Origin of the sequence: Amycolatopsis albidoflavus (genome assembly GCF_039525725.1) — a bacterium.
Classification (GTDB): domain Bacteria; phylum Actinomycetota; class Actinomycetes; order Mycobacteriales; family Pseudonocardiaceae; genus Amycolatopsis; species Amycolatopsis albidoflava.
The window spans coordinates 57,672-143,727 of the sequence record NZ_BAAAHV010000011.1 but is presented as its reverse complement, the minus strand read 5'-3'; the positions used below and the strand labels follow the sequence as shown (position 1 = coordinate 143,727).

At 71.2% G+C, this 86,056-nt stretch carries 48 protein-coding genes (1 of these 48 running past the window's edge); 16 read left to right on the top strand and 32 right to left on the bottom strand.

The window, feature by feature from the left end; translation table 11 throughout:
* Window positions 1-86: 86 nt before the first annotated feature.
* The 4 genes from ABD156_RS15315 to ABD156_RS15300 all read right to left on the bottom strand — a co-directional run bounded on the left by ABD156_RS15315 (window position 87) and on the right by ABD156_RS15300 (window position 4,850).
* Window positions 87-1,712, bottom strand: coding sequence for a carboxylesterase/lipase family protein (locus ABD156_RS15315; RefSeq protein ID WP_344272721.1), 1,626 nt, complete (start codon window positions 1,710-1,712; stop codon window positions 87-89).
* Window positions 1,713-2,611: 899 nt separating this feature from the next.
* On the bottom strand, window positions 2,612-3,010 hold the full coding sequence (locus ABD156_RS15310; protein WP_344272717.1) for a hypothetical protein: 399 nt from the start codon (window positions 3,008-3,010) through the stop codon (window positions 2,612-2,614).
* Window positions 3,011-3,274: 264 nt separating this feature from the next.
* Window positions 3,275-4,030, bottom strand: coding sequence for a GAF and ANTAR domain-containing protein (locus ABD156_RS15305; RefSeq protein WP_344272711.1), 756 nt, complete (start codon window positions 4,028-4,030; stop codon window positions 3,275-3,277).
* Window positions 4,031-4,100: 70 nt separating this feature from the next.
* The gene (locus ABD156_RS15300; RefSeq protein ID WP_344272708.1) at window positions 4,101-4,850 is read right to left on the bottom strand and encodes a GAF and ANTAR domain-containing protein; all 750 of its coding nucleotides are present in this window, start codon (window positions 4,848-4,850) and stop codon (window positions 4,101-4,103) included.
* A gap of 391 nt (window positions 4,851-5,241) precedes the next feature.
* On the opposite strand from ABD156_RS15300, the gene ABD156_RS15295 reads away from it, so the two are divergent.
* Window positions 5,242-5,556, top strand: a complete 315-nt coding sequence (locus ABD156_RS15295; protein WP_344272705.1) for a dsRBD fold-containing protein — start codon at window positions 5,242-5,244, stop codon at window positions 5,554-5,556.
* Between the two features lie 188 nt (window positions 5,557-5,744).
* On the opposite strand, the gene ABD156_RS15290 is transcribed toward ABD156_RS15295, so the two are convergent.
* Complete coding sequence (locus ABD156_RS15290) at window positions 5,745-7,463, bottom strand: sensor histidine kinase (RefSeq protein ID WP_344272702.1); 1,719 nt, start codon at window positions 7,461-7,463, stop codon at window positions 5,745-5,747.
* A 135-nt stretch (window positions 7,464-7,598) separates the two neighbouring features.
* Here ABD156_RS15290 and ABD156_RS15285 point away from each other — a divergent pair, with 135 nt between their 5' ends.
* The gene (locus tag ABD156_RS15285; RefSeq protein ID WP_344272699.1) at window positions 7,599-8,579 is read left to right on the top strand and encodes an Acg family FMN-binding oxidoreductase; all 981 of its coding nucleotides are present in this window, start codon (window positions 7,599-7,601) and stop codon (window positions 8,577-8,579) included.
* Window positions 8,580-8,745: 166 nt separating this feature from the next.
* Here ABD156_RS15285 and ABD156_RS15280 read toward each other — a convergent pair whose 3' ends face one another.
* From ABD156_RS15280 to ABD156_RS15220, 13 genes are all read right to left on the bottom strand, one after another.
* Window positions 8,746-9,396: a response regulator gene (locus tag ABD156_RS15280; RefSeq protein WP_344272696.1), complete on the bottom strand. Its 651-nt coding sequence runs from the start codon at window positions 9,394-9,396 to the stop codon at window positions 8,746-8,748.
* A 64-nt stretch (window positions 9,397-9,460) separates the two neighbouring features.
* A complete protein-coding gene (locus tag ABD156_RS15275; protein ID WP_344272693.1) occupies window positions 9,461-11,176 on the bottom strand; it encodes a sensor histidine kinase in 1,716 nt (571 codons plus the stop codon).
* Window positions 11,177-11,609: 433 nt separating this feature from the next.
* On the bottom strand, window positions 11,610-12,494 hold the full coding sequence (locus ABD156_RS15270) for a universal stress protein (protein ID WP_344272690.1): 885 nt from the start codon (window positions 12,492-12,494) through the stop codon (window positions 11,610-11,612).
* A complete protein-coding gene (locus ABD156_RS15265; RefSeq protein ID WP_344272687.1) occupies window positions 12,491-13,102 on the bottom strand; it encodes a CBS domain-containing protein in 612 nt (203 codons plus the stop codon). The genes ABD156_RS15270 and ABD156_RS15265 overlap by 4 nt, the downstream gene beginning before the upstream one ends.
* A 70-nt stretch (window positions 13,103-13,172) precedes the next feature.
* Complete coding sequence (locus tag ABD156_RS15260; RefSeq protein ID WP_344272684.1) at window positions 13,173-13,463, bottom strand: DUF1918 domain-containing protein; 291 nt, start codon at window positions 13,461-13,463, stop codon at window positions 13,173-13,175.
* Window positions 13,464-13,714: 251 nt separating this feature from the next.
* Window positions 13,715-14,521 (bottom strand): universal stress protein, encoded by an 807-nt coding sequence (locus tag ABD156_RS15255; protein WP_344272681.1) that lies wholly within the window; start codon window positions 14,519-14,521, stop codon window positions 13,715-13,717.
* A gap of 607 nt (window positions 14,522-15,128) precedes the next feature.
* Window positions 15,129-15,797 (bottom strand): CBS domain-containing protein, encoded by a 669-nt coding sequence (locus ABD156_RS15250; RefSeq protein ID WP_344272678.1) that lies wholly within the window; start codon window positions 15,795-15,797, stop codon window positions 15,129-15,131.
* Window positions 15,798-15,807: 10 nt separating this feature from the next.
* A complete protein-coding gene (locus tag ABD156_RS15245; protein WP_344272675.1) occupies window positions 15,808-16,296 on the bottom strand; it encodes a universal stress protein in 489 nt (162 codons plus the stop codon).
* 266 nt (window positions 16,297-16,562) lie between these two features.
* Window positions 16,563-16,964 carry an Hsp20/alpha crystallin family protein gene (locus tag ABD156_RS15240; protein ID WP_344272672.1) on the bottom strand — a complete coding sequence of 134 codons (402 nt, stop codon included), beginning with the start codon at window positions 16,962-16,964 and terminating at the stop codon, window positions 16,563-16,565.
* Window positions 16,965-17,122: 158 nt separating this feature from the next.
* The gene (locus ABD156_RS15235) at window positions 17,123-17,935 is read right to left on the bottom strand and encodes a universal stress protein (RefSeq protein ID WP_344272669.1); all 813 of its coding nucleotides are present in this window, start codon (window positions 17,933-17,935) and stop codon (window positions 17,123-17,125) included.
* 754 nt (window positions 17,936-18,689) lie between these two features.
* Entirely contained in the window at window positions 18,690-19,646 is a 957-nt protein-coding gene (locus tag ABD156_RS15230) for an IclR family transcriptional regulator (RefSeq protein WP_344272667.1), read from the bottom strand.
* Window positions 19,647-20,491: 845 nt separating this feature from the next.
* Window positions 20,492-21,214 carry an HAD family hydrolase gene (locus ABD156_RS15225; protein ID WP_344272664.1) on the bottom strand — a complete coding sequence of 241 codons (723 nt, stop codon included), beginning with the start codon at window positions 21,212-21,214 and terminating at the stop codon, window positions 20,492-20,494.
* A gap of 215 nt (window positions 21,215-21,429) precedes the next feature.
* Window positions 21,430-23,973: a helix-turn-helix transcriptional regulator gene (locus tag ABD156_RS15220; protein WP_344272661.1), complete on the bottom strand. Its 2,544-nt coding sequence runs from the start codon at window positions 23,971-23,973 to the stop codon at window positions 21,430-21,432.
* 514 nt (window positions 23,974-24,487) lie between these two features.
* Here ABD156_RS15220 and ABD156_RS15215 point away from each other — a divergent pair.
* The 6 genes from ABD156_RS15215 (at window position 24,488) to ABD156_RS15190 (ending at window position 36,088) form a co-directional block, all read left to right on the top strand.
* Window positions 24,488-25,852: an FAD-dependent oxidoreductase gene (locus ABD156_RS15215; RefSeq protein WP_344272658.1), complete on the top strand. Its 1,365-nt coding sequence runs from the start codon at window positions 24,488-24,490 to the stop codon at window positions 25,850-25,852.
* On the top strand, window positions 25,852-26,562 hold the full coding sequence (locus ABD156_RS15210; RefSeq protein WP_344272655.1) for a DUF6875 domain-containing protein: 711 nt from the start codon (window positions 25,852-25,854) through the stop codon (window positions 26,560-26,562). The genes ABD156_RS15215 and ABD156_RS15210 overlap by 1 nt, the downstream gene beginning before the upstream one ends.
* Window positions 26,559-29,723 carry an amino acid adenylation domain-containing protein gene (locus ABD156_RS15205; protein WP_344272652.1) on the top strand — a complete coding sequence of 1,055 codons (3,165 nt, stop codon included), beginning with the start codon at window positions 26,559-26,561 and terminating at the stop codon, window positions 29,721-29,723. Before ABD156_RS15210 ends, ABD156_RS15205 begins: the two co-directional genes overlap by 4 nt.
* A complete protein-coding gene (locus tag ABD156_RS15200; RefSeq protein WP_344272650.1) occupies window positions 29,720-34,090 on the top strand; it encodes a non-ribosomal peptide synthetase in 4,371 nt (1,456 codons plus the stop codon). Before ABD156_RS15205 ends, ABD156_RS15200 begins: the two co-directional genes overlap by 4 nt.
* A gap of 70 nt (window positions 34,091-34,160) precedes the next feature.
* Complete coding sequence (locus ABD156_RS15195) at window positions 34,161-35,498, top strand: MFS transporter (RefSeq protein WP_344274456.1); 1,338 nt, start codon at window positions 34,161-34,163, stop codon at window positions 35,496-35,498.
* Entirely contained in the window at window positions 35,495-36,088 is a 594-nt protein-coding gene (locus tag ABD156_RS15190; RefSeq protein WP_344272647.1) for a response regulator transcription factor, read from the top strand. Before ABD156_RS15195 ends, ABD156_RS15190 begins: the two co-directional genes overlap by 4 nt.
* 82 nt (window positions 36,089-36,170) lie before the next feature.
* Here ABD156_RS15190 and ABD156_RS15185 read toward each other — a convergent pair whose 3' ends face one another.
* The 4 genes from ABD156_RS15185 to ABD156_RS15170 all read right to left on the bottom strand — a co-directional run bounded on the left by ABD156_RS15185 (window position 36,171) and on the right by ABD156_RS15170 (window position 46,660).
* Entirely contained in the window at window positions 36,171-36,386 is a 216-nt protein-coding gene (locus ABD156_RS15185; protein ID WP_344272644.1) for a response regulator transcription factor, read from the bottom strand.
* A 22-nt stretch (window positions 36,387-36,408) separates the two neighbouring features.
* On the bottom strand, window positions 36,409-39,300 hold the full coding sequence (locus ABD156_RS15180) for an amino acid adenylation domain-containing protein (RefSeq protein WP_344272642.1): 2,892 nt from the start codon (window positions 39,298-39,300) through the stop codon (window positions 36,409-36,411).
* Between the two features lie 195 nt (window positions 39,301-39,495).
* Window positions 39,496-46,341 carry an amino acid adenylation domain-containing protein gene (locus ABD156_RS15175; protein ID WP_344272639.1) on the bottom strand — a complete coding sequence of 2,282 codons (6,846 nt, stop codon included), beginning with the start codon at window positions 46,339-46,341 and terminating at the stop codon, window positions 39,496-39,498.
* Between the two features lie 109 nt (window positions 46,342-46,450).
* Entirely contained in the window at window positions 46,451-46,660 is a 210-nt protein-coding gene (locus ABD156_RS15170) for an MbtH family protein (protein WP_344272636.1), read from the bottom strand.
* 151 nt (window positions 46,661-46,811) lie between these two features.
* Here ABD156_RS15170 and ABD156_RS15165 point away from each other — a divergent pair, with 151 nt between their 5' ends.
* Window positions 46,812-49,910, top strand: a complete 3,099-nt coding sequence (locus ABD156_RS15165) for an amino acid adenylation domain-containing protein (RefSeq protein ID WP_344272633.1) — start codon at window positions 46,812-46,814, stop codon at window positions 49,908-49,910.
* 214 nt (window positions 49,911-50,124) lie between these two features.
* On the opposite strand, the gene ABD156_RS15160 is transcribed toward ABD156_RS15165, so the two are convergent.
* From ABD156_RS15160 to ABD156_RS15145, 4 genes are all read right to left on the bottom strand, one after another.
* Complete coding sequence (locus tag ABD156_RS15160; RefSeq protein WP_344272630.1) at window positions 50,125-51,948, bottom strand: amino acid adenylation domain-containing protein; 1,824 nt, start codon at window positions 51,946-51,948, stop codon at window positions 50,125-50,127.
* A gap of 93 nt (window positions 51,949-52,041) precedes the next feature.
* Entirely contained in the window at window positions 52,042-52,689 is a 648-nt protein-coding gene (locus tag ABD156_RS15155; RefSeq protein WP_344272627.1) for a hypothetical protein, read from the bottom strand.
* A 46-nt stretch (window positions 52,690-52,735) separates the two neighbouring features.
* Window positions 52,736-53,119 carry a hypothetical protein gene (locus ABD156_RS15150; RefSeq protein WP_344272624.1) on the bottom strand — a complete coding sequence of 128 codons (384 nt, stop codon included), beginning with the start codon at window positions 53,117-53,119 and terminating at the stop codon, window positions 52,736-52,738.
* Between the two features lie 207 nt (window positions 53,120-53,326).
* Entirely contained in the window at window positions 53,327-53,893 is a 567-nt protein-coding gene (locus ABD156_RS15145; protein WP_344272621.1) for a TetR/AcrR family transcriptional regulator, read from the bottom strand.
* Between the two features lie 86 nt (window positions 53,894-53,979).
* Here ABD156_RS15145 and ABD156_RS15140 point away from each other — a divergent pair, with 86 nt between their 5' ends.
* The 6 genes from ABD156_RS15140 (at window position 53,980) to ABD156_RS15115 (ending at window position 60,371) form a co-directional block, all read left to right on the top strand.
* A complete protein-coding gene (locus ABD156_RS15140) occupies window positions 53,980-54,813 on the top strand; it encodes an aldo/keto reductase (protein WP_344272618.1) in 834 nt (277 codons plus the stop codon).
* Between the two features lie 2 nt (window positions 54,814-54,815).
* The gene (locus tag ABD156_RS15135) at window positions 54,816-55,139 is read left to right on the top strand and encodes a DMT family transporter (RefSeq protein ID WP_344272615.1); all 324 of its coding nucleotides are present in this window, start codon (window positions 54,816-54,818) and stop codon (window positions 55,137-55,139) included.
* Between the two features lie 399 nt (window positions 55,140-55,538).
* On the top strand, window positions 55,539-56,390 hold the full coding sequence (locus ABD156_RS15130) for a geranyl diphosphate 2-C-methyltransferase (RefSeq protein ID WP_344272612.1): 852 nt from the start codon (window positions 55,539-55,541) through the stop codon (window positions 56,388-56,390).
* A gap of 14 nt (window positions 56,391-56,404) precedes the next feature.
* Entirely contained in the window at window positions 56,405-57,514 is a 1,110-nt protein-coding gene (locus ABD156_RS15125) for a family 2 encapsulin nanocompartment cargo protein terpene cyclase (RefSeq protein ID WP_344272610.1), read from the top strand.
* A 50-nt stretch (window positions 57,515-57,564) separates the two neighbouring features.
* Window positions 57,565-58,980, top strand: a complete 1,416-nt coding sequence (locus ABD156_RS15120) for a family 2B encapsulin nanocompartment shell protein (RefSeq protein ID WP_344272607.1) — start codon at window positions 57,565-57,567, stop codon at window positions 58,978-58,980.
* Window positions 58,977-60,371, top strand: a complete 1,395-nt coding sequence (locus ABD156_RS15115; RefSeq protein WP_377926477.1) for a family 2B encapsulin nanocompartment shell protein — start codon at window positions 58,977-58,979, stop codon at window positions 60,369-60,371. Before ABD156_RS15120 ends, ABD156_RS15115 begins: the two co-directional genes overlap by 4 nt.
* 361 nt (window positions 60,372-60,732) lie before the next feature.
* On the opposite strand, the gene ABD156_RS15110 is transcribed toward ABD156_RS15115, so the two are convergent.
* Both ABD156_RS15110 and ABD156_RS15105 read right to left on the bottom strand, forming a co-directional pair.
* A complete protein-coding gene (locus tag ABD156_RS15110) occupies window positions 60,733-61,269 on the bottom strand; it encodes a snapalysin family zinc-dependent metalloprotease (protein ID WP_344272601.1) in 537 nt (178 codons plus the stop codon).
* A 38-nt stretch (window positions 61,270-61,307) separates the two neighbouring features.
* A complete protein-coding gene (locus tag ABD156_RS15105) occupies window positions 61,308-62,003 on the bottom strand; it encodes a S1 family peptidase (RefSeq protein ID WP_344272598.1) in 696 nt (231 codons plus the stop codon).
* Window positions 62,004-62,461: 458 nt separating this feature from the next.
* Here ABD156_RS15105 and ABD156_RS15100 point away from each other — a divergent pair, with 458 nt between their 5' ends.
* Window positions 62,462-63,532, top strand: coding sequence for a S1 family peptidase (locus ABD156_RS15100; protein ID WP_344272595.1), 1,071 nt, complete (start codon window positions 62,462-62,464; stop codon window positions 63,530-63,532).
* A 304-nt stretch (window positions 63,533-63,836) separates the two neighbouring features.
* Here the strand turns inward: ABD156_RS15100 and ABD156_RS15095 are convergent, their stop codons facing one another.
* The 4 genes from ABD156_RS15095 to ABD156_RS15080 form a co-directional block, all read right to left on the bottom strand.
* Window positions 63,837-64,034: an MbtH family protein gene (locus ABD156_RS15095; protein ID WP_344272592.1), complete on the bottom strand. Its 198-nt coding sequence runs from the start codon at window positions 64,032-64,034 to the stop codon at window positions 63,837-63,839.
* A 19-nt stretch (window positions 64,035-64,053) separates the two neighbouring features.
* Window positions 64,054-65,295: an MFS transporter gene (locus tag ABD156_RS15090; RefSeq protein WP_344272588.1), complete on the bottom strand. Its 1,242-nt coding sequence runs from the start codon at window positions 65,293-65,295 to the stop codon at window positions 64,054-64,056.
* 315 nt (window positions 65,296-65,610) lie between these two features.
* Complete coding sequence (locus ABD156_RS15085) at window positions 65,611-80,400, bottom strand: non-ribosomal peptide synthetase (RefSeq protein ID WP_344272585.1); 14,790 nt, start codon at window positions 80,398-80,400, stop codon at window positions 65,611-65,613.
* A gap of 9 nt (window positions 80,401-80,409) precedes the next feature.
* Window positions 80,410-86,056: the end of a non-ribosomal peptide synthetase gene (locus ABD156_RS15080; protein ID WP_344272583.1), read on the bottom strand. 11,942 nt of this gene lie beyond the right edge of the window; the window shows 5,647 of its 17,589 coding nt (coding positions 11,943-17,589); the start codon falls outside the window, past its right edge; it ends in the stop codon at window positions 80,410-80,412.

Genomic DNA, 86,056 nt, shown 5'->3' with positions numbered 1-86,056 from the left:
GCGATCCCGCGTGGTGGGCGGGTTGGGGGTCGAGGGTTGGGAGGGTCGGGGGGTGGGGAGCAGGTAGGTGTGCGGGGTTGGGTGGGTTAGTGGGGTTGGGTGAAGGGGGATAGTGGGTTCCAAAGGCCGTTGCAGCGGTGTTGCTTCGGGATTTCTGTTGTTGGCTGGCTGTCTCCTGCTGCGTTGAGGGACATCACGACCGGGTTGTTCTCAGTGAAGGGGTCCCATTTCGGAGTGCCGTCCACGGTGGGGTTGCCGGTGCGGGCGAAGCCGGTCCATTGGGCCAGCAGTTGGTCGGAGAGCACCTTTTGGTTGGGGGTCAGCTTCATGCCCGGCGGCGGGGTCAGCAGCATTCCCTCGGCTACGTGGTACGCGCCGTTCGGCTTGGTGGGGTCCAGGAAGAACGCGGGCGGCACGTCGGTGTCGTCCATTTCGTAGGCGAAAACCGGGATGTGCCGCGACATCCGCTCGTCGTTCAGCACCGCGGGGCAGACCGAGTTGGAGTCGGCCACGATGGTCCGGAAGGCGAGGAACGGGGCCGGGTTCGGGAATCGTTTCAGCGGATAGAGTTCGCTGACCTCCTTGGCGTGCTCGCCGTACTGCTGCGCCACCAGTTTGCGGTAGTCCTCCGGGGTCGCGGCGGACGGCAGCTGGACCTCGTCGCGGGCCACGCCGTGCATCAGCGCCACCTTGTTGACCCGGCCCTTCGCGAACGCCTCCCCCGGCGACAGCGTCAGCGTCGTCCCGTTCACGATCGGCGCGATCGTGCCGCTGTCCGGCTTCATCCCGTTGCCCGCCTGCTTCAGCAGAGCCGCCACCGGCAGCTTGCGCAGGCACGCACCGGCGTCGGCCTCGCAGCCGAGCGCTTTCGCGAACCGCGCCCCGGCCTGCTGGGCCTGCTCCTCGTCGGGCAGATCAGCCTTGCAGTCCTGCGGCTGCCACTGGATGTCCGTGCCCAGCAACGAGTTGTACTCGCCGTTCTGGCTGATGCCGCGCTGGAACAACCCCGCCGCGGTCGGCGAGACGGTGTGGTCGCAGACGCTCGACCCGCCCGCGGAAGCACCGTAAATCGTGACGTTGTGCGGATCCCCGCCGAACTTGGCGATGTTGCGCTGCACCCAGCGCAGCGCGGCCTGCTGGTCCTGCAGCCCGTAATCGCCCGCGTGCTCGCCGTACGCCGCGTGCGCCAGGAACCCGAAAATCCCGAGCCGGTAGTTGACCTCGACGCTGATCACGTGCCCCTCGGTCACGAGCCGGCTCGCGTTCTGCGCCTGCAGCAACAAGAATCCGCCGCCGTGCAGTTGCACCATCACCGGAAGCTTCCCGTGCCCGGGGTTGGCGGGCACCCGGACGTTGAGGTTCAGGCAGTCCTCGGTCTCCGAACCCGGGCCGAGGCCGGCCGGCTGCGGACACGCGTTGCCCGGCGCGGTCGCCTCGAACGGCTTGGTCCACTTCGCCGGCCGCTGCGGCGGAGCCCAGCGCAGGTTGCCCACCGGCGGCGCGCCGAACCGGATTCCTTCCCACGACCGGACGTCCTTGCCCGCGATCCCGCACACCGGGCCGTCGTCGGTCGGCACCGTCGTGTTCGGCGAGCACGCCGGCGGCGGCGCGGCCTCGGCACGCCCGCCCGCCACGGACGCCGAACCGGCCAGCGACGACGCCGCCAGGGCGACCGCCGCCAGCGCGACGCCTGCCTTCCCGTCAAGTCTCATCCGTCCTCCTTCGCTCCTGCCTGGCCGGGAGAACGCGGCGGCGGACGCGGGACACGACGAGCGGCATCCACGCACCGAACAGGCGGCCTGCCGGCATGGGCTCGACCTCACCGGCGGCCGTTTCCCGGCCGCCGTCGCGAGAACGCCCGCGGACCGCTCGTTCCCGCCGCACTCCAGTCTGGGCGGCGCGGGAAAAGGCACAACCTCCGTTCGGTCGCGCGGGAACTGTCAAATTCCCGGGCAGAATGGTCTTTGTCAGGGATAAGGGATACAGAATGGCCGCCGAACCGCGTCCCGTCACCCGCTCGAGAGTTCGATCGGCGAATGCGGTTAATCCGCGGGGCGCGGAGGGCGAAATCCGCGGGAATATGCGCGCGACGCCGGAACACGACCGGCTTTTTGTCCGATTCGGGTCTCCCGCCCTTCGAGAGGCCCTCCGAATCGGGTCCTCCGGCCCTGCCCGCCGGGACCGGCGCGTACCTACCTTGGGCAGCACCTCGAAGACAAGTCCCGGCAAACCGAGGTGTGGCGTGTGCGCTCGGCTCGAATGGCGTCTGGTCTGCAGCTGCGTGTTCCTTTTGTGCGCGCTCGGCCCGGCATTGCCGATACGGCTGTTCGCCTGGGCACTGGCCCTCGCGACCGGCGCGGTCCTGGTGTGCGCGATCCGTCCGGGAAGCGTTTTCCGCAAACCCGAACTGCGGAGAAAACTGCTCACCGCCGCCGCGGCCGGAATGCTCGGAATGCTCCTCGGCTGGCTGGTGCACGCGGGCGGGCTCGTGGCGTCGGCCGCCGGTCTCCTGATCGTCGTGCTGCTGATCAGTTGGACTGCCCGATTCGCCGGGCACGGCTCAGCGTCCGCGCGGACACTGCGAGCGGCGAACGCGCGGATCAGGCCTCGGTCAGCAGGATTGCCCGCCCGGCAAACTGCGCAGCGGACGATCGGCGGCGGCGTTCCATTGCAGCGCCGCGTTCAGTTGCCGGTCGGACAGCCGGGCCTGGCGGGCGAGTTCGGGCAGCGACGCCTGCCGCGCGGACCGGCTCGCCTGGCACAGCAGCCCGAACCACCACTGCTCGTCGACCCAGTCGCGCCGGGCCTTCTCGACTAGCTGGTCCATGTGCTCGTCGCCGCAGGCGTAGACGAGCCGCTGGCCGTGGCCGGCGAAATCGGCGGGATCGACGCGCGAGGAATCGGGGACGAGCGCGGTCTGCAGCTTCCCGGGCGGGATCTGCTCGCCGCAGCGCTCGCACGTTTTCCTGCGCCGGGTACGGAAAACTGCTTCGGGGGACGAAAGCGACATCAGGCACTCCGGACTATCGGCACGGGTTCCATGTCGCAGATGTCAGAAAGCCAGGGGCCAGGGCACGCGGCATCTGCACTCGCCCAGGCAGGGTCCCCGTCGGCACCCTCCCGGGAAACCCACAGTAACGGCGGCTCGCGGGCCTTGCCAAGACGTCCGTCCGGGCTGTCCGCACCCCGCCGCGCCACCGGACCGGTGCACGGAGAGAGGCCGTTACGGTCATTCCGGGTGGTTTCCCGTGCGCGGCGGGTGACGACCGGAAGCTCAGTCCTCGCCGAGAACCTGTTCCGGCGGAAGTTCGCCGCGCACGACCGCCTCGGCCACCTCGCTCAGCCGTTCGTTGTGCGCGCGGCTGTAGGCGCGGAGCCGGTCGAACGCCGCGTCCATCTCCACCCCGCCGGCATGCGCCAGCACGCCCTTCGCCTGCTCGATGACCACGCGGCTGTTCAGCGCGTGCTGCAACTGCTCGGTGAGCAGTTCCCCGCGCCGGATCGCGCGCTCCTGCAGGATACCGATCGTCGCGATGTCCGCCAGCGCCCTGGCCACGCCGAGCGACGACCCGGCCAGCGGGCTGGGGCCGCGCCCGAACAGGTTCAGCGTGCCGATCACCTGCCTGCGCAGCCGCAACGGCAGCGCCTGCACGGACTGGAAGCCCGCCGCGGACGCCTGCCGCGCGAATCGCGGCCACCTCGCCGCCTCCGCCGAGAGGTCCTCGACGCGCACCGATTCGCCGCCGCGGTAGGCGTCCAGGCACGGCCCTTGCTCGGTCTGCAGCTGCAGCAGCTCCAGCATCCGGGTGCCCTCGTCCGACGACGCGGCCACCTCGAGGCCGCCGCGCTGGTCGGCGAGCAGCAGCCCGGCGGCCGAGGCCCCGAGCAGCGAGACGCAGTATTTCGCGAGCCGGTGCAGCATGTCCGCCACGTCGTATTCGTCGACCAACGTGTCGGCCATGTCCACGAACGCGCGCAGCAGTTCGTTCTCGCTGGACGACGTGACCGCGCCCGCGAACCCGTCGCTCATCGGTCTCTCTCCCTCCCATGGGCGGGATTCTCGCGCTCAGCTCGCGCGGAACCCCGCCGGCGGACAGCTTTCATTCCTCGATCTCCCTCGGGTGCAGCCGCCGCGCGACGAGGTCTCGCGCGACGTCGTCCAGCAGCCTCCCCCGGGCATACGCGTACGCCCGCAGCCGGGCAAGTGCCTGTTCCGCGGGAATGGCGAACTCCGCGAGCACGATCCCAGTGGCCTGGTGCACCACCGCCCGGTCCCGGACCATCGCGCCGACCGCGCCGCCCTGGGTTTCCCAGGCCGCGCCCGCGGCGGCCACTGCCAGCAACGCGCTGGTCACCAGGTCCGTCCCGCGCAGGATCGTCGCCAGTTCCTCCTCGGAGAGGCATCCGAGGGCCCGCCGGTACGTGTCCATCGCACCGAGCTTCACCGCGCCGCGCCGCAGCGGAAACGCGAATATGCCTCCGATTCCGGCCAGCGCGGCTTCGGCGCCGAACACCGGCCACGACTCGGGGAGGCTCCGGGACAGATCCGGAACCAGCACCGGCCGTCCGGTCGCGAACGCTTCGAAGGACGGGCCCTCGCCCAGGCTGAACTGGAGCGTGTCCAGATGCTCGACCACCTGGTCGCTGGCCAGCACGAGCACGCGCTGGCTGCCCTCGACGATCAGCGAAACGGCGGCCCCGTCCACCGGCATCAGTTCCGCCACCGCCCCGCACACCTCGGCCAGCGGCGCGGTGACGTCGCGGCCTTCGCGCAGCGCGGCGAGCAAATTCGACAGCATGGGCGACACCGCCTCCGCGAAATCCCCGACTCCCGGCACGGCCTGGTTCACCGCCTTCCCCGATTCCGGAACCAGCCGGGTTCCGCGGCGGAGCCGGACGGCTTTCCCACCCTACTCCCGGCCCGACTTTCCGCCGAAGCGGCCTCCGCCCCGGAAGAGTCCGCAATGGACAGTCGGGCTTCCCGGGACTGGATGATCCACAGTGGACATTCGGGCTGCGCGATCCGGCGTGCGAGAACGGCCCGCGGCCGCGGACGTCCGCCGGGGCGGCGGTGACCTCCGGCCCTATCCGGGCCCGCGCCTGGCGCCGCACGATCGGCCCCGGCGTCCGAGGAGGGGACACGGCTGATCCCCCGCGGCGGAATGCGAAGGCGTGCAGAGGACTTCCGGCCCTTTCGTTCCCCGGCGGGGCCTGCGACGGTGAACCCGGAACGGAGCTGACATGACCGAGACCCCGCAGCAGTGGACACTCGCCATCGCGTTCGACCGGACCGTGCACTACACCCGCGCCCGGGCGGTGCTGCGAACCGCCGACGGGGACGAGTTCGCCGGCGTGGGCCTCGCGCACAGCGCGGCCGAGGGACGCGGGCTCACCCACGTGGCCGGATATCTCGCCGCCGGACGGGCTTTGTGCGACCTCTCCCAGGAACTGCTGGAGGCGGTCGTCATCGACGTGGACGCCGAACTGAACCAGCTCAGCGCCGCGATCCCGGCCAGCCGGTCCGCCGGACACCGGCCGGACGCGCTCCCCGCCTGAACTGCCCGCGGATTGCCGAGCCCGCGGGCGAACCCGGCCGCGCGCGCTGGACGCCGCAAGCAGACTGCCGTCACCCAGGTCAGCGCAACGGCCCCCGCCGTCCGGGCGCGTTTCGAGCCCGAACCTCCGGCGGATTCCCCCGCCCGCCGGGCAAACTCCTCCGCACCTGCCGGATACCGTCCTCCGGGTCAGCGCAACGGCGCCGACCAGTCCAGCCGCACCCCGCCGCCCGGACGCGCTTCGAGCGCGAACTCCCCTCCCGCCGACTCCGCGCGCTCCCGCAGGTTCCCCAGCCCGCTCGGCGCGACGCCCTCCGGAAGCCCTTTCCCGTCGTCGGTCACCGAAATCCGCACCACCTCGTCCCGGACCGCGACCGAAACCGACAGCGCCGACGCGTCCGCGTGCCGGACCGCGTTGCTCACCGCCTCGCGCACGACCGCTTCCACGTGCTCGGCGAGCTGGGCGGGCACCGCGTCGAGCGGGCCGGCCATGCTGACCGCCGGGTGCAGCGGCGCGTCGTCGGTGAGTTCCGCGATCGCGTCGTGCAGCCGGTTCCGGAGCCGGATCTCGCCGGCCGCGCCGCCGTGCAGGTCGAAGATCGCGGTGCGGATCTCGCGCACGATCTCGTGCATCTGGTCGATGCTCTCCTGCAGCCGCCGCTGCAGCTCCGGCGTTTTCGTCCGGCGCTGCGTGCTCTGCATCGCGAGCCCGACCGCGAACAGCCGCTGGATCACGTGGTCGTGCAGGTCCCGGGCGATCCGGTCGCGGTCCGACAGCACGTCCCGCTCCCGCGCCGCCCGCTGCTGCGCCGCGAGTTGCAACGCCAGCGCGGCCTGGTCGGCGAACGACGCGAGCACCGGCAGCTGCGCCGTCTCGAACAGCGCGGATCCCGGATCCCGCAACGCGATCAGCACTCCGGAGGTGTGGTCGCCCGCGCGCAGCGGCACCACCAGCGCCGGGCCCCGGCCGCGGTCGCGCAGCAGCGCCAGCTCGGCCATCCGGCGCGGCGTCCGGTCCCGGAACACCGCGCCCGGCACCGTCCCGGCGACCGGTATCCGCAGCCCGGTCAGGTTTTCGCCGCCGCCCGCGCACACGGTGACGGTCAGCTCGGCCGGAACGGAGTCCCCGTCCTCGTCGACGTCGAGCCTGCCCGTGCCCGGCAGCGCGAGCATCGTGACGTCCGAACCGGTCAGTTCCAGCGCGCGGCCGGCGATCAGCTCCAGCGCGTCCACCGGGTCCGTGCCGCCGAGCAGTTCCGTGGTCACCTCGCTGGTCGCGCCGAGCCAGCGCTGCCGCAGCCGGGTCTGCTCGTAGAGGTGCGCGTTCTCGATCGCGATCCCGGCCGCCGCGGCCAGCGCCCGCACGATCACCTCGTCGTCGTCGGTGAACTCCGCCCCGTCTTTCTTCTCGGTGAGGTAGAGATTGCCGAACACCTCGTCGCGCACGCGGACCGGGACGCCGAGGAACGAGTGCATCGGCGGATGGTTCGCCGGGAAGCCGACCGACGCGGGATGCGCGGAGATCTCCGTCAGCCGCAACGGTTTGGCGTCGTCGATCACGAGCCCGAGCAGGCCGTGGCCTTCCGGGAGGTGCCCGATCCGCGCCCGCGTCTCGGCGTCGATGCCCAGGTACACGAACTCGGCCAGCGCGCCGTCGTCGCCGAGCACGCCCAGCGCGCCGTAGTGGGCCTCGCCGAGTTCCACCGCGGCCCGCACGATCCGGCGCAGCGTCGCGTCCAGTTCGAGCCCCGACGCGACGGCCAGCACGGCTTCGAGCAGGCCGTCCATTTTGTCCCGGGTGCCGATCAGGAGTTCGATGCGTTCCTGCAGGTCGCGCAGCGTCTCCCGCAGCCGCAGCTGCGACAGGGTTCCGGACAGCTTAGGGCTGCCCTCTCCGGTTTCCGGCATCGGACCTGCTCTCGGCGCTCGGCGTCCTCAGACAGATGACTTTCGCCCCTGTGCGCCCCCGCCCGGCGGACGCATGCTGAAGCGGAGAACCACGCACGACACAGTGTCCCGCGTTTCGCGGTCTCGGGGAGAAGGATGACCCTTCAGGTGGCGCCGTCCGGCCTGCTCAGCGCCGACCAGGTGGTGTCGGTGCTGCGCTGCGCCACGCTCGCCCCGTCCACGCACAACACCCAGCCCTGGCTGTTCAGCGTCGGCCCGGCGGGCATCGAGGTGCACGCGGACGCCGACCGCACGCTGCCCGTCGCCGACCCGGACCGGCGCGAGCTGCTGCTGTCCTGCGGTGCGGCGCTGTTCAACCTGCGCACCGCGATCCACGCGACCGGCGTCCACCCGGCCACCAGCTACTTCCCCCGGCGCGGCGATCCCGACCTGCTCGCCCTCGTGCGCCCGCGGGCCGCCGCCGCGACCGACCGCAAGCTCGCCTCCCTGGCCGAGGCCATCCCGCTGCGGCACACCAACCGCACGCCGTTCACCGTCAAACCGGTCCCCGGCGGGGCGCTGGGCGCGCTGCGGCACGCCGCGGAGGTCGAACACGCCTGGCTGCCGCGGCTCGACGCCGACCAGCTCGCCGGGCTCAAGGAGCTGATCCGCGAAAGCCACCGGCTCCAGACGCAGGACCCGGCGTTCCGGTCCGAATGGCAGCGCTGGACCGGCCGCGGACGCAACCGGCGCGACGGCGTGCCGTACGCCGCCGGAGGGGCCGTCACCGCAGACGACACCTGGGTCCTGCGCGATTACGGCGGCGGTTCGCGCGCCCCGGGCGCGGCCCCGCTGGTCGTGGTGGTCGGCACGTTCGCCGACCTGGCGATCGACCGGCTCCGCGCGGGACAGGCCATGCAGCGCGTCCTGCTCACCGCGACCGCCCGCGGAATCGACGCCTCGTTCATCTCCCAGCCGGTCGAAGTGCCCTCGATCCGCGCCCGGCTCCGCGATCTGCTCGGCGGCGGGCTCTGGCCGCAGATCGTGCTCCGCCTCGGCTACGGCGCCCCGGTGCCCCGGACGCCGCGCCGCGCGCTGGAGGACGTGCTCGTGACTCCGTCCCCGCTCAGCGTCTGACCGTCCGGCCGACGCGGAGGGCTGGGCAGTGCTGTCGGCTGGGAGTTCTCCGAACCAGCGATTGACTCCGGCCGCTGGCCCCGCCTCGACCACGACGTCTCCCCTGTCGCGCGAACACCCCGCCGCACACCGAAAAACTCTCGCGTTCTCCCTCGCCGCTCAACGGCTAACCCGGCCGATGCGGACGGCCGCGCAGTTCCGTCGCGAGCACCGCCGCCTGCGTGCGCCGTTCCATGCCCAGCTTCGTCAGCAGCCGCGACACGTAGTTTTTCACCGTTTTCTCCGCCAGGAACATCCGCTCGGAGATCTGCCGGTTCGTCAGACCCTCGCCGATCAGCGCCAGCAGCGTGCGTTCCTGCTCGGACAGCTGCGACAACGGCCCCCGCTGTTTTTCCGCGCTGTCGCGCAGTTTCGCCATCAGCGCGGCCGCCGCGTGTGCGTCCAGCAGCGACTTCCCCGCCCCGACATCCCGGACCGCCGAGATCAGGTCGATGCCCTTGATGTCCTTGATCACGTACCCGGCGGCGCCGGCGAGCACCGCGTCGAGCATCGCCTGTTCGTCGGTGTAGGAGGTGAGCATCAGGCATTTCAGGTCCGGCGAATGCGTCCGCAGCTCGCGGGCCAGTTCGATGCCGTTGCCGTCGGGCAGGCGCACGTCGAGCACCGCGACGTCCGGGCGCAGCGCCGGAATCCGCGCCAGCGCCTGCGAAACGTCGCCGGCCTGGCCGACCACGGCGATCTCCGGGTCCTCCTCCAGCAGGTCGGCGACCCCGCGCCGGACCACCTCGTGATCGTCCACCAGGAATACCCGCAGCATCGGTCCTTCTCCCACCTTGGGTTCGTGCGTCGAGAGTACGGCGCTCCGGCGCTTCCGGAAGTCGTCAATCCCCCGGCGGCGGCGGGGTTTTCACCGGCACGGACCAGCTCAGCCGGGAACCGCCTGCCACGGTCAGCGTCCCGCCGCGGCGGCTCGCCTGTTCGGCGAGCGCGGCCAGCCCGGGCGCGGCGGCCACCGCCAGGTCGCCCGCGCCCTCGTACCGGACGGTCACCGTCGTCCGCTCCGCTTCCGCCTGGATCTCGACCTCCACCGATTCGGCCGACGTGTGCCGGGAGACCAGCCGCAGCGCGTCGGCGAGCAGCGGCACCACGACGTCCGAGGGAACCGGATCGAGCTTCCCGGTCAGCTGCGTGGACACCGCCAGCCCCAGCTCCTCGCGCGCCTGCGCGAGCACCCGCAGCACCTGGTCGCGGATCGGCTCCGGTCCGGGCGGAAGGACGTCGTCCAGCCGGAAAACGGTCTGCTGCACGTGATTGATCACGTCGTCGAGGTCGGCGATCGTCGCGCGCAGCCGGGCCGCGACCACCGCCGATTTGGCGAGCCCGGCCGTGGTCTGCAGCGACAATCCGGTGGAGTAGAGCCGGTTCAGGATCTCGCTGTGCAGCCGCGCCGCGATCCGGTCGCGTTCGTCGTGCAGCGCGGCGTCCTCGCGCTCGGCCCGCGCCTGCGCCAGTTCGAGCGCCACCGCCGCCTGGTCGGCGAACCAGGCGGCGATCTCCAGGTCGTCGGAGGTGAACGCCGGGCGGCCGGCCAGCCGGGAGACGGTCAGCACCCCGGCCACCTTCCCGTTCCCGGCGAGCGGCACCAGCATCACCGAATCGAGGTTCAGGCTCAGCACGGAGGGCACCGACAGCCGCGACAGCTCGTCCGGCCACGAACCGATTCTCGGCTCGCCGCTGGCGAAAACCGTGCCGGCCACAGTGGACTCGGTGAGCAATTCCCGGCCAGCCAGCTGCTCCGCGCCCGCCCCGACCGCGCGTTCGACGAAGAGGTAGCCCTCCCGCTCCGCCGGGCGGGTCACCGAAACCAGGTCCGCGGACGCGAGCGCCCGCGCGTAGTCCACGACGCGGCCCAGCGGATCGCCGAGGTCCGCCGACAGCAGTTCCCGGGTGACCGCCGCGGACGCGCGCAGCCACTCCTGCTGGTTCCGCGCGGTCTCGTACAGCCGGGCGTTCTCGATCGCGCTGCCCGCCGCCGCGGCGAGCGCGAGCGCCAGCTGTTCGTCCTCCTCGCTGAACCGGCCGTGCCGCGCCTCGGCGAGATAGAGGTCGCCGAAAACCTCGCCGCGCACCCGCACCGGGACGCCGAGGAAGCTCGTCATCGGCGGATGTCCCTCGGGGAACCCGGTCGAGCGGGGATCGTCCTGCAACCGGTCCAGCCGTACCGGACGCGGGTCCTCGACGACCGCGCCGAGCAGGCCCTTGCCTTCGGGCAGCCTGCCGATCCGCGCGACCGCCTCGGCGTCCATCCCGGTGTGCACGAATTCGGACAGCCGCCCGTCCGGCCCGATCACCCCCAGCGCCGCGTACCGGGCCCCGACCAGTTCGCACGCCGCCTCCACGAGCCGGCGCAGCAGCGCGGGCAGCGCGAGGCTGCCGGTGATGGACTGGGTCGCGCGCAGCAGCCCGCGGAGCCTGCCCTGGGTGCTGATGACCTCCTGGGCGCGCTCCACCAGCTCGCCGAGGAGCTGGTCCAGTTCCATCCTCGGCTGATCGGGGAACGTCAGCCTCGCTTGTTCGGGTGTGTCCCGCTGGTTCACCCCGGCTCCCGCCCGTCCGGCGCTGCCGTCCGGTCCGCGCGGCGCCACTGGAATTCAGTCTTGCGGCTCGCGCGAGCGGCCGTCAAGCGCGCGAAAAGGGGCCGGCGGCGATTTTCGGCGCTGCACGGGAAAACGGGCGTGCCGGGTTCTCTCCCGGCCGGGAAATCACGCCGGGAACTGTCGCGGCCGCACCCGGTCCGGCCGCCGCGATTGCCTTGGCCGAGCGGCGGAAGCGGGCGCTTCCGGCGGTGCGCGGCAAGGCCGAACGGAGTGGTTGCCCTGCCCCGGATCCGCGCCGCGAACGGCGGCGGAATGGTTCTTCCGGCGGAAATCCCGATCTTCGGACCGGTCCGGCGGAATTGCCGTTGCGCCGTCCGGGCATTCCCGCTGATGCCGCGATTGTTGTCATTTCGCCAGCTGTCGGCGCGGCCGGTCAGCGGCGTGCCTCCGGCCGGACCACGAGGACCGGGCACGAGGCGTGGTGGATCAGCGCCTGGCTGGTCGACCCCAGCTGCATCCCGGCGAACCCGCCGCGGCCGCGGCTGCCGACGACCATCAGCTGGGCCCGCTCGGACTCGTCGAGCAACACCTGGCGCGGCCGGTCGCGGACCAGCTTCCGGCGCACCTCGACGTCGGGGTACTTCTCCTGCCAGCCGTCGAGACGGTGCGCGAGCAGCCGTTCCTCGACCGGCTGGCGGCGGGTCTCCCGCTCGGGCACCGGACGCGCGGTGCGCTCGATCGCGTCGCACACGACGTCGGCCCAGGCGTGCACCGCGACCAGCGGGACCCCCCGGAAGCTGGCCTCCTCGAACGCCGCCGCGATCGCCGCCTCGCTGTTCGGGCTGGTGTCGACGCCGACCGCGACCGGCCCGTCGAGCGGAACCGGGCCGTCGCCGCGGCGGCCCCGGACCACCGCGACCGGGCAGCCGGCGTTGCTCACGACGGCCGCGGTCGCCGCGCCGGCCAGCATGCCGGTGAACCCGTCGGTCCCGGTGCGGCCGAGCACGACCATCCGGGCCTCCCGGGACCGGTCGATCAGCAGGGCGGGCGCGGAATCGGTGTAGACCTCGTTGCGGACGCGGAGCGCGTCGGCCGCCAGGTCCTCCCCCGCAGGCGCGAGGAGCCCGCCGTCGGCGGGCGCGTCCTCGAAAAGCGGTCCGGGCCCGGCGAATCCGGCGGGCACCGCGGTCTGCAGGCAGTGCACGAGCTCCAGCTCGAGGTCGCGGCCCGCGGCGAGCCGGGCGGCCCACCGGACCGCTTCGGCCGCGCCGTCCCATCCGCCGATCCCGACGAGCACCGTGCGGTTCCGGCCGGTCATCTTCCCGTCCCGTCGCCGGCCGGGTCCGCCGCCACCACGCCGGGCACCGCGAGCGCCAGCAGCTTCGCGACGTCGCGGTCGGCTTCCTCGTCGTAACGATCGGTGATGCGCACGATCCCTTCGTGCACCTCGACTTTCCAGCGCCCGGTCCCGCCGTAGACCTCGAGCCGGTGCCGCACGTCCGCGGCGATCGCGGTGTCGGCGCGGGCGAGCACGCGGACCACGTCGCCGCGCGTCACGATGCCGACCACCCGGGAGCCCTCGACGACGATGGGCATCGCCTGGCTCTTCGCGTCCACCAGCTCCCGGCAGACGTCGGCGAGGTCGGCTCCGGGCGGCATCCCGGCGGCGGGCGAGGTCATCACCGCGCCGACGGTCGTCTCGATCGCGCCCGGGTGGTACGGACGGCGCCGGGACGCCCGCGGCTGTCCCGGGGCCCGGTCGCGGCCCAGCTCGGCCTGGGTGACGATGCCGACGAGCCGCCCGTCGTCGTCCACCACCGGCAGCGCGGGGAAGCCGCGTTCGGCCAGCAGCTCGGCAGCCTCGTCGGCGGAAGTCCACGGACGCACCGTCTCCGCGGGCGAGGTCATCAGATCGCGTGCGCGCATCAGACCCGTCCTTTCCCTGGTACTGGCTCGAAACTAGGCGACCGGCCGGACCGGGCACGCCGGTCCGGAGTCACCGGCGCGAAGGACCAACGTCCTCAGTGCCGCGCCGGGGACGGTTCCCGGCGCGGCGGGAACGCGGGGCCGCTCCGCCGTTCGGCGCAGGGGCGTTCCGTTCGGCCTCGGTGAGCACGACGGCGTCCGGGCCGGGGTAGATCGTCGAGACGTAGCCGCCGAGGAACCAGCGGACCGTGAACGGCGGGCCGCCGTCCGGGGTCCCGACCGCGACGACGCGGCCGTGCCGGTCCGGGAACTCCGCCCGGCCGCTCTTCACCACCAGCCAGTCGCCGGGCTGTGCGCGCATCGCTCCTCCTCGGTTCCGGACGGACAGTTCCACCGCGACAACGCCTTCCGCGGCCAGCGCGAGCGCGGATCGTGACCCCGCCGCCGACTCCTTCAGGTTCCCGGCGCCGTCGCTCAGCAGCTCGCGCGGCCGGAGCCCGGCCGACCAGCTGGCCCGCCGGAACGCCGCGAGGCCGGTCGGCCAGCATGCGGACGCGATGCTCGCGAGGTCGAGTCATGATGTCCCGGGCGTGCAAGGCTTCCCCCGTTTGCTCACCGGAGCGTCCCGCGCACGACCGCGACCGGGCACGCCGCGTGCGCGAGCAGCCGGTTCCCGGTGGAGCCGAGCAGCCCGCCCGTGACCGGTCCCCGGCCGCGGCTGCCGATCACGACCAGCTGAGCGCCCTCGACCGCCAGCAGCGCGCGCCCCGGCGAACGTTCCCGCACCGCCCGGATCCGCACCGCGACCTCCGGGTACTTGTCCGCCCACGCGGTAGTGCACTCCCGCAGCGCGCGGTCCTCCTCGGCAGCCCGGCCCGGCCGGTCGGACCGCCAGGCATGCACCGCGATGAGCGGCACCTGCCTGTTCGCGGCGGCCTCGAAGGCGAATTCCCCGACGCGCTCGTCGGCGTCCACCCCGACCACGACCGCCCCGCCCGCCGCCGCGCGCCCGCGCACGACGACCACCGGGCAGTACGCGCAGGCCGCCGTCCGCAACGCGACCGAGCCGATCGCCGCCCCGCGCAGCCCGCCGAGCCCGTGCGAACCCAGCACCACCAGCGACACCGAGCGCGACCTTTCGACAAGCAGGTCGACGGCGAGCCCGGGCCGGGCGACCGGCTGAGTCGCCACCCCCGGCGCCGCCTCCTCGGCGACCTGAGCGGCGCGGCTCAGCCACCGGTGCGCGCGGGCGAACCGCTCGCGAGCCTCCTGGTCCGCGGCCGCGGTTCCGGCTTGGAACAGCTGAAGCAGACAGCCGCGGCGCACCGCTTCGACGGCCGCCCAGCGGACCGCCGCGAGCGAAGCCTCCGACTCGTCGACCCCGACCAGCACCGCGCCGCCGGGCTTCTTCCGGGACACCGCCGCCTCCCCTTCCCGCCGCCGGTTCCGGCAGTCGCGTCCACGGTGGCCCACCCGGGTGGACTCCGTCAGGGGCCGAAGTCCTTTCCCACAGGGACGAAAGCGCATCTCCGGCGGGGCGATGAGGGGTGGCCGGGTCTTTCGGCCGGGGCCGGACTCGGGGCTGCAGGTGCGGGCGGGACGGTGCCGAAGGTCCGCGGGGCCGCTCCACGGTGGACGGATTCCGGCGGCTGGGATGCGGGCCGCCGACTGCTCCGGCCGCATGGCGCGCTGCTGAGTTGCCGTACTTTCCAGCCGGGAACCGTGCCCAGCGGGCATCCGACGACCGGATCCGCATCGATCCACTGTGGACAGCTTCCGGCGGCGCCACGGCCTCACAACCGACGCAGAGGGCGACCGGCCCAGTGCCACAAGGCAGGCACCCGCCGACCGGGATCGATTCATTCCACCGTGGATGGACGTGAACGCGGATCGCCGCCGTGCCCGTCTTCCGGCCCTCGCTCCCCTGCCCGACCCGGCGGCCAAAGCGTCGCCCCGGCACGGGCAGCGGCCACCGTCCGAAAAGGACAGCGGCCGCTCTTCCCGCCGGGCGACGGGGAACCGGGAGTCACCCGGGCGCTCTGCCCGCGGCCGGTTCGTCGGACAGGACGATCCGGGCGTCCACTCCCACCCGCAAATGCTCCTTCACCGCCACCACGCCGTCCACGCGGCCGACCAGCGCCAGCATCACCGGGATCACCGGGACGACGCTGCGGCGCTCGACCGTGCCGGTGAGCGACACGACGCCGTCGCGCACCGCGATGTCCAATGACGCCGGGTCGAGGCACAGCTCCCGGTCCAGGACCTCGTCGCGCACCTCGTCGCGGATCTCGTCGTCCGGCCGCAGGAACAGCCGGCCGAGGTCGCCGCGCGTGACGATGCCGGCCAGGGCGCGGTCGCCGCCGAGCACGGGCAGGCGGTGCACCCGGCTGGCGTTCATCCGCCGGACCGCGCACACGACGTCGTCGTCCGCCCGGACGGTCACCGGCGGCGTCGACATCACCTCGGCCACCGCACCGGGCTTGCGCCGGACGAGGCGTCCGAAGCAGCGGGACTGCCGCCTCGACAGATCGCCGCGCGTGACGAAGCCGAGAACCCGGCCGTCCTCGCCGGCCACCGGCGCGCCGCCCACGCCCCGTCGCTCCAGCACGGCGACGGCGGCTTCGAGGCGCATCCCCGGCTCGACCGCGGCGACGTCGGCCGTCATCACCGCGCGGACCTGGCGGGTTCTCTTCATCTCGGGCTCCTCACAGCAAGGGGTCGGGGCGAGCGTCCGGCAGCGGCCCGCGTTCTTCGGCCGAGCGGGCCGGGACGATGACCACCGGGCAGTACGCCTGCCGCAGGCAGTACTCGGAAACCGAGCCGACGAGCAGGTGCAGCACCCGGCTGTGCCCGTGGCTGCCCAGCACGAGCATCGCCGCGCCCGCGGACGCGCGGACGAGCGCCGGACCGGGTGCGCCGTCGACGGCAGCGGTCCGCACCCGGGCCAGATCCGCGCCGGGGCACGCCCTGGCGACCGTCTCGTCCAGTTCATGCCGGTACCGGGACGCGATCTCTTCGTGCGAGCGGGAGACTGCCGATTCCAGGTCCGCGAGCAGGTCGAAGGTCCAGGCGCGCAGGACCGCGACCGCCCGGCCGCTCGCCGCCGCTTCGGCGAGCGCCCACCGCACCGCGGCGGCGCTGCCTGGCGAGCCGTCGGCGCCGACGACGATCTCGCGCTCGTCAGCGGCGGTCATGGTCCGCTCCTCACATCCGGCCAATCCACGCCGCCTGCCGAGCCGTCAACGCCAGCGGCTGTCACGAGCAACTCCTCACATCCGGCCGACCCGCACCGCCCGCCAAACCGTCAACGCCAGCGACGATCACGAGCAGCTCCTCACATCCGGCCGACCCGCACCGCCCGCCGAACCGTCAACGCCAGCGGCGATCACGAGCAGCTCCTCACGTCCGACCAGCCCGAAAGCGGCCGACCGTCCACAGTGGACCAAGCGCTGCCGCGGCCCTACTCGACCTCGATCTTGATCTGCTTCTCGTGCGCCTGCCCGGCCAGCGGCATGGAGATCTCGAGGATCCCGTCGGCGTAGCGTGCGGCCACCTCCGCCGTCACCGCCCCGGCGGGCAGGTGGACTGTGCGGCTGAATCTGCCGTAGGAGAATTCGCTGCGGCCGTCGAGGTGCTTGCGTTCCTCGCGGTCCGCCTCGACGGTCAGCATCCCGTCGTGCGTCGTCACGGAAATGTGCTTCTCCGGGTCGAACCCCGGCAGTTCGGCGCGGACGGTGTAGGTCCGGCCGTCGGTGGACTCCTCGATGCGCACCGGGTTGTGGTCGGCGAACGGCCACGGCCGGTCGAGCCAGGCGGCGATGTTCGGCAGCGCCATCCGGGAACCGGGCAACAGTGACGTCATTGCGCACTCCTCTCTCGGGAACGGTGTCGCCCCTTCAGGAAACCGCTTCCGCCCGCCGCCGCGACGCGGCCGGACTGCCCGAAGCCGAAGGCCGAAAGTCACCGAACTGGCAGGTTCCGCCCGGAAACCCCGGGCCGACCGTCCACTGAGGACTCAAGTCAGCGGGCCACCGCCACCGGGCACGCCGCGTGCGCCAGCAGCCAATACCCCGTCGAGCCGAGCAGCCCGCCGGCCACCGGGCCGCGCGCCCGCGCCCCCGCGACGATCAGCTGCGCACCAGCGGAAATCCCGGACAGCGCCCGCGCCGCCGAGCGCACCCGCACGACATGCACGCGCACCGGCACGACCGGATGCTTGCGAGACCACGCGGCCACCTGCTCGCGCAGTCCGGCTTCCCGGCCGGGGCGGCCGTCGTGCCACGCGTGCACCGCCTCGAGGCCGGCTCCGCGCGAAACAGCCGCGTCGAAGGCGAACGCGAGCGCGCGCTCGCCGCCGTCGGAGTCGTCGAGGCCGACCACCACCGGCCCGTCCGCCACCGCGCTGCCGCGGATCACCACCACTGGGCAGCGCGCGGACGCGGCCGCCCGCAGCGCCACCGACCCGATCGCCCCGCCGCGCGCCCCGCCGAGCCCGTGCGCGCCCAGCACGAGCAGCCCGGCTTCGTCAGACAGCGCGGCCAGCAGTTCGGCCGCGGTCCCGAGCCGCACGCACATCCGCACCGGAACCGCCGGCGCGGCCTGCCGGGCGGTTTCCGCCGCCTGCCGCAGCAACCGGCGGGCGGGTTCCATCAGGAGTTCGGCGTCGCCCGGCGGTTTCCCGTGCGGCAGCAGGTCCGGGTCGTCGCACAGCTCGGCGTGGAACACCACGAGCCCGGTGCCGCGCCGTCCGGCCTCGACCGCCGCCCAGCGGACCGCCGCGAGCGCGGCCGTGGACCCGTCGACCCCGGCGACCACCGGCCGGCTCACCGCCATCGCTCCTGGTTCTCCTCGCTCCCGCGCCGTTCTCCGGCTCGCCGGCAGAGCGCGGCACCGTGCTTGCCGCGTTCGGCGGGCCGGCCGCGGGCAGCCCCCGACGACGGGGCCCTCCGCTTCTCGTCCATCACATGCCTCCTCCGGCCGGTCACTGGTCGTCCAGCGGCCGACGCTAGGCCGCCGCGCCCCGGCCCCACTGCGGGCGGACGTCCGCGGCGCGAGAGTCTTTGGTCCCAGTGCGAAAGGCGCTGCGGCCCTTCGCACGCGTTCGGCGAGCGGGTTGTGGCTCCGCCCGCTGGCACGGCCTGCGCCGATCAGCGGACGGAACGCCGGAAACCGTTCCGGCACAACGAAATCTCCTCGCCCGCCCCGCCATCCAGCGGACACCTCACCGCCTCGCGCGACGGCACGGTCTGCGCCGACCAGCCGACGTCGCGACGAAAGCCTAGGCGCGGCAGCGCAATTCCGTCCCGCTCCCCCGCCCCGCGTCCAGCTGACATCCAGCCGAAAACCAGTCCGGCGCGAACACACCGTGCCGCCGCCGATCAGGACATCTCGCCGAAAGCCCCTGCTGTGCCGCACCACCCGCCGCGCCGGGGTTTTCGCGGCAGCGGGTGCGGCGTCGACGGCGCGCAGGGTTCCTTGCTACCGGCGGACCTGGCGCGGGGTACTGAGGTCCGTGAAGGGCCCCTTGAGGGAATCAGATTCCCTCAAGGGGCCCTTCACGGACATTGGCGGGGAGCCGGCGCCGCGGCTATTCCACCGGACGGCCGGGTTTCGCGCTCCGCCAGTCGGCCGCCACCGTTTCGCGGAGGATTCGCTGCGCCGCCATCCGGGTCGCCTGCAGCGACGAATGCGCTTCCCGCGAATTGAACACCCGGCGCGGGGCCGCCACGCTCAGCGCGGCCACCGCCGTCCCGGTCACGTTGAAGACCGGTACCGCCGCGGCGAGCAGCGCGCCGGGGACGCGCGGGTTGAACGACACCTCGCGCCGCCGGATCTCGCGCAGTTCCGTGCTCAGCCACGCCGGGAGCCCGCCGCCGTTCTCGTCCTCGCCGCGGTAGCCGGCGAACACCGCGAACCGCGCGGCAAGCCCGGGATCGAATGCCATCAGCACTCTTCCCGCCGCGCTCCCGGCCAGCTGCGAATCGTTTTCTATCCGTTCGGCGACCGAACAGTATCCGCTGCTGTAGATCAAATGCACGAAATCGACGATATTGCCGCTGGCCACGCCGAGGCCGACCAGATATCCGGTGCGCCAGTGGATATCGATCAGCGAAGGAAGAATGCCTCTTCGCAGGCGCTGCAGTTCCTGGGTCGAACCGGGTCTCGCGAGCCGGCAGACCGCTTCCCCGTGCCGGTAATGGTATCCGGCCCGCACGACCATTCCGTATCCCTGCATCTCGGCCAGCAGCCGGTGCACCGTGCTTTTCGGAAGACGGGTCGACCGCGAGATCTCGCTCAGCGTTTCGATCCCGCCGGAATCGCGAATGGCGCTCAATATCGAAAGCGCCCGGGGAATCGGCCTGCGCGGCACCACCTGCGTGCAAGCCCACCGAGTGTCTTCGTCGCTCATAGTCACGACCGCAACCTCCACCGAATCCACAAATTCCCTCGTGCGCGCGCCGTCCGGTCCGCCGGGAACCTCGCCCCGCACGCCCTCGGCACTGCCGCGCGACCGCTGCCCCGCGGTCTCGACGCCGTCTTCCACCCCCGGGCGGCACCGCGCCTCGCTGCCGCCCAGTCTCGTTCCGCCACCCGCTTCTTTCCTGATGCAGTCCTGTTCTCGCGCCGGACGCCTGCGCTTTTATGCTTGCTCAGGAGCGTGTCCGGCACAATCGCACGCACCCGTTCACTGAAACAGATCGCCCCAGTGGCGCAGCGCGTTGGCCTGCTCGCCTCGCCGTGCGATGAGTCCGCGCCCGGAAGCGGACACAACCAGTCACCCTGGGTAGCCGAAGAGTCATCGCACGCCGCAGTGCTCGCAGGCCGTGACAATTGCGCACTCCACTGCTTTTCGTCCGGCGGAGAACCTCGGCGGAACGTCCCCGAAATCCGGCGGGCAATTCGACCCGGGGCCGAGAATATTCCGGGCATTACCGCGTTTCCGCCGCGCGTCATCGGACGCCGGGCAGCGCCGCCGCCGCTTCGGCCCGACCCCCGCGGTCGGCGGGCGGATCCGGCTCCGAAGCGACGATCGACCACGCCGGCCACGGCGGCGGGGTTGGTGCCGCCCGTGCCGACAGCGGGAGAATCAGCTGGCGCCGTCTCCGGTCGCCGCCGCGCCTCCGCCGAAAGACCATACCAGCACCCAGTCGACGGCGAGCGACCAATCGAGGACGCAGAGCAATGTTCCGGCCCACGGGACAGAGCCTTGACTTTCCGGCGGCGAACCGCGAACCGCTGCCACGACGCCCACCGGAACCCGTGGCTCGATTTCCCCCGCTCGCTACGTTTTCCAGAGCAATAGCTTTGGAACACAACGCGATCCGCATACCAGAACGCGAATCCGCAGCGGGCGCACCAGCTTCCCGCCACCCGGGGCACCCGCGCCGGTCACGCCGCTTCCGCTCCGGCGACCACTCGTTCGCACACCCGCAGGATCGTCCGCCGGTCGGCTACGTGCCAGGGCAGCCCGGCGGAAAGCCGCCGCAGTTCCGCGTCCGGCTCGAAGGCCACTGCCTTGCCGACGCAGCGGAACATCTCCGCGTCCGAGGCGGAATTCCCGATCGCGAGGAAGTTCTCCGCGCCGAATCCGGCCGCTTCGGACAGGCAGCGCACGAACGCGAGTTTGCCGCCCGCCGCGCCGGGCGCCGACAGAAGACGCCCGGTGAACCTGCCGTCCGCGACCTCCACGACGGCGCCGTGCCCGCCGGACAGCCGCAGGTCGATCGCCGCCTCCTGCACCGGGAAATCGTGATTGCCCGACAGCAGATGGACGCGGTACCCGCTCGCCCGCAGCAGCGAAAGCAGTTCCGGGACAAAGGAAAACAGCTTGCCCCGGCTCGCCCGCCAGGTTTTCTCCGCGGCGAACCGGGCCCGCGGGACCGAAGCCCCTTTCATCGCGAGCGCGTACAGCCGGTAGATCTCGTCCATCAGCCCGGGCGGCGCTTTCTCCTCGGCGGCGAACCGGTCGATCGCCTCCAGGCAGGACAGCCCCGCTTGCCGGTCGCAGGTGCCGTCGTCGAGCAGAACCCGCAGATAATGCCGCGAGGTGTGCCCGGGAAGAAGAGTGCCGTCCAAGTCCAGAATGGCGTATTTCGCCGCGCAGCAGTTCATCAGTCACCCTGATCCGTCGCATCCACGAAAACGGCCCTTCGGGGAGCGCTTTCCGCGATTTATCCGGGCTGACAGTACAGCGGCGCGGGTCCGGGTCCGGCGGTTTGTTCCATGCCCCGGGACACCGCTGTCGCGGGCCGGATCCTGTCCCGGAAACGCGGGAATAATCGGAAAACGGTCCCGGCCCGAGCCGGCCGGACCGGGAGCCGACCGCGTCAGCCGATCAACCGGCGGGCGATCCCGGCGCGGGTCGTGAGGTCGAGTTTGTTCAGCACCCGAGCCACATGCGCGTCCACCGTGCGCGGGCTGAGGAACAGCTCGGCCGCGATTTCCTTCGTCGTCAGCCCGCGCACCACCATTTCCGCCACTTGCCGTTCGCGGCGCGAAAGCGCCGGTCCGTCCGCCGTCGGCCGCGGCTTGCGCCGCCCGGCCAGCCGCCGCTGCACCTTCGTCGTCTCGCGCAGCAGCGCACTGGCTCCCGCGCTCCGGAACACCTCCCGGGCCTCGCCGATCCGCTGGGTCGCGGCGTCGAAGTTCTCCTGCCTGCCCAGCACTTCCGCGACCAGCAGAACCGCGCGGCCGCGGTGCAGCGCCATCGCCGCCCGGCCGAACGCGACCGCCGCGGCCGACGCGTCCGTCAGTGCGGCAGCGAGGTCGGCCTCCGCTGCCAGGACCGTCGCGCGAGCCAGCAGCGCGATGCCGAGATCGCTGTGCAACCCGGTCACCGCGGCCCGTTCCATCGCTTCAGCCGCCCGCCGGCGGGCCTCCGCGGGCGCTCCCTCAGCGAGCGCGACCCGGCAATCCTGCGCCAATCTGGCCACCAGCAACGGATTCTCCGTCCGCTCCATGGGCTGTTCGACGGCTCCGGGCAGCATCCCCAGCTCGAAACCGGCCTCGGCGAGGATGTGCTCCACCGTCCGCCGCCACCATTCGACAGCCGGTCGCGGCATTTTCTCTACCGTCCGCCACTGTTGCTCGGCCGCCGTGCGATCTCCGGTCGCGAGCAGGACCCGCAGCCGGATCGCGGCGGCCATCGGCACGACGTCGTGGTGGCCGAAGCGGGTCGCGGCGTTTTCCGCTTCGGTGGCTGCCTCCGCCGCTTCGGCGAGCCGGCCCAGTTTCCAGAGCACGAAGCCGCGCGCCGAATACAGAAACGGCAGCCCGGCCGCGCTCAGCGGCAGCGCCCGGTCGAGCAGGGCGAGCGCCCGCCGGTCGTCGTCGAGGAAGCTGGAGGCCCAGCACAGCGCGGGCACGGTGTAGAGCACCGAACGCAGCTCGCTGTCGTCGAGCAGGTCGAATCCGTCCGCCGCGGCCCGCTGGGCGTGCCGGGCTTCGGCGGTCCGCCCGGCGCAGGCCAGCCCGATGGCGGCGAGCGCCGCGATCGCGGATTGCACGGCGGACCCGGCGCCTGGGTCCGCCGCGGTCCGGCGGAGCCGTTGCTGCGCGCCGTCGATGTCGCCGTCCAGCAGTTCCAGGTGGGCCAGTTCGAGTTGCGCCCGCGCGTCAGACTTGCCCGACGCGGCGATCGCGGCCTCGGCGATCGCCCGCGCGCGCCGGGTCCGGCCGAGCGCGTGCTCGCAGCGGGAAAGCAGCGCGAGCACGCGAGGCGACTCCGGCAACGCCGTCAGCAGCGCCCGCGCCCCAGCCGGTTGACCGGAGGCCAGCAGCGCTTCCGCGCGCAGTACCGACAGGCGGCAGTGCTCGTGGCCGCCGCGCATCCGCTCCGGCAGGTTCGCCACCGCCGCGCCGAGCCAGCGGGCACACGCCGCCGGATCGGTGCCGAGCACCTCCTCCCCCGCCGAAGCCAGCTCGCCGACCGCGACCAGATCGTGGCGGTACAAGGATTTCTCGAGGTGGTAGGCGCGCAAGGCGAGCGGCGCGTCGAGTTCGCGCAGGTACTCCGCCGCCCGGTGGTGCGCGCCCGCCGCCCAGCCGCGGCCGGCCAGCCGCGCGGCGGCGACCCGGACCAGCGGATGCCGGAACCGCAGCCCCGCGGCCCCGCCGGCCAGCACGCCGCGCCGCAGCAGCCGTTCGATCGCGTGGCCGACCTCGGCCCTCGGCAGCACAGTCATCGCCTGGACCAGGTCCGCGTCGATCGTCGCGCCGCCGCACGCCGCCGCCTGCACGACGAGCCGCTCCGGCTCCGGCAGCGCCGACACCTCGGCGAACAGCACGCGTTCCGCCGGAAGCATCGGCCGGTCTTCGGCCGCCAGGCTGTCGTCCTGTCCCGGCCACTCGCGCGGCGGCAAATCGGCCAGCAGCAACAGGTACAGCGGAATGCGCTCGGCCGCGGCGGCGATCCGCGCCCGCTCGGCGGCGTCGTGCCCGGGCAGCAGCCGCGCGACCTCGTCGTCGGTGAAAGCGGGCAAGGTCACGTAACGGGCCGGGACCCGCTCGGCGTGCAGCAGGCGCGCCAGTGCGGGCTGCTGCCGCCCGTCGCGCACCGACAACACCAGCCGCCGGTCGCTGTCCGGTCTCCGGACCAGCGACATCAACAGCCGCAAGGACTCTTCGTCGGCCCACTGCGCGTCGTCCACGACTACCAGCGATTCCGATCCGAGCACCCGCGCGAGACGGCGCGCGAACCCGGTCCCGGCGGCGGGCACCGCGCACACCGGATCCGGCGCCCGCCGGGCGACTTCGGCCAGCAGCCGGGTTTTCCCGATCCCCGGCCGCCCCTCCACCACGGTCACCGCGGCCGAGCGGTCCAGGCACGCGGCCAGTTCCGCCGACCTGCCGACAAACTCCTTCTCGACCATGCTCTCCCCCTTCGCCCGACCAGCGAATTGCGGTAATTCTACGGATGCTCGCACCCGTTATCTTCCGGTTTTATTTTGAGGCCCGGGACAAACCGGCGAATCAGCCGGGCAAGCGGGAACAGGTTAGTGCCCGCGCCCCGGCCCGGGCTATCGGCCAACAGGGAGAACCTCGGCCGTGCGCCGGGCGCGCCACGAATCTCGCAGGAGGATCGGTGAGCAACAGCGGACCTGGGCGTTTACCACGACCGGGACGAGGGCCGGGCGTTCGATCGGAACGCGCCGCCGGAACGTTACCGAAATGGCCCGGACACTTTCCGCAGCCGAACGGACACACTTCGCCCGCGATTACTCCGGTGATCTTCCGGATCACCATTGGTGAGCGTGCACTCGGAAGTGCGCGCAATACTGCTCCGATCGGCCGAATTGCGCGTCCGGCCGCCGATAACCGCTCAACGGAAAAGCACGCCGAACGGCGGCGGCACAATTGCCCTCACGCGGCGGGACGGCGGCCGGAATGAACGGCAAACAGGTTCTGGTGGCCGGCGCGGGACTGGCCGGCTCGCTCGCCGCGATCCACTTCGCCCAGCTCGGGCACCGCGTGGAGATCCACGAACGCAGGCCGGACCCGCGCGGCGCCGGCGCGGGCGGCGGGCGGTCGATCAACCTCGGCCTTTCCCAGCGCGGAATCCGGGCGCTGGACCAGGTCGGCCTGCTCGGCCCGGTGCTCGCCGCGGCGGCCCCGATGCGCGGCCGGGTCATCCACCAGCGCGACGGCGAGCTGGATTTCCAGCCCTACGGCTGCCACGAGGACCAGATCCTGCGCTCCGTGCTGCGCGACGACCTCAACCGGATCCTGCTCGGCAAAGCCCTGGAGCACCCGAACGTCAGCGCCCGCTTCGGCGTCACGCTCACCGACCTCGACCGCGGGTCCGCCACCGCGAAACCGGTCTGCACCTTCACCGGCGAAAGTGGTCTATACCATGCTTCCGCCGATCTCGTCGTCGGCGCGGACGGCGCGTTCTCGGCCGTGCGCACCCGGCTGCTGCGCGGCCTGCCCGCCGACTTCCGGCAGCGGGTCCTGCCCTGGGGCTACAAGGAGTTCGCGATCGCCGCCGGCCCGTCCGGCGAGGTGCGCAGCAGCCCGGACGCGCTGCACGTCTGGCCGGGCGACGACGGCCTGATCGTCGCGCACCCCAACATCAACGGCTCGCTCACCGCGACCGTCTTCCTGCCGCTCTCGGGCGAGCGCAGCCTCGCCACGCTCACCACCGAAGACTCGGTGCGCGCACTGTTCGACACGCGGTTCCCGGACGTGCTGGAGCTGGTGCCGGACATCGTCGAGCAGTTCCTCTCGCACCCGACCGGACATCTCGTGACCGTCCGGAGTTCACCGTGGCAGCACGAAGGCCGCGTGGTGCTGATCGGCGACGCCGCGCACGCGGTGTACCCCTTCTACGGCCAGGGCATGAACTCGGCGCTGGAGGACTGCGCGGTGCTGCGCGACTGCCTCGCCAACGACGACTGGGCCGAAGCGCTCCGCACCTTCGAACAGCGGCGCAAGCCGCACACCGACGTCCTCGCGGACCTGTCCGAGCAGAACTTCGACGAACTGCGCACCCGGGTGGCCTCGCCGCTGTTCCTGGCCCGCAAGAAGGCGGACCTGGTGCTCAGCCGCGCCTTCCCGAAGCGCTGGATGCCGCTCTACACCATGGTTTCGCACACCACGATCCCGTACGCGGACGCCTTGCGCCGCGCCCGGCGCCAGCACGCCGCGCTGGCCTGGGGCGGCGGAGCCACCGCGCTCGCCTTCGCCCTCACCGGCGGCGCGCTCGCCCGCCGCCGGACCGCCGGACCGCACTCGCCTGGAGACCGAAGCTGATGCTCACCCATCCGACCGACCCCGGCCGCGTCCTGGTGGAGCGGCACGACCTCGACCCGCTCGCCCTTCCCGAACGCCTGCTGCGGTTCGAGGTCCACCTGCGGGCGATCTTCGACTGGGGCCGCGGCTACCTGTCCGGCCCGCATCCCGACCTCGGGCGCGGCGGCAACGTCTGCCCGTTCGCGCAGCCGTCGCTGGAGCGCGGCCGGTTCTACCTCGCCGTCGAACCGGGCGTCCCGGCCGCCGGCCCGCGGCTGACCGAAACCCTGCGCTGCTACCGGGACTGGTTCCTCGACCTCGCGCCGCGCGGGCACCCGAGCGCGCAGCTGACCGCCATCCTGCTGCTGTTCCCGGACGCGCCGCCGGACGACCGCTCCGGCGTGGTCGACACCGTGCAGCACGCGCTGAAGTCGGAGTACGTCTCCGAGGGCCTGATGATCGGCGAGTTCCACAACGGCCCGCCGGACAAGGGCGGGCTGTGGAACCCCGCGTTCCGTCCGCTGCGCAGCCCGGTCGCGATGCTGGCGGTGCGGCACATGGTGCCGACCGACTACCCGTTCCTGCGTTCCGATCCCGACCAGGCGCGCGCGTACCTGCGGCTGTTCGGCGACCAGGTTCCGGTCCAGCTGCGGGAACTGGTGGAGCACGACCGGCTCGCCCGCGAGCTGGACGAGACCGAGACTGACCAGGCCGGAATCGGGGCGTCGTGAACGTCTTCCCGTGCTCGCCCGGCCAGGAGCGGCTGTGGTTCCTCGACCGGCTCGACCCCGGTTCGCCCGTCTATCACGTGCCCACCGCGCTGCGGTTGTCCGGACCGCTCGACGTCGAAGCCCTGCGTCGCGCCTTCGCGAGAATCTCGGCCCGCCACGCGGCGCTGCGGACCGTTTTCCGCGAGCGGGACGGCGTTCCGGCGCAAGTCGTCACCGAGAACGGCTTCTCCTTCACTGTCCGCGCGGTCAGCGACGACTCGGCCGCGCAGGCAGCGGCTTCGGCGGAGATCCGCACCCCGTTCGACCTGACCGCCGGGCCGCTCGCCCGGGTGCTGCTCCTGCGCCAGGCCGAGGACCAGCACGTTCTGGTCGTGACGCTGCACCACGCGATCGCCGACGGCTGGTCGGTCTCGTTGCTGTTGGACGAACTGGCCGAGAGCTACCGAGCCGAGCTGTCCGGCGCCGAACCGGCCCTGCCGCCGCTCCCGATGCAGTACGCGGATTTCGTGCGGTGGCAACGAGACCACCTCGACGGCCCGGAAGGCGTCGAGCTGCTGGGGGAATGGGCGGAGCGGCTGCGCGGCGCGCCGGAGCTGATCACCCTGCCGACCGACCGTCCCCGGCCCGCCACCGCGTCTTACGCGGGCGGCATCCACGAGTTCCCGTTCCCGGCCGAACTCACCGAGGCCGTCCGTAAGCTCGCGATTGCTTCCGGCGCAACGGTTTTCATGACCGTGCTGGCCGCTTACCACGCGCTGCTCGCCTGGTACAGCGGTCAGGACGACGTCGTTGTCGGCACCGTCGTCGGGCAACGTTCGCAGGTCGATACCGAGCACCTGATCGGCTTCTTCGTCAACACCGTCCCAGTCCGGATCTCGACCGCTGACGAGCCGACCTTCTCCGATCTGCTCCTCGACGTCTGCGACGCGCTGGTCGACGCTCTCGGCGGGGCGGAAATCCCGTTCGAGCGCGTGGTCGAGGCGGTCCGCCCGGAACGCAGCCTCGGACATTCGCCGATCTACCAGGTCGGCTTCAACGGCCACGGCAACGGCGCGCTGCCGCAGCTGTCCGGCCTGACTGTCACCGACTTCGCCGGCCCGCACACCGCCACCGCGAAGCTGGACCTGATGCTCGGCGTCCGCGACGAAGGTGACTGCCTGCACGGATACCTCGAATACCGCACCGATCTGTTCGACAAAGCCACCGTCGTCCGCTTCGCCGAGCACCTGTGCGCGTTCCTCACCTCGGTCACCGCGGATCCCGCGCAGCGGATCGGCGCGGTCCCCCTGGTGGAAGCCGCGCAACGCTGGGAACCGCTCGACACCGCTCTCCCCGCCGCCGCCACCGCGCTGGACCTGATCGCGCCGCACGTCCGCGACCGCGGCTCAGCGACCGCGATCGCCGGTTCGCTCACCTACCGCGAACTGGACACCCGGGCGAACCGGCTCGCGCACGCCCTGCGCCGCCGCGGCGTCGGCCCGGACATCCCGGTCGCGCTCTGCGTCCGCCGCTCGGCTGAGATGGTGGTGGCGCTGCTGGCGATCTGGAAAGCCGGCGGCGCGTACGTCCCGCTCGACCCGGAATGGCCGCTGGAACGGCACGCCTACGTCATCGACGAGGCAGCCGTCCGGATCGCCGTCGTCGACCGCGAGAACGCCGGTCGGCTGCCCCGGTTCGAGACCGTGCTGGACGTCGACCTGGACTACGCCGAGCCGGACACCACGCCGGACGGGGCCCCCGACCCGGCCGATCTCGCGTACCTCATCTACACCTCCGGCTCGACCGGACGGCCCAAGGGCGTCGCGGTGCCGCATCGAGGCGTGGTCAACCTGCTCACCGGCTTCGCCGACCGGCTCGGGGTCACCGAGACCGACGTCTGGGCGTCGGTCACCACGCTGGCGTTCGACATGTCGGTGCGGGAACTGCTGATCCCGCTGATCCGCGGCGGCTCGGTCGCGGTGATCAGCACCGAGGACTCCGCCGAGCCGGTCGCGCTGTCGCGGCGGCTCGCGGACTGCGGCGCGACGATCCTGCAGGCCACGCCCACGCGCTGGCGGATGCTGCTGGCCTCCGGCGGCGTGCCCGCGAACGTGCGTGAACGCCTGTGCGGCGGCGAAGCGCTCGACCGCGAACTCGTCGACGCGCTGTCCGACGGCCGGGTCTGGAACCTTTACGGCCCCACGGAAGTCACGATGATCGTCTCCGCGGGCGCGGTCGGCCCGGGCGGTCCGGTGGTGCCGCTGGGTCCGTCGCTGCCGAACACCCGGCTGCACGTCCTCGACGCCGGGCTGAACCCGGTCCCGCCCGGCGTCGCCGGCGAGATCTACGTCGGCGGCGCGGGAATCAGCCGTGGTTACCGCAGCCGTCCCGGTCTGACCGCCGAACGGTTCGTGCCGGACCCGTTCGCCGCCGACGGAAGCCGCCTTTACGCCACCGGCGACCTCGCGCGCCGACGCGGCGACGGGACGCTGGAGTTCCTCGGCCGGACCGACCATCAGGTGAAGATCCGCGGCCTGCGCATCGAACTCGGCGAGATCGAAGCCCGGCTGCGCGCCGATCCGCGCGTCTCGGACGCGGTCGTGCTGGCCCGCCCGGCCGGACCGGACGACGTGCGGCTGGTCGCCTATGTCGTCGCCGAAGACCCCGAAGACGCCGAATGGGCCTCGCTGCGGGAGCGGCTTTCGGGACAGCTGCCCGCGTACCTGGTCCCGCAGACCGCCGTCTTCCTGCCCGCGCTGCCGCTGACCAAGAACGGCAAGACCGACCGCACCGCGCTGCCGGAACCCGTCTGGGAGTCCCGCGAAACGGACCGGGTCGCCCCGCGCGACGCCGTCGAACGGGGACTGGCCGGGCTGTGGCGGGAGGTGCTGGCCGTCGAGGAAATCGGCGTGCACGACGACTTCTTCCGCCTCGGCGGCCATTCGCTGCTCGCGGCGCGGCTGCTGGCCAAGGTGCGCGAGCACTTCCAGTCCGAGGTCGGGCTGCGGACGCTGTTCGCCGCGCGCACGATCGCCGCCTTCGCCGCGGCACTGCGGGCCGCCGAAGCCGAACCCGGGGTCACCGACGAGATCGCGCTCCTGCGGGAGCGGATCGCCGCGCTGCCCGACGACGAGGTTCTCGCCCTGCTCCAAGCCGATTCCCCTCCAGGAGCGCATCGATGACACAGCACGAGCGAGAGCAGCTCTTCCGGCTGCTGGCCGCGCGCGACGGCCTTGGCGCCGCACCCGGCTCGATCCCCCGCCGGACCGGCGACGCCCCCGTCCCGCTGCTGCCCGCGCAACGGCAGTTGTGGTTCCTGGACCGGCTCGGCGCGCGCGACGGCGTGTACACGATCTCCCAGTCCTGGCGGCTTACCGGCGCACTCGATGTCGAGGCGCTGCGCCGCGCACTGGCCGCGGTCGTTGACCGGCACGAGGCGCTGCGGTCCGGTTTCGCGGAATCCGACGGCGAGCCGGTGCACATTCTCGCGCTGCCCGGAACCGCGCCCGAACTGTCCTATGCGGACCTTCGCGGCACGCCGGAGTCCGCCGATTCGGTCCTCGCCGCGGAACGAGCCCGCCCGTTCGACCTGACCAGGCCTCCATTAGTGCGCGGCCTGGTCGTCGCTCTCGCCGACGACGTGCACCTGTTCGTGCTGACGCTGCACCACGTCGTCGCCGACGCCGCGTCCGTCGGAATCCTGCTGCGCGAACTGTCCGCGCTCTACCCGGCGAACGCGCCCGCGCTGCCCGAACCACCGGTGCGCTACGGCGACTACGCGGCTTGGCACGCGGCAAAGCCGCTGGAAGCAGGCGCGCGGTACTGGCGCGAGCAACTCCACGACGCCCCGGCACTGCTGGAATTGCCGACCGACCGCCCGCGTCCGCCCGCCGAATCCTTCCGCGGCAACGGTCATTCCTTCCAGCTGTCCGCGGCCGACCTCACCGCCTTCTGCCATCGCCACGGCGTCACCGCCAACACCGTGCTGCTGACCGCGTACGTGCTGCTGCTGGCTCGCCATGCCGGTCAGGACGACGTGGTGGTCGGCATGCCGATGCGCGACGAAACCGTGCCGGGGATCGAACACTGCGTCGGGATGTTCGCCAACACCGTCGCCGTCCGGACCCGGCTGACCGGGGACCCGACCGTCGCCGAAGTGCTCGCACAGGTGCAGGAAGCCTGCGTGGGCGCGCTGGAGCACCAGAGCTATCCGTGGGAACGGGTGGCGCAAGACCTGCGGCCGGCCCGCGACCTCAGCCACAACCCGGTGTTCCAGGTGATGTTCGTGCTCAACGCCGCCGGAGCCGGACTCGAACTGCCCGGCGTCCGCGCGGACTGGCTTGACCTCCCGGTCACCACCGCGCGCTTCGACCTGACCCTGGCACTGGCCACCACTCCGGACGGGATCGAAGGACAGTTCGACTACGCGACCGACCTGTTCGACGCCAGCACGGTCGCCCGGTTCGCCGACCAGTACGAACACCTGCTGCGGGCCATGCTCGCCGCCCCGGACGCTCCGGTGTCCACAGTGGACGCACTGCCCGCCGCGGACCGCGTCCGGCTGCGCAACGGCGGCCACCCAGCCCCGCCGGCGGTCTCCGACGGAACCCTGGTCACCACGCTCATCACCCGCCAAGCCGCGCGGACTCCCGACGCCATCGCCGTCGAAGACGGCCTCACCTACGCCGAACTCGTCTCTCGCGCACGCGGACTCGCCGGGGCTTTGCACGCCTCCGGAGTCCGGCGCGGCGACGTCGTCGCCCTCGGCCTGCCCGCGAGCCCGGACGCCATCACCGGCCTGCTCGGCGTGCTCCTGGCCGGTGCCGCCTACTTGCCGCTCGATCCCGGGCACCCGCCCGCGCGACTGGCCGAACTGCTGTCCGACGCCGCGCCCGCCGCACTGATCACCAGCCGCGGACACACCTTCCCGTTCGACGGCCCGGTGCTGCACACCGACGATCTCCCCGGTGCCGCGGTCCCGCCGGAGGCCGACCTCGGACCGGACGACCTGGCGTACGTCATCTACACCTCCGGCTCCACGGGCGCCGCGAAACCGGTCGCCGTCCGCCACGGCGCACTCGCCGAACTGGCCGATTCCTTCCGCCGGCTGCACGGATTCGGCCCCGGCGAGCGGGTGCTGATGATCCCGCCGCTGACCTTCGACGCCGCGGTCGGAGACATCTTCCCCGCATTGATCTCCGGCGCGGCCCTCCTGCCCTGGCGCGACGCGGCGTCGCTCACCGGTCCCGGCTTCGTCCAGCTCTGCCGCGACCGCGGGCTCACCATGGCCGACACCTCGTCCGCGCTCTGGCAGAAGTGGGTTGCCGAACTGGCAACGGAAAGCACCCCGTTCGACTGTCCACTGCGGACGATGATGGTCGGCGGCGAAGCCGTCCCGACGACCGCCGTGCAGGCCTGGGCCGCACTCACCGGCGGCCGCGTCGAACTCCACAACCACTACGGCCCCACCGAAGCGACCGTCTGCACGACCAGCTATCGCACTCTCGACGCCACCGAACTCAACGGCCGGGTACAGCTGCCGATCGGCACCCCGCTCCCCCATGCCCGCGCCTACGTCGTCGACGACCTGCTGCGGCCGGTACTGCCCGGTGCCCCTGGCGAACTCTGCCTAGGCGGCGAGGCCCCGGCGCGCGGCTACCGAAACCGGCCGGGCGCGACCGCGGAGAAGTTCGTGCCAGACCCGTTCTCCCCTGTGCCCGGCGCGCGGATGTACCGCACCGGCGACCTCGCGCGCCTCGACGCCGAAGGACGGCTGGAATTCCTCGGCCGCGTCGACCGGCAGCTGAAGGTCCGCGGCCACCGCATCGAACCGGCCGAGGTCGAAGCGGCCTGCCGACGCCACCCCGGCGTCCAGGACGTCCTGGCCACCGCCCGCGCGGACCGGTTGGTCGCCTACCTCGTCGGCGACGACAGCCTCGACCCGCTGTCGGTCCGCTCGGCCCTGCGCGCCGCCCTGCCCGGTTACCTGGTCCCGGACGCCTTCGCGGTGCTCCCGGAGCTGCCGCTGAACACCCACGGCAAGGTCGACCACCGCGCTCTCCCCGAGCCGGCGGAGACGACGACTGGGTTCACCGAACCCGAAGGCGAACTCGAACAACGGCTGGCCGCGATCTGGGCCGCGGTACTGGACGTGGACCGCATCGGCCGTGACGACGACTTTTTCCTGCGCGGCGGGCATTCCCTGCTGGCCGGGACGCTGATCGCGAAGGTCCGCGCGGAGCTGGACGTCGAGGTCCCCGTGCGCACTCTCTTCGAAGCCAGCACCCTCGCCGCCTTCGCCGACGCCGTCAGCTCCCCTGGCGACCGCGAAGACGACCGCCTCGCCGAAGTCCTGGCCGACGCCGTGCTGCCCGCTGACATCGACCCGCGCTGCACCCCCGCACAAGCCGAGGCCGCGATCCAGCGCGCGATGGCGCCGCGGATCGCCCTGCTGACCGGGGCGTCCGGATTCCTGGGCCCGCACCTGCTCGCCGATCTGCTGCGGCACAGCGACGTCGTGGTGCGCTGCCTGATCCGAGCCGCCGATGCCGCCGAGGGCGCCGCGCGGATCGAGCAAGTGCTCCGTGACCACCTCTTGTGGGACGACCGCTTCCGCCCCCGGATCATCGCAGTCCCCGGAGACCTCGCCTCCCCGCACCTCGGCCTTTCCGCCGCTGAGCTCGACGCGGTCGCCGCGGACCTCGATGTCATCTTCCACTGCGGCGGCGAAGCGAACTTCCTGCGCCCGTACGCCCAACTGCGGCCCGGCAACGTCCTCGGCGCCGTCGAACTGCTCCGGCTGGCCTGCCGAAGCGGCGGAACCCCCGTGCACCTGGTGTCGTCGCTGGGCGTCTATCCGCTGGACCGCGACGCCGTCATCACCGAAGACCTCCCGCCCGACGATCCCACGGGACTGAACCGCGGCTACGAACAAAGCAAATGGGCCGCCGACCGGCTGGCGCGGGCTGCGCGCGAACGCGGCCTGCCGGTGACCGTCCACCGCCCGGCTCGGGTGACCGGCCACAGCCGGACCGGCATCGGCCCGCTCGGCGACCGGTTCGCCAACCTGCTGCGCTGCCTGGCATTGCTGGAGACCGCGCCGGCGGAGGACTTCGACATCGAAGAGGACATGGCTCCGGTCGACCACGTCGCCGCCGCCATCGGCCACCTCTCGCGCCGGCGCACCGGATACGGCTGCGATTTCCACTTCCACAACCAGCGCACGATCCGCTTCGGCGAAGTGGTCGCCGGGATGCGCTCGTTCGGCTATCCCATCGAAGCGGTGCCGTTCTCGGACTGGCACGCGGCGTTGACCGCGGCGGCCGCGGACACGGCCGACCCGGCGCTGAGCGCGATCACGGCGATGATCGAACGCACGTCGCCGCCCCGGCGGACGGTGTTCGACTGTTCGCACACGGAGGTCGTCGTCGCGGCCGGCGGGCTTGTCTGCCCGCCAGCGGATCGCGCTTTGCTGCAGCGGTATCTCGCCCACTACGTCCACATTGGACACCTGCCCGCACCGGCGACCGCGGGGAGCGAGCCCCGTTGACCGCCGCCTCGGACCACCGCACCCGCGCACCCGGCCGCGCGGCTACCCGGAAGGAGCACCGTTGACCACGATGGGAACGCGGGGGTTCGTCCTCCTCTGGTCGGCACAGCTGGTCTCGATCATCGGCTCCGCGCTGACCGGGTTCGTGCTCGGCGTCTGGACCTACGAGCGTTCCGGCTCGGCCACCCAGTTCGCGCTGATCATGCTCTCCGGCGCGATCCCCGCCCTGCTGATCGCGCCGTTCGCGGGCGCGCTCGCCGACCGGCTGCACCGCCGCCGGATCCTCGTCGCCGCCGACTGCGTCGCGCTCGGCTCCGTCGGCGCGCTGGCACTGCTGATCAACGCCGACCAACTGCAGACCTGGCACGTCTACGTCGTCACCGCCCTGACCGCGATGTGCGGAACCCTGCAGCAAGTCACCTTCAGCGCGATGATCCCCCTGCTGGTGCCGAAACAGCACCTCAGCCGGGCGAACGGCCTGTCACAGGTGGTGTTCAGCGCGCAGGTCGCCGCACCGGTCGTCGCCGGGACGCTGCTCGCGCTCGCCGGCCTGCGCGGAGTCGTCCTGATCGACCTCGTCACCTTCGCCGCGTCGCTGCTGGTCGTACTGCTGGTTCCGCTCCCCCACGCCGCCGTGCGCACCGCCGCGCCCGAGCCGGGCGGACCGTCGATCTGGCGGCAAGTCCCGGCAGGCTGGGCGGAACTGCGCCGCCGTCCCGGGTTGACCGGACTGCTCGGCGTCCTCGCCGGGTTCTACTTCTGTTTCGGCGTCGCCGGAACGCTCGTCCGTCCGCTGGTGCTTTCGTTCGCCAGCCCCGCCGGTCTCGGTTTCCAGGTGTTCGCGGGCGGCTGCGGGCTGTTCGCCGGGAGCCTGGTGATGGGCGTCTGGGGCGGCCCGAAGAAGCGGATGCGCGGGATCGCCGCGTTCATGGCTTTCGGCGGGATCGCGCTCGCGATTCATTCGCTGGCCCCGTCGCTGGCGCTGGTCATCGCGATCGGGCCGTTCTTCCTGTTCACCCTGCCGGTGATCACCGGCACCGCGCAGACCGTGCTGCAGAGCAAGGTCGATCCCGCCAACCTCGGCAAGGTCATGGCGACCTCGCGGGCGGTGTCGCAGGCCGCGAGCCCGGTCGCGTACCTCGTCGCCGGCCCGCTCGCCGACGGCGTGTTCGAGCCGCTCATGCGCCCGGACGGCGCGCTGGCCGGTTCCGTCGGCCAGCTGATCGGCACCGGTCCCGGCCGCGGCATGGCCCTGATGTTCCTGCTCGCCGGGCTGCTGCTGGTCGTCCTGGGCGCGTTGGCCGCCCGCCCGTCGCTGCGCCGCGTCGAAGAACTGCCGGACCTGCTCGAAGAACCCGAGCCCGAACCCGCCGCGGTGGCGGCAAGCCGAGAGGAGAAGGGAAAATGACCACCCTCGAACGGACCGTCCCGGTGCGGGTGCTCGCCGCCGACCCGTTCCTGCGCGCCGGACTGGAAAGCGCCCTCTACGGCTGCGCCGAGTTCACCGGCGATCACGACGGCGGCGTCGCCGTGCTGGCTGTCGACGAGGTCGATGACGCGGCGCTTGAAGCGATCCGGGCCGCCAAGGAGCGCAACGCGACCGTGCTCTTGGTGACCGGCAGGGTCGACGCGACCCGAGCCGCGCGCGCGATCGAGGCGGGAGCCTGCGGGGTGCTGCGGCGGGAACAAGCGTGCGAGCAGACGTTGGTCTCCGCCGTGCGCGCGGCCGCGACCGGCCACGGCACCATGCCGCCGGACTTGCTGAGCGACCTTTTCGAGTCGCGCCAGAACACGATCCCCGAGGCGCCGACGCTCGACGCCCGGGAACGCGACGTCCTGCGCATGGTCGCCGACGGTCACGAGACCGCCGAGATCGCCTCCGCGCTGGCCTATTCGGCCCGGACGGTGACGACGATCGTGCACGACATCACCCACCGGTTGCGGCTGCGGAATCGCGCGCATGCGGTTGCTTTCGCGCTTCGCCAGGGGCTTATCTAGCGTCCGTGAGGGGAACCCTGAGGGACTCTGATTCCCTCAGGGTTCCCTTCACGGACCTTCGACAGGAGCGCCAAGACCCGCCCTAGATCAAGCCGTTCCGTACCGCGTAAGCCGCCGCGTGCGCGCGGTTGCGCACCCCCAGCGTCGCCATCAGGTCGTACAACGCGTTCTTCACCGTATGCTCCGACCAGCCGAGTTCAGCCGCGATCTCGCTGTTGCTGTACCCGTCGGCGACAAGCCGGAGCACCCGCAGCTCGCGCTCGCCGAGCTGCGGCCGGTACGCCGCGTCCCCGTCCACCCGGCCAGTCTAGGAGATCCGCTCACCCCGGCGGCTCCGAACCGCGCGTCGCCGGCGCGGCCGCCACCGCGTGCACGACCCGCACGAACCGGTCAGCCATCGTCTTCGCCGCGGTTTCGGTGAACAACGCCCGGTCGTAATGCAGCGTCCCGGCCGTTCCGCCGGGATGCTCGCGAACCGTCACCAGCACGTCAAAGGGATTCCCGCCCTGCCCGACCCGCCACGGCTCGGCGCGGACGCCCTCGAGCCGGACCCGGTCCGCGAGCGGCCCGAGCGACTGGAACGCCACCTGCGCCACCGGATTCCGGCTCAAATCGCGCGGCGGCCGCAGCGCCGTCACGACCTGGTCGAACGGGACGTCCTGATGCCGGAACCCGCCGAGCACCACCTCCCGCACCGCGTCGAGCACCTCCCGGTACGCCGGATCGCCGGGGACCCGCACGCGCAGCGCGAGCGTATTCACGAACAGCCCGATCAGGTCCTCGGCCTCGACCGACGGCCGGTTGCCGGCGAAGGTCCCGACGACGAGATCGTCCCGGCCGGTAGCCCGGCGCAACTCAAGGACGAACGCGGCCAGCAAAGCCATGAACCCCGTCGCACCCGCCCTGGTGGCGACCGCGTCGAGCGCCGCGACAACGTGCTGCGGCAACGAGAACTCGACCGCACCTTCCACCTGCGCCTGACGAGCCGGCCGCGGAAGGCTGTCCGGAAGCTCGATCGCCCGCGGCGCGCCCGCCAAAGCCGACTTCCAGTACTCGAGCCCCGATTGATCCGGCGCGGGGCAGAACGCGACCGCTTCCGGCAACGCAGCCGCCCGCCCGGCGTAGCATTCGGCGAGGTCGCGCCAGAAGATCTCCATCGAGGTGTCGTCGGCGATGATGTGATGGATCACCGCTAGCAGCGTGAACCGGCCCGGCTCGCCGCGGATCATCGTGCACCGCAGCAACGGCCCGCGAGCCAGATCGAACGGCCGCGCGATCTCGGCGTCGACGATCTCCTCCGCCGACCCGTCGACCACCGTCAGCGAGACCTCGGATTCGGCGGAGACGTGGCGTTCCGGTTCTCCGCGACGGCTGCGGAACGTCGTGCGCAAGGCCTCGTGCCGCTGCACGACCTCCGCCAACGCACGCCGCAACTTCTCGACGTCCAGGTCGCCGGTACACCGATAGGCCTCGTACATCGTGTACGTCGAGGACGGCCCCGACAGCTGGTCAAGAAACCACATCCGGTGCTGCGCCGGAGAAATCGCCGTCTGTGCACTATGGACGTTCAATATAGGGGCCGAAGCGACCAACTCGGCCAACTCGGCGACTGTCGGCGCGGCAAACAGATCCGCGACGGATAACCGTCGGCCAGTGTCGCGCGAAACCCGTGAGCAAATCCGGGTAGCGGCCAGCGAACGACCGCCGAGTTCGAGAAACGGGTCGCGGACGCCGACTGGACTGATCCCGAGCGCTTCTGCCCAAATCTCGGCTATCGCCTTTTCGGCGGCGTTCCGAGGTTCGACGTATTCCACGGCCAACGCGGGACGGGCACTATCGGGCACCGGCAAGGCTTTGCGATCAATCTTGCCACTCGACGTAAGCGGCAACGCGGCCAACGAGATCCACGCCGACGGAAGCATCGACTCCGGCAAAGTGCGAGCCAGATGCGCCCGCAACTCAGACGTCGAAAGCGTGGCCCCGTCGCGGTAAACACAGTAAGCGACGAGCCGATCTCTGTGCACCGCAGCAGCCGCCGCGGCAATCATCGGGTGTTCATGCAGCGCGGCCTCGACCTCGCCGAGCTCGATCCGGTTGCCGTGGATTTTGACCTGATGGTCGAACCGCCCCAGGTACTCGAACGCGCCGTCCTCGCGCCGCCGGGCACGATCGCCGGTGCGATACAGCCTTTCACCGGGCTTCCGCGCGAATGGATTGGGCACGAATTTCTCGGCCGTCAACGCCGGACGATTCAGATAGCCCCGCGCCACCTGCACCCCGGCAATAGTCAGCTCTTCGTCGATGAGGTGAATATCGGTGTTGGCAATCGGGTACCCGATCGTGACGGCCTCCCCCGGCAGGCACCGGGTCGCCGTGACATCCACCGACGCCTCCGTCGGCCCGTACAGATTGTGCAGCTCGGCGCCGACCACCCGATGGAACCGTTCCGCCAGCTCGTCCGGCAATGCCTCGCCGCTGCACAAGACCCGCCGCACCGGCAACGACGGCACGAGGCCGGCCAGGAACGCCCGCAGCATCGACGGCACGAAATGGACCGTCGTAATCCTTTCCGCCACCAGGGTTTCCGCGAGATACTCCGGATCGCGATGCCCGCCCGGCCGGGCCATCACGAGCGTCGCGCCGGCGGAAAGCGTCCAGAAAAACTCCCACACCGACACGTCGAACCCGAACGGCGTCTTCTGCAATACTCGGTCTTGCGGCGTCAGACCGTACTCGCCCTGCATCCACCGCAGCCGGTTGACGATCCCGCGATGCTCGATCACGACGCCCTTGGGCCGCCCGGTCGAGCCCGAGGTGTAGATCACGTACGCCGCGTTCTCCGGCCGCACTAAGGCATTCACCGGCTCCGCGGGCTCATCGAGACCCGTCACGTCACCCGGCCCGATCACGACTCCGGCGCCCGAATCCTCGACCATGAACCGCAGCCGGTCCTCGGGATAATCCGGATCCAGCGGCAGGTAAGCCGCCCCCGCCTTGAGAACCCCGAGCAGCGCGACCACCATCTCCAAACCGCGCTCCAGCCGAACCCCGACCACCGACTCCGGCCCGACCCCCAACGCCCTGAGCCGATGCGCCGCCTGGTTCGCCAGGGCGTCCAGCTCGGCGTAGGACACTTCGCGGCCGTCCGCGACCACCGCCACCCCACCGGCGGTCACTCCTTCGGCTACCAGGTCCAGCAACGTCTCGCTCATGCGTCCTCGCTCATCGGCCGGATCATCGTCCGGGCAGCCGGTTCCATCACGAGCCGCAGACATCCGCCGGTGGCGATGCTCTCGGCCATCAGTTCCAGCAACGCCTCGCTCATCCGTCGCCACCCACCAACCGGACCACCGCACGCAGCCGCACCACCAACCGCACATACCCCGCGACGACCGCCAACGCCTCACTCATCCGTCCTCACTCACCGGCTGGACCACCGCGCGCGGCCGGATCGTCGCGCGGGCGGCCGGTTCCGCCGCGAGCCGCGGGTACCCGGCGACCGCGGTGGCGAGGGCCTCGACGGTCGGATGGTCGAACAGCGCCCGCACCGGAACGTCGGCAGCCAAGGCGGCGCGCAGCCGGACCGAGATTCGCGTGGCGGCGACGGAATGCCCGCCGAGGTCGAAGAAATCGTCCCGCGCCCCGATCCGCTCGGCGCCGAGCACCTCCGCCCACACGCCCGCGACCAGCTCCTCCACCGACCCGCGCGGTGCGACATACGGACGTTCCCGCGTCACCGGCTCCGGCGCGGGCAACGCGGCCCGGTCGAGTTTCCCGGCCGGCGTCCGCGGCAGTTCGGGCAGCAGAACGAAATCGCTGGGCACCAGGTAGTCCGGCAGAGTTCCGGACACTACTTTTCGGACGTCCGCAATGGACAGTTCCGTCTCGGCAACCACGTAGGCAGTCAACTCGAGGCCACCGTCGGGAGTGGGAGTGGGCTGCACCGCCGCGTCCCGGATGCGCGGATCGGCCCGCAGCACAGCCTCGACCTCGCCCGGTTCGACCCGGTGCCCGCGGACCTTCACCTGGTCGTCGGCCCGGCCGAGGATCTCCACCGAGCCGTCCGGACGCCGCCGGGCCAGGTCGCCGGTGCGGTAGAGCCGCCCGCCGGGCTCGAGTCCGTGCGGATCGGGCGCGAACCGCTCCGCGGTCAGTCCCGGACGGCCAGCGTAGCCGCGCGCGAGGCCGTCGCCGCCGATCCACACCTCGCCGACCACGCCGAGCGGAACCGGCTCAAGATCATCGCCGAGCAGGTAGATGTCGGTGTTGGCGACCGGTTCCCAGCCGACGACGGCATCCCCGCCGAGTTCGGCGACGGTGGACCAGATCGTCGTTTCAGTCGGACCGTAGAGATCCCACAGCCGCGCCCCGCCCGCGGTGAGCCGCCGGGCCAGGTCGCCAGGGAGTTTCTCGCCGCCGGCGAAGACGGTGAGTTCCGCGGGCGGCGTCCAGCCCGAATCGACCAGGAGCCGCAAGCCCGACGGCGTCGCCTGCACAACCGACGGCGAAGTCCGCTCGATCAACGCGGCCTGACGTTGCGGGTCGATGCACTCCTCAGCGGTCGCGAGGATCACCTGACCGCCGACCAGCAGCGGCAAATACAGTTCCAGCGCGGAGATGTCGAACGACACCGTCGTCAACGCAAGCACCGCGGAGCCCGGCGCGAGACCAGGCCGGTCGCGCATGGAGAGGAGGAAATTCGCCAGCGCGCCGTGGCCGATCTGGACGCCCTTGGGCTGACCGGTGGAGCCGGAGGTGTAGATGACGTAGGCGAGTTCATCCCCGTCCAGCCTGGGCACCGGGACATCCGCTGGACCGCCCTCGACGGCTGTGGCGTTGCTACCCGGCGGCACTGCCGAGCCGCCCTCAATCGCCCCGGCATCCTGATCCAACGACACTGGCCAGCGGCCCTCGGCAGCCGCAGCATCCCGGCCTGGCTGCACCACCGGACCGGACGCATTCACCGCCGCATCGCGCTCCGCCGGCGCATCTGGGCGGGCCTCCACCGCCGCAGCATCCCGATCGAACGACAGCGCCGAACGGCCCTCGGCAGCCGCGACATCCGGATCCCGCCGCACCGCGGCGCGGGACTCAACCGCCCCGGACGCGCGATCTGACAGCCCCGCCGGGCACGCCTCAATCGCCCCGGAGCCGCGGCCCGACGGCACCCCCGAGCGCACCTCAACCGCCCCAGAGCCACGGTCCGACGGGGGCCCCGAGCACACCTCACCCACCCCAGCGTCGCGGTCCGGCGGCCCCGCCGGGCATGCCTCAATCACCGCAGAGCCACGGCCCGAGGGCACCCCCGAACGCACCTCAGCCGCCCCAGCATCGCGGTCCAGCGGCCCCGCCGAGCACGCCTCAATCACCCCAGCATCACGACCCAACGGCACCCCCGACCGCACCCCAACCACCGCGGCGTCGCGATCCAGCAGCAGCGCCGAACAGCCCGTCCCCTCCAGCAGTCCCGCCAGCGGCTCCTCGCTCAGCACCACCTCCACACCAGAATCAGCCAGCACGTAACCGACCCGCTTGGCCGGATAGCGCGGATCGATCGGCACGTACGCGGCCCCGGCCCGATGCACCGCCAGCAGCGCGACCAGCAACCCCGGCCCGCGGTCGAGCAGGACGCCCACCAGTGCCCCGCGCCGCACCCCGTGTTCCTTCAGATACCGTGCCAGCCTAACGACCCGCACCGACAATTCCCGATAAGTGAGCGTCACCTCGCCGCACAGCACGGCCGGCGCGTCCGGGTGCGCCGCCGCGGTGGTCGCGAACAGTTCCGGCAGCATCCGCCCAGCGGACTCGGTCCGCGCGGGATTCCGCAGCAGCAGAGCCCGATCCGCGGCGGGCAGGCCGCACCGCCGCGGACGGGAAGCCGGCTCGGCGACGATCCGTTCCAGCACGTGTCGATACAACCGCGCGAGAAACTCCAAGTGCGCCAAGGCAACCCGATGGGTGAAAGCCTCCAGTACGAAAGCACCGGGCACAGTCGAGACAGAAAGCCCGAACTCGTTCGGCGTGCTGTCCGCAACCTCAGCCAGGTCGACCAGCGCCTCCGCGAGCACGTGCATATCCGTGTGATTGAAGAAAACGTCGACGAGCGGAGCCTGCCCGCCCCAGGCGGCCTGCATCGCGGGCAGCGGGAAATGCCGATGCGGCCACATCGCGGTCTCCTCCGCGAAAACCGCGCGAGCCAGCTCCGGCCAGTCCCGCGCGTCCGGAGGAGCCACGAACGGCACGGTGTTCAAGAACATCCCGCGCACCTGGTCGCCGCCGGCGCGTTCAAGCCTGCTGTTGGTCACCACGCCGGTATGAAACGGCCGATCGTGACCACCGATCGTACGCAGTGCGGTGAGATGCGCGGCCAGCAACAGGCTCTTCAGCGGGACCCCCGCCGACGAAGCGACCGCGCGGAGCCGGGCCGTCAGGTCGTCGAACGGCACCCGCACCGTCCGATACACCCCGTCGTCCTCGCCTGCCCAGCCGGTCGGCACGGTGAAGCGCTCGGCCGCACCCGCCCGGCCTGCCCAGAACTCGCGGTCCACAGTGGACTCCAGCGACTCCCGCTCTCGGGCCACCGTGTCCGCGAATCGAACCGGCGGCGGTCCGGCCGGCCCCGCAGCACCCGCCCGGTAGTCCGAGATCAGCTCGGCGACGAGCGAGTTCTGGCTCCAGCCATCGAGAATCGCGTGCACGTAGCTGAACGACAGCCGCCACTCGCGATCGGCGAGCCAGTGGACGTGCAGGCGCAGCAGCGAAGGACGGAGCAAGTCGAAGCCCCGAGCCCGATCCTCCGCCGGGTACTGCCGCACGCGCGCGGCCTGCTCGTCGGCGGACAACGCACGCAGGTCGTCGCAGGTTACCTCCAGGACGGCGGTCTCGTGCACCCGCTGCAACGGCGGAACCGCGGCGAAGTCGATGGAAGTACGCAGGATCTCGTGCCGCGCGACCAGCCGGTTTGCCGCCTGCTGCAAGTCGTCCAGCCGGAATTCCTCGTGCACCGGATAGCCGAGGTGGTTCAGGTAGAGCCCGCGGTCGGCGCCGGCGAGCATCTCGTGCACCATGCCCGCCTGCGAAAGCGACAACGGATAAGCGTCGGTTACGTCGTCTGGCAATGTATGCCGCTGATCAGCATCCAGCTGCGCGAAGGGCGAAACCGCCTCGAAAGTCGCCGCTAGACCGCCGAGCCCAGCGGCGAAGTCGGCCACTCGCTGCCGGCGGAAGAGATCCGCGACGCTCGCCTCGATCCCCTCCGCGTTCAGCAGTCCGACAGCCCGGATGGCCCGCAGAGAATCCCCGCCCAGCGCGAAAAAGCTGTCCTCCACACCGACTCGGTCGACGCCAGTCGCAGCCGCGAACGCGCGGGCCACGGCGGCCTCAGCGGGAGTGCGCGGCGCGACGTAGCGTGCCGTCTGTCCGCCCTCCGGCGCGGGCAAAGCGTTGCGATCGATCTTGCCGCTGGCGGTCAGCGGCAGCGCCTCGAGCGTGACCCACGCCGACGGCAGCATCGGTTCCGGCAGCGTGCGAGCCAGATGGGCGCGCAACTCGGCAGGATCCGGGGTGCGGCCGGGTTCGGGCACGAAGTAGCCGACCAGCCGGTCGTCGCGCACCGAGGCCGCGGCCGCGCGCAGGTCGGGGTGGGTCAGCAGGGTCGCCTCGACCTCGCCGAGTTCGATCCGGTTGCCGTGAAGCTTGACCTGGTGATCCAGCCGCCCCCGGTATTCGATCCGGCCGTCGGGCAGCCGCCGGGCGAGGTCCCCGGTGCGGTACAGCCGTTGGCCGGGCTGCCGCGCGAACGGGTCCGGGACAAAACTCCCGGCGGTCAGCGACGGCCGGTTCAGGTAGCCGCGGGCCAGCTGCACGCCGGCGATGACCAGCTCGCCGGGCACGCCCACCGGCACCTCGCGCAGCTCGGCATCCACCACGAACACCCGGGTATTCGCGATCGCGCGGCCGATCGTCACGGTCTCGCCCGGCAGGCATCGGGTCGCCGTGACGTCCACGGACGCCTCCGTCGGCCCGTAGAGATTGTGCAGCTCCGAGCCGATCAGCCGGTGGAATCGTTCCGCCAGCTCGTCCGGCAGTGCCTCGCCGCTGCACAGCACCCGGCGCAGCGACGGCACCGGCCCGGACAGGAACGCCCGCAGCATCGACGGCACGAAATGCGCCGTGGTGATCCCTTCGGCCATGACCTCGGCGAGATAGGCCGGATCGCGGTGCCCGCCCGGCCGGGCCATGACGAGCGTCGCGCCGGCGGAGAGGGTCCAAAAGAATTCCCAGACCGAAACATCGAAGCCGAACGGCGTCTTCTGCAGCACCCGGTCCTCAGGAGTGAGACCGTATTCGTCCTGCATCCACCGCAGCCGGTTCACGATCCCGCGATGCTCGATCACCACGCCCTTCGGCTTGCCAGTCGACCCGGACGTGTAAATCACGTACGCCGCATTCTCGGGCCGTACTAAGACATTCACCGGCTGCCGTGGCTTATCGAGAGCAGTGAGGTCGCCCGGCTCAATCACCACCTCGGCACCAGAATCCTCGACCATGAACCGAAGCCGGTCCTCGGGGTAATCCGGATCCAACGGCAAATACGCCGCCCCCGCCTTGAGGATCCCGACCAGCGCGACGACCATCTCCAAGCCGCGCTCCAGCCGAACCCCGACCACCGACTCCGAACCTACCCCGCGCGCACGAAGCCAATGCGCCGCTTGGTTCGACAGCTCGTCCAGTTCCACATAGGACACTTCGCGGCCGTCGGCAACGACCGCGATTCCACCGGAAGCAACACCTTCGGCGATGAGCGACAGCAACGTCCCGGCCTCGAAGGGAACGTCAGTCTCGTTCCACCGCGCCAGCTCAGCACTTTCAGCAGCACTCAGCCAAGGCAGATCCGAAAGCCGCGCACCAGGATTCGCGACAATCCCGCGCAGCAACTCCGTGAAATGCCCGCCGATCCGCGCGACAGTGGCCCGATCGAACAGGGCGACGGGATACTCCAGGACGCCGTCCAGGCTGCCGTCCGGCTGCTCGGTCAGCTCCAGCGTGAGGTCGAACTTCGCGCTGCGCCAAGGAGAGTGAATCTGCTCGCCGCGCAATCCGGCTGTCGCAAACCCGGCGTCCGCAGTGTTCTGCAGCACAAGCATCGCCTGGAAAAGCGGATTGCGTGACAGGTCGCGTTCCGGTGCCAACTCGTCGGCCAGCCGCTCAAATGGCGCGTCCTGGTTAGAGTATGCGGCAAGGGTATCCTGCCGGACGCCGTCGAGGAACTCCCTGAACGACAACGAACCGTCCACATCGGACCGCAAGACGAGAGTGTTCAGGAAAAGCCCGATCAGCTCCTGCGCTTCAGCACGCGTTCGCCCAGCGATCGGGGTACCGACCGCAATATCCGCCTGCCCTGAATACCGGCTCAGCAGAATCTGATAGGCAGCCAGCAGAACCATAAAAGTGGTCGCCCGATGCGCCCGGCCGAGCCCGGCGACCGCCGTCCCCAGTTCGGCGTCCACAGTGAACCGCAGGATGTCCCCGCTCGGATCATGCACCGGCGGGCGCGGGCGGTCCGTCGGCAGGGTCAGCGGCACAACCCCGTCGAGGCGGCGACTCCAGAACTCGACCTGCTCTGTCACCCGCTCGCCTGCCGCGTGCTTCCGTTGCCAGGAAGCAAAATCGGCATACTGGACCGGCAGCTCCGACAAATTCTCCCCGCCGTACAGCGCCGCGAGTTCCCGCGCGACGACCGACGTCGACCACCCGTCGTACGCGATGTGGTGCACGACGAGCAGCAGAACGTGCTCATCCGCGGACTGCCGCAACACCCGCACCCGCAACGGCCGGTCCCGCGCCAGATCGAACGGAACCGACGCTGCGTCCCGGATGACCGCCTCGACGTCCTCCGCGACGACGTCCTGGACAGTCAGATCAACCCCGGGTTCCCCGACGAGCTGTTCCGGCACGCCGTCCCGCTCGACGTAGGTGGTGCGCAGGATTTCGTGCCGCTCCACGATCGTCAGCCAGCACGCCCGCAACCGCGGCACGTCGAGCGGGCCGCGCAGCCGCCACGCTGCGGTCACCACATACTCGGTGCCGCCGGGCCGGAGCCGGTCCAGCACCCAGACCCGTTGCTGCGCCGGGGAAAGCGGCAGCGGGCTGCTGCGATCGGCCCGCATCGCCGCCGCCGGACGAGCCGGAGCCGGGGCCGCGGCCAGGTAGCGCTCCAGCAACTCGTCGCGCCGGGATTGTTCGGTGGTCATCGCTCCCCCTGCGGGTCGATCGGCGAGGCTGGTCAGCGAAGGTCCGTGAGGGGAACCTTCACGGACTCTGAGTCCCTCAGGGTTCCCTTCACGGACACGGCGGGCGAGGCTAGGCCGAAGCGTCCGCGCGCATCCGCTCGCGCAGGCTTTTCGGGCGCATGTCGGTCCACACCTCGTCGATGTGGTCGAGGCACTCCTGCTTCGGGCCGCGCTTCCCCTCGTACCGCCAGCCCGCCGGCAGCTCGCGGTCGACCAACCAGATCGAGTACTGCTCCTCGTCGTTGAGCACGACGCCGTAGGTGCGTTCGTCCTCGCTCATCCGGTCCTCCTCGTCCTCGCGCCGGGCACACCCGTCCCGTCGCGAGCCGAGCCTTCCCGCGCGCACGGTGGCGCGACAGAGAAGAACGCGCAGCAACGCGCGCACCGTCCCGGCTCTAGGCCCGCCGGCGAAGAAGGGCCACCCTGTCGCCATGACCATGCCCGGCGACCTGCCGCTGTCCTTCTCGCAGGAAAGACTGTGGTTCCTCGACGCGTTGCGGCCCGGCGGAACCGAGTACCTCCTCCCGCTGACGCTCCGGGTGCGCGGCAAGCTGGACGTCGCCGCGTTGAGCCGTTCGCTCGACGCGTTCGTCGCCCGGCACGAGGTGCTGCGGACGCGGTATCGCAGCCGCGAGGGCGTGCCGGTCCAGGTGGTCGGGAAGCCGCAGCCGGTTCCGCTGCCGATCGAAGGCGTCACGGAAAGCGAACTGGACACCATCGTCGCGGCTGAGCTGACCGTGCCCTTCGACCTCGCCACCGACCTGCCGCTGCGTGCCCGGCTGCTGCGCCTCGACGCGCGCGAGCACGTGCTGCTGGTCGTCGTGCACCACATCGCCTTCGACGGCGCGTCCTGGGACGTCTTCGCCGCCGAACTCGCCGAGCTTTACCGCGCGTTCCACGCCGGAACCCTGCCCGGCCTGCCCGCGTTGCCGGTCCAGTACGCCGATTTCGCGCTCTGGCAACGGGAAGACGCCGCCACTCGGCTCGCGGGCCAGCTCGCCTACTGGCGCGAACGGCTCGCCGGGCTCGCCCCGCTGGAGCTGCCGGCGGACCGACCCCGCGGGCCGGTGTGGGATCCGGCCGGGGCCGCCGTCCGGATCGAGGTCCCCGCCGCGCTCGCGGAACGGCTCACCGCGCTCGGCCGGTCCCGCCGGGCGACGCCGTTCATGGTCCTGCTGGCCGTCTACCAGGTCTTCCTCGCCCGGCACACCGGCGGCTCGGACATCGCCGTCGGCTGCCCGGTCGCCGGGCGCACCCCCGCCGAGGTCGAGGGACTGGCCGGGTTCTTCGTCAACACCCTCGTGCTGCGGGCCGATCTCGGCGGCGACCCGGCCTTCACGACCTTCCTCGACCAGGTGGCCGGGACCGCGCTGGACGCCTTCGGCAACCAGGACGTCCCCTTCGACTGGCTCGTCGGCGAATTCGAACCGGACCGCGATCTGTCCCGCAATCCGCTGGTGCAGGCGTTCTTCGGCCTGCACGAGGTGCCCGGGGAGCGGTTCCGGCTGCCCGGCCTGGACGTCGAAGAGTCCGATGTGGACTGGACGGCCGCGTCGTTCGACCTCGGACTGCAATTCGAACACCGTCCGGACGGCTCGCTGACCGGGACCCTCACCTACCCGACCGCCCTGTTCGCACCCGCCACCGCGCACCGGCTGGCCGCCCGCTTCCAGGGCCTGCTGGAAAGCGTCGCCGACAATCCGGCGCGACGCCTGAGCGAACTGCGCCTGACTCCGGACGCGGAACTGGCTCTGCTCTCCGACTGGGGTTCGGCACCCGGCGACGAGGTGTCGCCAGGCTGTTTCCCCGAACTGTTCGCCAAGCGAGCGGCCGAAACCCCGGACCGCCTCGCCGTGCACTGCGGCGGCCAGGAACTGACCTTCGCCCAGCTCGACGCGGCGGCCAACCGCCTCGCCCGATACCTCCGCGCCAGAGGGCTCGGCCCGGAATCGACGGTCGGCGTCTGCCTCGAACGAAGCATCGACGCGGTCATAGCGCTGGTCGGCGTCCTGAAATCCGGCGCGGCGTACGTCCCGTTCGACCCAGCCAACCCGCCCGAGCGGCTCGCCTACCTCGTCGAGGACGCCCGCACCGCCACCGTAGTCACCGAGGAACGCTACGCAGGGCTGTTCGGAGGCTGCCCAGTCGTCACCCTCGATGACACGGCTGAGACCTCTTCGGACAGTCCTACTTGGACAGTCGAACCGGATCATCTCGCTTATGTCATCTACACTTCCGGCTCGACCGGACGCCCGAAAGGCGTCCAGATCGAGCACGGTTCGTACGCCGAACACGCGCAGATCATCGCCCGTGAGTACGGAATCACCGCGGCTGACCGGGTGCTCTCGCTCGCCTCGCTGGCCTTCGACGGCTCGCTCGAGCAGATCGGCGCGCCGCTGCTGGCGGGCGCGTCGGTGGTGCTGAGCGATCCGCTGTTCTGGGAGCCGGAGGAGCTCGCCGACCAGCTCGGCCGGCACCGGATCACCAGCGTCAACCTGACCCCGGCCTACTATCGCGAGCTGCTCGGCGTGCTCACTCCGCGCGATCCGCGAGTCGCTCACCTGAACATGGTGAACGTCGGCGCGGACGTCGTGACCACCGAGGACGCCCGACGCTGGCGCGAACTGCGATTGCCCGGCCGTTTCGTCGCCTGCTACGGCCCGACCGAGGCGACGATCTCCAGCATGCTGCAGTGGGCCGACGACGCCGACCTCGACGCCGCCAGCCTGCCGATCGGCCGCCCGGTGGCCGCGACCAGCGTGTGCGTCCTCGACTCCGCCGGGCAGCCGACACCGGTCGGCGTGCCCGGCGAACTGCACCTCGGCGGCCTCCGTGTGGCCCGCGGCTACCTCCGCCGCCCCGGACTCACCGCGGACAAGTTCGTGCCCGACCCGCACTCGCCCGGCACCCGGCTGTACCGCACCGGCGACCTCGCCCGCTTCCGCCCGGACGGGACGGTCGAGTTCCTCGGCCGGCTCGACCGGCAGGTGAAGATCCGCGGTTTCCGGATCGAACTCGGCGAGATCGAAGCCGCCCTCGACGCGCATCCCGCGGTACGCGCCGCTGCCGTGGTGGTGAAGGACCTGCCGGAGCGGACGCTGGTCGCCTATGTTGTTGCGGCGGAAGGTGAACCGGACTTCGCCGCGCTACGGGCGAGCCTGCGGGCGCAGCTGCCGGACTATCTGGTCCCGGCGCAGTGGGTCGCACTGGCGGCGCTGCCGCTGACGCCGAGCAAGAAGGTGGACCGGGCAGCGCTGCCGGATCCGTCGCCCGAGAGCGCGGTGCGAGCCGAGCCCGTCGCCCAGCCGTCGTCCGCGGTGGAGCACGCGCTGGCCGACATCTGGCGGGAAGTGCTGCGGGTGGAGGAAATCAGCGTGCACGACGATTTCTTCCGCATCGGCGGGCATTCCCTGCTGGCGACCCGGGTCCTGGCACGGATTCGGAAGCAGCTCGGTGTCCGGGTGTCGCTGCGGGACCTCTTCGCCGCCCGTACAGTCGCCGAGCTGGCCACGGTCATCGAACAGGCCTGAAGTCCGTTGCTCCACTGCGGCCGCGGAAGCCTTGCTCCGGCGGTTCGACGCCGTTGGCCTCAGCTTGGTGGCGGCAGCGCTCGTGGCAGCCGGAATGTGCGAACCGCTCACGCGCAGCGCGAACGAGGAGGTGCGGCGGGGAGCCGCGCGCCTCCTCGAGGAAATCAAGAGTATTCGCCCGATCCTCCTCGCGATGGCTCCCTGAGGGCGTCACTCAGCCCAGCGCGTGCTCAACGTCCACATCGGACAATCCCGCCACATACTCCGCCACTGCCCGATGCACCTCCCCCGCCAGCAGCTCCACCGTCGACGCCTCGAACACCGTGCTCACCGGCAGCTCCACCGGGAACCGCTCCCCCAGCAACGCCACCACCCGGGTCGCCAGCAGCGAATGCCCGCCAAGGTCGGCGAAGAAATCGTCGTGGACGCCGACGCGCGGCAGGTCCAGCAATTCCCGCCACACCTCGGCGACGGCCTCCTCGACCGGCGTCCGCGGCGCGACGAACTCCGCCGCCGGGCCGGCCTCCTCCGGCTCCGGCAACGCGGCGCGGTCGACCTTGCCGTTGGGCGTGATCGGCAGTTCGTCGAGCCAGGACCACAGCGAGGGCACCAAATGCGCGGGCAACCGGGCGAGCAGGAATTCCCGCAGCTCAACCGCCGCGGGCCGCTCAGCGACCACGTGCGCCGCCAGAACCCGGTCGCCGCCGTCGCGTTCATAGGGCACCACCACGGCCGATCGCACGAGCGGATGCGCCGTGAGCACCGCCTCCACCTCGCCCGGCTCGACTCGGAAGCCGCGGATCTTGACCTGCTGGTCCAGGCGTCCGAAGAAGGCGAACGTCCCGTCCGGCCGGAGCGCGACCTCGTCGCCCGTGCGGTAAAGACGCCCGCCACCGCCAGCCGGGTCGGGAACGAACCGCTCGGCAGTAAGCGCGGGGCGACGGAAATAGCCGCGCGCGACACCGGGGCCGCCGAGCAGCAATTCCCCGCGCTCGCCCGGCTCGACCGGCACCCCGTCGGCATCGGCGACGAAGGCGTGCGTATTGGCGATGGGCTTGCCGATCGGGATCGGCCCGGCGGTGTCGGCGATTGTCATTCCCCGGTGCACGCAAGCGAAAGTGGTGCACTCCGTCGGGCCGTAGCCGTTGCTCATCTCGGCCCCGAGCTCTTCGATCACCCGCCGCGCCTGCACCGGCGGCACGACGTCGCCGCCCGCGATCACGTGCCGCACCCCGGCGAGCGCGGTCACCCGGTCGTCGACTACGTGCCCGAACAGCCCGGAACTGAGCCACACCGTCGTGACCCCGAACCGGCGCACCGCCTCCTCCACCGTCGCCGCCGTCGGCACCCCCGGCGGCAATACCGCGAGCGCCGCGCCGGTGGCGAGCGCGCCCCACAACTCGAACGTCGAGACGTCGAAGCACAGCGACGTCAGCAGCAGAAACACTTCTCCCGCACCGAAATCGGCGAATCCGGAGCCGTGCACCAGCCGGACCACCCCGCGATGCGTCACCTGCACGCCTTTCGGCAGGCCGGTGGAGCCGGAGGTGTACATCTGGTAGATCAGGTTGTCCGGCACCGCGTTCACGACCGGCGGAGTGCTCGGCCATTCGCTGAGGTCGGCTTCGTCGGCGAGAACGACCGTCGGCGCGGCCTGGACCCGGTCCGCCAGCGCCCGTTCGGCGACCGCGACCGTCGCGCCGGAGTCGCCGAGCATGAACGCGAGCCGCTCGGGCGGATAACCCGGGTCCAGCGGGACGTAATAGCCGCCTGCCTTGAGAATTCCGAGCATCGCGACCAGCAGCGTCGTCCCGCGCTCCAGACACAGCGCGACCGGCGTCTCCGGCCCGATTCCCCGCGCTCGCAACAGATGCGCGAACCGGTTGGCGCGGCGGTCCAGCTCGCCGTAGTCGAGCCGCTCGTCGCCGTACAACACGGCGGTGGCTTCCGGCGCCTCGGCGGCGTAACGGGCGAACAGCTCGTGCACGCACAGGTCGGGCAACGGCACGTCCGCGCCGCGTTCAGGGTGCATGGTCATGAAGGCGTCCTCCCGCGTCGAACGGTTCCGACTGGAGCATGACCAGGGCCGCGGACCGGAGCCAGAGACGAACGAGCAGACATGCCCGCAGAGTCAGCGGCGCGCCCTGGGCAGCGGCCTCCGGTACCCGAGCCACGCGCTCGACCCGAACAATCCGGCCAGCAGCGCCGCCGACGCCCCCAGCCACCCCAGCTCGACCGGCAGCGCGTCCGGATCCAGCTCGTCCGCGCGATGCGTCGCCACGATGCCCGCCCGGTCTTCGACCACGTCGACCGTCTCGCCCGCCTTCATCCGCGACTTCACCGACAGCTCCTCGGCCAGCAGCGTGCCGTCCGGCCGGTTGACGCGCGCGGAGCAGGCGGTGCCGCCCTTGACGTGGTGGCATTCGGAGGACACCGCGACCGCGCGGTACCGATCGCCGTCCGCCGCGAGGTAGCCGACCGCGGTCACCCCGACGCAGACCAGGTAGAACGCGGTCAGCAGGAAGCCGCCGACGAGGAACCAGCCGCGGCCGGAGAACATGAACACCGCCGACGTCGCCAGTGCGGCGAGCAGAAGCCCGAAGAGCAGGCCCGCCGCGGACGCCACCGTGCTGGCGCTGACGAACCCCACCGCCGCCGCGCCGCCGAGCACCATCACGACGAGCCAGCACAACCCGGCACGCAGCGCGACGACCCGACCGCTCGCCGGAGTCGTCCTCCGCGCGGAATCCCTTGCCGCAGTGGGCTTTCTGGTGGACACGCCGGAATGATGACACGGCGGGCCCGCCGCTGTACCCGATTGCGGATTACCGGCGGGCGTGATGCCCCTCGGCCGGAGCCCGGAAGAACGCCCGCGCCGGCGCCAGCAGCCCGGCCAGCGACAGCACGACGAACACGATCTGGTGCACGTGATCGGCGCCCGGCGGCAGCCGGAAGATCAAGTGCGCGAGCCAGAACACCGGGTAGAACCACAGCGCGAACCACGCCCACCGCTCGCCCGCGCGGAACGGGATCACCGCGGTCAGCCCGCCGAACAGCCCGAGCCCAGCGGTGGCGAGCGCGTCGGTGCGGTAGAGCAGCGCGTCCCCGGCGGGCGGCGCGACGAGGACCACGATCCCGAACGCGAGGATCCCCGCGCTGACCACCGCCAGGCAGATCCAGCCGATCCGCATCAGCGTGCCGCTGTTCATCCGGCGAATTTACTCCGCTTCCGGCGATTCCGGGCTGTTCAGCCGGTGCTCCGCCGGAGGGACACGGTCGGGATGGGCGCACCGGGGTTCACCCGGCGCGCCCGGCCTCCAGCCCGAGCATCGCCGCCGGCACGGCACAAACCAGCCAATCCGCCACCTCACGCCCGGTTCGCTCAGCCGCCGAGCTCACCCCCGCCCGAAGCACCCTCACTCCGACGGCAACGCATAAGCCAGCCGATGCAGCGCTTTCTTCACCGCCGCAACCGACATTCCCCGCTCATGCCGCTGATTCTGGTACAGATCGGGCGCCAGCGGAGCCAGCAGCACGTCCGGCAGCGCCTCGTCCCGCAGCCCGGCCTCCCGCACCTGCGCGGCCACGAAAACCCGCCAGAACCCGTACGCACCGGTCTGATACCGCCGGGCCCCCGTCTCCGCGCCCAGCGCCAGCGGCAAATGCCGCTCCAGCAAATCGATCATCGCGTCGTAAAACGCCACCAGCCGTTCCCGCGGCGAAGCGCCCGGCCCGAGCGGCGGCGGTCCGGACAGCATCGCCTCCTGCAACCGGCGCTCGTGTTCGTCCAGCAGCGCGACCGCAACCGCGGCGACGCTGTCGTAGCGCCGGTAGAGCGTGCCCCGGCCGACCCCCGCCGCCGTCGCCAGGTCGCCCATCGTGATGTCCGGGCCTTTCGTGGCGAACAGGTCCTCGGCCGCGGCGAGAATCCGCTGCCGGTTCGCCGCGGCGTCCGCCCGCTCGCTGGGTCGCTTGCTGTTCACCCCGTCACTGTATCTGGACAGCGTGTCCGGATCGAGTACAGTCGTAAGTGGACACAGTGTCCACATGACTGATTGAGGGAAGACCCATGCACTCGTTCACGCTCGCCGGCCGCACCGTGGGCCGGATCGGCTACGGGACCATGCAGCTCGCCGGGCCGAAAGCCCTGGGCGAACCGGCCGATCCGGAGCGCGCCAAGGCAGCCGTCCGCGCCGCGGTCGACGCGGGCATCCGGCTGATCGACACGTCCGGCTACTACGGGCCCGAGGTCGCGAACCGCCTGCTCGCCGAGGCGCTCCGGCCGTATCCGGAAGACCTGCTCATCGCCACCAAGGTCGGCGCGCGCCGCAGTCCCGACGGCGGGTTCGCCGCCGACGCCACGCCGGAAGCGGTCAACGCGGCCGTCCGGGACAACCTGAAGCAGCTTGGCGTCGATCGGCTTCCGTTGGTGCACGCCAGGTTCATGCCCGACAGCACGGTGCCGTGGGCGGACACCGTCGGCGCGCTCGCCGAACTCCGCGAGAAGGGCCTGCTCGAACACGTCGGCGTCTCGAACGTCACCCTCGACCTGCTGGACCAGGCGCGTGCGGTGACGACGATCGCGTCCGTGGAGAACGAGTACCACGTCGGGCACTCCGGCGGCCGGGACGTCCTGGACGCCACGACCGCCGCCGGGATCCCGTACCTGGCGTTCCGCCCGCTCGGCAACGGAGCGCTCGCCAACGAGACATCGCCGGTGACAAGGCATGCCCGGCAGCTCGGCGTTTCGGCGGCCACGCTCGCCCTCGCCTGGCTTCTGGACTTGGCGCCGAACGTCGCCGTCATCCCGGGCACGAGCAACCCGGACCACCTCGCCGACCTCGTCGCCGCGCAGGAACTCGCCCTGCCGTCCGACGTCCGCACCGCGCTCGACGAGGCCTGACGATGGGCTGGATCGCCGTGTTCGCGGCCGGGCTGCTCGAAATCGCCTGGGCGCACAGTATTCGCCTCACCGACGGCTTCACCAAACTCGTCCCGACGCTCGTCTGCGGCGCGCTCACCGTCCTCGTGCTGTACGTGCTGAACGTCGGCATGAAGACGGTTCCGGTCGGGACGGCGTACGCGGTGTTCGTCGGGATCGGCGCGGTCGGGACCGCTGTCGTCGGGATTTTCTGGCTCCGCGAACCAGTCAGCCTGCCGCGGATCCTCGCGCTCGCGCTGATCGTCGGCGGGGTCGTCCTGCTCCAGCTGACCTCCCGGACCGCCTGACGGCCGAGCCGGTCCTGGAGCGAGCAGCCCGGGGCCGGCTCCCCCGGAGTTCCGCGGCCCGGAACCGCTTAGGCCCATCGAGCGTCACCCGTCCGCCAGGATCGTCCACGGACCGTGGCCCGCCGTCATCCTCCCGTGGCCGCGGCGGCATCGTTCGTGCCCCGGCGACCGGCGCGCGAACACCCCGCAGGGGTGGCTTCCTAGGCCAGAAGAGGCACGCGAAACGGCTCCCGCCAGCCCGCGAGTGAATTCCCGCTAATCGTCTTGTCCGGGGAAAAGAATCCTCGCTAGCCTCGGACGCAGAGGGAGAAAAGCCGACCGCGTCCGCCAGCCCGGACGCGCGCCGGCGCAGTTCACCGCGTGCCGACCGGAAATTGCGGTCCGAAAAGGGAGTACATGATGACGTCTGTTGCCCGTCCGGTTGCCCGCACCGCGTATCAGCAGTCGGTCGCCGACTACTGGAATGCCGAAAAGGATCCGGTCAACCTGCGCCTCGGCGACGTCGACGGGCTTTACCACCACCACTACGGCATCGGCGACTACGACCCGTCCGTTCTGGACGGACGCGGGGAAGATCGCGACAAGGCGATCATCGCCGAAATGCACCGGCTGGAGACCGCGCAGTCGCAGTTCCTGTTGCGGCACCTCGGGGACATCGGGCCCACGGCGCGGCTGCTGGACGCCGGCTGCGGGCGGGGCGGCACCAGCGTGCAGGCGCACCAGCGGTTCGGCTGCCGGGTGGACGGGATCTCCATTTCCGAGCAGCAGGTCGAATTCGCCAATGAACAGGCCCGGCTGCGCGGAATAGACGGGGCGGTGCAATACCATCTCCGGAACATGCTCGACACCGGATTCGAAAGCGGCGATTTCGCCGGGATCTGGAACAACGAAAGCACGATGTACGTCGATCTGCACGACCTCTTCGCCGAACACGCGCGGCAGCTCGCCCCGGGCGGCCGATTCGTCACCATCACCGGCTGCTACAACGACCTGACCGGCGGGCGTTCGCGCGCGGTGAGCCAGATCGACCAGCATTACATCTGCAATATCCACGCCCGCGGCGACTATTTCAAAGCCCTGACCGCCAACGGGTTCGTCCCGATCAACGTCGTGGACCTCACCGAGGCGACGATCCCGTACTGGGAGCTGCGCGAGCAGTCGTCCGTCGCGACCGGCATCGAGGGGCCGTTCCTGACCGCCTACCGCGAGGGCAGCTTCCACTACCTGCTCATCGCCGCCGACCGCGTCTGACCGGGCGGGACGGCATGTCCGGAATCGCAGCGGTCCGCCCGGACCTCGCGTTCGCGGGCCCGCTCGGACTCGGCACCTCGGCGGCCCGGATCGCGGAGCAGTTCGCGCCGCGGTCCGCGCCGCCGCCCGGCCAGGATCCGGCCTACGCGGAACGGGAATGGGGCGACGGCAGCGCGTCGCCGCTGTACTGCCCGGCCGTGCGGCGGGTGAACGAGCCGCTCGCCGAGGAGGTCGACCGGCGGCTCGTCGCGTGGGCGGCGGACTGCGGGTTCGAGGGCGAGGGGCTGGACCAGATCGCGCAGGCCACGCTCGGCAGGCTCGTGATGCTCGCTCACCCCGATTCCTCCGATCCCGACCGTCTCCTGATCGCCGCGCAGCTCAACGCCGTGTGGTGGGCGGCCGACGACTACTACGCCGACGACAGTTCCCTCGGCGCCTCGCCGACCGAACTGCCGCCGCGGCTGGCGCTGGTCATGGCCGCGATGGACCCGGTCGCGCCGGCGGGCGAGTTCTCCGAGCCGCTGGAGGAGGCGCTGCGGGCGGATCCGATCCGGGTCGGGTTCCGCTCCGCAGTCGACCATCTGGGCAGGCACGGTTCGCCGGTGCTGGTCCAACGGGTCTGCTACTCGACCTTCGCCATGTTCGCGATCTGGGGCGCCTACGCCGCGTGGCGCCACACCGGCCGCTATCCGCCGGCCTGGGAGTACCTGGCGGCGCGCCAGCACGACAGCTTCTACACCTCGATGACCCTCATCGACGCCGTCGGCGGGTACGAACTGCCCGCGCCGTTCTACTACGACCCGCGCGTGCGGGAGGCGATGATGCGCGCGGGCACCGCGACAGTCCTGGTCAACGACCTCCATTCGGTGGCCAAGGACGCCGCCGACGAGAACCCGGTCTGCAACATGGTGCTGCAGATCGCCGCCGACCGGAACTGCCCGGTCTCCGAGGCGGTCGAGACCACGGTCGCGCTGCACAACAAGATCGTGCGCGAGTTCGAGGAGGGGCACCGGGACCTGCTCTCGATCCCGTCGCCGGAACTGCAGCGCTTCCTCGCCGGCGTCCGCGACTGGATGGGCGGCGGCTTCGAATGGCACGCCACGAACCCTCGCTACCGCTCCTGACCCAGAACTCCTGAGCTAAGGCAACGTTCCCCAGACAAGGTGGTTTCGCTGTGACTGTCACCGATCCGGTCGACTCCGCGGACGTGGAAGACCGGGAACCCCTGAGCCTAGGCCGCGCGGCGGCGCGGCAACTGGCCACGACCACGAAGTCCGTCCCGCAGATGCAGGGCATCAGCTCGCGGTGGCTGCTGAAGGTGCTGCCCTGGGTCGAGGTCTCCGCGGGCACGTACCGCGTCAACCGGCGGCTCAGCTACACCGTCGGCGACGGCCGGGTCACGTTCGTGACCAGCGGCTCCGAGGTCCGCGTGATCCCGCCCGAACTCGGGGAGCTCGCGCCGCTGCGCGGATTCGACGACGAGGCGGCGCTGTCCGAACTGGCCGGGCGGTTCGAGCAGCGCGAATACCAGCCGGGCGACGTGCTGGCCGAATTCGGCAGCCGCGCCGACCAGGTGTTCCTCATCGCGCACGGCAAGATCACCAAGGCGGGCGTCGGCGCTTTCGGCGACCAGACTGTCCTCGGCACGCTGCTGAACGGCGACTACTTCGGCGAGAACGTGCTCACCAGTTCCGACGGGATCTGGGAGTTCACCGCCAAAGCGGTCACCTCCGCGACCGTGCTGACGTTGTCGCGCCAGGAATTCGAGGGCGTGCTGAACCGTTCGCAAACTCTGCGCGCGCACCTCGAAGCCTTCCTCGCGGGCGGGGAGACGGCTCGCAACGAACACGGCGAAGCCGAGATCGCCCTCTCCGCCGGCCACGACGGCGAACCTCAGCTGCCGGGCACGTTCGTCGACTACGACACCTCGCCGCGCGAGTACGAGCTGAGCGTCGCGCAGACGGTGCTGCGGGTGCACAGCCGGGTCGCCGACCTCTACAGCGAGCCGATGAACCAGACCGAGCAGCAGTTGCGGCTCACCGTCGAGGCGCTGCGGGAACGGCAAGAGCACGAGCTGGTCAACAACGCCGACTTCGGCCTGCTCAACAACGCCGACTTCGACCAGCGGGTGCCCACCCGCACCGGCCCGCCGACGCCGGACGACTTCGACGAGCTGCTCTCGCTGGTGTGGAAGGACCCGAGCTTCTTCCTCGCGCACCCGAAGACCATCGCGGCGTTCGGGCGGGAATGCAGCAAATCCGGGATCTACCCCGGTTCGGTCGACCTCGGCGGCAACCAGGTGCCCGCGTGGCGCGGCGTGCCGATCCTGCCGTGCAACAAGATCCCGGTCACCGAGACCCGCACCAGCTCGGTCCTGCTGATGCGGACCGGCGAGCAGGCACAGGGCGTCGTCGGGCTGCACCAGACCGGGCTGCCGGACGAGTACCAGCCGGGCCTCAACGTGCGGTTCATGGGCATCAGCGAGCAGGCCATCCTGTCCTACCTGGTCTCGGCCTACTATTCCGCCGCCGTCCTCGTGCCGGACGCGCTCGCCGTGCTCGAAGCCGCCGAAATCGGCCGGGAGGGCTGAGCCCGGTGCCGGTCACGGAACAGGAGCAGCAGCTCTCCCTCGGCGTCAAGGCGGCCCGCACCCTCGCCACGACCACGAAGTCGCTGCCGCAGATGCGCTCGATCACCACGCGGTGGCTGCTGTCGCAGCTGCCGTGGGTCGAGGTGCCCGGCGGCAGCTACCGGGTCAACCGGCGGCTCACCTACACCGTCGGCGACGGCAAGGTGAGCTTCTTCCAGACCGGGGCGCAGGTGCAGGTCGTCCCTCTGGAGCTGACCGAGATCGAACTGCTGCGCGGCTTCGCCGACGAGGCGGCGCTCGGCGCGCTGGCCGACGCGTTCGAACAGCGCGAGTACGAGGCAGGCAGCACGCTCGTCTCCGCCGGGGACGCGCTCGACCAGCTCGTGCTCATCGTGCACGGCAAGGTCACCCGGCACGGCTCGGGGGACTTCGGCGCGGAGATTCTTCTGGGCACCGCCACCGACGGCGGCCATTTCGGCGGCGAACTCCTCGCCGGCGGCGACGCGACCTGGGGTTTCACCGCCCGCGCCGCGACGAGGGTGGTCGCACTGGTGCTGCCCGGCGGCTCGTACGCCCGGCTCAACGGCAGGCTCGATTCCCTGCGCGCGCACGTGGCGCAGGCGGTGTCCCGGCCGCGGAAACCGCAGAACCGCAAGGGAGAGGCGAGCATCGACCTGTCCGCGGGCCACGACGGCGAACCGGTCCTCGCCGGCACCTACGTCGATTACGAACCCTCGCCGCGCGAGTACGACCTGGCGGTGGCGCAGACGGTCCTGCGGGTGCACAACCGCGTCACCGATCTCTACAACGACCCGATGAACCAGTTCGAGCAGCAATTGCGGCTCACCGTGGAAGCATTGCGGGAACGGCAGGAACACGAGCTGATCAACAACCCGGATTTCGGCCTGCTGCACAATGCGGACCTCAAATCCCGGATCACCACCCGCATCGGTCCGCCGACGCCGGGCGATCTGGACGAACTGCTCTGCCGGCGGCGCAAAACGCGCCTGTTCCTCGCGCATCCGAGGGCGATCGCCGCCATCGGGCGGGAATGCACGAGGGCCGGCGTTTATCCCGAGCCGGTCGTGGTGGACGGGAAACGCGTCACCGCGTGGCGCGGGGTGCCGATCCTGCCGTGCGACAAAATCCCGGTCAGCGAGGCGGGCACCACGTCCGTGCTCGCGATGCGCACCGGGGAAGACGACGCGGGCGTCATCGGACTGCGGCCGAAATCCCTCGCCGACGAATACCGGCCGGGATTGAACGTGCGGTTCATGCACATCAACGACCGCGCGGTGTCGTCCTATTTGGTCAGTGCGTACCACTCCGTCGCGGTTCTCGTCCCGGACGCGCTGGGGGTTCTCGACGACGTCGAGGTCGCGCGGGCTTGAGCCGGGGTGTGCCACGTCGATACTCGCCGGAGGCGGTGCGCTTCCGGCGAGCATCGGTGTCTCGGGGTAGTTGTGCTTGCCGGGCAAGTGAAGCGCGTCGGGCACCGCGCCCGGGGATTCCCGGCCACGTGGAAATCGCCCGCTCCTGGGCCTGGGGTTCCCGAGCAGGTTGACGCTCGCCGGAAGCAACCCGCTCCCGGCGAGCATCGACGTCTCAACGGAAGATCCGCTTGTCAGGCAAGCGAAGCGCGTCGGGCACCGCGCCCGGGAATCCCGACGAGCACCTCGGAGCCCGGACCCGGAGACCAGAGCCACGACAACGCTCGCCGGAAGCACCGCGCTCCCGGCGAGCGTCGGCGTCTCAGCGGAAGATCTGCTTCTCCGGCAAGCGAACCGTCACGAACCCGTTGGCGAAGTTCTGCTCCACCTGTGCGGATTCCTGCGCGTCGGGCATCGCGTTCTTGCACGTGATTCCCGGTCCGTGCCCGGACATCAGTTCCGAGCAGGGTCCCTCGTAGTGGTCGGGCAGGCCGAGGTTGTGGCCGATCTCGTGGGCGATGATCCGGGTCGGGTCGTTGCCCTCGGCGACCTGCTGGGTGTCGATGTAGATGTCGCCGGTGCCGTGGCCGTCGGTCTGGGTGTAGGACCCGCCGCCGGTGGTTTCGTGCATGATGATGGTCGCGGCGCCGCCGCTGTTGAGGTGGACGTTGTGCACCGAGCTGTTCCAGTTCGCCGCGGCCTGGGTGGCCTCGGCCTGGTAGTCGGGCAAGCCGCTGGCGTCGTAGTACAGCTCCACCGCGTCCAGCGGCGCGGCGGCGGCCGTCCCGACTCCGGTCAGCGGCAGCACCAGCGCGGCGGCCGCGCCGGCGGCCAGCCGGCCAAAGCGTTGCAGGGTCATGGTTTTTCCTCTCCGCAAGAGGGTTTCCGGGACAGGGTTCAGCTTCCGATCTGCTGCTGGATCCACGACATGTACTGGGCGATGCCGGTGTAGAGGGTGGTGGTGGCGCATTCGCCGCCGTTGTCGCCGGGGCCGTGGGTTTCGCCGACCAGCGTCCAGTTCCCGGTGGTGCCGACGATCGCGGGGCCGCCCGAATCGCCGTGGCACGCGGAATGCCCGTAGTCGCCGGAGATGCAGACGTCGCCCGCACCGCCGCCGCCTGCCGCGCACGCGCTGCTGTCGAGGACCTGGAGGTCGATCTGCTGCAGGGTTTGCGCCGTCTGGCAGTTGGGCCAGCTCGTGCAGCCCCAGCCGAGCAGGCGCGCGCCCGTTCCCGGCGACGGGTTGCTCTGCGCCATCGCGACCGGAGCCGACTGGGCGGGCTGGCTCAGGTGCATCATGGTGAGGTCGGTGCCCTGGTCGGTGATCACGTTGTCGATCTGGCCGACCTCGCCCGCGTTGATGTCGATCGCGCCGATCCGCGCCGTCGAGGCCTGGCCGCAGTGGTTCGCCGTGATGATCCACTGGGGCGCGACGAGGCTTCCGCCGCAGCCGTTGTCCAGCGACACCATGAACGAGTAGGTTTCGCTGGCGTCGCTGCCTCCGATGATGGCCGGCTGCGCCGCGACCGCCGGTGCGGCCACTCCGAACAGCAGGGCCGCCGCGCCCATCACCGCCAGCATTATTTTCCGCATCGCTTTCCCTTCCATAGCAACCAATCCCGCCAATCGCGGGAGAGGCAGGAGTTCGGCCGGGGATACGGCCGGGGGGACCACTTTCGCGGGCGCCGGGCCCGCTATGGAAACCACAGAGTCCCAGGGCCGCCGGAGTCCGAACACCGTCGAAAGGAGGGATACGACCGGACGCCGAACCGTGCGCGGCGGCACGAACGTCGATTACCGGGATGAACCGAACGCGGAATAAGGCGTTCCGGTTGGGTGTCTTCGCTGTTCAACGAGCCGCTAATGGATCGGATGCGGCGAGTTCGGACTTCCGTTCAGCGGACGGCGGACGCCACTGGACAGCAAAGCCGAACGGGATTCGCGACTTTCGTGGGTATATGCGATTGCCAAGGATCCCTAAACTGCGAATTGCGCCCGCATTAGCTGACCGCGGTGCGCCATCGTCCTATTCGCAAGAAACGGAGATGTGCATGATCCCAGCACTCAGTCAAAGACACGGCGGACGCGGCGGTATCGCCTTCGCCGCGGCGGTTCTGGCCGCTGGATCAGTTTTCGCCGCCTCGGGCGTCGCGGCCGCCCAGCCCTCCGCGGCACCGCTGAACGCGAGAGCCGCGACCGCCATGTCCGCCAGCATCGCGAAGTCGCTCGGCGACCGCACCGTGGGCTCGTACTACGACCAGGCCAGTTCGCGCCTCACCGTCACCGTCACCGACCAGGCCGCCGCCGACCAGGTCCGCGCGGCCGGCGCGATGCCGAAGTTCGTGAAATACCGTGCGTCCCAACTGAAAGCCGTCACCTCGGAACTGGCCCGTACGGCCAGCGTCCCCGGCACCGCGTGGCGCGTCGACCCGCGAACCGGCCAGGTGCTCGTCACCGCCGATTCGTCAGTCACCGGAGCCAAGCTCGCGCAGGTGACCAACGCCGTGCACCGCTTCGGCGACAAGGCCCGCTTCGCCAAGACGAAGGGCAAACTGCGCCCGCTGATCAGCGGCGGCGACGCGATCTGGGGCCAGGGCCTGCGCTGCTCGCTGGGCTTCAACGTGCACACCTCCGGCGGCCAGCCCGCGATCCTGACCGCCGGGCACTGCGGCGTGGCGACGAACGACTGGTGGGCGGACCAAGGCAACTCGCAGCACATCGCCAGCACGTCCGGAGCGAACTTCCCCGGCACTGACTATTCGTACGCCACCTACGACTCCGGCGTAGACGCCCCGAGCGCCGTCAACACCGGCCAGCAAATCACCGCCGCGGGCGACGCGACGGTCGGCGAGACTGTCACCCGAAGCGGCTCGACCACCGGCGTCCACGACGGCCAGGTCACCGCGCTGAATGCCACAGTGAACTACCAGGAAGGCGCAGTGAACGGCCTGATCGACACCACCGTCTGCGCCGAACCCGGCGACAGCGGCGGCTCGCTCTTCGACGGAGCCACCGCACTGGGCCTCACCTCCGGCGGCAGCGGAGACTGCAACTCCGGCGGAGAAACCTTCTTCCAGCCAGTCCCCGCAGCCCTGAGCGCCTACGGCTTAGTCCTGCCGTAAAAGCCCCACCCCCGCTCCAGCCGTTCCGTCGGACGTGAGGGGAACCCTGAGGGAATCAGAGTCCCTCAGGGTTCCCCTCACGTACTTTTGGCGCGCACCCCCAACCGCCGCCGATGCACCCAACTATCAAGGCACCCACACCACCCCCGCACCCCGATACGAAGCCAAAAACGCGGCGCGGGGGTGCTTGTCAAGGCATCTTTCCCGCCTTGACAAGCACCCCCGCGCCGTAGTCACAATCAAGCTTCGGGGTGCCCCACGCAACCAACGGGCGCAATGTCGCCGCCAGGCGACGAGCCGCCCCCTACTCAGCCGCCATCCGCTCCCGAAGAGACCTGGGCCGCATATCCGTCCAAACCTCGTCCACGTGCCTCATGCATTCCTCCCGGCTCCCCCGGACCCCGTCCGCCCGCCACCCGGCCGGAACCTCCTTGTCCCCCGGCCAAAGCGAATACTGCTCCTCGTCATTGACCAAAACCTGAAACACAACACCGTCGTCCATCAAATCTTCCCTTCCTCTGTCACTGACCAGAAGTCTCTTCAAGCTCGCGAACCCGAGGCGCGGCAGGCAACCCCCGCAAAGTCCCGCTGAACGTTGTCAAGAGAGTCACCACGGCAATCGACCCGGTACAAGCCAGCACCGCGGACGCCGCGGGCAACGCCTCCACCAACCACCCGCCCAGCGCAGGCCCGGCCGCAGCGGCCAGCCCGCCGGTAACCCCGAGCACTCCCCCGAGCCGCCCGCGCAACCCGTCCGGAGTGGACAGAAGCTGATAAGTAGCAATAGCAGTATTGGCAGCAGGAGGCAAAAACGCAATAGCCGCGAACAACGCCCCCATCACATATCCATTATGGACGAACACAGCAAGCGGGGTCAGCACGGTCAACGCCCAGAACACCCCGATAACCAGCCCGTACGCACTCAGCCACCGATGCAGATACGGCGCGGCCAACGACCCGAGAATCCCTCCAGCGCCCAACATCGCCGCCATCACGCCGATCTCCCCCGCAGGCACCCCCCGCTCATTGGCCAGCACGATGATCACCAAATAATAAGCGGAAAAGAACAGATTCAAAATGACCACGCACAACACAGTCGCCCGCAACGCAGGCCGTGACCACACCCACCGAAGCCCCTCGACGATCTCCCGCCCGAGATGCTTCGGCGGCGCGTCCTCGGCCCGCTCCGGCTGCCGAGGCAACCGCACGAACACCAAGGACACGAACGCGAACACGTGCGCGACCAAGTCGAAGAGGAACGGTACAACCCGCCCCACCGCGAAGAGGAACCCGCCCAGCGCAGTCCCGGACAACTGCCCCGCACTGGTCCTGGCGGCATTCATCGCCACCGCGGAGGGCACCTGCTCCTCAGCCACCAACCGCGGCAGGCTGGCCTCCTCGGCCGGTTCGAACAACGCCCGGCTCAGCCCCATCACGATCGCCACCACGACAAGCATCCACACATCCGCGACGCCCCAGTACAACGCGAGCACCAGCCCGCCCGCGGCGACCGCCTGCGCGGCCTCGCAGCACAGCATGATCCGCTTGCGATGCCACCGATCCACTAACGCCCCGGCAGGCAACCCGGCCACAAGCTGACTGATCGCGACCGCCCCGAGCACCAGCCCGGACTGGGCCGCCGACCCGGTGAGCGCCAGCACCAGCAAGGGAAACGCGATGGTGGTCGTGCTGAACCCGGCCTCGGAAACGACCTGACCGGTCCAGAGAAGCCGATAGTCGCGATTGCCCGCGATCCCGCTCATGCCCCGCCTCCCTCGAAGCCACCACGCGAACCCCCCGCGAGACAAGTCGCGGTCTGGCCGACCCACCACAATCGCCACCCACGACGGCCGCCAATCCCGCTCACGCCCCACCACCCCCGAAACCACGCGAAAACCCCGCAAGACAAGCCGCAGTCCGGCCGTCCCACGACAACCGGCACCCGCTGATCCCGCGCATAGCCCGCTCTCCCCGCAGCAGACGGCGATAACGCGCAAGCTGCCCGCAAACGGAGACGGCGCGGAAACCCGCGCAGCCGACCGACCGCGGTCTCGGCTCGTGGCTGCCCACACCCGCGCTCATCGGTCACCGCCCCGGCAATCCGCCGCGATAGCCCGCAACGCGTCGACGAACCCCGCCGCCACCGCGGCCACAGTCGCCCGCGTGTGCTGATCCGGCTGGTAGAACCACGAAAACTCCAGTTGCCCCTCCCGCACTCCGCCGACCACTTCGAGCGCATGGAGCGACCGGTTCGCCGGATCCTGGTCCCGGCCCAGCGGCGGAAGCGACCGCAGGAACAACCCGTCCCCGGTCCCGGTGTTCTCCCCCTGCCCCAGGTAGTTGAACGCGACCCGCGGCGAAGACCGGCCCAGCTCGGGGAACCGGAAGGCCCGCAGAACCCCGTGCCCGAACCCGTTCCCCGGCACCGCCCGCAGCTGCCGCCGGACCGATTTCACCAGCTCCCGCCAGCCCGCGGCCGGATCCACCGACAACGCGACCGGGAACAGCGTCGTGAACCACCCGACAGTCCGGGTCAGGTCGACGTCGTCCAGGATCTCCTCCCGCCCGTGGCCCTCGAGGTCGACCGCCACCGCGGACTCGCCGCTCCAGCGCGTCAAAGTCCAGGCCAGCGCGGTCAGCAGAACGTCGTTGATCCGCGTCCGGTACGCACCGGGAGCGAGGTGCAGCAAGGCGTCGGTGTCGCGCTCGCCGACGCGGATGGTCACCAGCTCCTGCGGCTCCGGAGCGGCGCCCACGCGATCCACCGGGATCTCACAGCCAGGCAAGTCACGAGCCCAGTGCGGACGCTCGCCGTCCAGCGCACCGGATTCGGCGAACTCCCGCAGCCGCCGCGCCCAGTCCCGGAAGGACGTCGTCTTCGGCCCCAGGTCGGGCTTTTCCCCGGCTTCGATCTGCCGGTAGGCCCGTTCGAGATCCTCCAGCAGGATGCCCCACGAAACGGCGTCGACGACCAGATGGTGCGCGACCAGGAAAAGCAGCGGGTTCTCGTCGGCCTCCGACAGGAGGGCCCGCAGATGCGGCGGCTGAGCCAGATCGAAGCTCGCCTGAGCGTCGTCGGCCGCCCGCTCGAGGTCCGCGGCGGACACCCGGCGCAGGACAGAACAGGAATCGACGGGGTCGTTGTGCTGGGTCCACCCGTCGGCAGTCCGCTCGAAGCGCAGGCGCAGGGCATCGTGCTGATCGACCAGCGCGTCGATCGCCTGCCGCAGGGTTTCCTCGTCGACCGGGCCGTTCAGCTCGATCAGCACGGACTGGTTGAAATGCGCGGGATTCGCCGGCGCGGCGTCGAGGAACCAGCGCTGGATCGGGGTCAGCGGAACGGCCCCGACCACGGCCTCGCGATCGTCCTCGGCCGCGTCGGCAGGCTGGACCACGCTCGCCAGCTCCGCGACCGTCTGGTGCGTGAACAGGTCTTTCGAGCGCATCGCCAGCCCGGCCTGCCGGGCGCGGTGCACGACCTGGATGCTCAGCAGCGAATCGCCGCCGAGTTCGAAGAAGTTGTCCGTAGCGCCGACCCGCGGGATTCCGAGCACCTCGGCCCAGACGTTCGCCAGCAGCTCCTCCAGTTCGGTGCCGGGAGCGACGTACTCGGCGGTCGGCAGCTCCGACAGGTCCGGAGCCGGAAGCGCGGCGCGGTCGATCTTCCCGTTCGGACTCACCGGAATCGCCTCCAGCGGCACGAACACCGACGGGACCAGGTAGTCCGGCAGCGTCTCGCCCAGGAACGAGCGCAGCTGAGCGGTTTCGCCGACGACATACGCGATCAATCGCTTGTACCCGGCGGCTTCCCCGGCCACCACGACGGCCTCGCGCACCTCCGGATGCCGCCGCAGCGCCGCCTCGATCTCGCCCAGCTCGACGCGGAACCCGCGGATCTTGACCTGGTGGTCGACGCGTCCGGCGAATTCCAGGTCGCCCGCCGCCGTCTGCCGGACGACGTCGCCGGTGCGGTACATCCGCGATCCCGGCGGGCCGAAGGGGTTCGCCACGAACCGGTCGGCGGTCAGCCCCGGCCGGGACAGGTATCCGCGGGCCAGTCCGGCGCTGCGGACGTACAGCTCGCCCGTCGACCCGATCGGCGCCTGCCGCAGCCCGGCGTCCAGCACGTACGTCTCGGTGTTCCGGATCGGCTTGCCGATCGGCGGCGGGCCGCCCGGCGACAGCGGTTCGCTCCACGAAGTCGCGACCGTGCACTCGGTGGGCCCGTACGCGTTGATCATCCGCCGCCCCGGCGCCCAGCGGGCGACCAGCTCGGCCGGGCACACGTCGCCGGCCACGACCACCGTGCGCAGGTCCGGCAGCGGCACGTCCGGCACCGTGGCCAGCGCGACCGGCGGGAACACCGCTTGCGTGACCCGGTGCCCGGTCAGCACCTCGGCCAGGTGCGCGCCGAGCAGCGGGCCCTCGGGCGGGACGACGAGCGCGGCGCCCGCGGCCAGCGCCAGGCAGACTTCCACGACCGCGGCGTCGAAGCTGGGCGAGCTGAACGCCAGCACCCGGTCGCCGGGGCGGACCTGGAAATGGCCGATCGCGGCGGCGGCGAGCGTCGCCAGCCCGGCGTTCGGCACGACGACGCCCTTGGGCCGACCGGTCGAACCGGACGTGTAGATCACGTACGCCGCCCGCTCCGGGTCGACCGGGACGCCGAGGTTCGTGTCCGGGTACTCCGCGGCGTCGAGGTCCTCGTCCACGACGAGGACCGGGCCGGCGTCGCGCAGCATGAACTCGACGCGTTCGGCGGGATAGCCCGGGTCGACGGGGAGGAACGCGGCGCCGGTCTTCGAAATCGCCAGCTCGGCGACGACGAGAGCGACCGAGCGCGGCAGCCGGACGGCGACGATCCGTTCCGGCCCCGAACCCCGCTCGGCCAGCAGCCGGGCCAGCCGGTTCGCCCGCGCGTTCAGCTCGGCGAAGGTGATCTCCCCGCGCGCGGACACCAGCGCGGGAGCGTCCGGCGTGCGCGCGGCCTGGGCTTCGAACAGCTCGGCCAGGGACGCCGTCGAGTCTGTCGCCGCGGTGTCGTTCCACACCCGCAATTGGTCCACTTCGGACTGCGGCAGGAGCGGCAGCGATGCCATCGGCTGGTCCGGCTGAGCAGCGAGAACAGTCAGCGCGGTCAGCAATCGACCGGCGAACCGCTCGATCGTCTCCGCGTCGAACAGGCCGGTGGAGTAGTTGATCGCGGCGTGCATCGCGCCGCCGTCCTCCTCGAATTGCACGAGCAGGTCGAACGTCGCGGTCGTCGCGGGCAGGGCGACCTCCTCGGCGACCAGCGCGCCGCCGCCCGGCCGGTCGCCGGTGTTCTGCAGCACCACCATCGCCTGGAACAGCGGCGTCCGGCTCGGATCGCGGACCGGCTGGGCGGCGTCCACCACGCGGTCGAAAGGCACGTCCTGGTGGGCGAAAGCGTCGAGCACCGTGTCGCGCACGTCGCCGAGAAACTCCCGGAACGACCCGCTTGAGTCCACTGTGGACCGCAGGACGAGGGTGTTGACGAAGAAGCCGATCAGGCGTTCCAGCTCGGCCCGCTCGCGACCCGCCGCGACCGTGCCGACCGCGATGTCCTCCTGCCCGCACCAGCGCGCCAGCACGACCTGGAAGGCCGCGACCAGCGTCATGAAGAGGGTGCCGTGCTGCGCGCTCGCGAGTTCGCGGAGGTTCGCGGCGACCTCGGCGGGGATGGGGAACCCGAACCAGTCCCCCTCGCTCGTGCGGACCGCCGGACGCGGCCGGTCGGTGGGCAGTTCGAGCGGTGCGAGCCCGGCGAGCCGGTCCCGCCAGTGGTCGAGTTGCTCGTCGAGGTCGGGGCTGTCGAGGAAATCCCGTTGCCAGGCGGCGAAATCCGCGTACTGCACCGGCAGTGCGGGCAGTTTCGGCTCCTCGCCGCGGACGTACGCGGAGTAGCAGGTGTCCAGTTCGGCGGCCAAAACTCCGGCCGACCAGCCGTCGGTGACGATGTGGTGCAGCACCAGCAGCAGGACGTGGTCGCCGGACTCCTCCCGGAACAACCAGGCGCGCAGCAGCGGGCCGGTGCGCAGGTCGAAGGGCCGGAGTGCTTCGCGGGCCAGCACCGCCTCGTCGAAGTCCTCCACCGGGAGCTCGATCGGCGCGGGCTCGTGGACGATCTGAACGGGATGGCCTTCGATCGCGTCAAAGGTGGTGCGGAGCGACTCGTGCCGGGCGACGACCGTGTTCAAGGCCTGCCGCAACGCATCGAGGTCGAGTTCACCGCGCAAGCGCAATGCGCTGGGCGAAATGTATTCCCGGCCGCCGGGCTCGAATTCGTCCAGGAACCACAACCGTTGCTGCGCGAACGACAACGGCAGCGCACCGTCGCGGGCGACGACCGGGATCGCCTCCGCATCCGCCGGCTGGGCAGGGAGTTCGGCGGCGAACTGGCTGAGCGTCGGTGCGGAGAAGAGCATCCGCGGCGACACTTCGACACCGAACTCCGCGCGCACCCGCGAGGTGATCCGCATGCTGAGGATCGAATCGCCGCCGAGTTCGAAGAAACTGTCGTCGGCCCCCACGCGGTCGATTCCGAGGACGTCGGCCCAGATCGCGGCCAGCCGCTGTTCGGCGGCGGTCCGCGGCGCGACGTACTCGGCGGTTCCGGCGCGGCCGGGGGCGGGCAGCGCGCGGCGGTCGAGCTTGCCGTTCCGGTTGAGCGGCAGCGCGTCCAGCGCCACGAACGCCGACGGGACCAGGTGCTCCGGCAGCCGCTCGCGCGTCCACTCGCGCAAGCCCCGCGCTTCTCCGACGACGTAGGCGACAAGACGGCCTTCCCGGGCGACGACGGTGACGTCGGCAATCGCCGGATGCCGCCGCAGCACCGTCTCGATCTCGCCTGGCTCGACCCGGAAGCCGCGGATCTTGACCTGGTCGTCGACGCGGCCGAGATAGTCGAGCGAGCCCTCGGCGGTCCAGCGGACCTGGTCGCCGGTGCGGTACATCCGCTCCCCCGGCGGGCCGAACGGATCCGCGACGAACCGGTCCGCGGTCAGTCCCGGCCGGCCGAGGTAGCCGCGCGCGAGCTGCGGTCCGGCGAGGAACAGTTCGCCGGGCAGGCCGGGCGGCACGGGTTCGCCGGTGTCGCCGAGGACGTAGGCGCGGAAGTTCGTCAGCGGGCGGCCGATCAGCGGCTGCTCCCCGACCACCGGCGCGTGGATCGAGTCGACGGTCGCTTCTGTCGGGCCGTAGTAGTTGTGGCCGGTGACGTCCGCGGCGGCCAGCTGCTTCCACAGCGTTTCGGTGGCCGCCTCACCGCCGGTGATCACCGTGCGCGGCCGGACTTCGCCGGTCGCCAACCCGGCGTCCAGCAGCTGCTGAAGGTAAGCCGGGGTGAGGTCGAGCAGGTTGAGCCCGTGCGCGCGGACCGCGCGGACCAGGGCGAGCGGGTCGAGCCGGGTGTCGTCGTCCAGCACGTGCAGCTCGTGGCCGTCGATCATGGCCAGCAACGGTTCCCAGGACGCGTCGAAGGCCAGCGACGCGGTGAGCGCCGTCCGCTCCCGGCCGCGGTCGAGGAAGATCGCCCGGTGCGCGACCAGCAGGTTCACCAACGCACGGTGCTCGACCACGACGCCCTTCGGCGTGCCCGTCGAGCCCGAGGTGTAGATGACATACGCGGCGGTGTCCGCGTCCGGCCGCTTCGAGAGCGACGCCGGCGGCGCGTAACTCTCGTCCGGCCTGCCCAGCACGACCACCGGGCGCGCGTCGTTCAGCAGAAAGCGGACGCGTTCCTCCGGCAAATCCGCGTCGATCGGCAAATACACCGCGCCGGCCTTGAAAATCGCCAGGAACGCGATGACTGCCTCGGCCGAGCGCGGCAGCATGACGGCCACCACTCGCTCCGGCCCGGCGCCCCGTTCGATCAACTCCTCCGCCAGTCGCGTGGCGCGGGCGTCGACCTCCGCGTAGTCCAGGACGGTGTCGTGGAAGATCAACGCGGTCTCGTGCGGCATGCGCGCGACGGTCGCGTCGAAGACGTCCAGGACCGTCTCAGCAGGGAGTTCGGCCGTATCGCCATGTCCGAGGGCCAGCACGTGGTTTCGCTCGTCCGCGGTGAGCGGCGAGAGCGAGCCGACGCGACGGTCCGGCTCAGCGGCGATCGCCCGCACCAGTTGGGCGAGGTGCCCGGCCAATCGCCGCGCGGTGGCTTCGTCGAACAGCTTCGGGTCGTAGGACAGTTCGAGCCCGAGCCGATCGTGGAGGTAAGCGGTGAGGTTCAGCGGGTAGCTCGTGGTGTCCAGCGATTCGACGTCCAGCACCCGGACGCCGTCCTGACCGCTGTCTTCGATCGGATAGTTCTCGAAGACCACCACGCTGTCGAACAACGCCGCGCCCGCCGGCACTCCGGTGAAGGTCTGCAGCTGCGACAGCGCCAGGAAGTCGTACCGGCGCGCGTCCGCCTGTTCGGCCTGGATCGCGCGCAGCCATTCGGCGGCCGACTGTCCATTCCGGACTTCGACCCGCGTCGGCACGGTGTTGATGAACATCCCGATCATCGCTTCGACGCCAGGCAATTCGGGCGGCCGTCCGGAAACCGTGGTGCCGAACAAGACGTCCGGCTCGCCGCTGTAACGCGCGAGCAGCAACGCCCACGCACCCTGCACGACGGAGTTGACCGTCAGTGCGGCGGTTTTCGCCATCTCGCGCAGTTCCGCCGACTCTTCGGCGGACAGCTCGACCAGCAGCGTCGCCCCGGATTCCGCGCGGTGTGCCTCGCGGGGACGGCGGTCGTACGGCAGCGGAGTCGGCGCGGCGAAGCCGTCGAGGACCTCCCGCCAATGCTCCTCCGCCGCAGCGCGGTCCTGCGCGGCGAGCCACGCGAGGTAGTCGCGGAATGGCCGGCGCGGCGTCAGTTTCGCTGGCGTGCCTTCGACAATCGCCGAGTACTGCTCGCAGACCTCGCCGAAGACCTGGGCGGCGCTCCAGCCGTCAAGCAGGACGTGGTGCGAGGTCCAGAGCAGCTGCACCTCGTCGTCGGTCAGCCGGGCGATCTCCAGGCGCATCAACGGCGGCGTCGTCAGATCCATGCCCGCGGCCAGGTCTGCTTCGAGCAGTTTCGCCAGCTCGGCTTGCTGCGCTTCCGGAGCGAGCCCGCGCCAGTCGTGCTGTCCGACCGGGACGCGGACCCCGCGATGAACGCGCTGCACCGGCTCGTCGACGCCGTCCCACACCGTGCTGCTGCGCAGGATCGGCGTTCGGTCCACCACGCGCTGCCAGGCTTCGCCCAGCGCGCGCGGGTCCCGGACCCCGGCCAGCCGCAGGCGGAACTGGTCGAAGTACGCGCTCGACCCGCTGTCGACCAGGCTGTGGAACACCATGCCCGCCTGCAGTGCGGTCAGCGGGTAGATGTCCTCGACCTCGCGGCCGTCTCCGGCCAGCCGGTCCACCGTCGCCTGGTCGAGCCGGGCGAGCGGGAAGTCCGACGGCGTACGGCCGCTGGCTGAGGCGCAGTGCGCGATGATCTCCCGCAACGCTTCGACGGTCGCCTCGGCCAGGCCGCGAACGGTCGTCTCCTCGTGCACCTCTTCCGAGTACTCCCAGGTCAGGTGCAGTTCGCCGGATTCGACCACGCCGACGACGTCCAGCAGATACGGGCGGACGCTGTCCGGAGCGGAATCGTGGCCGAGGATTTCCCCGCGCCCTTGGTAGAGCCCGTCCTCTGCGGTTCCGACATCCCAGCGGCCGTGGTAGTTGAACGAGATCTGCGGTGTCGGGTCGTTCCTCAGCGGGGAATCGCTCAGGTAGCGCAGAGCTTCGTAGCCGACGCCCTTGTTCGGGATGGCGCGCAGTTGCTCCTTGACGGACTTGAGGATCTCGTCCCAGCCATCGCCGGGCACGGTCAGCGCGACCGGGTACTGCGCGGTGAACCAGCCGATCGTCCGGGACAGGTCGAGCGGTGCGGCGACGTCCTCGCGGCCGTGGCCTTCCATCTCGAGCACGACCTGAGACCGGCCCGTCCAGCGCGCCAGCACGCGGGCGAGGGCGCTCAGCAGGACGTCGTTGACCTCGGTCCGGTACGCGCCGGGAACGTCCTGCAGCAGCGCGGAAGTCTCAGTCTTGCCAAGGGAAACCGACACCGAGCGCGCCGATTCGGCGGTGTTGCGTCCGGAGCGGTCGACCGGAAGCTCGGTCTCGGCGCCGCGCAGCACACTCCCCCAGTGCTCGGCTTCGCCGTCCAGGCCGCCGGTGCGGACGTGGTCGGCGAGCGTCCTCGCCCAGTGGGTGAACGAGCTGCCCGTCGGTTCCAGCGGTTCGCCTCGGTAGGCGCGTTCGAGGTCGCCCAGCAGGACGCGCCAGGAAACGCCGTCCATGACGAGGTGGTGCGCGGTGAGGAACAGCTGCGGCGGACGGTCGCGGAAGGTGAACAGGACCGCACGCCACACCGGGCCGTTGACGATGTCCAAAGAGGTCTGTGCGCACACTGCCTCGTCGTGCATTACCGCGACCGCATCGTCCACTTCGGACAGATCGGCGTGCCGAAGGATGTCCGCCGGTTCCGTGGCAATCGGTTCCTGCTGCCAGCCGCCGTCCACTGTGGAGAATCGCATCCGCAATGCGGCATGACGGCCAGTGACGTCAGCGATCGCGGCTGTGAGCAGCGAAACGTCCACCGAGGACAGTACAAGATGGACAGACATGGTCAGCCGCCACGGCTCGGCCAGGTGCGCGAACAGCCACGACTGGATCGGCCCGAGCGGCGCGGGGCCGGCCTGCTCCGGCGCCTGCGCGACGGGTCCGCCGGTGGTGACGACCCGGCCCAGTTCCGCGATGGTCTGATGCTGGAAAAGGTCCTTCGACGTCAGCGTCAATCCGGCCTGGCGGGCTCGGGAGACGACCTGGATGCTGAGGATCGAGTCGCCGCCGAGCCCGAAGAAGTTGTCCTCGACGCCGACCTGGTCGACGCCGAGCACCGCCGACCAGACCTCGGCCAGCACAGTCTCGTTCTCGGTACGCGCTGCCACGTAACGGTTCTCGACACGCACGCCGGGTGCGGGAAGTGCGCGGTGGTCGAGCTTGCCGTTCGCGTTGAGCGGCAGTTCGTCCAGCGCGACGAACACCGCCGGGATCATGTGCGCGGGCAGCGAGCGGGCAAGGTACTCGCGCAGCACCGTGGTCCCCGGCACCGTCCCGGTGAGGTACGCGACCAGCCGCCGGGCATCCCCGGTGCCGTGCGCGACCGCCACCGCGCCGGTCACGTCCGGATGCGCGGACAGCGCCGCCTCGACCTCGCCCAGCTCGATGCGGAAACCGCGGATCTTGACCTGGTGATCGGCCCGGCCCCGGTAGGCCAGCTCGCCGTCCGCGGTCCAGCACAGCAAGTCTCCGGTGCGATACATCCGGGTGCCCGGCGCGCCGAACGGGTCCGCGACGAACCGGGACGCGGTCAGACCGGGCCGATTGAGGTAGCCGCGTGCCAGGCCCGCGCCCGCGACGTACAGCTCGCCGGTGACGCCGGGCGGCACCGGTTCGAGGCAGGCGTCCAGGACGTAAGCGCGCAGGTCCGGGATCGGCACACCCACGGTGGCGCGGTCGTCGAGTACGCGGTACGTCACGTGCACGGTGGTTTCGGTGATGCCGTACATGTTGACCAGCTGCGGTCCGTCCGGATGCCGCCGTCGCCATTCCTCCAGGCGCACCGGATCGAGGGCCTCGCCGCCGAAGATCACGTATCGCAGGCTCAACGGCGCGGACGGCAGCGCGCCGAGCCGGTAGAACGCCGACGGCGTCTGGTTGAGCACGGTCACCCGCTGTTCGGCCAGCAGGGCCAGGAACTCCTCCGGCGAACGGACTGTGTCGGCCGGAACCACCACCAGGCGGCCGCCGTGCAGCAGCGCACCCCACAGCTCCCAGACCGAGAAGTCGAACGCGTAGGAGTGGAACAGTGTCCAGACGTCCTGGTCGCTGAAGCCGAACCAGTGTTCGGTCGAGGAGAACAGCCGGGTCACGTTCGCGTGCGGGACGAGGACGCCCTTGGGCACGCCGGTGGAGCCGGAGGTGTAGATGACGTACGCGGTGTTCTCCGGCCGGACCCGCACGCCGGGATCGGTCTCGGGCAAGCCGTCGGCCGCGATCGTGTCCACGACGCACACCGGTTGCGCGTCGGCCAGCATCGCCTCGATCCGCGCGGGCGGGTAGTCCGGGTCGATCGGCAGAAATCCCGCGCCGGACTTCAGCACCGCGAGGATCCCGACGACCAGGTCCGCGGAGCGCGGCAGCCGCAGGGCCACCAGTCGCTCCGGGCCGGCGCCCTCGGCGATCAGCCGGTGCGCCAGGCGGTTGGCCCGCCGGTCCAGCTCGCGGTAGGTCAGTTCGACGCCTTCGCAGGTCACCGCGACGGCGTGCGGGGTGCGGGCGGCTTGGGCGGCGAACAGCCGGTGCAGCGTCGGTTCCGGAGCCGCGACGGCGGTGGGGTTCCAGCCTCGCAAGACGCGGTCGCGCTCGTCGGCGGTGATCCACGGCAACCGGCCGAGCGCCTGCTGCGGGGTCGCGGCGATTCCGGCCAGCAGGATGCGCAGCCAGTTGCTCAGCCGTTCGATCGTGGCGGCGTCGAACAGGTCGGTGTTGTAGTTGACCACCGCGTCGAGCCGCCCCGCGGTCTGCTGGAAGTGGATCGCCAGGTCGAAGCCGGCGGTCACGATCGGCGGCGCGACCTCCTCGACGGCAAGGCCGGGCAGCGCGGGGCGGGCGTCCGGGGTGTTGTGCAGCACGACCATGACCTGGCACAACGGGGTGCGGCTGGGATCGCGTTCGGGCTGGACGTCGTCCACGACGCGGTCGAATGGGACGTCCTGGTGCGCGAACGCGTCGAGCACGGTGTCGCGGACTTCGCCGAGGAACTCGGCGAAGCCCCGGGTCAGGTCCACAGTGGACCGCAGGACGAGGGTGTTGGCGAAGAAGCCGATCAGGCCTTCCAGCTCGGTGCGTTCCCGGCCGGACACGACCGTGCCGACCGCGACGTCGTCCTGCCCGGACCATCTCGCGAACAGCAGCTGGCAGGCGGCGAGCAGGGTCATGAAGAGCGTGCTGCCCTGCTGCCGCGACAGCTCCGCGAGGCGCGCGGTGGTGCCGACCGGGACGCTGAACTCGTGCAGTGCGCCGTTCTTCGTGCGGACTGCCGGGCGCGGGCGGTCAGTAGGCAGTTCCAGCGGTTCGAGACCGGCGAGACGATGCCGCCAGTAGCTGAGCTGGCTGTCGAAGTCGGTGCGGTTTCGTTGCCAGACGGCGTAATCGGCGTAGTGGACCGGCAGGGGCGGCAATCCCGGTTCCTCGTCGCGAGTGAACGCGGAGTACAGGGTCGCGAGTTCGCTCAGGAGCACGCCCGAGGACCAGCCGTCGGTGACGATGTGGTGCAGCACCAGCGTGAGGACATGGTCGCCGGGGCCGAGCCGGGTGAGCGCGGCGCGCAGCAGCGGGCCGGTGTGCAGGTCGACCGGTCCGGTCGCGCCGGCCAGCGCCGTCTCGAGGTCGCCGTCGGCCGCTTGGAGATCGACGGCGTGCGGCGGGTGGACGATCTGCACGCCGCGGCCGTCGACTGTCGCGAAGGTCGTTCGCAGGGATTCGTGCCGGGCCACCAACGCGGTGAGGGCCTGGTTCAAAGCAGGCACGTCCAGGTCGCCGCGCAACCGCAGTGCGGTCGGCGAGACGTACTCGGTGCTGCCCGGGTCGAACTCGTCGAGGAACCAGAGTCGTTGCTGGGCAAAGGAAAGCGGTGCTTCGAACGGTCCGTCGCCGCGAGGCAGGAGCGGGATCGCTTCCTGCGGCGCGGACGCGGCCGGCAGCTGTGCGGCCAGCAGCGCCGGGGTCGGCGCGGTGAAAACGAGCCGGGCAGGGACGTCGGCGCCGAGTTCGGCCCGCAGCCGCGCGACCACCCGGATGCCGAGCAGCGAATCGCCGCCGAGAGCGAAGAAATCGTCTTCGACGCCGACGCGTTCCAGGCCGAGCACCTCGGCCCAGACGTCGGTCACCAGCTGTTCCCGCTCGTCTCGCGGGGCGACGTACTGCGCTGACGCGGAAATCTCCGGTTCGGGGAGCGCCAGGCGGTCCAGTTTGCCGTGCCGGGTCAGCGGAAGCTGGTCGAGCCGGACGAACACGGAGGGAATGAGGTGCGCGGGCAGAACCGCAGTCAGTTCACTCCGCAAGTCAGCGGGCTCGCCGACGATATACGCGACGAGTCGGCCATCACGCGCGTCGACGGCCGCATCGATCACACCCGGCTGGGCGCGCAGGGCGGTCTCGACCTCGCCGGGCTCGATGCGGAAGCCGCGGACCTTGATCTGGTCGTCGGTCCGGCCGAGGTGCTCCAGCCTGCCGTCGGCGGTCCAGCGGGCGCGGTCGCCGGTCCGGTAGAGGCGGGTTCCGGGCGCACCGAAGGGATTCGCCACGAACCGGTCTGCGGTCAAGCCGGGCCGACCGAGGTAGCCGCGCGCGAGCTGGGCTCCGGCGAGGCAGAGTTCGCCCGGGACTCCGGCCGGGACCAGCCGGAGCTGGTCGTCGAGGACGTACGCCCCGACATTCCCCAGCGGACGGCCGATCGACGGCCGGCCTCCGGTCACCCGAGCCCACGTCGCGTCCACAGTGGACTCGGTCGGGCCGTAGTAGTTTCCGGCGGCTACCCCGGATCCGGCCAGTTCGTGCCACAGGCTCTCGCCGATGGCTTCGCCGCCGACCATCAGGAACCGCGGCCGCTGCTCGCCCGCAAGCAGTCCGGCGGGCAGCAATTGCCGCAGGTAGGACGGGGTCACGTCGAGGAAGCCGATGCGCTCGTCGCGGACGTAGCGGGTCAACGCGGCCGGGTCGAGCCGGGTTTCGTCGCTGATCAGGTGCAGCTCGTGCCCGTCGGCCAGCAGCAGCGGCCCTTCCCATGACGTGTCGAACGACAGCGATGCCGTGAGCGCCACCCGCAACCGCTCGCGGCCGAACGCTGCGCGGTGGTTGACCAGCAGGTTCACCAAGGCCGCGTGCTCGACCACGACGCCCTTGGGCGTGCCGGTCGAACCGGACGTGTGGATGACGTAGGCGGCATCCGACGGCTGCGGCGCGGCTGGGCGCGGGCCGTCGGTGAAGCCGCCGATGCGGTCCAGCACCACCACCGGCCGCGTGTCGGCCAGCAGCACCTCGATCCGTTCGGCGGGCAGGCCGGGATCGATCGACTGGTGCACCGCCCCGGCCTTGAGCACGGCGAACAGCGCGATGATCGCGTCGGCCGAGCGCGGGAGCAGCACCGCCACCACCCGGTCCGGCCCCGCTCCCCGGCCCGCCAGATCCGCGGCGAGCACGTCGGTGCGGGCGGCGAGTTCGGCGAAGCTCAGCCGGACGTCGCCGCAGACGAGCGCGGTCGCCGTCGGCTGGGTCCTGGCCTGGTGGTCGAGCAGGTCGACGATCGTGCCGTTCGGGACGTCGATGACCGGGCCGCGCCAGCCGAGCAGCTGGGCTTCCTCGGTCTCGGTGGTCAGCGGAAGATCGGCGATCCGGCGGCCCGGGTCGGCACTGACCCCGGCCAGCAGCCGCAGCAGGTGCGCGATCAGCCGGTCGATCGTCCCGACCTCGAACAGTTCGGTGCTGTACTCCACGAGCCCGGCGAGGCGGCCGTCGGATTCCTCGAACTCGACGGTGAGGTCGAAGTTGGCCGAATCCCGCGTCACCCCGGCCAGTTCGGCGGAAAGCCCCGGGAACGCCGGCCCGGCGCCCGCGTTGTGAAGCAGCACCATGACGTCGAACAACGGGTTGCGCCCGGGGTCCCGGCCCGCGTGCACCGCGTCGACCACTTCCTCGAACGGCACGTCGTCGTGGGCGAAAGCGTCGAGGACGGTCTGCCGCGCCGCCGCCAGGTGGTCGGCGAACGACGCGGACCGGTCCACCTCCGAGCGCAGGACGACCGTGTTGACGAAGAACCCGACCACCCGCTCCAGCTCCGGGCGGTCCCGGCCGGAAACGACGGTGCCGAGCGCGATGTCCTCCTGGCCGGTGTAGCGCGCGAAGAGCGCCTGGCAGGCCGCGAACAGCACGGTGAACAACGTGGTTTCCGAGGTCCGCGCCAGTTCCGCGAGCCGGCGGGCGACGTCGGAGGGGACGCCGAACTCGCGCACCGCGCCCGCCGTGCTGCGGGCGGCCGGACGCGACCGATCAGTCGGCAGCTCCAGCGGAGCCACCCCGGTCAGCTGCCGGGTCCAGTGCTCCAGCCCGGCCGCGCGGGTCGGTCGATTGTGTTGCCACAGCGCGAAATCCGCGTACTGCAACGGCTGCGCAGGCAGGTCCGCGCGCTCGCCGTCCTGATAAAGGAGGCCGAGTTCTTCGGTCAGCACGCCCATCGACACGCCGTCGGTGGCGATGTGGTGCACACACACCAGCAGCACGTGCTCAGCCAGACCAAGGCGCACGAGCACCGCACGCAGCAACGGCCCGTGCGTGAGATCGAACGGCCGCGAATACTCCGCCTTCAGAACAGCGTCGAGGTCTTCCGGCGCGGCATCCACCACCGGAAGCGCCACCTCATACGGCGGCTGAACGAGCTGCCGGGGCTCGCCGTCGACCTCGTGGAAGGTCGTGCGCAACGGTTCGTGCCGGGCGACCAGCAACCGCAACGCCGTCGCCAACGCCTCGACGTCTAGCTCGCCGGTCAGGCGCAGGGCGAACGCGCTGTTGTATTCGGGATCGTCCGGGCGGAGCTGGCTGAAGAACCACAGCCTGCGTTGCGCGGACGAAAGGGGCACGGGGCCGGAACGGTCGGCGGCGGCCGGGATCTCCGGCGCGCGGCCGGAGATCCCGGCCATCCGGCGGCGCAGCGCTTCCTGCAGGTGAGCGGGCAGCGCCGCGATGCGGTCCTCACGGGACGACGTCATGGGGAGTCCTCACGATTCCAGTTCTGCGGCAAGGCGTTCCAGCTCGCTGAGCACGAGGTCTTCGACGGTTTCGGCCAGCGCCGCGACGGTGCGCGCGGCCAGCACGTCGGCCGGGGTGAGCCGGACGTCGAAGAGCGCGCTCGCTTTGGCGGAGATGTGCAGGCTGCGCAGCGAATCGCCGCCGAGGGCGAAGAAACTGTCCTGCGTGCCGACCCGGTCCGCGCCGAGCACCTCGGCCCAGATCCCGGCGAGCGTGCGCTCGGTCTCCGTCCTCGGTTCGACGTGTCCGGTCTCCGCCGCCCGCGGTGCGGGCAGTGCGCGTCGGTCGAGTTTTCCGTTGGCGCTCACCGGAAGCCGGTCGAGCGCGACGAACACCGACGGCACCAGGTAGTCCGGCAGGGACCGGGCCAGGAACTCCCTGAGCACGTGTTCTCCGGCCGCCCCGACGACATAGGCGACCAATTGCTTCGCGCCGGGCTGGTCCTCGCGGACGAGCACCGCGGCCTGCGCGACGTCCGGATGCTTCGCCAGCACGGCCTCGACTTCGCCCGGTTCGACCCGGAACCCGCGCAGTTTGACCTGGTCGTCGCGGCGGCCGAGGAATTCCAGCGTGCCGTCGGGCCGCCAGCTGACGAGGTCGCCGGTGCGGTACATCCGCTCCCCCGGCGGGCCGTCCGGGTCGGCGACGAACCGGTCCGCGGTCAGGCCCGGCCGGTCGCGGTAGCCCCGGGCGAGGCCCGCGCCGGCCAGGCACAGCTCGCCGGGCACGCCCGGCGGCACCGGACGGAGGTCCGCGTCGAGCACCCGGGCGCGGGTGCCGTCCAGCGGGCGGCCGATCGGGATCCGGTCCGGCGGCGGCGCGTCCATCGGATAGGCGGTGGCGAACACCGTCGTCTCGGTCGGGCCGTAGCCGTCGACGATCCGCAGCCCCGGACACGCCGCCAGCACCCGCCGCACCGCCTCGGCCGGGACGACGTCGCCGCCGGTCCAGACCTCGCGCAGGCCGGTGAAGCATTCCGGCGTCTCCTGGGCCAGGATCCGGAACAGCCCGGCGGTGACCCACACCGCGGTCAGGCCGTGCTCGCGGACGAGGCCGCGCAGCAGCGGGGCGTCAAGGCCCGGGTCCGGGCTGGTGACGACCCAGCCGCCGGTGAGCAGCGGCACCCACAGCTCGTAGGTCGCGGCGTCGAACGCGAGCGGCGAGTGCAGCAGGACCCGTTCGTGCGCCCCGCAGCGGAACCGGCGGTCGGCGGCCAGCGCGGCGACGTCGCGGTGGCGCACCACCACGCCCTTCGGCACCCCGGAGGAGCCGGACGTGAACATCACGCAGGCCGCCTGATCCGGGTCGACGGCGAGGTCCGGATCACTGTCCGGCTCGTCGTCCACAGAGGACAGCAGAACCGTCTGGGCGAGCGGATGTTCCTCCGCCGCGACGATGAACCGGACGCCGTCGAGCAGCACCCGCTGGCGCTCTATCGGCGCCCGCGCGTCGATCGGCAGATACGCGCCGCCCGCCTTGACCACCGCCAGCTCGGCGACCACCGCGGCCGCGTGGTCCACCGCGAGCCCGACCGGTTCCTCCGGCCGCAGCCCGAGCCCGGCGAGCCGGTTCGCGAGCCGGTTGGCCCGCCGGTTCAGCTCGGCGTAGGTGACCGGTTCGCCGCCGAGCACGGCGGCGAGGGCGTTCGGCCGGACGCGGACCTGGTCGGCGAACAAGTCGGGCAGCGACCGGGGTTCCGGTTCGCCGCAGGTGTCGGCCCGTTCCGCGAGGAGCTGGATCTCCGCCGCGGTGATGACCGGGACTTCGCCGAGCGTGCGGTCGCCGTCGGCGGTCAGGCCGCTGAGGATTTCCAGCAGCCGGGCGGCCAGATCCGTCACCGTCGCGGGGTCGAACAGCGCTGGGTCGTAGCCGACGTCCACCGACAGCTCCGCACCCGGCGAAGCCACGACGGTCACCGGGAAGTTCGTCGTCTCCCGGGCGGACAGGTCGCGCACGGTCAGGCCGTGTCCGGCCGCGGCGTCGGTGATCGGGTAGTTCTCGAACACCACCAGGCTTTCGCACAGGTTCACGCCGCCCGGCAGTCCTGCCCAGCCCTGGACCCGCGCGAGCGGCACGTGTCCGTGTCCGCGCGCTTCGGCTTGGGCCGCTTGCAGTTCGGAGAGCCACTCCGCGACGGGAATGCCCCGGTCCACGGCGACCCGCACCGGCAGCGTGTTGATGAAGATGCCGGGAATGTCGTCCACTCCAGGCACTTCGGCCGGGCGACCGGAAGCTGTCGCACCGAACACGACGTCGTTCTGTCCACTGTAGACCGACAGCAGCAACGCCCACGCTCCCTGCAGCACGACGTTGTGGGTGAGGCCGTGGCGTTTGACGAACGCGTCCAGCCGGGCGGTGGCGGCCCGGTCCAGGTGGACGGGCAGCCATTCGGCCGAGCACGGGGCGTGGCCGGACGGCGGGGTCCGGTCGCTCGGCAGCTGCGTCGGGCCTTCGACCCCGGCGAGCGCGGTGCGCCAGAACTGTTCGGCGGCGGTCTGGTCGTGCTCGCCCAGCCAGGCGAGGTAGTCGCGGAACGGGGGCCGGGACGGCAGCGGCTGCCCGGCGTAGGCGGTGCAGACGTCCGAGAGGATCTGGAAGACGCTCCAGCCGTCGAGCAGGACGTGGTGGAACGTCCACAGCACCAGGACTTCCGTGTCCGACAGCCGGGCGAGGGCGACGCGGGCCAGCGGCGCGACGGCCAGGTCGAGGCCCTGCGCGCGGTCTTCGGCGAGCAGCCTTGCCAGCTCCGTCTCGTGCCCGTCGAGGTCGGTCCAGTCGAGGTGCTGGACCGGCAGCGCGGCGTCGCGGTGCACGACCTGGACCGGATCGTCCACGCCGGTCCAGACGAACGACGTGCGCAGCACCGGTGTGCGGTCGACGACCTGCTGCCACGCCGCGCCGAGCCGCTGCGGGTCGGTGACGCCTTCGAGCACGAAGGTCGCTTGCTCGAAGTACATGCCCTGCGCGGTCTGCGACAGGCCGTGGAAGACCATCCCGCCCTGCATCGGCGTCAGCGGGTAGATGTCCTCGACGTTCCGGCCCTCGACCAGCTGGTCCACAGTCGGCTGGTCGAGCGCGGCCAGCGGGAAGTCGGACGGGGTGCGTCCGCCTGCTTCGGGCTCGGCGCAGTGCGCGATGATCTCCCGCAACGCCGTCAGCATCTGCTCGGCCAAAGATTCGACGGTGTCGCCGACGGTGGCGTGGGACCAGGTCAGTTCCAGCACACCCGCTTCGACTCGGCCGACGACGTCGAGCACGTGCGTCCGGGGCGCGTCCGGGTCGACGTCGGCGTCCAGGCTGCCGACGCGGAACAGCCCGCCTTCTGCGCTGCTGAACTGGCCGAGGTAGTTGAAACTCACCTGCGGGTCGATCGCCGGCGCTGCGCCGGTCAGGTAGCGCAGTGCGCCGTAACCGATGCCCCGCCGCGGAATCGCGCGCAGCTGTTCCTTGACCGCCTTCAGCGCAGGACCCCACTCGTCCGGGACGTCCAGCGCGACTGGGAACATGCTGGTGAACCAGCCGACTGTCCGGGACAGATCGATGCCCTCGAACAGGTCCTCGCGGCCGTGGCCTTCGAGGTCGATCACCGGGACTTCGCCGGTCCAGTCCCGCAGGACGCGGCCCAATGCGGCCAGCAGCACGTCGTTGACCTGCGTCCGGTAGACCTCGGGGACGTCCTGCAGCAGCGCGCGGGTTTCCTCGGCGGTGAGGCGGACGGTGACCTCGCGGGTGTCGGCGATGACGCCCGGGTCGCCCGGGGCCACCGGCGGGAGGGACTGCCAGTGGGCGAGTTCGTCGTCGAAACCGCCTGCCTCGGCGTGGTCGGCGAGCCGCCGGGACCAGGCGAGGAACGACGTCGTCTTCGGTTCGAGATCCTCGCCGCGGTAGGCGGTTTCCAAGTCCTCCAAGAGAATCCGCCACGAGACGCCGTCGATGACCAGGTGGTGCGCGGCCAGCAGGAGCCGTCGCCCGTCGAGGACCGCGTTCAGCAGCGGACCGCGCCGCACATCGAACGCGGGCTCGCCGACGAGCAGTTCCACCGGTCCGGCGGGGTCGCTGTGCTGAGTTTGACTGTGCTGAGTTTGATCGAACCGCAGGCGCAGGGCGTCGTGGTGCGCCCAGACCGTCTTCAAGGCCCGTCGCAACGCCGGCTCGTCGACGCCCTCGGCGAACTCCAGCACCACCCGCTGGTCGAACCGCTCCGGCTGGGTCTCGAAGTACCACCGCTGGATCGGTGTGAGCGGCGCTTCGCCGACGACCGGGCCCTGCTCGGCTTTCGGCCCGTGGTCGCCGCCCGCGTGCGCGGCCAAGGCGGCCAGCGTCGGATGCCGGAACACCTCGTGCGGCAACAGGATCAGCCCGGCCCGGCGGGCCCGGGACACGACCTGGATGCTGAGGATCGAATCGCCGCCGAGTTCGAAGAAGTTCGTCTCGGCCCCGATGTCCTCGACGTCCTCGACGCCGAGCACCTCGGACCAGATCCCGGCGAGGACCCGTTCGGCTTCCGTCGCCGGGGCCGTCCGGGTGCCGCTCGCGGCGAAGTCCGGGGCGGGGAGCGCGTTCCGGTCGAGTTTTCCGTTGCCGGTCAACGGCAATCGGTCGAGCCGGACGAACGCGGCCGGGACCATGTAGTCCGGCAAGGTCTGCCCGAGGAACGCGGGCAGCTCGTCCGCGTCGCCGGTGTAGTAGGCGACGAGCCGCTTGACGCCGTGGTCCTCGCGCGCCAGCACGGCGGCCTGGGAGATCCCGGGATGCGCGGCCAGCGCGGCCTCGACCTCGCCGGGTTCGATCCGGAATCCGCGGATCTTGACCTGCTCGTCCACGCGCCCGGCGAAGTCCAGTTCGCCCTGCGCGGTCCAGCGCACGAGGTCGCCGGTGCGGTACATCCGCTCCCCCGGCGGCCCGAACGGGTCGGGCAGGAACCGCTCGGCGGTCAGGCCGGGAGCGCCGTGGTACCCGCGTGCCAGGCCCGCGCCGGCGAGGTGCAGTTCGCCCAGCGCACCCGGCGGCACCGGCCGCAGGTCCGGACCGAGGACGTAGGCCCGCGTGTTGTCCAGCGGCTTCCCGATCGGCACGACGTCGGGCACCGGGCCGAGCACCGGGTGCGACAGCGCGAAAGTCGTCGTCTCGGTCGGGCCGTAGACGTCCACGACGGTCGTGTCCGGGCAGGCTTCCCGCACCCGTCGCACGGCGGCCGACGGGACGGCGTCGCCGCCGGTCCAGACCTCTTGCAGCCCGCGGAAGATCTCCGGTGCTTCGCGCGCCGCGAGCCGGAACAGGCCGGTAGTGAGGAAGGCGGCGTTGACCCGGTGCTCGGCGAACAGGCGGCCGATGGTCTCCAGATCGAGGTCTCCAGGCGGGGCGACGACGACCGTGCCGCCGCCCAGCAGCGGCACCCACAGCTCGTACGTCGAGGCGTCGAAGGCCTGGGACGCGTGCAGCAGGATCCGGTGGTGCGCCGCGAAACGCCGGTCCGCTGCCAGCGCCACGATGTCGCGGCGGCTGGGTGCGACGCCCTTCGGCTTCCCGGTCGAACCCGAGGTGTACATGACGTACGCCAGGTTGGCCGGGTCTGCCTTCGGGAGCTGCACGGCCGCGGTCTGGTCGCCGGGCACC

What these genes read in the sequence shown, in the direction of transcription:
- ABD156_RS15160 (WP_344272630.1), bottom strand. Translation starts at nt 51,948, where the DNA reads ATGACCATGCACCCTGAACGCGGCGCGGACGTGCCGTTGCCCGACCTG.
- ABD156_RS15260 (WP_344272684.1), bottom strand. Translation starts at nt 13,463, where the DNA reads ATGCGCGCACAGCCCGGCGACTGGCTGGTGGTGAAGAGCGGCCGGGCG.
- ABD156_RS15090 (WP_344272588.1), bottom strand. Translation starts at nt 65,295, where the DNA reads ATGAGCGGGATCGCGGGCAATCGCGACTATCGGCTTCTCTGGACCGGT.
- ABD156_RS15245 (WP_344272675.1), bottom strand. Translation starts at nt 16,296, where the DNA reads ATGACCGCCGCTGACGAGCGCGAGATCGTCGTCGGCGCCGACGGCTCG.
- ABD156_RS15140 (WP_344272618.1), top strand. Translation starts at nt 53,980, where the DNA reads ATGCACTCGTTCACGCTCGCCGGCCGCACCGTGGGCCGGATCGGCTAC.
- ABD156_RS15210 (WP_344272655.1), top strand. Translation starts at nt 25,852, where the DNA reads ATGCTCACCCATCCGACCGACCCCGGCCGCGTCCTGGTGGAGCGGCAC.
- ABD156_RS15135 (WP_344272615.1), top strand. Translation starts at nt 54,816, where the DNA reads ATGGGCTGGATCGCCGTGTTCGCGGCCGGGCTGCTCGAAATCGCCTGG.
- ABD156_RS15265 (WP_344272687.1), bottom strand. Translation starts at nt 13,102, where the DNA reads ATGCGCGCACGCGATCTGATGACCTCGCCCGCGGAGACGGTGCGTCCG.
- ABD156_RS15240 (WP_344272672.1), bottom strand. Translation starts at nt 16,964, where the DNA reads ATGACGTCACTGTTGCCCGGTTCCCGGATGGCGCTGCCGAACATCGCC.
- ABD156_RS15285 (WP_344272699.1), top strand. Translation starts at nt 7,599, where the DNA reads ATGACCCTTCAGGTGGCGCCGTCCGGCCTGCTCAGCGCCGACCAGGTG.
- ABD156_RS15225 (WP_344272664.1), bottom strand. Translation starts at nt 21,214, where the DNA reads ATGAACTGCTGCGCGGCGAAATACGCCATTCTGGACTTGGACGGCACT.
- ABD156_RS15200 (WP_344272650.1), top strand. Translation starts at nt 29,720, where the DNA reads ATGACACAGCACGAGCGAGAGCAGCTCTTCCGGCTGCTGGCCGCGCGC.
- ABD156_RS15310 (WP_344272717.1), bottom strand. Translation starts at nt 3,010, where the DNA reads ATGTCGCTTTCGTCCCCCGAAGCAGTTTTCCGTACCCGGCGCAGGAAA.
- ABD156_RS15270 (WP_344272690.1), bottom strand. Translation starts at nt 12,494, where the DNA reads ATGACCGGCCGGAACCGCACGGTGCTCGTCGGGATCGGCGGATGGGAC.
- ABD156_RS15150 (WP_344272624.1), bottom strand. Translation starts at nt 53,119, where the DNA reads ATGAACAGCGGCACGCTGATGCGGATCGGCTGGATCTGCCTGGCGGTG.
- ABD156_RS15195 (WP_344274456.1), top strand. Translation starts at nt 34,161, where the DNA reads ATGGGAACGCGGGGGTTCGTCCTCCTCTGGTCGGCACAGCTGGTCTCG.
- ABD156_RS15290 (WP_344272702.1), bottom strand. Translation starts at nt 7,463, where the DNA reads ATGCCGGAAACCGGAGAGGGCAGCCCTAAGCTGTCCGGAACCCTGTCG.
- ABD156_RS15170 (WP_344272636.1), bottom strand. Translation starts at nt 46,660, where the DNA reads ATGAGCGAGGACGAACGCACCTACGGCGTCGTGCTCAACGACGAGGAG.
- ABD156_RS15085 (WP_344272585.1), bottom strand. Translation starts at nt 80,400, where the DNA reads ATGACGTCGTCCCGTGAGGACCGCATCGCGGCGCTGCCCGCTCACCTG.
- ABD156_RS15190 (WP_344272647.1), top strand. Translation starts at nt 35,495, where the DNA reads ATGACCACCCTCGAACGGACCGTCCCGGTGCGGGTGCTCGCCGCCGAC.
- ABD156_RS15105 (WP_344272598.1), bottom strand. Translation starts at nt 62,003, where the DNA reads ATGCGGAAAATAATGCTGGCGGTGATGGGCGCGGCGGCCCTGCTGTTC.
- ABD156_RS15165 (WP_344272633.1), top strand. Translation starts at nt 46,812, where the DNA reads ATGACCATGCCCGGCGACCTGCCGCTGTCCTTCTCGCAGGAAAGACTG.
- ABD156_RS15295 (WP_344272705.1), top strand. Translation starts at nt 5,242, where the DNA reads ATGACCGAGACCCCGCAGCAGTGGACACTCGCCATCGCGTTCGACCGG.
- ABD156_RS15305 (WP_344272711.1), bottom strand. Translation starts at nt 4,030, where the DNA reads ATGAGCGACGGGTTCGCGGGCGCGGTCACGTCGTCCAGCGAGAACGAA.
- ABD156_RS15180 (WP_344272642.1), bottom strand. Translation starts at nt 39,300, where the DNA reads ATGAGCGAGACGTTGCTGGACCTGGTAGCCGAAGGAGTGACCGCCGGT.
- ABD156_RS15280 (WP_344272696.1), bottom strand. Translation starts at nt 9,396, where the DNA reads ATGCTGCGGGTATTCCTGGTGGACGATCACGAGGTGGTCCGGCGCGGG.
- ABD156_RS15110 (WP_344272601.1), bottom strand. Translation starts at nt 61,269, where the DNA reads ATGACCCTGCAACGCTTTGGCCGGCTGGCCGCCGGCGCGGCCGCCGCG.
- ABD156_RS15130 (WP_344272612.1), top strand. Translation starts at nt 55,539, where the DNA reads ATGACGTCTGTTGCCCGTCCGGTTGCCCGCACCGCGTATCAGCAGTCG.
- ABD156_RS15100 (WP_344272595.1), top strand. Translation starts at nt 62,462, where the DNA reads ATGATCCCAGCACTCAGTCAAAGACACGGCGGACGCGGCGGTATCGCC.
- ABD156_RS15175 (WP_344272639.1), bottom strand. Translation starts at nt 46,341, where the DNA reads ATGACCACCGAACAATCCCGGCGCGACGAGTTGCTGGAGCGCTACCTG.
- ABD156_RS15215 (WP_344272658.1), top strand. Translation starts at nt 24,488, where the DNA reads ATGAACGGCAAACAGGTTCTGGTGGCCGGCGCGGGACTGGCCGGCTCG.
- ABD156_RS15220 (WP_344272661.1), bottom strand. Translation starts at nt 23,973, where the DNA reads ATGGTCGAGAAGGAGTTTGTCGGCAGGTCGGCGGAACTGGCCGCGTGC.
- ABD156_RS15095 (WP_344272592.1), bottom strand. Translation starts at nt 64,034, where the DNA reads ATGGACGACGGTGTTGTGTTTCAGGTTTTGGTCAATGACGAGGAGCAG.
- ABD156_RS15125 (WP_344272610.1), top strand. Translation starts at nt 56,405, where the DNA reads ATGTCCGGAATCGCAGCGGTCCGCCCGGACCTCGCGTTCGCGGGCCCG.
- ABD156_RS15315 (WP_344272721.1), bottom strand. Translation starts at nt 1,712, where the DNA reads ATGAGACTTGACGGGAAGGCAGGCGTCGCGCTGGCGGCGGTCGCCCTG.
- ABD156_RS15250 (WP_344272678.1), bottom strand. Translation starts at nt 15,797, where the DNA reads ATGAAGAGAACCCGCCAGGTCCGCGCGGTGATGACGGCCGACGTCGCC.
- ABD156_RS15235 (WP_344272669.1), bottom strand. Translation starts at nt 17,935, where the DNA reads ATGGCGGTGAGCCGGCCGGTGGTCGCCGGGGTCGACGGGTCCACGGCC.